Source organism: Methylobacterium brachiatum, assembly GCF_900113845.1.
In the GTDB taxonomy this organism is placed as follows: Bacteria; Pseudomonadota; Alphaproteobacteria; order Rhizobiales; family Beijerinckiaceae; genus Methylobacterium; species Methylobacterium brachiatum.
Window position 1 is genome coordinate 1 of the sequence record NZ_FOQW01000023.1, and the last position, 84,187, is coordinate 84,187.

Annotated in this window: 81 protein-coding genes, 2 tRNA genes and 1 pseudogene; 37 read left to right on the plus strand and 47 right to left on the minus strand. The window is 69.8% G+C overall.

Annotated features, from left to right (window positions below):
- The 3 genes from BMZ47_RS24140 to BMZ47_RS24150 form a co-directional block, all read right to left on the minus strand.
- The coding region (locus BMZ47_RS24140) for a polysaccharide biosynthesis/export family protein (protein WP_139221056.1) at positions 1-959 on the minus strand (959 nt) is incomplete at its 3' end.
- 227 nt (positions 960-1,186) lie between these two features.
- Positions 1,187-1,345 (minus strand): Flp family type IVb pilin, encoded by a 159-nt coding sequence (locus BMZ47_RS29045; RefSeq protein ID WP_244424238.1) that lies wholly within the window; start codon positions 1,343-1,345, stop codon positions 1,187-1,189.
- Between the two features lie 290 nt (positions 1,346-1,635).
- The gene (locus BMZ47_RS24150; RefSeq protein ID WP_007565930.1) at positions 1,636-1,887 is read right to left on the minus strand and encodes a DUF3072 domain-containing protein; all 252 of its coding nucleotides are present in this window, start codon (positions 1,885-1,887) and stop codon (positions 1,636-1,638) included.
- Positions 1,888-2,064: 177 nt separating this feature from the next.
- Between BMZ47_RS24150 and BMZ47_RS24155 the strand changes: the two genes are divergently transcribed.
- The 7 genes and pseudogenes from BMZ47_RS24155 (at position 2,065) to BMZ47_RS24185 (ending at position 7,779) form a co-directional block, all read left to right on the plus strand.
- Positions 2,065-2,640, plus strand: a complete 576-nt coding sequence (locus BMZ47_RS24155; protein ID WP_091864645.1) for a gluconokinase — start codon at positions 2,065-2,067, stop codon at positions 2,638-2,640.
- 3 nt (positions 2,641-2,643) lie between these two features.
- Complete coding sequence (locus BMZ47_RS24160) at positions 2,644-3,465, plus strand: Cof-type HAD-IIB family hydrolase (RefSeq protein WP_091864559.1); 822 nt, start codon at positions 2,644-2,646, stop codon at positions 3,463-3,465.
- A gap of 187 nt (positions 3,466-3,652) precedes the next feature.
- Positions 3,653-4,615: a lytic transglycosylase domain-containing protein gene (locus BMZ47_RS24165; protein WP_091864561.1), complete on the plus strand. Its 963-nt coding sequence runs from the start codon at positions 3,653-3,655 to the stop codon at positions 4,613-4,615.
- Between the two features lie 324 nt (positions 4,616-4,939).
- Positions 4,940-5,836: pseudogene (locus tag BMZ47_RS24170) on the plus strand (helix-turn-helix transcriptional regulator); the annotation flags it as partial.
- A gap of 314 nt (positions 5,837-6,150) precedes the next feature.
- The gene (gene cysE / locus BMZ47_RS24175) at positions 6,151-7,014 is read left to right on the plus strand and encodes a serine O-acetyltransferase (RefSeq protein WP_091864562.1); all 864 of its coding nucleotides are present in this window, start codon (positions 6,151-6,153) and stop codon (positions 7,012-7,014) included.
- A gap of 91 nt (positions 7,015-7,105) precedes the next feature.
- Complete coding sequence (locus BMZ47_RS24180; RefSeq protein WP_007565940.1) at positions 7,106-7,321, plus strand: DUF3126 family protein; 216 nt, start codon at positions 7,106-7,108, stop codon at positions 7,319-7,321.
- 128 nt (positions 7,322-7,449) lie between these two features.
- Positions 7,450-7,779, plus strand: a complete 330-nt coding sequence (locus tag BMZ47_RS24185) for a DUF6949 family protein (protein ID WP_007565941.1) — start codon at positions 7,450-7,452, stop codon at positions 7,777-7,779.
- Between the two features lie 7 nt (positions 7,780-7,786).
- Here BMZ47_RS24185 and BMZ47_RS24190 read toward each other — a convergent pair whose 3' ends face one another.
- Positions 7,787-8,494 carry a transglutaminase-like cysteine peptidase gene (locus BMZ47_RS24190; protein WP_091864565.1) on the minus strand — a complete coding sequence of 236 codons (708 nt, stop codon included), beginning with the start codon at positions 8,492-8,494 and terminating at the stop codon, positions 7,787-7,789.
- Positions 8,495-8,813: 319 nt separating this feature from the next.
- Here BMZ47_RS24190 and BMZ47_RS24195 point away from each other — a divergent pair, with 319 nt between their 5' ends.
- Positions 8,814-9,071 (plus strand): hypothetical protein, encoded by a 258-nt coding sequence (locus BMZ47_RS24195; RefSeq protein WP_007565945.1) that lies wholly within the window; start codon positions 8,814-8,816, stop codon positions 9,069-9,071.
- Between the two features lie 344 nt (positions 9,072-9,415).
- On the opposite strand, the gene BMZ47_RS24200 is transcribed toward BMZ47_RS24195, so the two are convergent.
- The 9 genes from BMZ47_RS24200 to BMZ47_RS24240 all read right to left on the minus strand — a co-directional run bounded on the left by BMZ47_RS24200 (position 9,416) and on the right by BMZ47_RS24240 (position 18,638).
- Positions 9,416-10,048: a transglutaminase-like cysteine peptidase gene (locus BMZ47_RS24200; RefSeq protein ID WP_091864567.1), complete on the minus strand. Its 633-nt coding sequence runs from the start codon at positions 10,046-10,048 to the stop codon at positions 9,416-9,418.
- A 186-nt stretch (positions 10,049-10,234) separates the two neighbouring features.
- Positions 10,235-10,471, minus strand: coding sequence for a hypothetical protein (locus BMZ47_RS24205; protein WP_091864569.1), 237 nt, complete (start codon positions 10,469-10,471; stop codon positions 10,235-10,237).
- A 124-nt stretch (positions 10,472-10,595) separates the two neighbouring features.
- On the minus strand, positions 10,596-12,329 hold the full coding sequence (locus BMZ47_RS24210; RefSeq protein ID WP_091864647.1) for an AMP-binding protein: 1,734 nt from the start codon (positions 12,327-12,329) through the stop codon (positions 10,596-10,598).
- 52 nt (positions 12,330-12,381) lie between these two features.
- On the minus strand, positions 12,382-12,819 hold the full coding sequence (locus BMZ47_RS24215) for a hypothetical protein (RefSeq protein WP_091864572.1): 438 nt from the start codon (positions 12,817-12,819) through the stop codon (positions 12,382-12,384).
- Between the two features lie 15 nt (positions 12,820-12,834).
- Positions 12,835-13,611, minus strand: coding sequence for an enoyl-CoA hydratase (locus BMZ47_RS24220; protein WP_091864574.1), 777 nt, complete (start codon positions 13,609-13,611; stop codon positions 12,835-12,837).
- Positions 13,611-14,504, minus strand: coding sequence for a 3-hydroxyisobutyrate dehydrogenase (gene mmsB, locus BMZ47_RS24225; protein ID WP_091864649.1), 894 nt, complete (start codon positions 14,502-14,504; stop codon positions 13,611-13,613). Before mmsB ends, BMZ47_RS24220 begins: the two co-directional genes overlap by 1 nt.
- A 186-nt stretch (positions 14,505-14,690) precedes the next feature.
- On the minus strand, positions 14,691-15,752 hold the full coding sequence (locus BMZ47_RS24230) for an enoyl-CoA hydratase/isomerase family protein (RefSeq protein ID WP_091864576.1): 1,062 nt from the start codon (positions 15,750-15,752) through the stop codon (positions 14,691-14,693).
- Positions 15,752-16,894, minus strand: coding sequence for an isobutyryl-CoA dehydrogenase (locus tag BMZ47_RS24235; RefSeq protein WP_091864578.1), 1,143 nt, complete (start codon positions 16,892-16,894; stop codon positions 15,752-15,754). The genes BMZ47_RS24230 and BMZ47_RS24235 overlap by 1 nt, the downstream gene beginning before the upstream one ends.
- 247 nt (positions 16,895-17,141) lie before the next feature.
- Positions 17,142-18,638, minus strand: a complete 1,497-nt coding sequence (locus BMZ47_RS24240) for a CoA-acylating methylmalonate-semialdehyde dehydrogenase (protein WP_091864580.1) — start codon at positions 18,636-18,638, stop codon at positions 17,142-17,144.
- 119 nt (positions 18,639-18,757) lie between these two features.
- Between BMZ47_RS24240 and BMZ47_RS24245 the strand changes: the two genes are divergently transcribed.
- Both BMZ47_RS24245 and BMZ47_RS24250 read left to right on the plus strand, forming a co-directional pair.
- The gene (locus BMZ47_RS24245) at positions 18,758-19,669 is read left to right on the plus strand and encodes a LysR family transcriptional regulator (protein ID WP_039903546.1); all 912 of its coding nucleotides are present in this window, start codon (positions 18,758-18,760) and stop codon (positions 19,667-19,669) included.
- Positions 19,670-19,757: 88 nt separating this feature from the next.
- Positions 19,758-20,921: an iron-containing alcohol dehydrogenase gene (locus BMZ47_RS24250; RefSeq protein WP_007565966.1), complete on the plus strand. Its 1,164-nt coding sequence runs from the start codon at positions 19,758-19,760 to the stop codon at positions 20,919-20,921.
- Between the two features lie 121 nt (positions 20,922-21,042).
- On the opposite strand, the gene BMZ47_RS24255 is transcribed toward BMZ47_RS24250, so the two are convergent.
- Positions 21,043-22,287 (minus strand): ABC transporter substrate-binding protein, encoded by a 1,245-nt coding sequence (locus tag BMZ47_RS24255; RefSeq protein ID WP_208601104.1) that lies wholly within the window; start codon positions 22,285-22,287, stop codon positions 21,043-21,045.
- Positions 22,288-22,560: 273 nt separating this feature from the next.
- Between BMZ47_RS24255 and cpaB the strand changes: the two genes are divergently transcribed.
- From cpaB to BMZ47_RS24290, 7 genes are all read left to right on the plus strand, one after another.
- A complete protein-coding gene (gene cpaB / locus BMZ47_RS24260) occupies positions 22,561-23,373 on the plus strand; it encodes a Flp pilus assembly protein CpaB (RefSeq protein WP_007565969.1) in 813 nt (270 codons plus the stop codon).
- Between the two features lie 5 nt (positions 23,374-23,378).
- Positions 23,379-24,950, plus strand: a complete 1,572-nt coding sequence (locus BMZ47_RS24265) for a type II and III secretion system protein family protein (protein WP_091864583.1) — start codon at positions 23,379-23,381, stop codon at positions 24,948-24,950.
- 24 nt (positions 24,951-24,974) lie between these two features.
- Complete coding sequence (locus BMZ47_RS24270; RefSeq protein ID WP_091864586.1) at positions 24,975-25,718, plus strand: CpaD family pilus assembly protein; 744 nt, start codon at positions 24,975-24,977, stop codon at positions 25,716-25,718.
- A 71-nt stretch (positions 25,719-25,789) separates the two neighbouring features.
- Positions 25,790-27,034 (plus strand): CpaE/TadZ family protein, encoded by a 1,245-nt coding sequence (locus BMZ47_RS24275; protein WP_091864588.1) that lies wholly within the window; start codon positions 25,790-25,792, stop codon positions 27,032-27,034.
- A gap of 54 nt (positions 27,035-27,088) precedes the next feature.
- Positions 27,089-28,531, plus strand: a complete 1,443-nt coding sequence (locus BMZ47_RS24280) for a TadA family conjugal transfer-associated ATPase (protein ID WP_007565975.1) — start codon at positions 27,089-27,091, stop codon at positions 28,529-28,531.
- A 20-nt stretch (positions 28,532-28,551) separates the two neighbouring features.
- Positions 28,552-29,511: a type II secretion system F family protein gene (locus BMZ47_RS24285; protein ID WP_167369093.1), complete on the plus strand. Its 960-nt coding sequence runs from the start codon at positions 28,552-28,554 to the stop codon at positions 29,509-29,511.
- Positions 29,512-29,537: 26 nt separating this feature from the next.
- A complete protein-coding gene (locus tag BMZ47_RS24290) occupies positions 29,538-30,518 on the plus strand; it encodes a type II secretion system F family protein (protein WP_007565977.1) in 981 nt (326 codons plus the stop codon).
- A 27-nt stretch (positions 30,519-30,545) separates the two neighbouring features.
- Here the strand turns inward: BMZ47_RS24290 and BMZ47_RS24295 are convergent, their stop codons facing one another.
- Positions 30,546-30,779 (minus strand): GcrA family cell cycle regulator, encoded by a 234-nt coding sequence (locus BMZ47_RS24295; protein ID WP_039903524.1) that lies wholly within the window; start codon positions 30,777-30,779, stop codon positions 30,546-30,548.
- Between the two features lie 416 nt (positions 30,780-31,195).
- On the opposite strand from BMZ47_RS24295, the gene sseA reads away from it, so the two are divergent.
- Positions 31,196-32,041, plus strand: a complete 846-nt coding sequence (gene sseA, locus BMZ47_RS24300) for a 3-mercaptopyruvate sulfurtransferase (protein ID WP_091864590.1) — start codon at positions 31,196-31,198, stop codon at positions 32,039-32,041.
- 65 nt (positions 32,042-32,106) lie between these two features.
- Here sseA and BMZ47_RS24305 read toward each other — a convergent pair whose 3' ends face one another.
- From BMZ47_RS24305 to BMZ47_RS24320, 4 genes are read right to left on the minus strand one after another with little or no spacing between them, the layout of a single operon-like run.
- On the minus strand, positions 32,107-32,931 hold the full coding sequence (locus BMZ47_RS24305; RefSeq protein WP_091864592.1) for an FTR1 family iron permease: 825 nt from the start codon (positions 32,929-32,931) through the stop codon (positions 32,107-32,109).
- A gap of 30 nt (positions 32,932-32,961) precedes the next feature.
- Positions 32,962-34,332, minus strand: coding sequence for a 4Fe-4S binding protein (locus tag BMZ47_RS24310; protein ID WP_163006248.1), 1,371 nt, complete (start codon positions 34,330-34,332; stop codon positions 32,962-32,964).
- Between the two features lie 58 nt (positions 34,333-34,390).
- Positions 34,391-34,738 (minus strand): cupredoxin domain-containing protein, encoded by a 348-nt coding sequence (locus BMZ47_RS24315; RefSeq protein ID WP_007565983.1) that lies wholly within the window; start codon positions 34,736-34,738, stop codon positions 34,391-34,393.
- 15 nt (positions 34,739-34,753) lie between these two features.
- Entirely contained in the window at positions 34,754-35,317 is a 564-nt protein-coding gene (locus tag BMZ47_RS24320; RefSeq protein WP_208601105.1) for an iron transporter, read from the minus strand.
- Between the two features lie 351 nt (positions 35,318-35,668).
- On the opposite strand from BMZ47_RS24320, the gene BMZ47_RS24325 reads away from it, so the two are divergent.
- Entirely contained in the window at positions 35,669-37,795 is a 2,127-nt protein-coding gene (locus BMZ47_RS24325; protein WP_091864655.1) for a carbohydrate porin, read from the plus strand.
- A gap of 41 nt (positions 37,796-37,836) precedes the next feature.
- On the opposite strand, the gene BMZ47_RS24330 is transcribed toward BMZ47_RS24325, so the two are convergent.
- The 3 genes from BMZ47_RS24330 to lipB form a co-directional block, all read right to left on the minus strand.
- Positions 37,837-38,175, minus strand: a complete 339-nt coding sequence (locus BMZ47_RS24330; RefSeq protein ID WP_091864598.1) for a DUF6883 domain-containing protein — start codon at positions 38,173-38,175, stop codon at positions 37,837-37,839.
- The gene (locus BMZ47_RS24335; RefSeq protein WP_091864600.1) at positions 38,172-38,627 is read right to left on the minus strand and encodes a DUF4926 domain-containing protein; all 456 of its coding nucleotides are present in this window, start codon (positions 38,625-38,627) and stop codon (positions 38,172-38,174) included. Before BMZ47_RS24335 ends, BMZ47_RS24330 begins: the two co-directional genes overlap by 4 nt.
- A gap of 71 nt (positions 38,628-38,698) precedes the next feature.
- On the minus strand, positions 38,699-39,430 hold the full coding sequence (gene lipB, locus BMZ47_RS24340; protein ID WP_091864602.1) for a lipoyl(octanoyl) transferase LipB: 732 nt from the start codon (positions 39,428-39,430) through the stop codon (positions 38,699-38,701).
- Between the two features lie 104 nt (positions 39,431-39,534).
- On the opposite strand from lipB, the gene BMZ47_RS24345 reads away from it, so the two are divergent.
- On the plus strand, positions 39,535-39,840 hold the full coding sequence (locus BMZ47_RS24345; RefSeq protein ID WP_007565993.1) for a FliM/FliN family flagellar motor switch protein: 306 nt from the start codon (positions 39,535-39,537) through the stop codon (positions 39,838-39,840).
- An 11-nt stretch (positions 39,841-39,851) separates the two neighbouring features.
- Here BMZ47_RS24345 and BMZ47_RS24350 read toward each other — a convergent pair whose 3' ends face one another.
- Positions 39,852-40,592: a GDSL-type esterase/lipase family protein gene (locus BMZ47_RS24350; RefSeq protein WP_167369094.1), complete on the minus strand. Its 741-nt coding sequence runs from the start codon at positions 40,590-40,592 to the stop codon at positions 39,852-39,854.
- Between BMZ47_RS24350 and BMZ47_RS24355 the strand changes: the two genes are divergently transcribed.
- Both BMZ47_RS24355 and BMZ47_RS24360 read left to right on the plus strand, forming a co-directional pair.
- On the plus strand, positions 40,585-41,316 hold the full coding sequence (locus BMZ47_RS24355) for a TetR/AcrR family transcriptional regulator (RefSeq protein ID WP_208601106.1): 732 nt from the start codon (positions 40,585-40,587) through the stop codon (positions 41,314-41,316). The genes BMZ47_RS24350 and BMZ47_RS24355 overlap by 8 nt on opposite strands.
- Before the next feature lie 183 nt (positions 41,317-41,499).
- A tRNA-Leu gene (locus BMZ47_RS24360) sits at positions 41,500-41,584 on the plus strand.
- Positions 41,585-41,716: 132 nt separating this feature from the next.
- On the opposite strand, the gene BMZ47_RS24365 is transcribed toward BMZ47_RS24360, so the two are convergent.
- Positions 41,717-41,947 (minus strand): DUF6429 family protein, encoded by a 231-nt coding sequence (locus tag BMZ47_RS24365; RefSeq protein ID WP_091864657.1) that lies wholly within the window; start codon positions 41,945-41,947, stop codon positions 41,717-41,719.
- 262 nt (positions 41,948-42,209) lie between these two features.
- On the opposite strand from BMZ47_RS24365, the gene BMZ47_RS24370 reads away from it, so the two are divergent.
- The 6 genes from BMZ47_RS24370 (at position 42,210) to BMZ47_RS24390 (ending at position 47,679) form a co-directional block, all read left to right on the plus strand.
- Positions 42,210-44,186 (plus strand): OPT family oligopeptide transporter, encoded by a 1,977-nt coding sequence (locus BMZ47_RS24370; RefSeq protein ID WP_091864608.1) that lies wholly within the window; start codon positions 42,210-42,212, stop codon positions 44,184-44,186.
- Between the two features lie 328 nt (positions 44,187-44,514).
- Positions 44,515-46,062, plus strand: coding sequence for a DEAD/DEAH box helicase (locus BMZ47_RS24375; RefSeq protein WP_091864610.1), 1,548 nt, complete (start codon positions 44,515-44,517; stop codon positions 46,060-46,062).
- A 164-nt stretch (positions 46,063-46,226) separates the two neighbouring features.
- Positions 46,227-46,412, plus strand: a complete 186-nt coding sequence (locus tag BMZ47_RS24380; RefSeq protein WP_007566003.1) for a YegP family protein — start codon at positions 46,227-46,229, stop codon at positions 46,410-46,412.
- Positions 46,413-46,641: 229 nt separating this feature from the next.
- Positions 46,642-46,911 carry a hypothetical protein gene (locus tag BMZ47_RS24385; RefSeq protein WP_091864612.1) on the plus strand — a complete coding sequence of 90 codons (270 nt, stop codon included), beginning with the start codon at positions 46,642-46,644 and terminating at the stop codon, positions 46,909-46,911.
- A 149-nt stretch (positions 46,912-47,060) separates the two neighbouring features.
- On the plus strand, positions 47,061-47,198 hold the full coding sequence (locus BMZ47_RS28710) for a hypothetical protein (protein WP_167369095.1): 138 nt from the start codon (positions 47,061-47,063) through the stop codon (positions 47,196-47,198).
- 28 nt (positions 47,199-47,226) lie between these two features.
- Entirely contained in the window at positions 47,227-47,679 is a 453-nt protein-coding gene (locus tag BMZ47_RS24390) for an acyl-CoA thioesterase (protein WP_208601107.1), read from the plus strand.
- A gap of 6 nt (positions 47,680-47,685) precedes the next feature.
- On the opposite strand, the gene BMZ47_RS24395 is transcribed toward BMZ47_RS24390, so the two are convergent.
- A complete protein-coding gene (locus tag BMZ47_RS24395; protein WP_007566007.1) occupies positions 47,686-48,219 on the minus strand; it encodes a superoxide dismutase family protein in 534 nt (177 codons plus the stop codon).
- Between the two features lie 109 nt (positions 48,220-48,328).
- Here BMZ47_RS24395 and BMZ47_RS24400 point away from each other — a divergent pair, with 109 nt between their 5' ends.
- The 5 genes from BMZ47_RS24400 to BMZ47_RS24420 all read left to right on the plus strand — a co-directional run bounded on the left by BMZ47_RS24400 (position 48,329) and on the right by BMZ47_RS24420 (position 53,636).
- Complete coding sequence (locus tag BMZ47_RS24400) at positions 48,329-49,111, plus strand: TlyA family RNA methyltransferase (RefSeq protein ID WP_244536926.1); 783 nt, start codon at positions 48,329-48,331, stop codon at positions 49,109-49,111.
- Positions 49,108-50,346: a class I SAM-dependent RNA methyltransferase gene (locus tag BMZ47_RS24405; RefSeq protein ID WP_091864614.1), complete on the plus strand. Its 1,239-nt coding sequence runs from the start codon at positions 49,108-49,110 to the stop codon at positions 50,344-50,346. The genes BMZ47_RS24400 and BMZ47_RS24405 overlap by 4 nt, the downstream gene beginning before the upstream one ends.
- 66 nt (positions 50,347-50,412) lie before the next feature.
- Positions 50,413-50,685 carry a hypothetical protein gene (locus tag BMZ47_RS24410; protein ID WP_091864616.1) on the plus strand — a complete coding sequence of 91 codons (273 nt, stop codon included), beginning with the start codon at positions 50,413-50,415 and terminating at the stop codon, positions 50,683-50,685.
- 164 nt (positions 50,686-50,849) lie between these two features.
- Positions 50,850-51,854: a magnesium transporter CorA family protein gene (locus BMZ47_RS24415; protein ID WP_007566012.1), complete on the plus strand. Its 1,005-nt coding sequence runs from the start codon at positions 50,850-50,852 to the stop codon at positions 51,852-51,854.
- 96 nt (positions 51,855-51,950) lie between these two features.
- Positions 51,951-53,636, plus strand: coding sequence for a methyl-accepting chemotaxis protein (locus BMZ47_RS24420; RefSeq protein WP_091864618.1), 1,686 nt, complete (start codon positions 51,951-51,953; stop codon positions 53,634-53,636).
- Positions 53,637-53,651: 15 nt separating this feature from the next.
- Here the strand turns inward: BMZ47_RS24420 and BMZ47_RS24425 are convergent, their stop codons facing one another.
- From BMZ47_RS24425 to BMZ47_RS24440, 4 genes are all read right to left on the minus strand, one after another.
- Positions 53,652-55,340 carry a B12-binding domain-containing radical SAM protein gene (locus BMZ47_RS24425; protein ID WP_091864620.1) on the minus strand — a complete coding sequence of 563 codons (1,689 nt, stop codon included), beginning with the start codon at positions 55,338-55,340 and terminating at the stop codon, positions 53,652-53,654.
- 133 nt (positions 55,341-55,473) lie between these two features.
- Positions 55,474-56,280 (minus strand): SDR family NAD(P)-dependent oxidoreductase, encoded by an 807-nt coding sequence (locus BMZ47_RS24430; protein ID WP_091864623.1) that lies wholly within the window; start codon positions 56,278-56,280, stop codon positions 55,474-55,476.
- 35 nt (positions 56,281-56,315) lie between these two features.
- The gene (locus tag BMZ47_RS24435) at positions 56,316-57,083 is read right to left on the minus strand and encodes an enoyl-CoA hydratase-related protein (RefSeq protein WP_091864625.1); all 768 of its coding nucleotides are present in this window, start codon (positions 57,081-57,083) and stop codon (positions 56,316-56,318) included.
- An 11-nt stretch (positions 57,084-57,094) separates the two neighbouring features.
- Positions 57,095-58,834 carry an acyl-CoA dehydrogenase family protein gene (locus tag BMZ47_RS24440; RefSeq protein WP_091864628.1) on the minus strand — a complete coding sequence of 580 codons (1,740 nt, stop codon included), beginning with the start codon at positions 58,832-58,834 and terminating at the stop codon, positions 57,095-57,097.
- 138 nt (positions 58,835-58,972) lie between these two features.
- Here BMZ47_RS24440 and BMZ47_RS24445 point away from each other — a divergent pair, with 138 nt between their 5' ends.
- A complete protein-coding gene (locus BMZ47_RS24445) occupies positions 58,973-59,971 on the plus strand; it encodes an L-threonylcarbamoyladenylate synthase (RefSeq protein ID WP_091864630.1) in 999 nt (332 codons plus the stop codon).
- Between the two features lie 193 nt (positions 59,972-60,164).
- Here BMZ47_RS24445 and wrbA read toward each other — a convergent pair whose 3' ends face one another.
- Entirely contained in the window at positions 60,165-60,761 is a 597-nt protein-coding gene (gene wrbA, locus BMZ47_RS24450) for an NAD(P)H:quinone oxidoreductase (protein ID WP_050735276.1), read from the minus strand.
- A gap of 139 nt (positions 60,762-60,900) precedes the next feature.
- Here wrbA and BMZ47_RS24455 point away from each other — a divergent pair, with 139 nt between their 5' ends.
- On the plus strand, positions 60,901-61,773 hold the full coding sequence (locus BMZ47_RS24455) for a LysR family transcriptional regulator (protein ID WP_007566025.1): 873 nt from the start codon (positions 60,901-60,903) through the stop codon (positions 61,771-61,773).
- Between the two features lie 6 nt (positions 61,774-61,779).
- Here the strand turns inward: BMZ47_RS24455 and greA are convergent, their stop codons facing one another.
- Positions 61,780-62,256 carry a transcription elongation factor GreA gene (gene greA, locus BMZ47_RS24460; RefSeq protein WP_007566026.1) on the minus strand — a complete coding sequence of 159 codons (477 nt, stop codon included), beginning with the start codon at positions 62,254-62,256 and terminating at the stop codon, positions 61,780-61,782.
- Between the two features lie 164 nt (positions 62,257-62,420).
- Between greA and BMZ47_RS24465 the strand changes: the two genes are divergently transcribed.
- Positions 62,421-63,245, plus strand: coding sequence for a class I SAM-dependent methyltransferase (locus BMZ47_RS24465; protein WP_091864633.1), 825 nt, complete (start codon positions 62,421-62,423; stop codon positions 63,243-63,245).
- On the opposite strand, the gene acuI is transcribed toward BMZ47_RS24465, so the two are convergent.
- The 5 genes from acuI to BMZ47_RS24490 all read right to left on the minus strand — a co-directional run bounded on the left by acuI (position 63,242) and on the right by BMZ47_RS24490 (position 68,039).
- Positions 63,242-64,228, minus strand: a complete 987-nt coding sequence (gene acuI / locus BMZ47_RS24470) for an acrylyl-CoA reductase (NADPH) (protein WP_091864635.1) — start codon at positions 64,226-64,228, stop codon at positions 63,242-63,244. The genes BMZ47_RS24465 and acuI overlap by 4 nt on opposite strands.
- Before the next feature lie 62 nt (positions 64,229-64,290).
- Positions 64,291-64,881: a hypothetical protein gene (locus BMZ47_RS24475; protein ID WP_007566031.1), complete on the minus strand. Its 591-nt coding sequence runs from the start codon at positions 64,879-64,881 to the stop codon at positions 64,291-64,293.
- A 424-nt stretch (positions 64,882-65,305) separates the two neighbouring features.
- Positions 65,306-66,406: a cell wall hydrolase gene (locus BMZ47_RS24480; protein ID WP_091864664.1), complete on the minus strand. Its 1,101-nt coding sequence runs from the start codon at positions 66,404-66,406 to the stop codon at positions 65,306-65,308.
- A gap of 227 nt (positions 66,407-66,633) precedes the next feature.
- Positions 66,634-67,344, minus strand: a complete 711-nt coding sequence (locus BMZ47_RS24485; RefSeq protein ID WP_091864637.1) for an MOSC domain-containing protein — start codon at positions 67,342-67,344, stop codon at positions 66,634-66,636.
- The gene (locus BMZ47_RS24490; RefSeq protein ID WP_091864640.1) at positions 67,341-68,039 is read right to left on the minus strand and encodes a glutamine amidotransferase; all 699 of its coding nucleotides are present in this window, start codon (positions 68,037-68,039) and stop codon (positions 67,341-67,343) included. Before BMZ47_RS24490 ends, BMZ47_RS24485 begins: the two co-directional genes overlap by 4 nt.
- A 105-nt stretch (positions 68,040-68,144) precedes the next feature.
- On the opposite strand from BMZ47_RS24490, the gene BMZ47_RS24495 reads away from it, so the two are divergent.
- A complete protein-coding gene (locus BMZ47_RS24495) occupies positions 68,145-68,678 on the plus strand; it encodes a helix-turn-helix domain-containing protein (protein WP_091864642.1) in 534 nt (177 codons plus the stop codon).
- 67 nt (positions 68,679-68,745) lie between these two features.
- Here BMZ47_RS24495 and rpoC read toward each other — a convergent pair whose 3' ends face one another.
- The 11 genes from rpoC to BMZ47_RS24550 form a co-directional block, all read right to left on the minus strand.
- Positions 68,746-72,954: a DNA-directed RNA polymerase subunit beta' gene (rpoC, locus tag BMZ47_RS24500; protein ID WP_007566042.1), complete on the minus strand. Its 4,209-nt coding sequence runs from the start codon at positions 72,952-72,954 to the stop codon at positions 68,746-68,748.
- Positions 72,955-73,123: 169 nt separating this feature from the next.
- On the minus strand, positions 73,124-77,248 hold the full coding sequence (gene rpoB, locus BMZ47_RS24505) for a DNA-directed RNA polymerase subunit beta (protein ID WP_050735284.1): 4,125 nt from the start codon (positions 77,246-77,248) through the stop codon (positions 73,124-73,126).
- 243 nt (positions 77,249-77,491) lie between these two features.
- A complete protein-coding gene (gene rplL / locus BMZ47_RS24510) occupies positions 77,492-77,869 on the minus strand; it encodes a 50S ribosomal protein L7/L12 (protein ID WP_007566046.1) in 378 nt (125 codons plus the stop codon).
- A 49-nt stretch (positions 77,870-77,918) separates the two neighbouring features.
- Positions 77,919-78,437, minus strand: coding sequence for a 50S ribosomal protein L10 (rplJ, locus tag BMZ47_RS24515; RefSeq protein WP_007566048.1), 519 nt, complete (start codon positions 78,435-78,437; stop codon positions 77,919-77,921).
- Between the two features lie 642 nt (positions 78,438-79,079).
- Entirely contained in the window at positions 79,080-80,723 is a 1,644-nt protein-coding gene (locus tag BMZ47_RS24520) for a B12-binding domain-containing radical SAM protein (protein ID WP_007566051.1), read from the minus strand.
- 160 nt (positions 80,724-80,883) lie between these two features.
- On the minus strand, positions 80,884-81,582 hold the full coding sequence (gene rplA, locus BMZ47_RS24525; RefSeq protein WP_007566052.1) for a 50S ribosomal protein L1: 699 nt from the start codon (positions 81,580-81,582) through the stop codon (positions 80,884-80,886).
- 11 nt (positions 81,583-81,593) lie between these two features.
- On the minus strand, positions 81,594-82,043 hold the full coding sequence (gene rplK, locus BMZ47_RS24530; protein ID WP_007566054.1) for a 50S ribosomal protein L11: 450 nt from the start codon (positions 82,041-82,043) through the stop codon (positions 81,594-81,596).
- A gap of 222 nt (positions 82,044-82,265) precedes the next feature.
- A complete protein-coding gene (gene nusG, locus BMZ47_RS24535; RefSeq protein ID WP_007566056.1) occupies positions 82,266-82,799 on the minus strand; it encodes a transcription termination/antitermination protein NusG in 534 nt (177 codons plus the stop codon).
- Between the two features lie 54 nt (positions 82,800-82,853).
- Positions 82,854-83,150: a preprotein translocase subunit SecE gene (secE, locus tag BMZ47_RS24540; RefSeq protein WP_007566058.1), complete on the minus strand. Its 297-nt coding sequence runs from the start codon at positions 83,148-83,150 to the stop codon at positions 82,854-82,856.
- 185 nt (positions 83,151-83,335) lie between these two features.
- Positions 83,336-83,412 (minus strand) — tRNA-Trp (locus tag BMZ47_RS24545).
- 227 nt (positions 83,413-83,639) lie between these two features.
- A partial coding sequence (locus BMZ47_RS24550; RefSeq protein ID WP_244536927.1) for an EF-Tu C-terminal domain-related protein occupies positions 83,640-84,187 on the minus strand: 548 nt, incomplete at its 5' end.

The following is an 84,187-nucleotide window of genomic DNA, read 5'->3' on the forward strand; positions in this document are numbered from 1 at the left end:
AGCTTGGTGTTCGGGTTCAGGCGGCGCACCACGCTGGCGGGCTCGAACCGGAAGATGAAGGTCCCGGCCGGGTCGGCGGCGAAGTCCGACAGGCCGCGGGCCTTGGCCAGGGCCTGGGCCAGCGTGATGCCGTCGGCCTGGAACGGCAGCTCGGTCGCCTGGCCGAGCGCGCCCACCGCCAGGAAGGTCTGCGGGTCGCGCACCAGGGTGAGCACGTCGTTGGGCCGCAGGTAGATGTTCTCCTTGGGGTTCGACACCACCGTGGTCAGCGGCACCGTGGCGGTGACCGGACCGCGCGACAGGCGCACGAAGGTCTCGGATACCGGCGAGCGGTTGCCGCCGGCGGCCGCGATGACGTCGAGGATGCGGTCGCCGTGGCCCGAGAGCGGCAGGCGGGCGCCGGCCGCGCCCTCGCCGGTGACGGTGACCGCCTGGGAGATCGGCCGGGTGACCGAGACCAGCACCTGCGGCTGGATCGCCTTGCCGGCGAGCTCGTTCTCGATCAGGCCCTGGACGTCCTGGGGCCGGCGTCCGGCGACCTTGATGCGCCCGGCATAGGGCACCGAGATCGCGCCGTCGCGGCCGACCGGCTGCTCGGGGATGAGGGCGGATTTGGATCCGGCGGAGAAGCGGTCGGCGACGAGCGGCCCGGAGAACAGGCCGCCGGATCCGGCTTCCCAGACCGAGACCGAGACCATGTCGCCGATGCCGATCACCGGCTCGGTGGAGGGGCGGTGATCGCCGAAGGAGGCGAGCAGGCTGTCGAGCGGGCGTCCGCGCAGGGCCTCGACCACGGCCGGGGTGACGTCGATGATCTCGTAGCGCGCGAGCACGCCGCCGTCGGCGGTCGCGACTTCCGCGCCCGCCTCGATCGCGCTCGCCGTCGGTCCCGCCGCGGGCAGATACGTGCAGCCCGAGATCGCCGTCATGGCGAGCAGAGCGAGGGGGAGTTTGCGCATCCAGATGTTGCCCATCGGTTTTGCCGAGCCCGTGCCTAGCCCATAGCGGCTAGGGTGTCCGTAGCGGGTGGGCCACACTTCGCCCGCGACGGGCGAGAGGACGGTTTCATCCTCGCTAAGCACAGCTTTTTCGAGGCGAATCGGGGAAACGTGCCTGGTGCGATCGGCAAACGGCCCGCCGGCGCGCCGCGGCGGCGACCGATCGAGGCGGCCCCGGATCGCCCCATTCAGTCGGCTTGCGTGACGGTGGCGCTGATCTGGTTGTAGATCGGGATCATCCGGGAACCGTAGTAGCGGATGCTGCCGGCCGCGACGATGAAGATCAGCGCGCCGATCAGCGCGTATTCCATCGCCGTGGAGCCGTTCGCATCGCGGGCGAACCCCATGGCCCGGCCGGTCGCGCGGAGGCGGGATCGTCCGTCGGGCGCCCCAGACCTGTCGCAGCTCGGCTCGCCCATCCGTGACTCCGACATCCGCCGCGTCCGGCCGGCCCTTACGCGCTGGCTTCAAGTCTAGCCCGATCCCATTGCCGCCGGCTTAATGGAATCTCCGAAACGCGGCGCATGCGGCGCCCGGCCCCGAAGCGGCGAAGGGCCGGAACCTGGACAGGTCCCGACCCTCGCGGATGCATCGGCGTGAACCGGGCTCCGCCGAACGGCGAGACCCTGGAGAAACCTCAGGCGTGGCCGGCCTTGTGCCGCAGGTCGTCGATCCGCTTGGAGGCCTCGGCCTTGTCGAGATCGGCGTCGAACGCCTCCGGCTCCTTGGCCTCCTCCGACAGGGTCTTGAGATACGAGGCCTGTGCTCCGGTCATCGGCTCGCCGCCGGTGGTCCACTGATCCGGATCCTTGATCTGATTCGACACGTCCTTCGGATCGGTCTTCGGGTTCTCTTGGGTGGTGTCGTGCTTGTCGGCTGCCTTGGCCATGGGATTCCCGTTCCTGAAATGTTCCGTCTTCGCCATCGAGAACGCGGCGCCCTCTCCCGGGGTTCCGGGCGATGTCGGGGTGCGGCCCGGTGTTCCCCAGAAACCTTTTCTTCCCGATCCCCGATCCTATTGATGAGGCGCCGGCGCACGGTTGCGCCCCTGAACACGGTGGTCCGGATGACCTCGGAGAGGCGGATTCATAAAGAGGCGGGCGCGGCCGCTCGCACGGCGCAGGTGCTCGTGGTGATGGGGGTCTCGGGCTCCGGCAAGAGCACGGTCGGCGCGCTGATCGCCGAACGGCTCGGCTGGATCTTCGTCGACGGCGACAGCTTCCACACCCCCGAGCACATCGCGAAGATGCATGCGGGCCACGCCCTGGACGACGAAGACCGTGCGCCGTGGCTCGCCCGGATCGCGACCTGGATCCAGCACCGGCTCGAGGCCGGGGAATCCGGGGTGGTGGTCTGCTCGGCCCTGCGCCGGGCATACCGGGACGTGCTCACCCGCGGCAGCCGGCGCGTGCGCATCGTCTATCTCGAGGGCGACAGGGCCCTGATCGCCAAGCGCCTCACCGAGCGCCACGGCCATTTCATGTCGCCCCGCCTGCTCGACAGCCAGTTCGCGACCCTCGAAGCCCCCGGCCCCGATGAGCGCCCGATCGTCGTGGGGATCGATGAACCGCCGGACGCGATCGCCGATCGCGTCGTGGCGCAGCTCGCCGAAGAAGCCCGCACCACTGCCGGAAGGACCTGAGCCATGGATGCGGGATCGCGCACAGCCTCGGGGATCGCCCTGGTGATCTCCGACGTCGACGGCACGCTGGTGACCGACGACAAGAGCCTCGCCGCCTCGACCATCGCGGCTGTGAAGCGGCTGCGGGCGGCCGGGATCGGGTTCAGCATCGCGTCGGCGCGCCCGCCGGTCGGCCTGAGGGCCCTCGCCGCCGAACTCGCGCTCGACCTGCCGATGGGGGCCTTCAACGGCGCCAGCGTGGTCCGGCCGGACCTCTCGACGATCGAGGAGCGGCTGATCCCGGAGGCCGCCGCCCGCGAGGCCTTGCAGCGCCTCGAGGCCGAGGGCCTCGACGCCTGGGTCTTCGCCGAGGGGGCCTGGTTCCTGCGCGACCCGGACGGCCCCTACACCGACCTCGAGCGCCGGACGATCGACGCCGAGCCCCGCGTGGTCGCCGATCTCGGCACGCTCATGGGCGCGGCCTCGAAGATCGTCGGGGTCAGCCGCGATCACGCCCATCTCGCCGCCTGCGAGGCGCGGATCGGCGCGGCCCTCGCCGAGCGGGCCACGGTGCACCGTTCCCAGGCCTATTACCTCGACGTGACGCCCCCCGGCCTCGACAAGGGACAGTTCGTAACCTGGATGAGCCGCCATCTCGGCATCCCGCCCGAGCGGATCGCGACCTTCGGGGATGCCGGCAACGACCGGCCGATGTTCGCCCGCAGCGGCTTCTCGGTGGCGATGGGCAATGCCGAGGAGGCCGTGAAGGCCGCAGCCAGCGCCGTCACGGAGAGCAACGGTGCCGACGGCTTCGCTCACGGGGTCGCGCGCTTCATCCTGCCCTGACGGGTCCGACCTCGCAGCGTCCTGTGGATAACCGGGATGGTTAACCGACGGCGCGCGCCTGTGGCCGGCGAGGCACAGACGCGCGCCGGGCGGCAGTCGCCCACAGGCTGCCGAATCCGGGCCGCTTTCCGGCCTCATTTCCCCGCGACCTAGCTTGACCACAGAACAAGCAGGACCGGGTCTCGGAATGCATCGCCTTCTCCTGGCTGCCGCTCTCGCGGTCGCGCCCGTCGCCGCCTTCGGGCAGGCCCCGCGCGACAACATCGACGCGCTGATCGAGCAGCAGGCCAAGGCGAACGGTGTCCCGGCGAGCTTCGTCCACGCGGTGGTCAAGCGCGAGAGCAACTACAACCCGAACGCCAAGGGCGGCAGCGCACTCGGCCTGATGCAGATCAAGCACGCGACGGCGCGCAGTCTCGGCTATACCGGCGACGCCGCCGGGCTCCTCGATCCCGCGACCAACCTGCGCTACGGCGTCGCCTATCTGGCGGGGGCCTATCGCACCGCGCAGGGCAACGTCAGCCAGGCGTACCAGTACTACAACCGCGGCTATTACTACGCCGCCAAGCGCCGGGGCATCTCCAGTGAGGTCGCCTCGGTGGTGGCCCCCGTGGCGGCCTCGGCCAGCGCCCTGGCCAGCCTGTTCAGCGGCGGCGTCACGGATTCCAGCGCCGCCTCGACGGCCCTGGCCTACGCGCCCACCGCCGCCACGGTGGCCGCCGCGCCGACCGAGACGGTCGAGGTGCCGCTGCCGCCCCGGCGTCCCGCCGCCCTCGGCGCACCGGTCGATTACGCGAGCCTCTCCGTCGAGCCCGCCTCCACGAGCCCGGCGCCGAGCGCCACCGTGCAGAGTGCCGCGGTCGAGACCGTGGAGGTGCCGCTGCCGCCGCGTCGCCCGGCCGGCCTCGGCACCGCCGTCGCGGAGGCCGCCCCGGCCCAGCTCGCCGAGCTGCGCCTGACGTCGCAGCCGGAGGCCGCCGCGGCACCGCAGGCCGCCGCGATGACGCAGGCGGCCGCCCCGATCTCCGAAACCGTCGAGGTGCCGCTGCCGCCGCGCCGGCCGTCGATCCAGCTGCTCGCCGCCGCGACGCCGCGCCGGGCCCCCGCGGCCGCGCCGGTCCGCGAGGCCACGGCGATTCCCGTCGAGTGATGCCGCACGCGGCAGATGGGCCATCGGACAACCACCGCTTGTCCAACATCTGCCCACACGAGGATCCTGCTCAAGGCTTGACCACCGGGCCGTTCCGCAACACATAGGCGCCACGCCAGCAACAGGGTTGGATCGCCGCCGCAACGGTCCGTCGATCGGTCGAGGCGGCCGGACACAGGCGGCGCAATACAGACTTCAGGGCAGGACTCGCCAGGCTTCGCACGAACGGTCGGGCAAGCACCCGCTCGATCCCAGGTTGCGAAGCAGAATTCATCTTGAAGTGGCAGACATGCAGGGCAAGCACTCTGCTTTCGGGCTGGCAGGAAAGCGGACGACGCCATGACCGGCGTGTTGGAACAGGAATCACTCTTTCTCACGGATCTCGGGCGCCGCGTCAGGCACGCCCGCACCGTGCGCGGTCTGTCGCGCAAGGTCCTGTCCCAGACCTCAGGCCTGTCCGAGCGCTATATCGCGCAGCTCGAGGGCGGTCAGGGCAACGTGTCCATCATCCTGCTCCGGCGGGTCGCCAACGCCATGGGCGTGCGCCTCGACGACCTGATCACCGGCAATGACGGCCTGCCCGACTGGCCGGTGGTGCGCGACCTGCTCGGCCAGGCGACGCCGGCCCAAATCGCCGCCGCCAAGGAAGCCCTGTCCGGCGGCAGCCGCCCGGAATCGAGCGGCCGCCTGCGCGTGGCGCTGATCGGCCTGCGCGGCGCCGGCAAGTCGACCCTGGGCAAGCTCGCCGCCGAGCGGCTGGGCTGGACCTTCGTGGAGCTCAACGCCGAGATCGAGCGCGAGAACGCCCTTTCGGTCCAGGAGATCTTCGCGATCTACGGCCAGGAGGGCTACCGCCGGCTGGAGCAGGCGGCCCTGCGCCGCCTCACCGAGCATCCCGGCCCGCTGATCCTGGCGACCAGCGGCGGCATCGTGGCCGAGCCGCTGACCTACGACCTGCTGCTCCAGGCGTTCTACACGATATGGCTCCGCGCCCGCCCGGAGGAGCATATGAGCCGGGTGCGCGAGCAGGGCCACTTGGCCACCACGGGCGACCATGCCTCGGCGATGCAGGAATTGCGCGCCGTGCTGGCGAGTCGGGAACCGCTCTACGCCCGGGCCTCGGCCACGGTCGACACCTCCGACATCCCGCTTCAGACCATGGTCGACCGGCTCACCGCGGCGATCGAGGCGCGGTTCGGCGAGACGGCGGTCGCGGGCTGAACCGCGCCCGGAACCGGTGACAGCGCCGCCGGTGCGGCATCCCCGGCAGCCCCCGTACCCTTGATCGCCGCATTGCGGCGCACCACGCTATGGCCTCATCCCGACGGGGCCAGCCGGGCTGCGGAACGCACGATGCATGAGACCAAGCGCCTCGCGCATGGCTTCGCGTGTAGGACGATGTGCTAGGATGACCCGCGACGGCGGGGTCCTTCACCTCGCTGGTGGCTGCACCGGAGCTTTGCTGCAGCGCCGGCCGGACCCGTCGTCGGAACAGCGCGGTGCGAGCCCGATAACTCGATCATGAGCCATCGTCCATGAGCGCCAGTCCAGCCCTCAGCCCGGCCTTCAACCACGATTCGGCCGACCTCTCGGTCTGCGATCCGGTCTGGTCGCGGCTGCGCGCCGAGGCCGAGGATGTGCTGCGCACCGAGCCGCAACTCGCCTCCTTCATCGTCGCGACGATCCTCAACCACGCCACCCTCGAGGGTGCGGTGGCCCACCGGGTCGCGGCGCGGCTGGGCCATCCGTCGCTTCCGGCCGAGCTCGTCGCCCACGCGTTCCACGAGGCGATCGGCGCCGATCCCACCATCGGGCAGGCGTTCCGGGCCGATATCGGCGCGGTGATCGACCGGGATCCCGCGACCCTGCGGGCGCTGGAGCCGGTCCTGTACTTCAAGGGCTTCCACGCGCTCCAGGCCTACCGCCTCGCCCACCACGTCTGGACCCGGGGCCGGCGCGACCTCGCGCTCTACCTGCAGAGCCGGGTCTCCGAGGTGTTCCAGTGCGACATCCACCCGGCCGCCCGCATCGGCCGGGGCGTGTTCCTCGACCACGCCACCGGCCTGGTGGTCGGCTCGACCGCGGTGATCGAGGACGACGTGTCGATCCTCCACGCGGTGACGCTGGGGGGCACCGGCAAGCAGCGCGGCGACCGGCATCCCAAGATCCGCCGGGGCGTGATGATCGGCGCCGGCGCCAAGATCCTGGGCAATATCGAGGTCGGTGCCTGCGCCCGGGTGGCGGCGGGCTCGGTGGTGCTGCGGCCCGTCCCGGCCAACACCACGGTGGTGGGCGTCCCGGCGCGGGTCGTCGGCACCGCGGGCTGCGACGATCCGGCCCGCGCGATGGATCAGCTGGTCGCCCTCGACCAGTTCATCCATGTGGGCGACGGGATCTGACCCCGACGCGGCCGCGCTTGCCGCTCCGCCGTGGGCGTGGCAAGCCCTCCGCCGATCCGGGCGTCAGCGCCGACAGGGGAGGCCAGACAGCGTGACCAAAGCCGAGACCGCGAAGCTGCAGGACTACCTGCGCCGCAAGTTCGCCAACAACAACATCCGCCTGACCGCGATGAAGACCGGCGATTCCGCCGAGGTGTTCATCGGCGAGGAGTCGATCGGCGTCATCGCCGACGACAAGGAGGACGGCGACGATTCCTTCGTCTTCCGCATGGCGATCCTCGACATCGACCTCGAGGAAGAAGCCTGACGCACGCGTCGCGGGCCGGGTTCCGCCGGCCCGCGCCTGTGCACGGGTTAAGGCTAACCGGCGTGATTGCTTAACAACCGGTAAATCGTGTGGCTAAACTGCGCCCAACCTTTTTTGGAGCGCGAATAATGGTCCTCACGCCCGCCGCCCTCGAATCCATCCGGACCTTGTGTATCGGTCTGGCGCTCTCGGGGCTGATCGCCAGCGCGTTCGAGCTGTTTGCCGCGCGCCGCGCGAGCTTCAGCCTGCTGGAGCGGGGCGGCCTGCCGGCGGTGGCGGCCCTGCCGATGCTGGCCTTCTCGGCCCCGTTCATCATCCTGCGCAACACCCTGCGCGGCCGCAAGATCGAGGGCCGCCCGATGCCGTTCGTGATGCTGGCCACCGTCATCGCCTGCGGCTGGGGCCTGCTCTCGGGCCGGGTCGCCCTCGACCTCGCGGCGATGCTGGTCGGCGCCTGACGTCCCATCAGGGCTCCGCGGTCGCCACCTGGGCGGCGCCGTCCCGGCCCTCCAGGGAGACCCAGGCCTCGCCGTCCTGGCCGGCGCGCTTGATGAAACTGTAGCCGGTGCGCCGCCACGGGCGGATCGCGTCGGTCTTGTTGTCGAGGATGAAGTCGCCGTGGTCGGTGCGCACCGTCAGCACCGCGTGGCCGGCATTGGTCTCGTCGATCACGACGGTCATCAGCAGGGCCCGCCGGGGCAGCCCACGCTCGGCCAGCATCCGGCGCTTGAGCAGCTGGTAATCCTCGCAATCGCCGAACCCGTCATCGGGAAAGTCCCAGCGGTCGACGACGCCCCAATGCGCCTGGTCGGTGATCGGCCGGATGCGGGTGTTGACCCGGTGGTTGACGCTCCGCAGCGTCCGCCACACCGCCACGGTCAGCGGGATCATGGCGGGCTCCGCGACATCGAGCGCGCATTCCTCGGGCATGCGCGCGCAGAACGCGGTCCAGCCGGCGATCGGGCTGATCGGGCCGTTGGCTTCGTGGGCCGGCGCCCCATCGGGCAGGGTCAAGCGGGCATGGGCGTGGGTGTTGGCGCCGCCCAGCATCAGGATCGTGCCGACCAGGGCGAGGCTCGCGGCCTGCCGGGCTCGGCGCAGCGGCGTGGCCCATCCGCGCCAGTGCGGCGCCACGAGCGCGAGAGCCGGAATCCCACCATCCGCGTGCCGCATGGATCACGCCCCATCGACCGATGATGACGGGAAGGTGACACGCGGGCGTGCGACGCACAATGGCACGGAGGGCGGAGGAAACGCCCGAGGCTGCGTATCGGTTCCGCTTTAAAGGAGTGTTGCATCCGCGTTGCTGCCGGTCGGCGTATGCGCTGGCGGAATGCCCGCCCTGCCCGCTCACGGAAGAGCTTGATTCGAGCCAGCTTTGCCGGCTTGAGACAGGGGATGTCCGCGCTTGGATTCGCGGGTGGATCGAACGTTTCGCAAGAACCCGGCCATCCCCGCGCGGGATCGCCTCAGGCCAGAGAAGGATTTCACGATGCAGCCCGCCATCCAGCAGGTGATCAGAGCGCTCGCCGAGGATGGTCGGGCCGGTGCAATCGGCATCGCCGAGCACGCCGTGGAAGCCTATCTCGCCGGCTCGCCCACCGAGGGCGACCGCGCCCTGTCGCGCGACATCCTGGTCCGCGACCTCGCCAGCCTCCGGGGCATCGCCCCCCACCTCGCCGGCTTCATCGGCCGGGTCGAGACCTTCGTGGCGAACCTCGCGCAGCCCTCGCTGAGCCGCGCCGCCTGAACAGGCCTCGCAGAATCAGGGTTTCAAGGTCCAGAGCCTGAACTTTTCGAGGTTTTGGGGAAGGCGGCGGGCAGTTCACTGTCCCGCCTACGCGACGACGCGCGGCCATCCTGACACCAGTCCCGTCATCCCGGGGCCGCGCAGCGGAGCCCGGGATCCAGAACCACCGTGGCATCAGGATCTTGCGCCGTCGGCGGCTCTGGATCCCGGGCTCGCCTTCAGCGCCCCGGGGTGGAGGCTGCTATGGTGGGAGGATCGCTGTGCGATGCGTCTCCCGCATCCCCAGCCCGCCAAAAGGCCGAGCCTTCTCGAAAACCGTGATCGGTTGAAGATCGAGGACCGGATCAGCGGTTGGCGGTGGTGACCGGCGAGGTGACGCCGCCGAGGGAAACCCAGGCCGTGGCGTCCTGGCTCTCGCGCTTGATGAACACGTAGCCGGTCTTGTGCCAGGCCTCGATCACGTTGGTCTTGTTGTCGAGGATCAGGTCACCCCGGTCGGTGATCAGGGTCAGCACCGCGTGGCCCTCGCCCTTCTCGTCGATCACCACGGTCATGCGCATCGCCCGGCGGGGCAGGCCGGCCTCGGCCAGCAGGTGGCGCTTGAGCAGCTGGAAATCCTCGCAATCGCCGATGCCGTCCTCGGCGAGGTCCCAGCGGTCGGCGACGCGGAGATGCTCCATGTCGGTCATCGGCTCGACCGACTTGTTCACCCGGCGGTTGACCGAGACGATCGTCGCCCAGATCGCCGGGGTCAGGCTGATGCGGGCCGGCTCGCTCCGGTCCACCGCGCATTCGGCCGCGTAGGCCTGGCAGAACGTCACCCAGGCCGCGATCGGGCGGGCATCGCCGAGCACCTTGGCACCGACCTCGGTGGGCAGGCTCGCCAGGGTCTGAGCCTCGGCGGTCGCCGCGAGGCCGAGCAGCACCAGCGCGCCGGCGAGCGTCACCCGAACCGTCTTGAGAAGCCCCGCGCCCATCGAACCGTCCTCGTTGTTGAGGACAGGATTGCGCCGCAGAGCCTCCGCGGCGCTGAAGCGGATCGGCGCAATTTTATCGATTCGCCGATGGCGGCGGCGTCTAGCGCGACAACGTCGACGGGGGGCTTGGGAACCCCGGCAAATCCGCGGCTTCCGGTTCGGAAACCGGAAACCTTGAGGGCTTCTTCAGGGGCCGAGCAGCTTCACGAAGGCGGCACCAGCCCCGAAGAACGCGGCACCGGCCGCCATCCCAGCGAGTCCGATCTGCCAGGGTGCGAGGGCGCGGTCGCGCTCCAGCTTCGCCGCCTCGGCCATCAGCTTCTTCTGCTCGGCCACGAATTTCTGCGACTCTTCGATCGCGCGCAGCACCCGCGTGACCTGCTCGGCGAGATCGAGCGAGTCGGGAGCGGACGTGTCGGCCATCGGCCCTGATTCCTCAGCGTTCCAGTTACGATAACCTGAGGACTCCTCAGCGGGACGGCAAGGGGCTCACAGGCGCCTGAGACGCGGGTCGATCCGGCTGCGGAAGCCGGATCGACGGCCTCCCTCACCCCGCCGTCTGGTCGAGCTTGCGCTCCGTCTCGCCCTTCAGCTCGGGGAAATCCGACTGCGTGTAGGCCCGGCCCCGGTGCGGATCCTCGGTCACGCCGTCATGCTCCAGGCGGCGCAGCTGGACCCGGCGGATCTTGCCCGAGATGGTCTTGGGCAGTTCGGTGACGAATTCGAGGCCGCGCAGGCGCTTGAACGTCGCCAGCCGCGCATTGGTGAAGCGGAAGATGTCGAGCGCCGTCTCCGGGCCGGCCGAGGCGCCGGCCACCAGCGAGACATAGGCCTTCGGAATCGTGTGGCGCATCGGATCGGGGATCGGCACCACCGCGGCTTCGGCCACCGCCGGATGCTCGATCAGCACGCTCTCCAGCTCGAACGGGCTGATCCGGTAGCCCGACGACTTGAACACGTCGTCGGCGCGGCCGACGAAGGTGTAGCAGCCCTGATCGTCCACGAAGGCGACGTCGCCGGTGTGGTAGAGCGCGCCATCCGCGCCCGACAGGTTGCCGCTGCCGTCGTCATAGCCCTGCATCAGGCCGGCGGGGCGGTGGGCGCCGAGTTCCAGGCAGACCTCGCCCTCGCTCGCCGGCTCGCCGTCAGCGTCGAGCACGCGCACGCGATAACCCGGCAGCGGCCGGCCGAGGGCGCCGGGCACCACCGGCTGGCCAGGCGTGTTGGCCATCAGGGCCGTGGTCTCGGTCTGGCCGTAGCCGTCGCGGATCGTGACGCCCCAGGCGTCCTTCACGCGCTCGATCACCTCGGGATTCAGCGGCTCGCCGGCGGCGCAGACCTCGCGCAGAGCCAGCGTCCGGCCGGTCAGGTCCTCCTGGATGATCATCCGCCAGACGGTGGGCGGCGCGCACAGCGTGGTGGCGCGGGTGCGCTCAAGCTGCGTGAGCAGCGCCGCCGCGTTGAACGGCGCCTGGTTGATCACCAGGATGGTCGCGCCGGCATTCCAGGGGGCGAAGAACGACGACCAGGCGTGCTTGGCCCAGCCGGGCGAGGACACGTTGCAATGCACGTCCCCGGGCTGCAGCCCGAGCCAGTACATGGTCGAGAGCGCCCCCACCGGATAGGAGCGGTGGCTGTGGCGCACCAGCTTCGGCTTCGCGGTCGTGCCGGAGGTGAAGTAGAGGAGCAGCGGGTCGTCGGCCGCGGTCGGCCCGTCGGGCGTGAAGGTCTCGGAGGCGCCGAACGCGTCGTCGTAGGCGCTCCAGCCCTCCGTCGCCGGGCCGGTGACGATGCGGATCGCGCCGCCGGTCTCGAGGCCGGAGAAGCGCCCGAGCTGCTCCGGGCCGGCGACGATCGCCCGGGGCCGGCCGCGGGCCAGGCGGTCGCCGAGCTCGTCCGCGGTGAGCAGGGTGGTGGCCGGGATGACCACGGCCCCGAGCTTCATCGCCGCCAGCATGGTCTCCCACAGGGCCGGGACGTTGCCGAGCAGCAGGAGCAGGTGGTCGCCGCGCTTCAGCCCGAGCCCGCGCAGGTGGTTGGCGACCTGGTTGGACCGCCGCGCCATCTGCCCGAAGGTCAGGCTCTGCTCGGCGCCGCTGGCGGCCTCGACGATGTGGAGCGCGGTGCGGTCGCGGCTCTCCGGACCGGCGAGCTCGGTGTCGAACCAGTCGAGCGCCCAGTTGAACGGCACCGGGTCCGGCCAGGTGAAGGCCGAAACCGCCGCCGCGTAGTCTGTGCGATGGGCCAGCAGCAGATCGCGGGCCTCCCGGAAGCTGGGCATGGTCGTTCCCCCGTCGTTCTTGTCCGGCCGGAAGACCCGGCCCATCCCGCCCTCAGGCGGGAATCAGATCCTCGCCGGCCGCGCCGCGCGCGAGGCGCTGCACCATGCCGGCGTGGAAATGGCGGATCTCGTCGGCGATCGCCTCCACCGCGCGGCCGTTGCGGGGGAAGTCGTCGGCGTTGAGCCCGATCAGGCCGGCGGTGTCGCCGGTCTCGTTGTTCTCGAATGGGTCGGCATAGAGCCAGGTCCACCAGTCCCGGGCCGGGACGAGGCGCGCGCCGGGCTTGACCCGCAAAGCCGCCAGGAACCGGACGTGGCGGCGCAATTCCTTGCGCCAGACCGCACGCGTCTCCGGGGCCACGTCGAAGGCCAGCAGCGTCACGCAATGCGCGTTGATGGTCTCCTCCCGCCCGCGCGCCTTCTGGGCCACGATCGCGCGCGAGAAGGCCATCTCGAAGCGGGCTTCGCTATCGCGGTCCAGGACGTCCATCGCCCCTGCCCCAGCTCAGGTGTTCTCGAACCGGGCCGGCCGCTTCTCCACGAAGGCGGCCATGCCCTCCTTCTGGTCCTTGGTGGCGAACATCGCGTGGAAGACCCGGCGCTCGAAGCGCACGCCCTCGGCGAGGGTGGTCTCGTAGGAGCGGTTGACCGCCTCCTTGGTCATCATGGCGATCGGCAGCGACATGGACGCGATGGTCTCGGCGGCCTTCAGCGCTTCGTCGAGGAGCTGGTCCGCCGGGACCACCCGGGACACCAGGCCGGCGCGCTCCGCCTCGGCGGAATCCATCATCCGGCCGGTCAGGCACATCTCCATGGCCTTCGACTTGCCGACGAAGCGGGTGAGCCGCTGGCTGCCGCCGATCCCCGGCATGACGCCGAGCTTGATCTCGGGCTGGCCGAACTGCGCCGTGTCGGCGGCCAGGATGAAGTCGCACATCATGGCGAGCTCGCAGCCGCCGCCGAGCGCGTAGCCCGCCACCGCGGCGATGATCGGCGTGCGCACCCCCGTGAACCGCTCCCAGTCGGCGAAGCGGTCTTGCGCATACATCTCCGCATAGGTCGCGTGCTGCATCTCCTTGATGTCGGCCCCGGCCGCGAAGGCCTTGGCCGAGCCGGTGATGACGATGCAGCCGATGCCCGGATCGGCATCCGCCTCGGTCGCCGCCTGGATCACCTCGCGGGTGAGCTGCGCGTTGATGGCGTTGAGCGCCTTCGGGCGGTTCAGGGTGATCAGCAGGACGCGCCCGCGCGTCTCCGTCAGGATCGTCTCGTACGCATCCATCACGACTCACTCCCTGGGCCGCGAAGCATACGGATGATCGCGGAAAAGTCCTCTCCCCCGTGGCCGAGGCCCTCGAACAGCCCGTAGATCTGCGCGGCCTCGGCGCCCAGCGGCGTCGCAGCCCCCGAGGCGAGGGCGGCGGCCTGTGCCAGCCGGAGGTCCTTGAGCATCAGCGCGGCGGCGAAACCCGGGTTGTAGCCGGCATTGGCCGGCGAGGTCGGCACCGGGCCCGGCACCGGGCAGTAGGTGGTGAGCGACCAGCACTGGCCCGAGGAGACCGAGGCGACGTCGTAGAGCGCCTGGTGCGACAGGCCGAGCTTCTCGCCCAGCGCGAAGGCCTCGCTGACGCCGATCATCGAGATCCCGAGGATCATGTTGTTGCAGATCTTGGCCGCCTGCCCGGCACCGGCCGCGCCGCAATGGAACACGTTCTTGCCCATGGCCTTCAGCAGGGGCTCGGCGCGTCCGAAGGCGGCCTCGCTGCCGCCGGCCATGAAGGTCAGCGTCCCGGCCTTGGCGCCGCCTGTCCCGCCGGAGACCGGCGCATCGACCGACAGGCAGCCCCGCGCCTCGGCGAGGCCGTGGGCCTTGCGCGAAGACTCGACATCCACGGTCGAGGAATCGATCAGCAGGGTGCCGGCGGGCAACGCATCGGCGAGCTGGGTCCAGACCTCGACCACGTGCCGGCCGGCGGGCAGCATGGTGACCACCACCTCCGCGCCCTCGGCCGCCTCAAGAGCCGAGCCCGCCACCGCGACCCCCGCTTCCCGGGCCGCCTCCAGGGAGGCCGGCGCCAGGTCGAACCCGCGCACCGTGTGCCCCGCCTTCACGAGGTTGGCCGCCATGGGACCGCCCATGTTGCCGAGACCGATGAACCCGATGGTCTGTGCCATCATACCCCTCCCATTCGCTTGTTCGTGCCCCTCCCAACCATCCCCTCATCCTGAGGTGCGGCGAAGCCGCCTCGAAGGAGGGCTCCAGGGATCGCGCGGCGACTGGAGGGCTCCTTCGAGGCCCGCCGATCCTATGGATCGCCGGGCACCTCAGGATGAGGGCGTGGTCGGGAGACGCCGCTCACATCACACCGGCCCCGTACGGCCTTGCGAGAAAACCGGCTCCGCCCGTGGCTCCAGCCACCGGGCGATCCGGGCCGGGTCGACCGCGTCGAGGCTCGGCGGGTTCCAGCGCGGGCTCTTGTCCTTGTCGATCACCGCCGCCCGGATGCCCTCGCGGAAATCGCCCTCCTCCAGCAGCGCCAGCGAGGCGTGGAACTCGCGCTCCAGGCAGGCTTCGAGGTTGGGCGAGCGCCGGCCGAGGCGCAGCAGGCACAAGGTCAGGACCAGGCTCGACGGGGATTTCGTCAGCAGCGTCTTGCGGGTCGCCGCCGCGAACTCGGAACCGTCCGCCGCCAGGGCGGACAGGATCTCGTCGATCATGTCGAAGGCGAAGCAGCGATCGATGGTCTCGCGATGCTGTGCCAGGGGCGCCTCGCCGGGATCGCGCGCCAGCCGGTCGATCGCCTCCCGCACGCCGGCATCTCCGGCATCGGGCGGCAGCGCCGACAATGCATCGATCAGGTCCGGCAGGGCCTGGGACGGCACCATCACGTCGGCGAGCCCGCAATAGAGCGCGTCGGCGGCGCCGACCGGCTCGCCGGTGAGGCCGAGATAGGTGCCGACCTGGCCGGGCGCGCGCGGCAGCAGCCAGGTGCCGCCGACATCCGGCAGGTAGCCGATGCCGGTCTCCGGCATGGCGACGCGCGAGCGCTCGGTGACGATCCGGTGGGCGGCATGCCCCGCGAGGCCGACGCCGCCGCCCATGGTGATGCCGTCCATCACCGCCACGAACGGTTTTTCGTAAGCCGCGATCCGCGAATCCAGGCGGTACTCGTCCCGCCAGAAGGTTTCCGCGAAGGCGGTGCCGGAATTGTCGTACAGGCCGCGCAGGTCGCCGCCGGCGCAGAGACCCCGCTCGCCCTCGCCGGTGAGCAGCACCGCGGCGAGGCCGGGATCGGCGGAGAACTGGTTCAGGGCCGCGTCGATCTCCCGGACCATGCCGTGGGTCAGGGCGTTCAGGGCCTTGGGCCGGTCGAGGCGCAGGCGCCCCAGGGCGCCGACGCGCTCGACGATCACATCCGCCATCAGCGTCCCCCGGTCAGCGCGCGAGCGATGATCACCCGCATGATCTCGTTGGTGCCTTCGAGGATCTGGTGCACGCGCAGGTCGCGGACGATCTTCTCGATCCCGTACTCGGCGAGATAGCCGTAGCCGCCGTGGAGCTGCAGGGCCTGGTTGGCGACCTCGAAGGCGGCGTCGGTGACGTGGCGCTTGGCCATGGCGCAGAGCTGCGTGGCCGCCGGGTCCTTGGCGTCGAGCGCCGACGCGGCGTGGCGCAGGAAGGTGCGCGACACCTCCAGGGACGTAGCCATGTCGGCCAACCGGAACTGCAGCGCCTGGAAGTCGCTGAGCCGGGACCCGAAGGCGCGCCGGTCGCCCATATAGGCCAGCGTCTTGTCGAGGGCCGACTGGGCACCGCCCAGCGCGCAGGCGGCGATGTTGAGCCGGCCGCCGTCGAGGCCGCTCATGGCGATGCGGAAGCCCTGGCCCTCCTCGCCCAGGCGGTTCGCCACCGGCACACGGCAGCCGTCGAACCGCACGGAGCGGGTCGGCTGGGCGTTCCAGCCCATCTTGCGCTCTTCCGCGCCGAAGGAGAGGCCGGGCGTCCCCTTCTCGACCACGATCGCCGAGATGCCCTTCGGCCCCGCCGCGCCGGTGCGGACCATGCAGACATAGAGGTCGCTGACGCCGGCGCCGGAAATGAACTGCTTCTCGCCGGTGAGCACGTAATGGTCGCCGTCCCGCTCGGCGCGGGTGCGCAGCGCCGCCGCGTCGGAGCCCGAGCCCGGCTCGGTCAGGCAGTAGCTGGCGATCGTCTCCATGCCCATCAGGGCCGGGATCCAGCGCTGGCGCTGGTCCGCGTCGCCATAGGCGTCGATCATCCAGGCGCACATGTTGTGGATCGACAGGAACGCCGCCACGGTCGGGCAGCCGGTGCTCAGCGCCTCGAAGATCAGCGCGGCGTCGAGCCGCGACAGGCCCGAGCCGCCGACATCCTCGCGCACGTAGATGCCGGCCATGCCGAGCGCCGCGGCCGCCCGCAGGGTCTCGACCGGGAAGATCTTGTCCCGGTCCCAGTCGAGAGCGTGCGGCGCGATATGCTCGGCCGCGAAGCCGAGCGCCATGTCGCGGATCGCGGTCCGATCCTCATCGAGCCCGAAACTCATGGGCGCTTCCTCCAAGTTCATCGCCGAGCCAGCGCAGATTCCTCATCCGCACTGGCCACGATGGTCGCACACCGGCTGCCGTCAGGCGCAACGTGCCCCCTCTCCCGTTCGGGAGAGGGTTGGGGTGAGGGATCAGGTCTTTCCGGACAGGGCGCATCCCTCACCCTGTCCCTCTCCCGCACGGGAGAGGGGACCCGCGCTCAGCCATAGAGCCGCGCGGCCCCTTCTGCCGCCAGGACGCTCGCCCCTACCGCATCGTCGGGATGGAGAACTCCGCCCCGCTCTTGATGCCGCTCGGCCAGCGCTGCGTCACCGTCTTGGTCTTGGTGTAGAAGCGGATCGAGTCCGGTCCGTGCTGGTTCAGGTCGCCGAAGCCGGAGCGCTTCCAGCCGCCGAAGGTGTGGTAGGCGATCGGCACCGGGATCGGCACGTTGACGCCGACCATGCCGACATTGACCCGGGCGGTGAAGTCGCGGGCCGCGTCGCCGTCCTGGGTGAAGATCGCGACGCCGTTGCCGTATTGGTGGGTCGAGGGCAGCGCGAGCGCCTCCTCGTAGTTCTGAGCCCGCACCACCGAGAGGACGGGGCCAAAAATCTCTTCCTTGTAGATGGTCATGTCGGGGGTCACGCGGTCGAACAGCGAGCCGCCCATGTAGAAGCCGTTCTCGTAGCCCTGGAGCTTGAAGCCGCGGCCGTCGACGGCCAGATGCGCGCCCTCGGCGACACCCTGGTCGATATAGCCCGCGACCTTCCGGACCGCCTCGGCGGTGACCAGCGGCCCGTAATCGGCCGAGCCGTCATGCGACGGGCCGATCTTGAGCGACTCGACCCGCGGGATCAGCTTCTCCATGAGTCGGTCGGCCGTGGCCTCGCCCACTGGCACCGCCACCGAGATCGCCATGCAGCGCTCGCCGGCCGAGCCGTAGCCGGCGCCGATCAGCGCATCGACCGCCTGGCCCATATCGGCGTCCGGCATGATGATCATGTGGTTCTTGGCGCCGCCGAAGCACTGGGCGCGCTTCCCCGTCTGGGCGGCACGCACGTAGATGTACTCGGCGATCTGCGAGGAGCCGACGAAGCCCACCGCCTTGATGTCCTCGTCGTCGAGGATCGCGTCGACCGCTTCCTTGTCGCCGTTGACGACGTTGAGGATGCCCGGCGGCAGCCCGGCCTCCAGGAAGATCTCGGCGATGCGCAGCGGCACGCTCGGGTCGCGCTCGGACGGCTTCAGGATGAAGGCGTTGCCGCAGGCGATGGCCGGGGCGCATTTCCACAGCGGGATCATGGCCGGGAAGTTGAACGGCGTGATGCCGGCGACCACGCCGAGCGGCTGGCGCAGGGAATAGACGTCGATCCCGGGCCCGGCGCCCTCGGTGTACTCGCCCTTGAGCAGGTGCGGGATGCCGCAGGCGAACTCGACCACCTCGACGCCGCGCTGGATGTCGCCCTTGGCGTCCGGCACGGTCTTGCCGTGCTCGGAGGCAAGCAGCTCGGCCAGGGAATCGTTCTCGCCGCGGATGAGCTCGAGGAAGCGCATCATCACCCGGGCGCGCTTCTGCGGATTGGTGGCGGCCCAGGCCGGCTGGGCTGCCGCGGCGTTCTCGACCGCGGTGCGCATCTCGGCCTTGCTGGCCAGCGCGACCTTGGCCTGGACCTCGCCGGTCGAGGGGTGGAACACGTCGGCGAAGCGCCCGCTCTCGCCGCCGACGAGACGGCCGCCGATGAAGTGTCCGATCGTGCGCATGAGCGCCTCCCTGTTGTCGTTATCGATTTGGTTTTGGCGCAGCCTAACAGGATCGCTTGAACGATAAAGCCGGATGCGCTTACAGCCGCTGTGCATCGATGCACAGCGGGTTTGCGATCATGAGCCGGACCGGGCGCAACTGGGACGACCTGCGCTTCTTTCTGGCAGTGGCGCGCACCGGCACCCTGAGCGCCGCGGCAGCGCGGACCGGCACCGAGCACACCACGGTCGGGCGCCGGATCCGCGCCCTGGAGGAGGGGCTCGGCGCCCGCCTGTTCCACCGCAGCAACCTCGGCTACGCGCTCACCGAGGACGGCGCCAACCTGCTGGCCGTGGCCGAGACCATGGAGAGCGCCTTCCTGTCGGCCAGCGCCGCCGCGCAGGCCGGCGCGCAATCCGTGTCCGGCACGGTGCGGATCGGCGCCCCGGACGGGTTCGGCAGCGTGTTCCTGGCCTCGCGGATGCACCGGCTGACCGAGCGCCATCCCGGGCTGGAGGTCGAGATCATGGCGACCGCCCGGATCTTCAGCCTGTCGAAGCGTGAGGCCGACATCGTGATCGGCCTCTCGACCCCGCAGCAGGCCCGGGTGGTGGCGCGCCGGCTCACCGATTACCGGCTGTTCGTCTACGGGGCCGAAGCCTACCTCGCCGCGGCGGCGCCGATCACCGCCGTCTCGGACCTCACGGCGCATCCCTTCGTCGGCTATATCGAGGACATGCTGTTCGCGCGCGAGCTGAACTATCTCGGCGCGCTGGAGCCCGCGGTCTCCGCGCGGCTGCGCTCGACCAACCTGCTGGCCCAGGTCCACGCGACCCTGAACGGCGCCGGCCTGTGCATCCTGCCGGCCTTCATCGCGGCGGCCCATCCCGGGCTGGCGCCGGTCCTGCCCGGGGCGGTGTCGCTGACGCGCTCGTTCCACATGCACATCCACGAGGATCACCGGAAGGCGGCCCATATCCGGGCGGTGGCGGGCTTCATCGCCGGCGAGGTCGAGGCGGCGGGCGCGCTGTTCGCCGGGCCGGCGGTGTAAGCGGCGGCGGTTTCGCGGGCCGGCGCCGTGGCCTAAGATCGGCGGAGACCGGCCGACGAGACAAAGCGCCGGGTGGGAGGATCAACAGATGGTCGCCTCGATCGCCCTGCCCCGGCTGATGCGCATCGGCGCCGGCGCCTCGCGGCTGCTGCCGGAGATCCTGGGCCAGCTCGGCCTGTCGCGCCCCTTCGTGGTCACCGACCCGTATCTGGTCAGCAGCGGCCGCACCGACACATTGCTCGAACGGCTCAACAGCGCAGGCGCCCGCGGAACAATCTTCTCCGAGACCGTGCCGGACCCGACCGTGGCCTCCGTGGAGGCGGCGCTGGCCGCGCTCCAGGCCGGCGAGTTCGACTGCGTGGTCGGCTTCGGCGGCGGCAGCCCGATGGACACCGCCAAGGCGGTGGCGGTTCTCGCCCGCCACGGCGGCCACATGCGCGACTACAAGGCGCCCCGCCTGCAGGACGAGCCCGGCCTGCCGATCGTGGCGATCCCCACCACCGCCGGCACCGGCTCGGAGGCGACCCGCTTCACCATCGTCACCGACGAGGCCTCGGACGAGAAGATGCTCTGCATCGGGCTGGCCTACCTGCCGGTGGCCGCTCTGGTCGATTACGAGCTGACCTTGACCAAGCCCAAGCGGCTCAGTGCCGATACCGGCATCGATGCGCTCACCCACGCGATCGAGGCCTATGTCTCGCGCAAGTCCAACCTGTTCTCGGACGGGCTCGCCCTCCAGGCGATGCACCTGATCGCCCCGAACCTGCGCCGGGTCTGGACCGATCCCAGCGACCGGGCGGCCCGCGAGGCGATGATGCTGGGGGCCACCCAGGCCGGCATCGCCTTCTCGAACGCGTCGGTGGCGCTGGTCCACGGCATGAGCCGGCCGATCGGCGCGCATTTCCACGTGGCGCACGGGCTCTCGAACGCGATGCTGCTGCCGGTGGTCACCGCCTTCTCGGCCCCCGCCGCGGTGGCGCGCTACGCCGCCTGCGCCCGGGCCATGGGCATTCCCGGCGTCGACGGCGACGACCGGGCCGCCGTGAACGCCCTGGTGGCGGAACTCGAAGCCCTCAACGACGATCTCGACGTGCCCGGTCCCCGGGAATACGGGATCGACCCGGCCCGCTGGGAAGCGCTGCTCCCGACCATGGCCGCCCAGGCTTTGGCCTCCGGCTCCCCGGCCAACAACCCGGTCGAGCCGACGGCCGAGGAGATCCAGGCTTTGTATCGGCGGGTCTGGGCGGCGTAACCATCGCCCGTTAAAGGCGCGGGTCCCCTCTCCCCGTGTGGGAGAGGGAGCGCGTAGCGCGCGGCAAAAGCGATGGCCCTTCAACCCCGTGACAGCCGTCGCCTTGCGAGGCGAGCGCTTGTTACTTCGCCGCCGCCGTCAGCGGGCAGCCGCTCTCGGCCGCGGTGGCGTAGGCTTCCTTGCCCGGGATGGTCGCGAGCTGCCGGTAGAGGTCCCAGGGGCCCTTCGACTCGGCCGGCTTCTTGACCTCGAACAGGTACATGTCGTGCACCATGCGTCCGTTCGGCTGGACGATGCCGCCATGGGCGAAGACGTCGTCCACCGGGAGCGCCTTGAGCTTGGCGTTGACCGCCTCGGTCTCGTCGGTGCCCGCGGCCTTCACGGCCTTCAGGTAGGACAGGACCGCCGAGTAGGTGCCGGCCTGGATCATGTTCGGCATGCGGCCGGTGCGCTTCATGTAGCGCTGCCCGAAAGCCCGGGTCTCGTCGTTGGCGTCCCAGTACCAGCCCTCGGTGAGCGTCAGGCCCTGCGCCACCTTGAGCCCGAGCCCGTGCACCTCCGAGAGGGTGAACAGCAGCGCCGCGAGCTTCTGGCCGCCCTCGACGATGCCGTACTCGGCCGCCTGCTTGATCGAGTTGGAGGTGTCGAGGCCGGCATTGGCGAGCCCGATCACCTTGGCCTTCGAGCCCTGCGCCTGGAGCAGGAACGAGGAGAAGTCCTGGTTCGAGAGCGGGTGGCGGACGCTGCCCAGCACCTTGCCGTTATTGGCGAGCACCACGCGGCTGGTATCGGCCTCGAGGGCCGAGCCGAAGGCGTAGTCGGCGGTGAGGAAGTACCAGGTGTCGCCCCCGGCCCGGGTCAGCGCGCCGCCGGTGCCGACCGCGAGCGCCCGCGTGTCGTAGGCCCAGTGGTAGCCGTAGGGCGTGCAGGCCTTGCCGGTGAGGTCGCTGGAAGCCGCCCCGGTGGTGATCGTGATCTTCTTCTTTTCCTTGGACAGGCCCTGGACCGCCAAAGCCACGGAGGAGGTGGTCAGCTCCATGATCGCGTCGACGCCGTCGCGGTCGTACCATTGCCGGGCGATGGCCGAGGCGATGTCGGGCTTGTTCTGGTGGTCGGCCGAGAGGATCTCGATCGGGACGCCGTCGATCTTGCCGCCCATATCCTCCACCGCCATCTTCGCGGCCTCGATGGAGCCCTGGCCGCCGAACTCGGCATAGAGGCCGGACTGGTCGTTGAGCACGCCGATCCGCAGGGCGTTGCCGGAGAAAGCGCCGGACGCGGCACTTTGGGCTGAGGCCGGGCCCGAGCTCAGCACCGTGCCCGCCAGGGCGGTGGCCAGCACCGCACCGCCAATTCGTCTGATCATGTCACTCCCCGGCATGTTTTGCCCGGATGATCCGAGCACCCGATTCTGACGCGGGTTCGGGGGCAGAATATTGCAGGTGCGGATCCTGCGCCACGGCCAGGATTGGGTCGAGATTGAGAGATTGCGCCGGTTGTGACGCGTCCCGGCAAACGCCCCGTTTCCGGACCGTATCCAGCCGGCGCAGTTATAATACCTTAACCATAAGTACACGAATGGCCGCGCAGGGTCTGGTGATGGACGGCAATTCGGCCGTCTCCGGCGCGTGGCGATGCGATGAATCCAGCCCGTCTCGCCGTCCTCGGCATCGCCCTCGCAGCGGGCGGCGGGGCGGCGTTCCTGATGAGCGGTGGCGATCCGCCCCCGCCGCCGCCGGCCCCCAAGGCCGAGCTGCCGCCGCCTCCGATGACCGAGGTGCTGGTGGCCGCCGCCGACATGCCGATGGGCCAGGTCCTGCGGGCCGCCGACCTGCGCTGGCAGCCCTGGCCGGACGGCGCCATGACGGCGGGCTACATCAGCCGCAAGGACAACGCGAAGGCGCTGGACGAGACCGTCGGCGCCTCCGTGCGCTCGGGCTTCCTCGCGGGTGAGCCGATCCGGGCGCAGAAGCTGGTCCGGCCCGACAGCGGCTTCATGGCCGCGATCCTGCCCGCCGGGATGCGCGCGGTCGCCATCGTCACCGACAGCCGCGGCACCAACTCGGCCGGCGGCTTCATCCTGCCCAACGACCGCGTCGACGTGATCCGCACATTCCGGGACGATGCCAATTCCCGCGCCAACAACAGCGAGGTGCAGCTCTCCCAGACCATCCTGACCGACATCCGCGTCCTCGCGATCGGTCAGCTGATCCAGGAGAAGAACGGCACCAACGTCGTCACCGGCGAGACCGCCACGCTCGCCGTCACCCCCGCCCAGGCGGAGACCCTGACGCTCGCCCAGAAGGTCGGCTCGCTGTCGCTCTCGCTGCGCAGCCTCGCGGATGCGGGGCGACCGGTCGAGGCCCAGCCGGTCGATGCCGCGATGGCGCAGATGCCCGAACCCGGATTGACCGTCGTGCGCTTCGGCGTCGCGCGGCAGCAGACGCCGTGATCCCCATGATTGCCCTGCCGCGTTTCCTCCGCCCGGCGCGCGCGCTGGCGCTTCTCACGCTGATCCATGCCGGCCCGCTCCTGGCGCAGGAGCGTCCGGCCCTCGGCCCGGCCCCGGTGCTCACAGTGGGCTCGGCGGAAGCCGCCTCGTCCCGCCGGGTCGAGCTGACCGCGGGCCGTTCGGTGATCGTCGATTTGCCGCGGGACGCCAAGGAGGTGTTCGTCGCCAACCCGGCGGTGGCCAACGCGGTGGTCCGCTCGACCCGCAAGGTGTTCGTGATCGGCATGGCGGACGGCGCCACCTCGATCTTCATCATGGATGCCGAGGGCCGCCAGATCGCCGCCCTCGACGTGACCGTGGCCCGGGACCTCAACCTCGGGACGCTGCGCGAGCTGCTCGGCCAGAGCATCCCGGGCGGCCGCTTCGACGTGCGCTCCTCGGGCGCCTCGGTGCTGCTCTCGGGCTCGGTGAACTCGTCCTCCGACGCCCAGCAGGCGATCGACATCGCCAACGCCTTCGTCGGCCTGGGCGGCGGAGCCGCCGCCACGGGTGCGCCGAGCGGTGGCGTCTCGGCCGGCGCGCGCGGCGCGGTGATCAACAACCTCACGATCCGCAACAAGGATCAGGTGATGCTCCGCGTCACCGTGGTCGAGGTGTCCCGCAACGTGCTCAAGCAGTTCGGGATCAACATGACCGGTAATTGGTCAGCGTTGAATCCGGTCGGCACCCTCGGCCAGCAACTCATCGGAGCCGGAACCGCGTCGGCGACGCAGGTGCCCGCCATGGTGCCGAACGTACTGAGCAACGCCCTGCCCTTCCCAATCAACGGCAACGTCGCTGGAAGCAATCAGATCGCGGCATCCGTCCAAGGGGCCGGCTTCTCGCTGCAGGCGACGCTGAAGGCCTTCGAGCAGGCGGGCGTCTCCCGCATCCTGGCCGAGCCGACGCTGACCGCGATCTCGGGCGAGGCCGCAAAATTTCTGGCCGGCGGCGAGTTTCCGGTGCCGTCCTCGGCCACCTGCGCGGTCGGCGGCGTGTGTACACCCGGGATCACCTTCAAGCCCTACGGTGTGGCTCTGTCGTTCACGCCCGTGGTGCTGGCCGACAACAGAATCTCGATCCGCGTGGCGACCGATGTAACCGAGATCGATCCACAGCAGAGCTTCAACTACACGATCGGCAATTCGACGGTGGCGGTACCCGGCACCCGGGTGCGCCGCTCCGAGACCACGGTCGAGCTGCCCTCCGGCGGCGTGATGATGACCGCCGGCCTGATCCAGCAGACGAACAGACAGGCGATCACCGGCCTGCCCGGCCTGATCAATCTGCCGATCCTCGGCGCGCTGTTCCGGTCCCGGGACTACCAGCGCATGGAGACCGAGCTGATGATCATGTGCACCCCCTACATCGCCCGGGCGATGGAGCCCAAGCAGGTGACCCGGCCCGACGACAACTTCGTCGACGCCACCGACGGGCAGGCGGTGCTGCTCGGGCAGGTCAACCGCCTCTACGGCAAGGTCGGCGCCGCCCCGCTCGGACGCACCTATCGCGGCCGCGTCGGCTTCATCGTCGAGTAGCGCCGCGCTTCCAGGACCGGATCCATGACCCGACGTCACCCGCCCGCCCCATCCCGCCGGCCAGCCAGCCTCCTGGCCGCCTGCGCGCTCGGCCTGCTGGCCGCTGCCTGCAAGGGCGAGCCCGCCACCACGGGCGGCATCGACCTGTCCGATTACCGCGCCCGGCACCCGATCGTCCTGGCCGACGGCACCCGCAGCCTCGACGTGTTCGCCACCGGCCCGGGCCATCTCGACCCGCGCCAGGCCGGCGACATCGACGCCTTCATGCTGGAATACCGCCGCTACGGCCGCGGCGGCATCCTGATGGAGGTGCCCCAGGGTCTGCCGCCCGCCCAGGCCGCCGCCGTGGCGCGCACCGCCGCGGCCGTGAGCCGGCGCGGCGCCGAGGACGGCGTCGGCGCCCGCGAGATCGCACAGTCGCCCTACCCGGTGGCAGCACCGGGCCTGGCCGCGCCGATCCGGCTGAGCTTCCAGCGCATGCAGGCCAAGGTCGCCGACCAGTGCGGGCTCTGGCCCCAGGATCTCGGCACCTCGAACTTCGCCTCCGACTACGGCAACCGGCCGAGCTGGAACCTCGGCTGCGCCACCCAGGCGACCGTAGCCGCCCAGGTGGCCGACCCGGTCGACCTCGTGCGCGGCCGGCCCGAGGGCCGGATCGACACGGTCAAGCGCGTCCGGGACATCGGCCAGTTGCGGGACGGCAAGGATCCGTCAACCACATGGCGGCAAGATGGGACCAACGCCGTCAAGTCCCAGGTCAGCAACTAGGACAGGCGGTGCCACTCCCCCCGTCCCCACCATTCACGCCGCGACCCGAGCACGGACCCGAAAGTGTCGTCATGGCGGACCTGTCCGAGACATCCGAGCGTACGATCGCCCCGGTGCCCCGGATCACGATCCAAGCCTTCTGCGAGACCGGCGAGACCGCCGCGATGATCGAGGGCGCGTCCCTCGACCGGCGCATGCAGAAGGCGCAGGTCAAGGTCCGGATGGGCGGCGGCGGCGCGGCGATCGAGGCCTACCGCCACGCGCCGACGCCCAACGTCATCGTCATCGAGACGCAGGGCGTCCGCTCGAAGCCGGTCGAGTGCCTGGATGCCCTGGCCGAGGTCTGCGACGAGGGCACCCGCGTCCTGGTGATCGGCCACGTCAACGACGTGACCCTGTACCGGCAGCTGATCCAGCGCGGGGTGTCCGACTACCTGATGGCGCCGGTCGCGCCGCTGACCCTGATCGCGGCAATCTCCGACCTGTTCACCGCGCCCGGCGTCAAGCCGGTGGGCCGCACCGTGGCGGTCTACGGGGTCAAGGGCGGCATCGGCGCCTCGACGGTGGCGCATAACTTCGCCTGGTCGGTGGCCCGGAACCAGGGCGTGCAGACGGTGATCGCCGATCTCGACATCGCCTTCGGCACCGCCTCGCTCAACTTCAACCAGGACCCGCCGCAGGGCATCGCCGAGGCGGTGTTCGCGCCCGAGCGCCTGGATTCGGCCCTGGTCGAGCGGCTGCTGTCGAAATGCAGCGACAACCTCAGCCTGCTCTCGGCCCCGGCGAGCCTTGACCGGACCATCGACCTGTCCGAGCCGGCCTTCGATTCCCTGATCGAGTACCTGCGCGCGAGCGTGCCCTGCGTGGTCCTCGACATCCCGCACCAGTGGAGCGCGTGGTCGAAGCGCGTGCTCACCGCGGCCGACGAGATCCTGATCGTCGCCGGTCCCGACCTCGCCTGCCTGCGCAACGCCAAGAACCTGCTCGGGGCGCTCAAGCACGGCCGCCCGAACGACCAGCCGCCCCGGGTCCTGCTCAACGGCGTCGGCATGGCCAAGCGGCCGGAGATCGGCACGGCCGAGTTCGCCAAGGCCCTCGACGCGCCGATCACGGCCACGATCCCGTTCGAGCCGACCCTGTTCGGCACGGCCGCCAATAACGGCCAGATGATCGCCGAGATTCAGGCCGGCTCGAAGGTGGCGGAGCTGTTCAACGACCTGGCGGCGGTCACCCTGGGGCGCCCGGAGACCCGGCGCAGCCGGTCGAGCCTGCTGGAGCCGCTGCTGGCCAAGCTCGCCGGCCGCAAGGCCTCGTGATGCGCGGGACCTTCGCCGGGACGATGCCTCATGCGGGCCGCTGGGATCTGACCCATGTTCGGTAGGCGACAATCCGGAGCCGCCCCGACGGCGCCCGCGCCGGTCCCGCAGATGCGGGCCGCCCTGCCGGCCGCGCCGGTGCTGCGCGACGCCGCGCCGGCACCGAAGCCGCCCAAGCCCGCCGCCCCGGTGGTGGTCGAGAACCTGCGCTCCGAGGATTACTACCGGACCAAGAGCCTGATCTTCGGGGCCCTGATCGAGGCGATCGACCTCACCCAGCTCGCGCGCCTCGACGCCGAGACCGCCCGGGAGGAGATCCGCGACATCGTCACGGAGATCATCGGGCTCAAGAACATCGTCCTGTCGATCGCCGAGCAGGAGGAGCTGCTCGACGACATCTGCAACGACGTGCTGGGCTACGGTCCGCTGGAGCCGCTGCTCGCCCGCGACGACATCGCCGACATCATGGTCAACGGCGCCAACCGGACCTTCATCGAGGTCGACGGCAAAATCCAGCTGACCAATGTCCGCTTCCGCGACAACCAGCAGCTGATGAACATCTGCCAGCGGATCGTCAGCCAGGTCGGGCGACGCGTGGACGACGCCTCGCCGATCTGCGACGCGCGCCTGCCGGACGGCTCCCGCGTCAACGTCATCGCGCCGCCGCTGGCCATCGACGGGCCGGCGCTGACGATCCGCAAGTTCAAGAAGGACAAGCTCACCCTGGAGCAGCTGGTGCGCTTCGGGGCGATCTCCCCCGAGGGTGCCGAGGTCCTGAAGATCATCGGCCAGTCCCGCTGCAACGTCGTCATCTCGGGCGGCACCGGCTCGGGCAAGACCACGCTGCTGAACTGCCTCACCGCCTTCATCGAGCACGACGAGCGGGTCATCACCTGCGAGGACGCGGCCGAGCTGCAGCTCCAGCAGCCGCACGTCGTGCGCCTGGAGACGCGCCCGCCGAACATGGAAGGCCAGGGGCAGGTCACCATGCGCGACCTCGTCAAGAACTGCCTGCGCATGCGGCCCGAGCGGATCATCGTCGGCGAGGTCCGCGGACCCGAGGCCTTCGACCTGCTCCAGGCGATGAATACCGGCCATGACGGCTCGATGGGCACGCTCCACGCCAACAGCCCGCGCGAATGCCTGTCGCGGATCGAGTCGATGATCTCGATGGGCGGCTTCACGCTGCCATCGAAGACCCTGCGCGAGATGATCTGCGGCTCGATCGACGTGGTGATCCAGGCCATGCGCCTGCGCGACGGCTCCCGGCGCATCACCCATATCACCGAGGTGCTGGGCATGGAGGGCGACGTCATCACCACCCAGGACGTGTTCCTCTACGACATCGTCGGCGAGGATCCGAACGGCAAGCTGATCGGGCGCCATCGCTCGACCGGGGTCGGACGGCCGAAATTCTGGGAGCGGGCCCGCTATTACGGCCTGGAGCGCCGCCTCGGCGAGGCGCTCGACGCCGCCGAAATCGTCGACGGGGCGTGACCGTGGCGGATGCGTCCCAGATGCCGCTCGCGGCCGGCCTGATCGGCGTCGCGGTGGCGGCCGTCGCCTATGTGGCGGTGTTGCCGCTGCTGGGCGGCCAGCGCCGGGCGAACCGGCGGCTGAAAGCGATCGGCGTCACGGCCTCCGGGGCGGCGGTGCGCGGCGTCGCGGTCAACCGGCGCGAGCAGGTCGCCAAGACGTTGAGCGAGATCGAGGCGAAGGCCAAGAACGCCAACAAGGCCACGCTGGAGCTGAAGCTCGCCCGCGCCGGCCTGAGCTGGACGACGCGGACCTTCTACACGGTCTCGGGCGGCTGCGGCGCCGTCCTCGGCCTGCTGCTGTTCCTGATCACCGATAGCCCGGTGGCGGCGGCCGGCGCCGCCTTCGCGGGCGGCTTCGGCCTGCCCGCCTGGTTGCTGCGCCACCTGCGCATCCGGCGCATCGCGAAGTTCAACAAGGAACTGCCCAACGCCGTCGACGTGGTGGTGCGCGGTATCCGCACCGGCATCCCGGTGGGGGACTGCTTCCGCATGGTCTCGCGCGAGGCCGAGGAGCCGGTGCGCAGCGAGTTCAGGACGGTGATCGAGACCCAGGCGATGGGCCTCTCGCTGGGCGAGGCCGTCTCGCGCCTGTTCGAGCGGGTGCCGACCGCCGAGGTGAACTTCTTTGCGATCGTGATCAACATCCAGCAGCAATCGGGCGGCAACCTGTCGGAGGCGCTGAACAACCTCTCGGTCGTGCTGCGCGACCGGGCCAAGATGCGCGGCAAGGTCCAGGCGATGAGCATGGAGGCCAAGGCCTCGGCCTCGATCATCGCGTGCCTCCCCTTCGGCGTCGCCGGCATCACCACGCTGACGAGCCCGGATTACATCTCGCTGCTCTGGACGACGGATGTCGGCACGATCGCCCTCGTCGGGGCGGCGATCTGGATGTCGCTCGGCGTCTTCACGATCCGCAAGATGATCGCCTTCGACTTCTGAGCCCGCCCGGATTCGGACCCCGTTCCATGATCGACGCCATTGCGGAGAAGCTGTTCGATCCCCGCTTCATGGGCACGCTGCTGACCGCCATCGCGGCGGCCGCGACCGCCTTCGCGGTGGCGCAGCCCTTCTTCGAATCGGACAAGCTTTCCAAGCGGATGAAGCTCGTCAGCGACGAGCGCGAGCTCATCCGGCGGCGGGAGCGCCAGGCGGACCGGGCCCGGCCGAACGAGCGGGCGACCCTGCGCGTGGCGCCCAAGGCCTACATGAAGTCGATCGTCGACCGGTACCAGCTGCACCGCTGGCTCGGCACCGATACGGCCAAGCGCAAGCTGATGATGGCCGGTTATCGCGGCCAGGGCGCGGAGACCACGTTCCTGTTCTTCCGCTTCGTCGTCCCGGTCGCGTCGGTGATCGGGTCCGCGTTCTACCTGTTCGTGCTGGAGGTGATCGACGCCTCCTACCTGATGCGGATCGGGATGGTGATCGGCGCGGCCTATACCGGCATCAAGGCGCCGGAACTGTTCCTGGTCAACACCGCCAAGAAGCGGCAGGCCGAGATCCGCCGGGCCTGGCCGGACGCCCTCGACCTGACGCTGATCTGCGTCGAATCCGGCATGGCGATCGAGAACGCGTTCCGGAAGGTGAGCACCGAGATCGCCGCCTCCTCGGTGGTGCTGGCCGAGGAGCTCGCCCTCATGACCGCCGAGATGTCGTTCCTGCCCGACCGGCGCCAGGCCTACGAGAATCTCGTCATGCGGACCGGGCTCGAGCCGGTGAAATCGGTGGCGACCGCGCTGATCCAGGCCGAGCGTTACGGCACGCCGATCGGCCAGGCGCTCCGGGTGCTGAGCCAGGAGAGCCGCGACCAGCGCATGAACGAGGCGGAGAAGAAGGCGGCCAGCCTGCCGCCCAAGCTGACCGTGCCGATGATCCTGTTCTTCCTGCCGGTGCTGTTCGTCGTCATCATCACGCCGGCCGTCATCCAGGTCATGCGCACGCAGTGACGGCCGTGCGCGCGACCGGGTTACCGCTCAGCGGATGCGGCCGGGACGGGTCGGCTCGAACACGATCCGGCGGTGGAAGGCGCACCAGCTCTTGCCGTCGGAGACCGGCGCACCGCAGCAGATCGCGCGGTCGTTCGGCTCGCCGATGATGTACTTGCACACGAAAGCCCCGGACTGCGCGAAGGGCACGCGCAGGTCCGCCGACGGCTCCTGGACGCCTTCGGCATCGCCGATCTGAGACATGCGGACGAGTTGATTCATGGCGGTGATCGGCTCAATAAGCAGCTGCACGGTCGGCGCGGGCGCCTCGGCAGTGAGGGAGGGTTGAACGCCCTGCCTTCAGGCGGCGGCCCCGTCTCGCGTGTCCGGGACTTGCGTCTCGCGGAGCGGCATCGGGGGCGACCCGCCCGAGCCGGCCTCGACGGCTGGCGCGGTGAGCGTCATCGTGTTGTCGTAACTGGGGTTACAACGATTGAAAACAAGACCAGCGTGCATTCGCTGCATCGGACCACGGTGCGGGGTGCGTAGCTGGGCACAGAGTCGCGGCTCTTCGGCCTCGATCCGCAGGGCCTGACGAAACCGCCGGAACGCGCCGCCCCAGCCCGCGACCGGGCGTGCAACCGGCCCCTGGCTGTGGTTTGGTGGGCGCTCACGCGAACAGAGCCGGATTGCGGATTATGGCCCACCCGCCCCTCGTGACCCCCGAATGGCTGCACGACCGCCTCGATGCGCCCGACATCGTGGTGCTCGACGCCTCGTGGTACCTGCCGGCCGCCGGTCGCGACCCGGCCGCCGAGTTCCGGGCCGCCCATATCCCCGGGGCGCTGCGTTTCGACCTCGACGCCATGAGCGACACCGAATCGAGCCTGCCGCACATGCTGCCGCGCTCCGACGTGTTCGCCTCGCGGATGCGGGCTTTGGGCATCGGCGACGGCATGCAGATCGTCGTCTATGACGGCCAGGGCCTGTTCTCGGCCCCCCGGGTCTGGTGGATGCTCAAGACCTTCGGGGTCCGCGACGCGCTGGTGCTGGATGGCGGCCTGCCCGCCTGGATCGCCGCCGGCTACCCGACCGAGGACGGGGACCCCGCCCCGCGCGAGCGGCGCCACTTCACCGCCCGCCTCGACCACGGCGCCGTGGCGGACGCCAACGACGTCGCCCGGGCCCTGGAGACCGGCTCGGCCCAGGTGGTCGATGCCCGCTCGGCCACCCGCTTCCGCGGCGAGGAGCCGGAGCCGCGCCCGGGCGTGCGGCCGGGGCACATGCCGGGCGCGCACAACCTGCATTACGCGTCCCTTCAGCGCGACGGCCGCCTGAAGAGTCCGGAGGAGCTGGAGCGTCTGTTCGCGGAGACCGGCATCGATCCCGACCGGCCGGTGGTGACCACCTGCGGCTCGGGCGTGACCGCGGCGATCATCGCCCTGGCGCTGGAGACGATGGGCCGGCCGGCCCGCGGCCTCTACGACGGGTCGTGGTCGGAATGGGGTGCCGACACGGCGCGCCCGGTCGCGACGGGCGCTTGAGCGTGCATGTCAGGGCTCTGCCCTGACGACCCGCCAAAGGGCATGGCCCTTTGGAAACCCTCAACTCAGGCGGTGCGCATCGAGCGGCGCTTGTCGGCGGCGCTCCACTGCATCAGCCCGACCATCACCGCGATGGTGCCGACATAGACCAGCCCCTGCAGGGCCGTCGGCCGGTCGGTGTAGCCGACCAGCGCGTGCAACACCCGGCCCGGCCAGGAATTCTCGGCGATCACCCCGGAGCTGTTCCACAGGGTCTGGCCGAGGATATCGACGACGCCGGCATTGGACAGGAACTGGGCGGCCTGCGAGGCCAATCCCGCGGCGAGGAAGATGATCAGCGCGCTGGTGATCGAGAACACATACCGGCTCGGGATCGCGGCCAGGCCGAAATAGGTCACGGCCGAGAGGAGGATGCCCGCCCCGATGCCCGCGAAGGCGCCGAACTGGATATCCGCGCCCGAAGTGCCCGACGCCACGAGACCGTAGAGGAACAGCACTAGCTCCGCGCCCTCGCGCAGGATCGCGGCGCCGACCACAATCGAGAGGGCGGCGGCCTCGCGCTCGCCCGAGCGCACGGCCTCGCCCGTCGCCCGCAATTCGCCCGCGAGCTCCTTCCCGTGCTTGCTCATCCAGGTGTTGTGCCAGATCAGCAGCAGCACCGCGACGATCAGCACGGCGGCGTTCAGGATGTCCTGACCGCTGCCCTCGAACGCGTCGGAGATCGATTCCGCGAACAGGGCCACGAGGCCGGCCCCGGCGAGGCCGCCGGCGACGCCGAGCAGGACCCAGCGCATCCGGCCCGGGATGCCTCGGGTGGCGGCCAGCACGATCGAGATGATCAGGCCCGCCTCGATGACTTCGCGGAAGGCGATGATGAAGGCGCCGATCATGGCGTTCTCCTCAGTTGAACGCGGACCGCGCTACCAGACCCAGAACAGGAGCACCCAGTTGGCGACCGAGAGGGTCACCGCCGAGGCGATGCAGGCCGTGGCTGCGGCCCGCTGCAGGCCGCCCGCCGCCAGGCCGGCGACGCGCCACCCGAGCCACACGCTCCACAGGCCGGAGCCGATCAGCATGGCGGCGCGGATCTCCGACACGTACGGGATGTGGATGCCGTCGCCGCGCAGGAACGTGACCGTCAGGGCCGAGAGGCCCAGGAAGACGCCGCAGCCCGCCACCGGGATCAGCGTCTGCGTGAGGTGGTGGAAGCGCGAGAGCGACCAGCCGCCGAGCGCCACGGTCGCCAGCGCCACGATCCCCGACAGGGCGAGCCCCAGGATCACGGTCGCGGCGCCGATGTAGGCCAGCAGCAACCCGCCGTCGAGCAGGGTCATCACGTCGCTGTGGTCGGGATAGTTCGTCAGCACGAACCACGGCGCGGACATCTCCAGCGGCCAGGTGATCCCGTGCTCGATCAGCCAGGTGGCGGCGACCTGCTTGGCCTCGACGAACCAGGGGCTCGACGACCACTGGAACGCGCCCACCGCCAGGGCCAGCATGCCGAACAGGATCAGCACGGTCTGTTCCAGGCTCGGCTCCTGGCCGGCGACGTGGACGATCTCGTGGTTGGGCGAGCGCAACGCGAGGCGCACCGCGCCGCGATGGCCGCTGCAGCGCCCGCACATGTGGCAGGAGCCGGAGCCGCGCATCGCCTTCACCGGCACCAGGGGGGCGCAGTTGAAATGCTCGGTTCCCTGCACGGGCTTGGGCGAGGCCGCCCAGGCCGCGCGATCGACCTGGAAGCTGATCGGCGCGAGCTTCGAGAGCACCGCGAACACGCCGTTGACCGGGCAGAGATAGCGGCACCAGACCCGCTTGTTGCGCCCGTAGAGCAGGCCGACGACGATCGCCGCAAGCGTCGAGCCGCCGAGCACGGCCAGCACCGGCTTCGGATAGCCGTAGACGCTGGTCATCTGGCCGTAGACCGTGGTGCCGGCAAACGCCAGGAACGGCCAGCCCTGCCAGGTGATCCAGCGCGGTATGGCGTAGCCGCGGCTCCAGCGGCTGGCGAACTCGCTGAGCGCCCCCTCGGGGCAGAGCACGCCGCACCAGGCCCGGCCGACCAGCACCATGCTCAGGAGCACGAAGGGCCACCAGATGCCCCAGAACGCGAATTGCGCGGCGAGCGTCAGGTTGGTCCAGATATGCGCGGTGTTGTCGGGCAGCGGCAGCAGCGCGGGCACGATCACCAACACGCCGTAGATTCCGACGATCACCCATTGCACGGCGCGGATCATCCAGCCGTGCAGCCGAAGCCAGTCGCCGAAGCGGGCGAGCCGCTCGTCGATCATGTCCCGGCGCGAGGGCGCCTCGGCGAGGAAGGTCTGGGACGCCACCGTCAGGACGCGCTCACTTGGCCACCAGGGTGGCTTTCGCCTCGGGATGGAAATCGTCGAACACCTGGTAGGTGCCGGGATCGAGGGTGCGGAACACGATCGCCGAGGTCGAGCCCGCCGCCAGCGCCTTCTCGCGCTTGAGTTCCGTGCTCTCGAACTCTACCGGCGACTGCCCGGTATTCGAGATCTCCAGCTTGAACCGCGTGTTGGCGGGCACTTCGATGACCGCCGGCAGGATCACGCCGTCGCGCATCTCGACCTTGATGACCGGCATGTCGTCCGCACGCGCGGAGGTCGCCGCCCAGGAGGCGACGAGGAGAGCGGCGGCGGCGAGCCGGAGGGGGTGCAACGAGCGTGACACGGATATCCCTTCGGTTCAGTAGGCGCCCTTCTTGCCGACGCCGGCGAAGGTGAAATCCTGGGTCACGTCGAAGGGCTCGAACCACGGGCCGACCCCGGTCTCCTTGTCGACGTGGCGGCCGAAATGGCTGTCCTTGCCGGGCGGTGCGACCGTGACCTTCAGGCGGTAGCGGCCGGGGCCGAACAGCTTGACGTTGTCGCCGTAATGCGGGCCGTCATTGGCGACCATCGGCATCAGCATGCCCGAGACTTTCTGGTCCGTCGGCTTGTCGCCGTCGAGCTTCACCGCCTCGAAACGGACCTCGAGCGCGGGCACCCAATCGCCTTCCGCGAAGCCGTTCCGGTTGTCCTTGGCGGCGCGGACATCCGTCTCGAGATGCAGGTCCGACTGCGCGGCCTCGCGCATCATGCCGGGCGGGTCCATCTCGATCGGCTGGAGGTACACGGCCGCGACCTCCAGGCCGTTCTTGGTCACGTGCGGACCGATCGGCACCTCCTTGGCGGAGGCGGCACCCGCGGTCGCGAGTAGGGCAGCCGCGGCGAGGCCGCGGAGAATCGGGAAGAGAGTCGAAGCGCGCATGGCGTCGCACATAACGCTCTCGGCAGAAGTTTCAAAGAGGCAACCCGCCGCCGATCAAATCATAACAATTCTAAACTAATACCTCTACAGCCTTCGCGAATGGTAGTTCTTGGTCTTTACCTGCCACATTGCCGAGTTGTGGTGTGCGGGCCGAAGTTATTCCGCCCGCTGTGGCCGGGCGTATCTTGACCGGTGGAGGGATGTAGGGATCGTCACGTCGTTGCCATGCGAGCCGACGACAAGGTCGCACAGGACGAGAAAACGGTGCGGTCTGTGTTCGAGACGATCCGGAACGGCTTGCGCGTCCGCAATTCCCATTATAGCAAGTGCTATATCTTTTCCGCGAGTCCGATGCCCCTCCGTTTCGCGCCCCTCCTCCGCGCCACAGCCCTCGTCCTGGCCGCGCCCCTGATCCCGTCCGTTCCCGCGACGGCCGCCGACCCTGCGGCGCGTCGCCCCGCGACGGACATCCCCGCCTATACCGACTGGTCGGGGGGCTTCATCGGCCTCGAGGGCAGCGCCAGCGGCTCCTACGGCGCCTATAATTTCGGCCCGACGGCGATCGGCGGCCGCGCGGTCCCGTCGTTCAAGAGCGGCGATTCGACCGGCCGCAGCGACCAGGGAAGCAACGCCACCACGGCGGTCGGGGGCGTGTTCGGCGGCTGGAACTGGCAGGCCGGCCCCTGGGTCTACGGCGTCGAGGCCTCCCTCGACGCGGCGAACCTGAAGCGGCCCGTGCCCTCGACCATCGCGGGCTTCGGCTACGCGGAGGTCGACCCGGCCTTCAACATCGTGCGCGCCAAGACCGACCTGTACGGCACCCTCCGGGCCCGGATCGGCTACAGCTTCGACCGGTACCTGGTCTACGGGGCCTTCGGGCTCGCGGGCGCCAATGCCCGCTTCCTGGCGAACTATCCGGATCTCGACGCCGGCGGCCAGAACACGGCACGGCGCGAGATCGGCTATCTCGGGTTCACCCTCGGCGCGGGCATCCAGTACGCCATCAGCGATTCGCTCGCGCTCGGGATCGACTACCGCTACATCGATCTCGGCGGCAGCCGGCGCTTCTCGCTGGGCAGCGTGCCCGGGGACAATGGCGGCCCGGTCACGTCCCGGGCGAGCTTCACCTCGAACCAGCTGTTCGCGCGGCTGATGTGGTTCCCGAACGGCCTGAAGGTGCCGGCCGATCCGGACGAGACCGCCCCGCACGATCCCGACAACGGCGATACCGGGCGCTTCTCGCTGCACGGGCAGACGACGCTGATCGCCCAGGGGGTGCCGGGCTTCCGCTCGCCCTACGAGGGGGCGCAGAGCCTGATCCCGCACCAGGCCCGGCAGACCACCACGGCCACGATCTTCCTCGGGCTCAAGCTCACCGACAGCACCGAGCTGTACTACAATCCCGAATTCAGCCAGGGCTTCGGCCTGTCGCGGACTTTGGGTGTCGCGGGCTTCGTCAACGGCGAAGCGCAGAAGGCCGGCGCCCCGTTCCCGAAGCTGCGCTCGAACCGCTACTACGTGAAGCAGACGATCGGGCTCGGCGGCGAGACCGTGGAGGTGCCGGACGGGCCGAACCAGGTCGCCACCCGGTACGACGCGGAACGGATCACCCTGATCGCCGGCAAGTTCGCGCTGGGCGACTTCTTCGACGGCAACGTCTACGCCCACGACCCGCGGGTCGACTTCTTCAACTGGTCGCTCTGGGGCGCCTCGGCCTGGGATTTCCCGGCCAACCTCCCGGGCTTCACCCAGGGCGTCTACGCCGAATACAACCGGCCGGACTTCGCGATCCGCGCCGCCTACACGCAGGTGCCCAAGGAGCCGTCGAGCGACGTGCTCGACCCGCGGGTGTTCCGGCGCGCCGGCCTGAACGCCGAGTTCGAGGAGCGCCACATCCTCCCGTGGCTGGAGCAGCCCGGCAAGATCCGCATCGGCCTGTTCTCGAATGTCGGGGTCTCGGCCAACAACCGGCAGCTCGTCACCCTCACGCAGCTCGGCCTGTTCGACAACGGCGGCGACGCCGCTCTCGCGACCCGCAAGCCGCGCCGCAAGACCGGCGGCTACATCAACCTGGAGCAGGCGCTGACCCCCGAGCTCGGCCTGTTCGCCCGGGCCAGCCTGAACGACGGGCGCACGGAGAACATCTCCTTCACCGATATCGACCAGAGCTTCTCCGGGGGCCTGTCGCTGAAGGGCAAGGCCTGGGACCGCCCGGACGACACGATCGGCCTCGGCGCGGCGATGAACCGGCTCTCGCCCTCGCACCGCGCCGCCTTCGCGGCCGGCTATTACGGCCTGCTGATCGGCGACGGGCGGCTCAATTACGGCAGCGAGCGGGCCGTGGAGACCTACTACGCCCTGAACCTCACGAAGTTCTTGACCCTGACCTTCGATTACCAGTTCGTGGCCAATCCCGGCTACAACCGCGACCGCGGGCCGGCGCATTTCTTCGCGTCGCGGCTGCACGCGGATTTCTGATCGGCCCGAGCGGTCCGGCAGGTCGATCCTGAGCGAGGGCGTCAGCGCCCGTCGTCGGGATAGGCGGTGACGAGGCGGGCACCACGCTCGCCCGTTGGGACGATCCATACCGTCAGGATGCAGGGGTCACGGCCGTCCGGCGTCCGGACACGACAGCGGACGGTGTATTTCACACCCCAGCGGCTGTGTTCCGTATCGGCAACGGGATTGCGGTCCGGATGAGCGATGAAGGCCGCCGTGATGACGTCCGGACGGTCGAGCGAGAAGCCGAAGGCCTGAAAGAACGCTGCCTTGGACCCGCCCACCGGGTGATCCGGCCGGAGCAGGTAGTCGGTCAGCTTGCTGGGCGGAACGCTACGGGGCGGAACGGTGACGGTCACGCAGCCGAAACCCGGGACAGGCTCGGCGCAGGAACCGTTGCCACGGCGTGGAAGGGGTCGACGAATTCCACCTCATAGGCCTCGCCGTCGCCGTGGACGAACACGACCGCACCCCGGGCACCGACCGGCAGCTTGCGTCCATCCTTCAGAGTCAGGTCGTGGGATAGAGCGACCATGCTGTGCTCGGGGATCACGGTCGATGCACCGGCATCCAGCATGCGCCGCAGATTTTCGACGAACACGGCGGAGAACACGCGCTCATCGATGGCTTTGCGCAGGAGCCGCAGCAGATCGTCCTCCGGCAGATCCAGGGGCCGCGCCTGAAAGCGACCGTCCTTCCACCAGGAGAAGCGTATCTCGTCGGCCCCGGTGGCCCTGATCCTCAGACGCTCGATGCGAGCGCCGCCCTCGTCCGCGCTGGCGATTTCATCGGCGTATCTCGTCGAGCGCATTGGCCGCTCCCTCACATAACCGCAGGATACACGATGGCTCCGTCGAGCGTGCAGGCCGCGAGGACGCGCGCTTACGGCTCGGCCTCGATCGCCGTCGCCCCGAAAATCTCCTCGAAGGCGGCGCGCAGCTGTATGTCGACCTCCGCCAGGCTCACCGGCAGGCCGAGATCGACCAGGCTCGTCACCCCGTGCTCGCGCACGCCGCAGGGCACGATGCCGGCGAAATGCGACAGGTCGGGCTCGACGTTTAGGCTGATCCCGTGGAAGCTGACCCAGCGGCGCACCCGGATGCCGATGGCGGCGATCTTGTCCTCCACCCCGGGCCCCTTCTCGGGGCGGCGCACCCAGACGCCGACCCGGTCCTCCCGGCGCTCGGCCCGGACGTTGAAGGCCGCCAGCGTCTCGATCAGCCAGCCTTCGAGGCTCGCCACATAGGCGCGCAGGTCCCGGCTCCGGCGGTCGAGGTCCAGCATCACGTAGGCGACCCGCTGGCCCGGGCCGTGATAGGTGTACTGGCCGCCCCGGCCGGTGGCGTGGACCGGGAAGCGATCGGGGGCCACGAGGTCCTCGGGCTTCGCCGAGGTGCCGGCCGTGTAGAGCGGTGGATGCTCGAGCAGCCAGACGCATTCGGGTGCCGCGCCCCGTGCGATCCGCTCCACGCGCGCCTCCATCCAGGCCACCGCCTCCGCGTAGCCCACGGGCGCGTCGCTCACGCGCCAGCCCACCGGACCGGCGGCCGGATCCGAGCCGGGCCGCTTCGGAAAGGCGTGGGGCGAGACCGTGAGGCGGGGCGCGTTTACCAAGGGTTCACCATCCTGCGTCGATGGTCGAAGCCTTCAACATCCGCGGCCGGCGGTGGCAAGGTTTTGCGTGCTCCGGGTCGGCTGCGAGACGGGATGGGCAAGCGGTGGCGGTCTTCGAGACCCTGAAGGTCGATCTGACGGTGGTGCTCGGCCGGGCACGGATGCCGCTGCACATGCTGCTGCGCATGGGCCGCGGCGCTGTGATCGAGCTGGAGGCTAGCGACAGCGACATGGTCGAGATCCTGGCCAACGATCACCCGATCGCCCGCGGGCAGATCGTCGTGACCGGCGACCGCATCTCCGTCGAGGTGACGGAACTGATCCGCAAGGCGGCGGCGATCGTCGAGCCCGGCACCACCATCGGCGACAGCGCGACGCCTTTCCTGGACGACGACTACGCTTCCGTTTGAGCGGGAGCGTCTCAACGCCGCTCTGCGCCCAGCGTTTTCAGGATCACGGGTGCGATCGCGGCTGCCAGCCGACGGTGATCAGCGAGCGAAAGGTGCAGGCCATCGGCACCGTGGGCTGCTCCACCGATCGCATGTCCGGCATCGAAGCTCGGAATCTTGGCCTCACGTGCTGCGCGCTCAAAAGCTTCGGCAAAATGCCGGGATTTTTCCTGCGCGCCGTCATAGCGCTCGCTCCAGCTCTGGATTGGGATCGTCGTTACCTGGACTGGTGATACCAAGAGGACCTCCGGCGCCGGATAAGCGTTTCCAATACCTCCCGACGATGCCCTCACTTGGCGTGCCAGCCCGACTGCGGCGTCGGCAATCTGCTGCGGCGACCGTTGATACCGGGTCTGGAGATCGTTCGTACCGAGCATGATCACGGCGAGGTCGAGGGGCATGTTGGCCGCGATCGCGGTGGGCAGGTGCTTGGACCCGTTCACCGTGTCGGGCCGAATGATGCTGTCGGGCCAAGCCTCACCGTCGAGATCTGTCGTCCGAAGGTTGAGGCCGTCCTCCAGCACCTCGTAACTCTCGCCGAGCGCCTTCTGTAATAAAGCTGTCCATCGCTGATTGCGCCCATAGCGGCGAGCAGGCTGACCATCGGGGCTCGCGACGTAACCCCACGTATTGCTGTCGCCGTATATTAAGATGCGGCGTGGATCAGCTTGCGCGGATGCATCGACAAAAGCTCCAAAAACGAGAGTGCTCATTGCGAACATTGCACGCCATTTCATCCGGAAGCCTTTTTGCAGGAATCGCTACATAAATCAGTACGGCTTGCCTCACCGCTGTCAACAAATTATTGCAGTGGTCGCTATGGAAATCGGAAAGCCGCTGGGCCGGAAAATGCGCGGCCGGCCACGCCAGTTTGATCGGCAGGAGGCCCTGGAAACCGCCTTGGCTCTTTTTCAAGTGCGCGGCTACGAGGGGACATCAATCGCCGATTTGACGGATGCGATCGGTGTTTCTGCGACCAGCCTGTACGGTGCGTTCCAAAGCAAGGAAGCGCTGTTCGAGGAGGCGGTCGCCCTGTACCAGCAACGTGACGGCGCGTTCGCTGCAGCTGCGCTCGAACGACCCGGAACCACGCATGAGGCGATCCGCAATCTGCTGGGGGAAGCGGCGAAGCGCTATGCCATCAACGGCCAGCCGGGAGGCTGCTTCATAGCGCTGGGTCTGTTGAGCTGTGGGCCGGACCATCAGGCGATCGCGCAACGCATGACCGCTCGGCGGATCGCGGCGCGAGACGCAATTAAAGCGCGTCTCGATCGCGGGATAAGCCAGGGCGAATTGCCGGCAACGACCGATACAGCGGCGCTCGCCGCGTTCTACGCCGCTACCCTTCAGGGCTTGTCGGTGCAGGCTCGAGACGGAGCATCCGAACGGGACTTGCGGGCCATCGCAGACCTTGCTCTCATTCCTCTCCAAACCTGATCCAGAACGGCAAGGCCGCCAACCGGCCCGATAATCTCGACATTGAGAGCCGCCCGTTTGAGCGGGGCGCTTGTCGGCGGCGGATCGATCTGTTATCCGCTGCGCCGCCCGACATGACGACGACCCGAGGGGTTTCCCGGAGGTCGCAGCGTGCGGGCGAACGGGCGGATCTTCGCGTCCGATGCGGCCATGGCGGAATTGGTAGACGCGCTAGCTTGAGGTGCTAGTCCCGCGAGGGGTGGAGGTTCGAGTCCTCTTGGCCGCACCACACGTTCGATGTGGTGCTCTTCCTCAGAAACGGATCGTTGGGCGTGAGGCCCCGATCATCGGTTCGGGAAGGAATCTTCTCTCGATCACACGACATGGAGCCCGGCAGGGCAGCCCCCGAAAGCCGGGGCGGTCAATCCTTGCGGGTGAACAGGGCTTCGAACAGAGCCTCCGATCGGCGCAAGCCCTCCTCGGTCAGCACCACGGACTTGGCCCGGCCGACCGGATCGCCGATCAGCCCCTTCGCGTGAAGGCGGCCCAGCGTCGCCCAGTCGAACCCTTTCCAGGCCCGGCTCTCGCCGTGGAGCGTCAGCCACAGAAGGGCGAGCACCGCCTCGTCAATGCGCTCTTCGTCGATCTGCATCATCGGATATGAGCATCGCGCGCCTGCATCGCCGCCAGCTTGAAGCGCAGGTGGCGAGCCGTGCAAGTTTCACGGCCCGAGATATCCACATCCGAACAACACGGTCGTTGAGATGAGCTTTTCATCCAGAATGCGGATGTCGCGTCGATAGAAACATGGGCCGCAAGCCGACTTAGACCGGGATGATACGCGGGCGCACCGGTTGTATCCCTCAGCCGCCTATCGATAAACTCGGCGGATGAGGTCCCAGAGCCCGATTCGCATGTCCAGCGGCACCACGCCCGCCGAACTGACCTGGCGCGGCCTCCTGCTCGGCGGCGCGCTGACGCTGCTCTTCACCGCCGCCAACGTCTATCTCGGACTCAAGGTCGGCCTCACCTTCGCGACATCGATCCCGGCCGCGGTGATCTCCATGGCGGTGCTGCGGCACCTGCCCGGCGCCACGGTGCTGGAGAACAACATCGTGCAGACCGTCGCGTCGGCGGCGGGCACGCTCTCGGCGATCATCTTCGTGCTGCCCGGCCTGGTGATGATCGGCTGGTGGCACGGCTTCCCCTGGCTCACCACCGCGGGGATCACCGCGACGGGCGGGATCCTGGGCGTGATGTTCTCCGTGCCCCTGCGCCGCGCCCTCGTGGTCGATTCGGACCTGCCCTATCCGGAGGGGCGCGCCGCCGCCGAGGTGCTGGCGCTCGGCACGCAGGGCGCAGCGGGACAGGCCGACAGCGCGCTGGGCCTGCGCATCCTCATCTGGAACAGCCTGGCCTCGGCCGGCTTCGCGATCCTGGCCCAGACCCGGCTGGTGCTCGACAGCGCCGCGACCTGGTTCCGCGTCGGCGCCGGCGCGACCGGCATCGCCGGCAACCTGTCCTTCGCGCTGCTCGGCGTCGGCCATCTGGTCGGCCTGTCGGTGGGCGCCGCCATGGCGCTCGGGCTGGTGATCGCCTGGGTCGTGCTGGCCCCGATCCTGACCGCGCAGCAGCCGATGCCGGACGTGTCGGTCGAGGCCTGGGTCGGCGCCGTGTTCCGACAGGAGGTGCGGTTCTTCGGGGCCGGCGTGATGGGCGTCGCGGCGATCTGGACGCTGATCCGGATCGCCCGCCCGGTGCTGGGCGGCATCCGCTCGGCCCTCGCGGCCGGGCGGGCGCGTCAGGCCGGCGCGACGCTCGTGCTGGAGGAGCGCGACCTGCCGGTGACGGTGGTCCTCCTGGTCTCGGTGAGCCTGCTCCTGCCGATCGGCTGGCTTCTGTGGGACGTCCTCGCCGGCACGAGCCTGGAGCGTCACGGCGTGTTGCTGGTCGCGGGCGGCCTGCTGTTCGTCGGGGTGATCGGGCTCGTGGTGGCCGCGGTGACCGGCTACATGGCCGGGCTGATCGGCGCCTCCAACTCGCCCGTGTCGGGCATCGGCATCCTGGCCGCCCTGGCGAGTTCGGCGATGCTGCTGGGGCTGCTCGGCCGCGACGCGGATGCGCAGAGCAGCGGGGCGCTCGTCGCCTACGTGCTGACCGTCACCGGCATCGTGTTCAGCATCTGCACCATCGCGAACGACAACCTGCAGGACCTCAAGACCGGCCAGCTCGTCGGGGCGACCCCGTGGAAGCAGCAGACGGCCCTGATCGTCGGTGTGGTGTTCGGCTCGGCGATCATCCCGCCGGTGCTGAACGTGCTGGCGACGAGCTTCGGCTTCGTCGGGACGCCCGGGGCCGGCCCGAACGCCCTGGCCGCCCCGCAGGCGGGCCTGATCTCGACCCTCGCCAAGGGCGTGCTCTCGGGCGAGGGCAACTGGCGCATGCTGGGCTGGGGCGCCGCCGCGGGCGTGGGGCTGGTCGCCCTGGACGAGACCCTCGGCCGGCTGAAGCGCCTGCGAATCCCGCCGCTGGCCGCCGCCTTCGGGATCTACCTGCCCATGAAGCTGATCGCGCCCCTGGTGGCCGGCGCATTGATCGGCACGGTCTACGAGCGCTGGGCGCGCCGCCAGGCCGACCCGGAGCGTGCGATCCGGCTGGGCACCCTTACGGCCACGGGGCTGATCGTCGGCGAGAGCCTCTGGGGCGTCGCCTTCGCGCTGATCGTCTACGTCTCGGGCGACGATGCCGCCCTGGCACTGGTCGGCGACGGCTTCGGCGGCCCGGCGCTGATCGGCGGTCTGGTCCTGTTCGCCGGCCTGACGGCGGGTCTCTACCGACAGACGCGGCGGTTGGCCGTAGAGGGCCGACGCGAGGAACAATCGGGTCGCTGATCGCGCGCGAATCGATACGTGAGGCCGCGCCGAGCCGTGCACCCACGCGATCGGTGCCATGTCATCCGGGTCACAGCCATGCATTGACTTCGCAGCCGCACACCCGCATATCGGCGAAGCAGCGTCAGCGGCCGTCATGGCCCGCTTGAGGGGGCTGCGTGACGGATCGGGCGCCTTCCGGCGTGATCCGGCCCCCCTCTTCATAACGTGCATGCACCCGGGCCGCCCCATCACGCGGGCTGCCCCCTGCCAACGGACCGACCTGAATTCCGCGCTGCTCGCAAACGACGCGAAGCGCCCGGCCGGCCCTGCTGCATCGGATATCTCTTTGACCCAATTCACCGATTTCGGCCTTGCCCAGCCCGTGCTCCGGGCGCTCGGCGAGGCTGGTTACGTCACGCCGACCCCGATCCAGGCCCAGGCGATCCCGCCGGCCATGGAAGGCCGCGACCTCTGCGGCATCGCCCAGACCGGCACCGGCAAGACCGCGGCCTTCGCGCTGCCGATCCTGCACCGCCTCTCGCTCTCCGACCGCCGGGCCCCGCGCCGCGGCTGCCGGGTGCTGGTGCTGTCGCCGACCCGCGAGCTCGCCAACCAGATCGCCGAGTCCTTCGCGGATTACGGTCGGCACCTGTCCTACACCACCACGGTGGTGTTCGGCGGCGTCACGATCAGCCGTCAGGAGCGGGCCCTGGCCCCCGGCGTCGACATCCTGGTCGCCACCCCGGGCCGGCTCATCGACCTGATCGAGCGCCGCTCGCTGACCCTCGAAGGCGTCGAGATCCTCGTCCTCGACGAGGCCGACCAGATGCTGGATCTCGGCTTCATCCACGCCCTCAAGCGCATCGTGAAGATGCTGCCGGACCAGCGCCAGAGCCTGTTCTTCTCGGCGACCATGCCGAAGAACATCGCCGGCCTCGCCAGCCAGTACCTGAAGGATCCCGTGCAGGTCGCCGTGACCCCGGTGGCCACCACGGCCGAGCGCGTCGAGCAGAAGGTCATCTTCGCCCATACCGGCGCGAAGCAGGCGCTGCTCGCCCATATCCTGCGGGATCCGGCCATCGACCGCGTCCTGGTCTTCACTCGCACCAAGCACGGGGCGGACCGGGTCGTGCGCGGCCTCGACAAGGTTGGGATCGCCGGCGCCGCGATCCACGGCAACAAGAGCCAGCCGCAGCGCGAGCGGGCGCTCCAGGCCTTCCGCGACGGCGATTGCCGGGTGCTGGTGGCCACCGACATCGCCGCCCGCGGCATCGATGTCGACGGCGTCAGCCACGTGGTCAATTTCGACCTGCCGAACGTGCCGGAGAGCTACGTCCACCGCATCGGCCGCACCGCGCGCGCCGGGGCGACCGGTCTGGCGATCTCGTTCTGCAACGACGAGGAGCGGGCCTACCTGCGCGACATCGAGCGGCTGACCCGCCAGAGCGTGCCGGTGGCGGGCTTCCCCGAGGGCTTCACGCCCCCGTCGCGTCAGGAAGCGGCTGACATCGCCCGCGAGGAGGAGCGCCGGCCCGAGCGCCAGCAGCAGCGTCCCGCCGGTGGCCGTCCCGGCCAGCGCTCCCGCCCGCAGCAGGGCCGTCCCCAGCAGGGACGCCCGGAAGGCGGCCGCGGCTTCGGCGGCGGCCAGGGCCAGGGTGCCCCGCGCCAGGGCCGTCCGCAGGACGGTCGCGGTGACGGTCGCGGCCCCGCCCCCCAGGGCCGCGAGGCCCGGTCGGACCGGCCCGCCCGTCCGCAGGGCGAGCGTCCGGCCCAGCAGCAGGCGCGCCCGGCCCGCGACAGCCGCCCCCAGCGGGCTGATGCCCGCCCGCGCAGCGCCGGCGGCGCCGGCGAGGGCCGCAACATCGGCTGGCTGGAGCGGTCGCCCCGGTCCTGAGGACAGCAGGGCGCTGCCCTGCCCCCGCAAAAGGTCCCGGACCTTTTGAAACCAGGGTTTTTCTGAGAACCTAAAAAAGCCGCCCCGGGAGGAGACTTCCGGGGCGGCTTCTTTTTTGGACGCGGCATCCCATCTCACCGGACGGTCAGACAGGAGCCTGTCCCATGCGGTTCGAACTCTATCGGGATGCCAAGGGCGAGTGGCGCTGGCGCCTGCGGGCGCAAAACGGCGAGGTGATCGCGGATTCCGGGGAGGGCTACCTCCGTCGCGAGGATTGCGAGCACGGCATCGCCCTCGTCCGCCAGAGCGCGGAGGCGCGCCTCGTCGATATGACCACCCAGATCGCCTGAGCACCCGCGCGGTTGAGGATCTAAGCTCTTGATGCAGCGCGACGAAGTCCGGTGGGCCGCCAGGCCGGCCGGTGGCCGCTGCCGAAAATAAACCCTTTCGCCTATCCGTAGCGGTTACGCTGCAACGCTTGCCATCGCCCGTGCGTTGCAGCGTTTCGGACCGCCGGGAGGTTGCTCGTGCCTCGCGGTCCGTCGTCCAAGACGTGATCACGCGAAGGGAGTCGAGACCGTGCTGAGGAAATTCCTGCTCGCGGCCCTGCTGGTGCTGGGCTTCGCGGCTGCTGCGCCCCATGGCGCGTCGGCCGCGCCGGTCGGCCCGGGCATCGCCCTGCCGGCCGATGCCGCGCCGGCCGTGGCCCAGAAGGCCCAGTACTACTACCGCCGTCGGTTCTATGGCCCGCGGCCGTTCTACCGCCGCCCCTACTACCGCCGCCGGTTCTACTACGGCCCGCGGCCGTTCTACCGCCGTCCGTATTACCGCCGTCGGTTCTTCTACTAAGCTCATCCCGATCCTGACCGGCCCGGCGGCTCACACGAGGCGCCGGGCTTTTTCATGCCCTGATTCGGGATGCGCGGCCGGCCTCCATGCCGTATAATGCAGGAAAGACCGGCGCCTGCGGCGGACCGGCCCGCCCGGGAGGAGTTTCGATGAACGATATCGCGCAGCGCGCCGAGTCCACGGCCGCGACGCCGGACCTCTGGCAATCGATCCCGCTCGAATGCATCCTGGGCGCAGTCACCGTCTTTCTGGCGGCGGGACTGAAGCTCGCCGGCCTCCTTCCCTGACGGCGCGCGAGACAGGCGGATGGACGGCATGCAGCACGTCGGACGCGCGAATGGCGAGGGCGAGCGGGCGCTGGCGCCCGAGGCGGACCTGCCGCAGGGGGATCTGACGGTCCGGACTATCGCGATGCCGGCCGACACGAACGCCAACGGCGACATCTTCGGCGGCTGGGTGCTGACGCAGATGGACCAGGCCGGCGGCATCGCGGGGGTCGACCGGGCCCAGGGCCGGGTCGTCACCGTGGCCCTCGACGCGATGACCTTCATCCGGCCGGTCCGGGTCGGGGACGTCCTGTGCGTCTACACCCGGGTCTCGCATGTGGGCCGGACCTCGATGAAGATCGAGGTCGAGGCCTGGGCGCGGCGGTTCTGCACCCAGGTCCGCGAACGGGTGACGCAGGCCACCCTCACCTTCGTGGCGATCGACGAGGCCGGGCGCCCGCGCCCGATCCCGCCCCTGGTGCCCTCGCCCAACCCGGCCTGACCGGCCCTACTTGATCACCGCGCAGGCGACCCGGTCGCCGGCGCCGCCGATCGGCTGGCTGGTGTGGTCGTCCTCGTTGGCGTGGACGATCAGCGCCGAGCCGTCGCCGTCCTTGAGGCCGCCCTCGCCGGTGAGCGGCGTCTCGCTGGTCACCTCGGCATTCGCCGAGCCGTCCTGGTTCGCGTAGAGGTTCGGCAGGTCGCCCTCGTCCGGCCCGTCCGGGTTGAGCAGGCCGTGCTTGCTCTGGTCGTGATTCACATGGGCCTTGGAGTTCAGGAATTTCGGATCCGAGCAATCGCCCACCGCATGGAAATGCATGCCGTGCCAGCCGGGCGGCAACCCGCCGGGCTGGATCGCGACGCGCAGCACCAGGCTGTTGGCGCCGTCGCGGATCGCGATCGTGCCGATCGTGTCGCCCTTGGCGTTCTTCACCGGCGCCTGGAACGTCTCGGTGGGCTTGGCGGCTGCCGGCTCCTGGGCCAGGGCGCCGCTCGCCGCGAAGGGTCCCAGCAGCGCGAGCAGCGGCAGGATGCGTGTCATACGGTGGCTCTCCTCTCCAGCCCGGTCTAGGTAGGATACAGGCCGCCCCTTCGACAGGGCCGACCCCGAAACCTTTGCCGTATCCCTGCCCCGAGCCCGTAAAGCCTTGATGACCGGAGACCGGCCCATACCGGACGGCGGAGCGTCCGCGCACCGCGCGCCTGCGCCGAAGCGGGCCGACCTGTTCCTGGTCGAGCACGGCCATTTCGAGAGCCGGGCGCGGGCGCAGGCCGCGATCCGGGCCGGCCTGGTGCGGGTCGACGGCCGCCTTCTGGCGCGGGCTTCGGAAACGATCCTGCCGGGCGCGCGGATCGAGGCCGCGCCCGAGCACCCTTACGCCTCCCGGGGCGGGCTCAAGCTCGCGGCGGCGCTCGACGCGTTCGGGTTGGATCCGGCCGGTCGCGCCTGCCTCGATGTCGGCGCCTCGACCGGCGGCTTCACGGATGTCCTGCTCGCCCGGGGCGCGGCCCATGTCCACGCGGTCGATGTCGGCCGGGGCCAGCTGCATCCGCGTCTGGCCGCGGATCCCCGTGTCACCAGCCTGGAGGGCACCGACATCCGCGCCATCGACCCGGCGCGGCTCGTGCCGCGGCCCGCGATGGCGAGCGTCGACGTGAGCTTCATCGGCCTGCGCCTGGTGCTTCCGGCCCTGCCGGCCCTGCTCGCGCCCGGCGCCGGGATCGTCGCGCTGATCAAGCCGCAATTCGAGGCCGGGCGCGCGCGCGTCGGGCGCGGCGGCCTCGTGCGCGACCCGGCCGTCCACGCGGAGGTCTGCGCGACCATCCGCGGCGTGCTGGAAGGGCTCGGCGCCACGATCCTCGGCCTGATCGACTCGCCCGTGCCGGGTGGCGACGGCAATTCCGAATTTTTGATCGGCGCAAACCTGCCATGAGCGAAACGGTCACGATCCGGGAGCTCGGCGCCCGCGGCGACGGCATCGCGGAGGACGGGATCCTCGTCCCCTACGCGCTGCCCGGGGAGCGGGCGACGATCCGCCGGGAGGGCAAGCGGGCGGAGCTGCTCGGCATCGAGCAGCCCTCCCCCGACCGGGTCGAGCCGTTCTGCCCCTATTACATGCGCTGCGGCGGCTGCCGGACGCAGCATCTCGCGACGGCCGCGGAACTGTCCTGGAAGCGCGGCCTCGTCGCCCAGGCCCTGTCGCAGGCCCGTCTCGAGGTCGAGCCGGAACCCACCGTCGATGCGCACGGGTCCGGGCGCCGCCGCATCACCCTGCATGTCCGGGAGATCGACGGACAGGGCGAGGCCGGCCTCATGGCGGCGCGCAGCCACGCGCTGGTGCCGATTGACCATTGCCCGATCACCGTGCCGGCGCTGCATCCGGCGCCCGCCGTGGCGCGGCGCCTCGCGGCCCCGCTGGGCCATGGCCGCAAGCCCCTCGACGTGGCCGTGACCGCCACCGACCAGGGCCTCGACATCGACCTGCGGGGCCACGGGCCGGTGAGCGGCGGCGTCGCCTCCGCGCTGGTACGGATCGCGGGCGAACTCGGCCTCGCCCGGCTGTCGTTGCACGGCGAGCGCCTGATGGAGGCCGAGCCGGTCTCGGTGACCTCCGGCGACAGCCGCCTCTATCCGGCCCCCGGCGGCTTCCTGCAGGCGACCGCCGCCGGGCAGGCGACGCTGACGGACCTGACCGTCGCGGCCCTGGGACGCCGTCCGCGACGGGTCGCCGACCTGTTCTCCGGCTGCGGCCCCCTCGCCCTCGCGATGGCGCGCCACGCCGCCGTCCACGCGGTCGAGGCGGATGCGGCAGCCCTGGCCGGCCTCGACCGGTCGGCCCGGGCGGCCACCGGCCTGCGCCAGATCACCACCGAGCGCCGGGACCTGTTCCGCCGGCCGCTGCTGCCCACGGAGCTCGACGGGTTCGACGCGGTGGTGTTCGATCCGCCCCGGGCCGGCGCGGAGGCCCAGGCCCGCCAGCTCGCTGCCGCGCGCGTCCCGGTGGTGATCGGCGTCGCCTGCGATACCGGCACCTTCGCCCGGGACGCGGCGACGCTCACGGCCGGCGGCTACCGGCTCGAATCGGTGACGCCGGTCGACCAGTTCCGGCACTCGGACCATGTCGAGATGATCGGCGTGTTCCGGCGCGAGGCCGCGCGCCGGCGCTGACGCCTGCAACCTGGAGGCTTGCAACTTTTCGGAGAATCTGACCCTCTTTCACGGACTGGAGGTGTCATGTCTGCAGCCTCGATCCGTACGCTCCTCTGCGCCGCGCTGAGCGTCGCCCTGCCCACGGCGCTATCGGCGCAGCCGCGCGCGCCCGATCAGACCGGCACCGGCGGCGGGCCGACCTCGACGATCACGGCGCCGAACACCAACAGCCTCGGGGTGACCAAGCCCCCGGGCACGTCGCTGGGACCGGGCGAGGTCCCGTCGCGGCGGGAGCAGCGCCGTGAGCGCGCCCTGACCGACAAGATCGAGGACAGCGTCTGCGAAGGTTGCAACTGAGCGTGGAACCGCGCGGCGCCCCGCCGCCGAGGCGGGCCGCGATGTCACGGAAGCGTCAGAAAACAACGCCACACCCGCGGCACAGCTTGCGCTTGGAGCCGCCGTGCCGGATGCGGACCGGACCTTGCGCCGACTTGTGACCGTTTCGCACCCGAGACCGCTTCGTGATTTTCATCCACCAGCCCGCAACCGGCGCCGGATCCTCGCTGCTTGAGCGCCGAATCGTCGACCTTCAGGACACGATCCCCGAGGACACCGTCTGGCTCGACCTGATCCGCCCGAGCCGTGAGGAGGAACTCAAGGTCGAGGCCTTCGCGGGCATCGAGGTGCCGACGCGCGAGGAGATGAAGGACATCGAGCCGTCGGAGCTGCTCTATGTCGAGGAGGGCGCCCGCTACATGACCGGGCGCGTGCTCTCGAAGGTCAGCGACGCCGAGGAGCCGGGGCTGGCCGGCATCACCTTCATCCTGCGCGGCAGCCGGCTCGTGACCGTGCGCTACGAGGAGCCCCAGGCCTTCCGGATGTACACCCAGCGGGCCGGCCGCACGACGGGCAACGGCAGCGCCTCCGCCGTCTCCGGCGAGACCATCCTGGCCGGGCTGATCGAGGCGGTGATCGACCGGGCGGCGGACGTGCTGCAGCTCCAGGGCGAGCGTATCGACCGCCTGTCGGGCAAGATCTTCGAAGTGCAGGCCGACCCCTCCGCCCGCAACACCGCCCTGCAGGACACGTTGCGGGCGCTCGGGCGCCACGGTGATCTGATCTCGAAGCAGCGCGAGAGCCTGGTCTCGATGGAGCGGATCCTGTTGTCGCTGTCGGCGACCTATCGGACCAACAAGGCACCCCGCGACCTGCGGGAGGATGTACGCTCGACCCTGCGCGATCTTCAGTCGCTGGAGGAGCACGCCACGTTCCTCTCCACGAAAATTCAATTCCTGCTCGACGCGACACTCGGCTTGGTCAACCTGGAACAGAACAACATCATCAAGCTGTTCTCGGTCATGGCCGTGGTCTTCATGCCGCCGACGCTGATCGCCTCGATCTACGGCATGAATTTTAAGTCCATGCCGGAACTAGAACTCCCGTATGGTTACCCGATGGCGGTAGTCATGATGTTCGTGGCGGCGATCCTGCCCTACGTTTTCTTCCGTTGGAAGAAGTGGCTCTAGTCGTCAATATTTATAGTCGCGCAGCAGAACGTTAAGACCTCTCGTAGAGATGCTGGAGCCTGGAAGCGCGGCCTGTCCGCGACGACGGAAGCTCCGATGCGATTCTCCCTGAAGACGATCCTCTCCGGGGCCATCGGCCTGCTCGCCCTCGCGGCCGCGGGCCAGGGTGTCGTCAGCGTCATGCGGCTGACCGAGATCGAGCGGGACGCCAAGACCGTCTCGCAGGTCTGGCTGCCCGCCCAGAACCAGGCCGAGGCGATCGGCATGGCGGTGCGCGACGTGCGGCTGAAGCTCTACAAGCTGGTGGCGGGCTCGCCGGATTTCGCGACCCTCGATAAGAACCAGACGGCGCTGACCGACGGCCTCGGGGCGCTCTCCGAGCTGCGCCAGGCCTATCAGGACCGCCTGTCGACCCCGCGGCAGCGGGACACCTACGAGCGCTTCACCGGCGCCTGGAACGCCTACCAGAACATCCAGCTCCAGGTGGTCGAGCTGATGATCGCCGGCGACACGAGCGGCGCCCTCAAGCTGGTCCTGGATCCGGAGACCGGCGCCCAGAACGAGGCGGCGGTCGCCAGCCTCACCGAGGCGATCGATCTGGCCCGGTCGCAGACCGACGCGAATGTCCTGGCCACCGCCGACAACGCGACCTCCGCCAAGCTCACCGCCCTGGTCGCCACCGCGGTGGCGCTGGCGGTCGCGGCCGCCGCGATGCTGTTCGCCCTGTTCGGCATCGCCCGCCCGATCCAGCGGATGACCGGCGCCATGGGCCGCCTGGCCGAGGGCGACGCGACCGTGGCGATCCCCGGCACCGGCCGCCGGGACGAGATCGGCGCCATGGCGGCGGCCGTGCAGGTGTTCAAGGACAACCTGATCCACACCCGCGCGCTGGAAGAGGAGACGGCGCTCGCCCGGGCCGGGGCCGAGGCGCAGCGGCGGCGCGCCGTCCAGGAGATGGCCGACGGTTTCGAGGCCGCGATCGGCGGCGTGCTGGCGGCGGTGACGGAGGCGGCCCTCGACCTTCGGGCCAATGCCGAGGCGATGACCAGCACGGCGACCCGCACGGCCGAGCGCTCGGCCGCGGTGGCGAGCGCCGCGCAGGAGGCGGCCGCCCATGTCGGCACGGTGGCGGTGGCGGCCGAGGAACTCGGCGCCTCGGTCCAGGAGATCGGCCGGCAGGTCGACGGTTCTGCCGACCTCGCCCGGGGCGCGGTGGATCAGGCCGGCCGGACCGCGGGCCTGGTCCAGGAGCTGAGCGAGGCCGCGGGCCGGATCGGCGACGTGGTCCGTCTGATCTCCGACATTGCCGGGCAGACCAACCTGCTGGCGCTGAACGCGACGATCGAGGCCGCCCGCGCCGGCGAGGCGGGCCGGGGCTTCGCCGTGGTGGCCTCCGAGGTGAAGGCGCTCGCCGCGCAGACCGCCAAGGCGACCGACGAGATCACCGGACAGGTCGGCCGGATCCAGGGCGCGACCGGCCAGACCGTGGGCGCCATCGACGGCATCACCGGCCGGATCCGCGAGATCGACGGGGTGGCGACCTCGATCGCGGCCGCCGTGGAGCAGCAGGGCGCGGCGACCCAGGAGATCGCCCGCAACATCGCCGACGCGGCCGCCGGGACCGGTTCGATCACCGGCACGATCGACGCGGTGGCCCGGGCCGCCGAGGAGACCGGCTCGGCCGCCACCAGGATGCTCGCCTCGGCCGAGAGCCTCTCGGCCCAGTCCGAGGCCCTGCGCCGGGAGATCGGCGACTTCCTGCAGACGGTGCGCGCGGCCTGAGCCCGGTGCGGCCGGTCAGGCCACCGCGGCGAGGTGCTTGACCTCGGCGCGGGCGACCACCTTGCCGACCGGCACGGCCTTGCCGCCGCTGTCTTTCTCGGGGGCCAGGATCGGGGGCGACACCCAGCGGCCGGCCTCGAGCTCGGCGATTCGGCCGTTGATCTCGCGGATCACGTAGCGCGAGAACGGGTAGACGTGCAGGTAGATCACCATGTTGGTGACCACCGCCTCCAGGGCCGCCGGGTTGTGGCGGGCGGTCTGGAGGAACGCGCCCCAGAAATGCTTGGCCAGCTCCGGCCGCCGCACGGTCATCCGCCAGCAGATCCGGAGCAGCGACCCCAGATCACGGGCGACGTGGCGCCAGTTGACTTTGTGCGCGGCGAATTTCGGGCGCTTCACCCGGCGTCCGATCTCGCGGATGCGGGCGAAGAAGTTCGGCGGATCGTAGATCTCGGCCAGCACGTCCCGGTAATCGGCCAGCACGTCCTGCTGCGGGCGCAGGGTCACGAAGTTGAGCCCTTGCGTGCAATGGTCGCCCTGCTCGGCGGTGGTGTAGGCGAAGTTCTCGAACAGGCGGCCCTCCTTGCGCAGGCGGCGCGAGAGCTGCGTGTTCGGCATCGCGTAGAGCAGGCCGACCATCGCGATCGGGATGCCGGTCTGGCTGATGCACAGGGACATCGCCTTGGCTATGCTGTCCTTCTCGGTGTCGAAGCCGACGATGAAGCCGGCCGTGACGAACATGCCGTGCTCGTAGAGCTTGTGCACGCTGTCGGCGATCGAGCGCTTGGTGTTCTGCTTCTTCTGGGTCTGGATCAGCGTCGCCTCGTCGGGCGTCTCGATCCCGGTGAACAGGGCGAAGAAATTCGCGTCCCGCATCATCCCGAGCAGCTCGTCGTCGTCCGCGAGGTTCAGCGAGGCCTCGGTGGAGAACTTGAACGGGTAGCCGTGCGCCTCCTGCCATTTGATCAGGTGCGGCAGGAATAGCTTGATCGCCTTCTTGTTTCCGATCAGGTTGTCGTCGACGAAGTCGACATGGCCGCGGTAGCCGAGGCCGTAGAGCCGGTCGAGCTCGGCCAGCATCTGCGGAGTGGTCTTGGTCCGCGGCGCGCGACCGTAGAGTTCGATGATGTCGCAGAACTCGCAGGTGAACGGGCAGCCGCGCGAGAACTGGACGCCGATATACAGGTAGTGGCTGAAGGTCAGGAGCTCGAAGCGCGGGATCGGGCTGGTGGTGACGTCCGCCTTGAACTTCTCCGCCGTGAACCGGCCGCGGCGGGCGCCGGATTCCCAGGCCTCCACGAAGGTGGCGAGGATGCCCTCGGCCTCGCCCAGCACGAGGAAGTCGGCCTTGTCGTAGATCTCCGGGGTCGAGGTCGGGGCCGGGCCGCCGACGCAGACCGGGACGCCGAGCGCCGCGCATCGGTCGATCACGACCAGGCAATCCGGCTCCTGGGGCAGCATGCCGCCGGTCATCACCAGGTCGGCCGCCAGGATCTGCGCGTCGGTGAGGTCCTCGCAATTGCGGTTGACCAGGGTCACCTGCCAGGCCGGCGGCAGCATCGCGGCGAGCGTGATCAGGCCCAGCGGCGGCGCGGGTGCGCGAGCGCCCTGCAGCTCCATGGCTTCCTTGAAGTTCCACATCGAGTTTTCGTAGAACTTGGGGAATACCATCAGCACGCGCGGGGCCATATTCGCATCCGACATGCTTGTTTTCCTCGTCGCCCATAAGTGAGCCGGCTCAAACACCGTAGAGCCGAGCACACGATTACGGTCCAACCTGCGGGGCAATTAAGGCCGTTTTTCGCTCCCGAGACGCGCAGAATCAGTTCGCGCGAGTTCAGGGCCCGACGCGGAAGCGCTCCGGCTGGGTGCCGTCGGCATCGGTGAAGCCGTAGATCCGGGCCAGATCGCCCGCATGCAGCACCGCGCCGGCCCGGGCGGCGACCTTTGGATCGGCGGCCAGCGCGGCGAGCGCCCGGCCGGCGTAGAGCGGACCCTCGGTGGCCTGCGCGTCCTGCCCGAGATCGCGCGCCCGCTCGGTGGCGACGAAGCCCGGCGAGAGGCCGAGCGCGGTCACGCCGTAGGGCGCGAGCTCACGCCCGAAGGCCAGCGCCAGCCGGTTGGTGGCGGCCTTGGCGGAATCGTAGAACAGGTCGCCGAGGTAATCCTCGGTCCCGAACGAGACCAGGGCGATCAGGCCGGACCGCGCCGCCACCATGGACGGCGCGACCGCACGGGCGAGCAGCAGCGCCGGCAGCGGCCCGGCCTGCAGGAAGCCGAGATACGGCTCGGCCGAGCGGCGCCAGAACGGCGTGCCCCAGCCGGCCCCATCCGGGTAGCGCTCGCCGTCATAGCCCTCGTTGCCGCCCCAGACGCTGCAGGCCGCGACGTCGATCCGCCCGAACCGGCGCAGCACCCAATGGACCAGCGAATCCGTGGCCCGCTCGGAGCGGTGATCGCAGAGGTAATGGTGGCCGCGCCCCCCGGCCGCGTCGACCAGGCGGGCGGTGTCCTCGATCGATTCCGGCCGCATCTCGGTGCGCGGGCCGGTCTCGCTGGAGCGGGCGGTGACGATCACGGTCGCCCCGGCCTCGCCCAGCGCCCGGGCCAGGCCCCTACCGACGCCCCGGGAGGCGCCGGCCACCAGGCAGATTTTTTGAGACAGATCGGGGGGGCTGCTCACGCCGAGGAGGCGGGTTTCGACCGCGCCAGGAAGGCGGCGAGCCGCTCCTGGGATTCGGGCGAGCGCAGCTGCGCGTCGAAGGCCCGCGCCTCGGCCTCCAGGGCCGCCTCGACCTGGGCCTGATCGCCGCGGATCAGCGCCCGGGACGCGGCCAGGGCGCCTCGCGGCAGGGCGGCGAGCTTGGCCGCCTGGGCGATGGCCTGGTCCAGCAGCATGTCGGCCGGCAGCACGGCGTTGACGAGGCCCAGGGCCAGCGCCTCGTCGGCGTCGAGGGGCCGCGACAGGAGCAGCAGCTCCGTCGCCTTGAGCCGCCCGACCCGCAGGGGCAGCAGGTAGCTCGACGCCGCCTCGGGCACGAGGCCGAGCTCCACGAAGGGCATGCGCAGCCGCGCCGCCGGGCTGGCATAGACGAGGTCGCAATGCAGGCTGAGCGTCGCCCCGATGCCGACCGCGATCCCGTCGATCGCCGCGACCATCGGGGTGCGGGTCCGGGCGAGCTGGCGGATGAAGGCCAGGGCCGGCGAGGCGCTGAAGCCGCCCGCGGCGCCGCCCATGAAGTCGGCCAGATCGTTGCCGGCGCTGAACATCCCGGGCTGCCCGGCGAAGACCACGGCACCGGTCCGGTCCGCGGCGTCGGCCCCCGCCAGGGCCTCGCGCATCGCGTCGTACATCGCCCCGGTCAGCGCGTTCTTCTTCTCCGGGCGATTCAGGGTGATCAGGCGGACGCCGCCCTCCAGATCGGTGATCGTGACGGTCTCGGCCATGTCTGCCCCCCTCAAACCGCCAGCGCCAGCGCGGCGTCGTCCGTGAAGGCGCCGCCCGCGACGACGCTCTGTTCCAGGCCGCCCGCGGCCACCAGGAGATTCTCGGCGTAGAACCGGGCCAGCGCGATCCGGGCGGCATGGGCCGGGTCGGTCTCGCCGGCCTTCACGGCCGCGGAGGCCGCGAGCGCGCCGCGCGCCAGGCAGGCGCCGCCGAGCACGAGGCCGAACAGGCGCAGATACGGGGTCGCGCCGGCGAGCGCGGCGTTCGGGCGGTTCGAGGTCAGCGCCGCCAGCTGGTGGCTGGTCGCCCGATCGAGGTTGCCGATCCCGTCGCGCAGCCGCGCCGCCATATGGCCGAAGGCGGGATCGCCCGCCTTGAGCAGGCCCTCCGCGGCCCGGCGCATCCAGGCGATCTGCGACCTGGCGGTGGCGCCGCCGTTGAGCGGCAGCTTGCGGGCGGTGAGGTCGATGGCCTGGATGCCGTTGGTGCCCTCGTAGATGCCGAGGATTCGGGCATCGCGCATCAGCTGGGCCGCCCCGGTCTCCTCGACGAAGCCCATGCCGCCATGGACCTGCACGCCGAGCGAGGTCACCTCGTTGGCGAGATCCGTGGAGAACGCCTTGGCCACCGGGGTCAGCAGGGAGGCGCGGTCGAGGGCGCCCTGCCCGTCCGGCCCCCGGGACGCGTCGAGGGCGGCCGCCGTGAGGTAGCAGATGCCGCGCGCCGCCGCCGTATAGGCCTTCATGGTCAGCAGCATGCGCTGCACGTCCGGATGCGCGACGATCGGGCTCGTGGCCTCGGCGGCCCCGACCGCCCGGCCCTGCCGGCGTTCCTGCGCGTAGGCCAGCGCTCGCTGGGTCGCGGCCTCGGCGACGCCGACCCCCTGCAGGCCGACATTGAGCCGGGCCGCGTTCATCATCGTGAACATGCAGGCCAGCCCCTTGTTCTCCTGGCCGATGAGCCAGCCGACGGCGCCGCCCTGGTCGCCGAAGGCCATCGAGCAGGTCGGGGAGGCGTGGATGCCGAGCTTGTGCTCGATGCCGGAGCAGCGCAGGTCGTTGGCGGTCCCGTCGGGCAGGACCTTCGGCACCAGAAACAGCGAGATGCCGCGGGTGCCGGCGGGCGCATCGGGCAGGCGCGCCAGCACGAGGTGGACGATGTTGTCGGCCAGATCATGCTCGCCGTAGGTGATGTAGATCTTGGAGCCGGTGATCCGGTAGCTGCCGTCGCCGGCCCGCTCGGCGCACGTGCGCAGCAGGGCGAGGTCCGAGCCCGCCTGCGGCTCGGTCAGGTTCATGGTGGCGGGCCATTCGCCGGTGACGAGCTTCTCGAGATAGCGCGCCTTCAGATCGTCGGAGCCGTGCGCCGCCAGGGCCTCGATGCCGCCCTGGGTCAGAAGCGGGCAGAGGCCGAAGGCGAGGTTGGCGCCGTTCCACATCTCGGTGCAGGCGGCCTCGATCAGCTTCGGCAGGCCCTGGCCGCCATGGTCGGACTCGGCCGAGAGGCCGTTCCAGCCCCCTTCGGTGAAGGTGCGATAGGCCTCGCGCCAGCCGGGGGGCGTGGTGACGCGCCCGTCCGCGAACGGGGTGCCGTGCCGGTCACCGACCCGGTTCAGCGGCGCGAGCACCCCGGCGGCGATCCGTCCGGCCTCGGTGAGGATCGCCTCGGCGTCTTCGGGCTCGACCCCGTCCAACCCGGTCACGTGCCGGAGGGTGAACAGCATCTCGGGAACGGGGGCGCGGTAGCTCATCGGGTGGTCGCTCCTCTCGGCCCGCCCGCTCGTTCGGCCCGGGGCGGGTTTGACCGCGCCCGGGCACCGGGGCTACGGCGGCCCCAGGATAGGCGCGCGAGGCGCGCGCCGCCATCACTTCGCGCGACGGCTTCCCGCATGAACGATCCCGGGTCAACGGTCCCGGCCGCGACCCGGCGGCTCGATCCCGACGCGGCCGGCCTGGCGCAGGCCGCCGCGCTGCTGCGTACCGGCGCGCTCGTGGCCTTCCCCACCGAGACGGTCTACGGGCTCGGCGCCGACGCCACCGATCCCACCGCCGTGGCGCGGATCTTCGCCGCCAAGGAGCGGCCGCGCTTCAACCCGCTGATCGCCCACCTGGCCGACAGGGACGCCGCTCTCGCCGAGGGCAGCTTCGACGAGGCCGCCCGTCGCCTCGCCGAGGCGTTCTGGCCGGGCCCCCTCACCCTGGTCGTCCCGGCCCATGCGGGCACCCGCGTTTGCGATCTGGCCCGGGCCGGGCTGCCCAGCGTCGCCCTGCGGGTCCCCGGGCATCCGGTCGCCCGCGCCCTGCTGGAGGCCGTCGGCCGGCCGGTGGCGGCGCCCTCGGCCAACCGGTCGGGCCGGGTCAGCCCGACCCGGGCCGAGCACGTCCTCGACGACCTCGCCGGGCGGATCGCCGGGCTGCTCGACGGCGGCGACACGCCGGTGGGGGTCGAATCGACGGTGGTGGCCTGCTTAGGCGGACCGCCACGCCTGCTGCGGCCGGGCGGGATCACCCGGGCGGCGCTCGGCGCAGTCCTGGGCTTCGACCTCGCCGCCCCCGAGGCGGCCGATGCCGACAAGCCGGCCGGACCCGGCATGCTCGCGTCGCATTACGCCCCCCGGGCGCGGGTGCGGCTCGACGTGGAGCGCGTGGAGCCCGGCGAGGCGCTGCTGCTGTTCGGGGGCGGACGGCCCGAGGGTCACGAGGGGGCGCGGGCGGTGCTGAACCTGAGCCCGGCGGGCGATCCGGCCGAGGCGGCGTCCCGCCTGTTCGGGGCGTTGCGCGATCTCGACGCGTCCGGGGCCGCCACGATCGCGGTCGTGCCGATCCGAGCCGAGGGCCTGGGCGAGGCAATCCGGGACCGTCTAGCCCGAGCGGCCGCCCCGCGCTGACAGAAAAGTATTTTTATCACCGCCGTGGAACAGATCCCGGCATGGATCGTTCATTGATCACGAAGGCCTTCTCAGCCCCCAAATGGCCTTTTTCCTTCAAGGCTCGGAGCAATCCGAGCCTTTTTTCTTGTCTTGCGCCGTCCCGAGCTGCGCTGCGACCGGGACGGCCCTCAATGGCGGCTGGCGCGCCGGATCAGGCGAGCTTGGCCGCGATCCCGGCGACATGGCGGCCCTGGAACCGGGCACCGTCCAGCTCGACCGCGCTCGGCTGGCGCGAGCCGTCGCCATCCGCGATCGTGCTAGCGCCGTAGGGCGTGTTGCCCTTCACCGCCTCGACGCCCGTCTGGCCCGGGAAGGCGTAGGGCAGGCCGACCACCACCATGCCGTGGTGGAACAGCACCGTGTGGAAGCTCGTCAGCGTCGTCTCCTGGCCGCCATGCTGGGAGGCCGTGGAGGTGAAGACCGAGCCGACCTTGCCGATCAGGGCACCCTTCATCCACAGGCCGCCGGTCTGGTCGATGAACTGCTTCATCTGCGAGGCCATGTTGCCGTAGCGGGTCGGCGTGCCGAAGATGATGGCGTCGTACTGGGGCAGCTCATCCACCGTGGCGATCGGCGCGGCCTGATCGAGCTTGAAGTGATTCTGCCGGGCGACCTCCTCGGGCACCAGCTCCGGCACGCGCTTGACCACCGCCTCGGCCCCGGCCTCGCGGGCGCCCTCGGCGACGGCATAGGCCATCTGCTCCACATGTCCGTAGGTCGAGTAGTACAGCACCAGAACCTTGGCCATCGCGCGATCTCCCGTCTCGGGTTGCGGAATGCCGCCGGGCTTCCCCGACGGCACGATCGCCTTTCCATCGCGCGTTTTGTGCTTTGCAAAAATGCCCTTCGGCGCAAGAGTGCGCTTGCAGCCATGCAAGAGAGTTCGCGTGTCGCTCGATTGGGACGAGTTCCGCTTCGTGAAGGCGGTCGCCGACCGGGGCGGCCTGACCGCGGCTGCGGCGCAGCTCGGCATCAACCATTCCACGGCGTTCCGGCGCCTCGGATCGATCGAGGCCCGGCTCGATGTGCGCCTGTTCGAGCGCCTGCGCACCGGCTACGTGCCGACCCCGGCCGGGCTGGCGATGATCGAGGCGGCGGCCCGGATCGAGACCGACGTCGCGAGCTTCTCCCGGACGGTCGCCGGCCAGGATCAGACGCCGTCGGGCGAGTTGCGCGTGACCGCGCCGGTCAATCTCGCCTCGACCCTGCTGATGCCGATCCTCGCATCCTTCTGCGACCGCTATCCGCAGATCCGCCTCGACCTGATCCTGGCCGAGGAGGCGCTGAACCTGTCGCGCCGGGACGCCGACGTGGCGATCCGCGCCAGCCGGAACCCGAGCGAGACGCTGGTCGGGCGACGCCTGACCGGGATCGCCTGGGCGGTCTACGGGCAGGCCGGGCAGACCTACGGGGACCTCGCCGACGCGTACTGGGTGGTCCCCGGTTCGGCGGTCGCGGCCTCCCTGTTCACGCCGTTCGTCGCGGCCCGTGCGCCCGTCGAGCGGGTGCGGCTGCGGATCAACACGGTGACGGGCTTGACCGCCGCGGTGGCGGCGGGGATCGGGATCGGCCCGCTGCCCTGCTTCGAGGGCGATGCCGACCCGACGCTGCGCCGGCTGTCGGGCCCGCATCCGGAGATCGGCGCCGACCTGTGGATGCTGACGCATCCCGACCTGCGCCATGCCGGGCGGGTGCGGGCCTTCATGGATCACCTGGCCGAGGCGATCCTGCCGCTGCGGCCGCGCTTCGAGGGCCGGTAGCCGCGTTCAGGCGCGGACCTCGACCACCTCGACCTCGTTGCCGTTGACCTCGACGACGTCGCCGACGCTCTTGCCGGTGATCGCCCGGGCCAGGGGTGCCACGTAGGAGATCGTGCCCTTGTGCGGGTCGGCCTCGTCCTCGCCGACGATGCGGAAGGTCTGGCGAGTCTCCTTGCCGGACTCGTCCTCACGCAGGATCGTGACGGTGGAACCGAAATGCACGGTGTCGCCGCTCATCGGCTCGACCACCTGGGCGGTGTTCTTGCGCGCCAGCCAGTAGCGCAGGTCCCGGCCGATCCGGGAATCCTCCGCCTTGTCGGCGTGGTCCAGGGTGGACAGTTCCTTCTCCAGGCGCGCGACCTCGGCCTCGATCTGCGCCAGCCCTTCCGGGGTGACGAAGTTCGCGTGCGGCGAGATCGGACGATCGGGCAGGTTCTCGAAGGCTTCTCCACCTTCGGTCTCTTTGACGAATGCGACGCTCATAAGGAATGCAATGCGGCAGGAACGGCGGAGGTTCCAGCCGGCACCGCGCGTGTCTCTGCGAAGACATCGGGCGCGATCCGTCGAAGACGACGAAGGCTTGGCGTTCCGCGACGCGCGACATTCGTGCACAAGGCCGGCTCTTCGAAGGATCTCCGGAGCAGCCGATGTCGTCCCCACCCTTTTCCGAGGCCATCGCGGCCAACCGCAAGGCCTGGGATGCTTCCGCTCCGCTTCACCGGGCTGATCCCACCTGGGATCGACTGACCCGTCACTTTGCCAGCAACCCGAATTTCTCCTGGTTCGACCCGCCGATGGAGGCGGCCCTGCAGGCGATCGGGCTCGCGGACAAGACGGTGGCCCATCTCTGCTGCAACAACGGCCGGGAGACCGTGTCGCTGATGAATCTCGGCGCCCGGGCGGCGGTGGGGTTCGACCAGTCGGAGGCGTTCCTGGACCAGGCCCGGGAGCTGGCCCGGATCGCCGGGCGCGCCTGCCAGTTCGTCGCCGGCGACGTGCACGCCATCGACCCGCACTACGACGCCAGCTTCGACCTCGTGGTGATCACGATCGGCGTGTTCGGCTGGATGCCGGACCTCGCCCGGTTCATGGCGGTTCCCGCGCGGCTGCTGCGCCCGGGCGGCCGGATCCTCATCCATGAGGAGCACCCGATCGCGAACGTGTTCGAGCCGAAACAGGAGCCGGCGCTCCTCGTCCGGCACTCCTACTTCCGCGACGCGCCCTTCGTGGGCGAGACCGCCATCGTGTACGGGGACGGCCCGGCACCGGAGGTCGGGCCGCATTACTGGTACGTGCATCCCATGAGCCGTGTGATCGAGAGCCTGATCGGCGTGGGGCTCGCGATCGAGCGGTTCCAGGAATTCCCGGACAACATCAGCACCACCGCCGATGAGCCCCTTTCGGCCGGCCGGCTGCTGCCGCTGAGCTACCTGCTCCAGGCCCGGAAAGGGCCGGAGCATCGAGCGCTCTAGCCGATTTCCACAACGGTGCGGCCCCGGATCCGGCCGGCCAGGATCTCCGGGCCGAGCCGGCCGACCTCCTCCAGGCGGACCCGGCTGGTCATGCGGGCGAGCGTGTCGAGATCGAGTTCCCGGGCGAGGCGCGTCCAGGCCTCGCGGCGCTTGGGCTGCGGGGTGGTGACGCTGTTGATCCCGAGCAGCGAGACGCCGCGCAGGATGAACGGCGCCACGGAGGTCGGCAGGTCCATGCCCTGGGCCAGCCCGCAGGCCGCCACCGCGCCGTCGGACCGGGTCTGCGCCAGCACGTTGGCCAGGGTGGTCGAGCCCACCGCGTCGATGCCGGCCGCCCAGCGCTCCTTGCCCAGCGGCTTGCCGGGCTTGGACAACTCCGCCCGGTCGAGGATCTCGGCAGCGCCGAGGCTCTTGAGGTAGTCGGCCTCGCCGTCCCGGCCCGTGGAGGCGATCACGTGCCAGCCGGCCCGGGCCAGCAGCGCCACCGCCACCGAGCCGACGCCGCCCGAGGCTCCAGTGACGATCGCGGGCCCCTGCGCCGGCGTCAGCCCATGCGCGTCGAGGGCCATCCGGGACAGCATCGCGGTGTAGCCCGCCGTGCCGATCGCCATGGCCTGTTCGGCGGTCAGCCCCTCGGGGAGCGGCACCAGCCAGTCGCCCTTGACGCGGGCGCGCTCAGCGTAGGCGCCCAGATGCGTCTCGCCGACGCCCCAGCCGGTGAGCACGACCGCGTCGCCGGGCTTGTAATCCGGGTGATCCGAGGCCTCGACGATCCCGGAGAAATCGATGCCGGGAATCATCGGGAAGCGGCGCACCACGGGCGAGGTGCCGGTGAGCGCGAGCCCGTCCTTGTAGTTCAGGGTCGAGTGCGTCACCCGGACCGTGACGTCACCCTCCATCAGGTCGGCATCGTCGAAATCCCGGAAGGCGAGGCTCTGTCCGGCCTCGCCCTTGTCGATCACCCAGCCCTTGAACGTCCCCATCACCACCTCCCATGCATGCGCCGTGAGGTGTCGCCGGGACGTCCGGAATCAAGCCGGCCGGATCAGTAGCCGTCGTACCGGCTGCCGGTGGAGAAGCCGAGGCCGACGCCGATATCGGCCGAGCTGGCGCCCGTGATGCCGACGGCGTCCGGGATCGACCCGACCAGGGGCCCACCATAGGAGGCGGCGCGGTAGCCACCGCCATAGCCGCCGCCGACCGGCACCCAGCCGGCGCGGGCCGGCGCCACCAGGACGCGCCGGGAGACGGTGGCGTATTCCGGCGGGATGGTCTCGGGGATCGACTGGGCGGGCCGCACCAGCACGGTCCGGGTGCGCAGGGCGAAGCGCGGCGGCGTGGTGACCCAGCAGCCGATCAGCTCGCCGCCGGGACCGCGGCTCGTCTGCCAGACGCGACCGCCGGGCGAGACCATCACGCGCTCGGACACGGTGTCGTAGACCGGCGGCGTGGTGCGGTAGACCGTGCGCGGCGGCCGCACCAGCACGTTCTCCTGCACCGTGTCGTAGACCGGCGGGGACGTGACGTGGCGGTAGCATTCGGAGCCGTAGCAACCGCCGGCCTGCGCGGGGGCGGCGAACAGCAGGCCGCCGAAGGCGGCGGCGAGAAGGGTGGAGCGTGCGACCGGCGCGGTCATGGAGGTCCTCTGGTACGCGGTACGGGCGAGATGCTGCGCAAAGGCGGCGCTCGTCTCGACGCACTACAGGCCAGACTCGTTGCCCGGTTCGCAAGCAGAGTTCAAAAGGAAGGTAAAATTAACCCTCGGTTTGGACTGCTTAGCGATCGACTACCTAGGTAAGATTCTATCGAACAGCGTTACCATTCCTTAGTGCCGGTCGCGAAGGCGGCGCTTCGGGGTCCGACAGGGACTCGGAGGGCCCTGATCGGCGCCTCTCCAACCCGCCCCCTCATCCTGAGGTGCCCGGGGATCGAAGATCGCCGGGCCTCGAAGGAGCTCTCCAGAGAGCGCCGTGATCCCTGGAGGACCCCTTCGAGGCCTCCGCTACTCTCCGGCGCCTCAGGATGAGGGCGAGAGTGGGAGAGATCGGTCGAACAGACCCTCAGGTCTGCCCGGGCTTGAGCTGGTAGAAGATGTGCCGCCCGATCACATCCATCTTGCGCAGGCGGCGCGCCCAGCCCGGCCGCACGTAGTCGGCGTGGTAGTGGGTGGCGGCCCCGACCTCGGCCAGGTAGGTCCGGCCCTCGATCACCGAGCGGGCGATCCGGGTCGCCGATTCCCAGGCGCCGGCATCGGTGATGCGCAGGGACTTGCCCTCGCAGGCGAAGGAGAACTGGCAGCCCATGTAATGGTGCCGGTTCTGGTAGACGACGCCGCAGACGCTGCTCGGATAGAGGCCGCTCTTCACGCGGTTGAGCACCACCTGGGCGACGGCGGCCCGGCCGGCCTCGGATTCGCTGCGGGCCTCGAAATACACCGCTTCCGACAGGCAGCGCTGCTCCTTGTCGAGGGATTCCGGATCGATCAGGTCGGCGTAGCGCCGGCGGGCATCCTCAGGCACCGATTGCAGGATCTCCGGGCGATCGGCACGGATCGCGAAATCGGGCAGCGCCAGGCTCGCGGCCGCCACCTCGATCGGGATCGCGTCGGCCGGCGCGGGCGTGGTCGAGGACAGGGCCACGGCCCGGGGCACGGGCGGGGTCGAGCCGTCGAAGCGGCGCTCGGTCTCGCCGTCCTCGGTGAGGTCGGCACTGCCCTCCCCCGTGGAGGCAGCGCTGCCGGACCCCGTGGTCAGGCCGAGATCGGGCACCGGCACGAAACCGGCCTCCGGCTCGGCCTCGGGATCCCAGACCGCCGAGCCCGCGCTCAGCACGCCGCTGACGCTGCCGGTGACGTCGCCGAACACCAGGGCGGCGCCGGTCTCGCGCAACGCGGCGGCGCGGCGGGCGAAGCTCGCGGCCGGCGGCTGGGACGGGTCCCCCTTGCCGTCCCGCTGTACCACCGGGAAGACGTGCGCGCCGGTCTTGAGCACCGCCTGGAGCGGCTCGTCGGCGCTGCGCCGCAGGGCGGATCCGATCAGCGCCGTGCCGGGCGGCAGGGCCGGGACCGTGAAGGCGTCGATCGCCCCGAGCCGGCTCGAGCCGATGGCGTTCTCGGTCCCGGCATCGGCCGTGAACGAGACCAGCAGGCCGAGCCCCGCCAGCCAGGGCGTGAAGGCGGCCGAGAGCCAGCGCAGGCTCGATTCCCGTCGTCCTCGTCTCGCACGCACGGCTACAGACCCGTTCCGACCAACCCCATCCGCGATCCTGGGCGCCGAAGACGGCGGTTCCGGTGCGGCCCGGGATTTATCGGCCGGTATGGTTGAGGTCGGGTTAAGCGCGACTGCGCTGCCACGTCCGAACCGGGACGGCGCTCTCGCTCCAGCGGTTCTCAGCTGTCCGGCGATTCGAGTCGGGGCGCCCAATCCTCGACCACGCCGCGTTCGAGACGCCGCCGGGCGAGCGTCCGCCAGGAGGGGGACAGCGTCTCGAGCGCCGCGATCCCCGCGAGGGCATCCCGATCCAGCCGGTCCACGTAGAAGGCCCGCAGAAGCCGGGCGAGCGGCCAAGCCGGGTGGGGCCGTTCGACCAGGCGCAGGCGGTCGCCCGGCGCGATCGCCCCCGGCTCGACCACGCGGTAATACCAGCCGGTCCGCCCGCTCGCCTGGACCCGGCGGGCCATGTCGGCGGCGGCGAACCGGTGATTCAGCTTCCAGCAGGGCTGCCGGGCCTGGCTGACCTGCAGCAGGGCCGAGCCGACGCGCCACAGGTCGCCGACGCAGATATCGTGTTCGGTCAGGCCCAGGGTCGAGAGATTCTCGCCGAAGGCGCCGGGCCGCGCGAGGAGGGACGGGTCGGCCTCCGGCACGTCCCGCCGCCAGCCGGCGTAATGATCGAACGCGTAATGGTGCACGGCCTTTTCGGGGCCGCCGTGATGGCGGAGATCCGCCTGTGCGTCGCCGGCGAGCCCGTTGAGGCCGACCGCGACCGGGTGGAGGCGGGGCGTCTTGGCGATGCCGCTGCTTGAGCCCGACAGGCCGAGCGGAGCGACCGGCCCGACCAGCACCGCGTCGATCGTGACCTCCGTCACGGTGTCGGTCATGTGAACCCGCCCAGCCATTCGGCGAGGCAGCGCCGGCCCGCCTCGGCGGCGCCCGGGCCGTGCCGGCGCGCATCGGCCCGCAGGGCTGGCACCGACGTGCCCGGCGTCGCCGCGATCTCGACCGCGTGGCCGATCAGCCAGCGCTCGAAACCCTGCCCATCCGCCTCCGGGTGGAACTGGAAGCCCAGCGCGTGCCGGCCGAGCGCGAAGGCCTGATTCGGGCAGAGCGGCGTCGCCGCCAGACGCTCGGCGCCGGGCGGGAGATCGAAGGCGTCGCCGTGCCAGTGCAGCACGGGCACATCGTCGAGATGCCGCAACGGGCCGGCGCGGCCGCGATCGGTCAGCGCCACCGGCGCCCAGCCAATCTCCTTGCCCGGGCCGGGGGCGACCCGGGCCCCGAGGGCGGCGGCCATGAGCTGCGCGCCGAGGCAGATCCCGAGGGTCGGTGCGCCGGCGGCGAGCCGGACCCGCAGGGCTTCCCGCTCGGCGCGCAGGAACGGGTAGATGTCATTCTGGCCGGCACCGATCGGACCGCCGAGCACGACGAGGAGGTCGGCGCCCCCGGCTTGCTCGGGGGTGAGATCGTCGATCCCTGCATCCCGGTAGCGGATGGCGTAGCCGGCTTGCTCGATGGGGTCCGCGAAGGCGGCGAGATCCTCGAACGCCACGTGGCGGATGACGACGGCTTCGCGCATGGCCCCACCCGGTTCGCGACCGACCCGGGACGCCCCGACTCGGACAACCTGTTGTCCCAAGGCATAAAGGTTGCCCGTACCGGGGGCAATCGGCATGGTCCCGCCATGTCGATCCTCGCCGGCCGCATCCGCGCCTTCCGCCACCGCCGCGGCCTGACCCTTGAAGCGCTCGCGGCCGCCGCCGGCATCCACAAGGGGCACCTGTCCCGGATCGAGCGGGGCGAGAAGGCGCCCTCGGTCGGCACCCTGGAGGCGATCGCGCAGGCGCTGGGCGCCCAGATGGCGGAGCTGTTCGGAGAATCGGCCGGGGCCGCCGACCTGATCGTGGTGCGGCGGGAGGACCGGGCCGTGGTCCAGGACCCGGCCTACGGGGTGCAAGCGCTGATACCCGGGGCCGACGGCCGGCCCGGATCGCTCTACATCGTCGAGCCGGGGGACGCGTTCCTCACCCAGGACCGGCCGAGCCATGCCGGCCAGGAGATCGCCTACGTGCTGGAGGGCGCGGTCGAGCTGGCGGTGGCGGACCGGCTCATCACGCTGCGGGCCGGCGATTGCGCCACCTACGCGGCCGGGCTGCCGCACCGGCTGCGCCGGCTCGACGGGCGCAAGGCCGCCGTGCTGGTCTTCGTCGCCGGCTGACCGGAGCCGGCAAAAAGAAAGGGCGGCCTCACGGCCGCCCCTCCTGCGTCTCTCGCTCCCGATCCGATCACTCGGCGGCGGGGGGCAACTCCTCGATCGGATCCGCGGCGCTGCCGGCCTGCTTCTGCTGCAGGATCATCGCGTCGCGCCGGCGCGCCACCGCGCGGATGTCGGCCACCATCGAGCCCGTGCCCGCCGGGATGAGCGAGCCGACGATGACGTTCTCCTTGAGCCCTTCCAGATGGTCGACCTTGCCGTTGACCGCGGCCTCGGTGAGCACCCGGGTCGTCTCCTGGAACGAGGCCGCCGAGATGAACGACTTCGTCTGCAGCGACGCCTTGGTGATGCCGAGCAGAACCGGCACGCCCTGGATCGGCTTCTTGCCCTCGGCAAGCAGCTTCTCGTTGTACTCGGTCAGCTCCGTCCGATCGATCTGGTCACCCGCGAGGATGTCCGAATCGCCACCGTCGGTGACTTCGACCTTCTGCAGCATCTGCCGGACGATGACCTCGATGTGCTTGTCGTTGATCGACACGCCCTGCAGCCGGTAGACCTCCTGGATCTCGTTGACGAGGTAGGCCGCGAGTTCCTCCACGCCCTTGATCGCCAGGATGTCGTGCGGGGCCGGGTTTCCGTCGACGATGTAATCGCCGAGTTCCACCACGTCGCCGTCCTGCAGGTGGATGTGCTTGCCCTTCGGGATCAAGTACTCCACCGCCTCGGAGCCGTCATGCGGCGTCAGCGTGAGCCGACGCTTGTTCTTGTAGTCGCGGCCGAACGCGATGGTGCCCGACTTCTCGGCGATGATCGCCGCGTCCTTCGGGCGCCGGGCCTCGAACAGCTCCGCCACCCGCGGCAGACCGCCGGTGATGTCGCGGGTCTTGGCCGAGTCGGTCGAGACACGGGCCAGGATGTCGCCGGCATTGACCTTCGCTCCCGGATCGAAGCCGATGATGGCGTCGACCGGCAGGAAGTAACGGGCGTCAGAGCCGCGCGGCAGCTTGAGCGCCTTGCCCTCCTTGTCGACCACGACCATCGCGGGCTTCAGATCCGAGGTCCGGGCCGAGCCGCGCCAATCGACCACCACGCGCTTGGCGATGCCGGTCGACTCGTCGGTGGTCTCGGTCATGGACTGGCCGTCGACCAGATCCTCGTATGCCACGATCCCGTCGACCTCGGTGAGGATCGGACGGGTGTAGGGGTCCCACTCGGCGATCCGCTGGCCGCGCTTGATCTTGTCGCCCTCGTCGACCCGGAGCTTGGCGCCGTATTGCAGGCGGTGGACCGCCCGCTCGACCCCGTCCGACCCGACGATCACGACTGCCACGTTCCGGCCGGTGGCGATCAGGTCCCCGTCCGAGTTCTTGGCGATGGCCCGGTTGCGGATCTTGATCGTGCCCTCGAAGCTCGACTCGATGAACGACGAGTCGGCGATCTGCGCGGCGCCGCCGATGTGGAAGGTGCGCATGGTGAGCTGGGTGCCCGGCTCGCCGATCGACTGCGCCGCGATGACGCCGACCGCCTCGCCCATGTTGACGGGCGTGCCGCGGGCGAGATCGCGCCCGTAGCAGGTGGCGCAGACGCCGCTCTTGGTGGCGCAGACCAGCACGGAGCGGATCTTCACCTCCTGGATGCCCGCCGCCTGGATGGCCGGCAGGTGCCGCTCCTCGATGGTCTCGCCGGTCTTGACGATCACCGTGCCGTCGGCCGCGACCAGATCCTCGGCCGTGGCGCGGCCGAGAATGCGGGTCGCCAGCGTCGCCACGACCTGGCCGGCATCCACGATGGCGCGCATCTTGATGCCGTTGGTCGTGCCGCAATCGACCTCGCGGATCACGGCGTCCTGGGCGACGTCGACGAGGCGGCGGGTCAGGTAGCCGGAGTTGGCGGTCTTCAGGGCGGTGTCGGCGAGGCCCTTACGGGCACCGTGCGTGGAGTTGAAGTACTCCAGCACGTCCAGACCTTCCTTGAAGTTCGAGATGATCGGCGTCTCGATGATCTCGCCCGAGGGCTTGGCCATCAGGCCGCGCATGGCGGCGAGCTGCTTCATCTGGGCGGGCGAGCCACGGGCACCCGAGTGGCTCATCATGTAGATCGAGTTGACCTGCTTGTCGGCGCCGTGCTCGTCCTTCTGGACGCTCGAGATGCGGTTCATCATCTCGGCGGCCAGCTTGTCCGAGCACTTGGCCCAGGCGTCCACGACCTTGTTGTACTTCTCGCCCTGGGTGATCAGGCCGTCGTTGTACTGCTGCTCGTAGTCCTTCACGAGCGTACGGGTGGTGTCGACGATCGACCACTTGTTGTCCGGCACGACCATGTCGTCCTTGCCGAACGAGATGCCGGCCTTGAACGCGTGGTTGAAGCCGAGCGCCATGATCCGATCACAGAAGATCACCGACTCCTTCTGACCGCAGTGGCGGTAGACGGTGTCGATCATCGCCGAGATCTCCTTCTTGGTCATCAGCTTGTTGACGACGTCGAAGGGAACCTTGGCGTGCTTCGGCAGGGCGCCGGACAGGATGACCCGGCCCGGGGTGGTGTCGTAGGTCTTGGTCAGCGGCTCGCCGTCCGGGCCGATGCCGGTCCAGCGCCACTTGATCTTGGTGTGCAGCGACACGGTCTTGGCCGCGAGCGCGTGCTCGAGCTCGCCCATGTCACCGAAGACGCCCTGCATCGGGTTCTTGGCGTTGTCGGCCTTGAACTCGCCCGGCGCGCCGTCGGCCACGATCGACAGGTAGTAAAGGCCGAGCACGATATCCTGCGACGGCACGATGATCGGCTGACCATTGGCCGGGTGCAGGATGTTGTTGGTCGACATCATGAGGACGCGCGCTTCCAGCTGCGCCTCGAGCGACAGCGGGACGTGCACGGCCATCTGGTCGCCGTCGAAGTCGGCGTTGAACGCGGCGCAGACCAGCGGGTGCAGCTGGATCGCCTTGCCCTCGATCAGCTTCGGCTCGAAGGCCTGGATGCCGAGGCGGTGCAGCGTCGGCGCGCGGTTCAGCATCACCGGGTGCTCGCGGATCACCTCGTCGAGGATATCCCAGACCTCCGGCTTTTCTTTCTCGACCAGTTTCTTGGCCTGCTTCACCGTCGCCGAGAAGCCCTTGGCGTCGAGGCGCGCGTAGATGAACGGCTTGAACAGCTCGAGCGCCATCTTCTTCGGCAGGCCGCACTGGTGCAGCTTCAGCTCGGGGCCGACGACGATGACCGAACGGCCCGAGTAATCGACGCGCTTGCCGAGCAGGTTCTGGCGGAACCGGCCCTGCTTGCCCTTCAGCATGTCGGCGAGCGACTTCAGCGGGCGCTTGTTGGCACCCGTGATGACGCGGCCGCGGCGGCCGTTGTCGAACAGCGCGTCGACGGCCTCCTGCAGCATCCGCTTCTCATTGCGGATGATAATGTCGGGCGCGCGCAGCTCGATCAGCCGCTTGAGGCGGTTGTTGCGGTTGATGACGCGACGGTAGAGGTCGTTCAGGTCGGAGGTCGCGAAGCGGCCGCCATCCAGCGGGACCAGCGGGCGCAGGTCCGGCGGGATCACCGGGACGACGGTCAGGATCATCCATTCCGGCTTGTTGCCGGACATCTGGAACGCCTCGATGATCTTGAGGCGCTTCAGCAGCTTCTTCGGCTTCAGCTCGGAGGTGGTGACCGCGATCTCCTCGCGCAGATCGTTGGCGATCTTGTCGAGGTCGAGCTCCTGCAGGATGCGCCGGATGGCCTCCGCGCCGATCATGGCGGTGAACGAATCCTCGCCGTACTCCTCCTGGGCGCGCAGGTACTCCTCCTCCGACAGGAGCTGACGCTCCTTCAGGGGGGTGAGGCCCGGCTCGATGACGCAGTAGGACTCGAAGTACAGGATGCGCTCGAGGTCCTTGAGGGCCATGTCGAGCAGCAGGCCGATGCGCGAGGGCAGCGACTTCAGGAACCAGATATGCGCGACCGGGGCGGCCAGCTCGATATGGCCCATGCGGTCGCGCCGGACGCGCGCGAGGGTGACCTCGACGCCGCACTTCTCACAGATGACGCCCTTGTACTTCATGCGCTTGTACTTGCCGCACAAGCACTCGTAGTCCTTGATCGGCCCGAAGATGCGCGCACAGAACAGGCCGTCGCGCTCGGGCTTGAAGGTCCGGTAGTTGATGGTCTCGGGCTTCTTGATCTCACCGTATGACCAGGAGAGAATCTTCTCCGGCGACGAGATCGAAATCTTGATCTGATCGAAGCTGACCGGCGTGGCCTGCTGGTTGAAAAGGTTCATGACCTCTTGGTTCATGATCCGCTCCTTGTTGACGCCGGTTGCCCCGCGCCGGGCCCCCGTGTCCTGAAAAAGATCCGGCGCCGCGCCCCGTTCGAGCGCCGCTGACCGTCGTCACCGGAGGCCCCGCCCCTCCCCGCTCGACCGTGGCGACCCGAGGCCGCCACGGGAGGTGTTCGCGACGCCGCTACTCGGCGGCGTCGGCGGGCGGCTCGAGCTGGTCGTTGGCGGCCTTCTTGGAGGACGTCAGCTCGACGTTGAGGCCGAGCGAGCGCATCTCCTTGACGAGCACGTTGAACGATTCGGGGATGCCGGCCTCGAACGTGTCGTCGCCGCGGACGATCGCCTCGTAGACCTTGGTGCGGCCGGCCACGTCGTCCGACTTCACCGTGAGCATCTCCTGCAGCGTGTAGGCCGCGCCGTAGGCCTCCAGCGCCCAGACCTCCATCTCGCCGAAGCGCTGACCGCCGAACTGCGCCTTACCGCCCAGCGGCTGCTGGGTGACGAGCGAGTACGGGCCGATCGACCGGGCGTGGATCTTGTCGTCCACCAGGTGGTGCAGCTTCAGCATGTAGATGTAGCCCATCGTCACCTTGCGGTCGAAAGGCTCACCGGTCCGCCCGTCGTAGAGCGTCGACTGCGCCGAGCGGTCGAGGCCGGCCATCTCGAGCATCTGCTCGATGTCGGCCTCCTTGGCGCCGTTGAACACCGGCGTGGCCATCGGCACGCCGCGACGGACGTTGTTGCCGGCCTCGGCCAGCTCCTCGTCGGTCAGGCCATCGAGCTCGCCCGGAGAGTAGATCGCCGTCATCTCCTCCCGCAGCGGGGTGATGTCCTGGGTCTTCAGATAGGCATCCACCGCCTTGGAGACCTTGCGACCCAGGCCCGCAGCCGCCCAGCCCAAATGGGTCTCCAGGATCTGGCCGACATTCATGCGCGAGGGCACGCCCAGCGGGTTGAGCACGATGTCGGCATGGGTCCCGTCTTCCAGGAACGGCATGTCCTCGATCGGCACGATCCGCGACACGACACCCTTGTTGCCGTGACGGCCGGCCATCTTGTCGCCCGGCTGGATCTTGCGCTTCACCGCCACGAAGACCTTGACCATCTTCATGACGCCGGGCGGCAGCTCGTCGCCGCGCTGCAGCTTCTCGACCTTGTCGAGGAAGCGCTGCTCGAGGCGCTTCTTCGATTCGTCGTACTGCTTCTGCATCGCCTCCATCTCGGTCATGAGACGGTCGTCGATGACGGCGAACTGCCACCATTGCGAGCGCGGGTAGTCGTTGATCAGCTCGCGGGTGAGCGTGGTGTCCTTCTTGAAGCCCTTCGGGCCGGCCACCGGCGCCTGACCGATCAACACATCCGCCAGACGGGCGTAGGTGTTGCGGTCGAGGATCGCCTGCTCATCGTCGCGGTCCTTGGCGAGCCGCTCGATCTCCTCGCGCTCGATCGCCTGGGCGCGCTCGTCCTTGTCGACGCCGTGGCGGTTGAACACCCGGACCTCGACGATCGTGCCGGTGACACCCGGCGGCACCCGCAGGGAGGTGTCGCGCACGTCCGAGGCCTTCTCGCCGAAGATGGCGCGCAGGAGCTTCTCCTCCGGCGTCATCGGGCTCTCGCCCTTCGGGGTGATCTTACCGACCAGGATGTCGCCGGCATTCACCTCGGCACCGATATAGACGATGCCGGCCTCGTCGAGGTTCTTGAGCGCTTCCTCGGAGACGTTCGGGATATCGCGGGTGATTTCCTCCGGCCCGAGCTTGGTGTCGCGGGCCATCACCTCGAACTCCTCGATGTGGATCGAGGTGAACACGTCATCCTTCACGATCCGCTCGGAGAGCAGGATCGAATCTTCGAAGTTGTAGCCGTTCCACGGCATGAACGCGACGAGCACGTTCCGGCCGAGGGCCAGCTCGCCGAATTCCGTCGACGGACCGTCGGCGATGATCTCGCCCTTCTTCACCGGCTCGCCGACGCGGACCAGCGGCTTCTGCGTGATGCAGGTCGACTGGTTGGAGCGCTGGAACTTCTGCAGGCGGTAGATGTCGACGCCCGGCTTGGTGGCGTCGGCCTCCTCGGTGGCCCGGATGACGATACGGGTGGCGTCCACCTGATCGACGATGCCGGAGCGGCGCGCCGCGATGGCCGCGCCGGAATCGCGGGCGACCACGGCCTCCATGCCGGTGCCGACGAACGGCGCGTCGGCGCGCACCAGCGGCACGGCCTGCCGCTGCATGTTCGAGCCCATGAGGGCGCGGTTGGCGTCGTCGTTCTCGAGGAACGGGATCAGCGCCGCGGCCACCGAGACGAGCTGCTTGGGCGAGACGTCCATGAGGTCGACGCGCTCCGGACCCACGACGATCACGTCGCCGGCCCGGCGGCAGACCACGAGGTCTTCCGTCAGCTTCTTGTTCTCGTCCATCTGCGCGTTGGCCTGGGCGACGTAGTACTTCGCCTCCTCCATGGCCGAGAGGTAGGCGACCTCGTCGGTGACCACGCCGTCGCGCACGCGGCGGAACGGGGTCTCGATGAAGCCGTACTTGTTCACCCGGGCGAAGGTCGCCAGCGAGTTGATCAGGCCGATATTCGGGCCTTCCGGCGTCTCGATCGGGCAGATGCGGCCGTAATGGGTCGGGTGCACGTCGCGCACCTCGAACCCGGCGCGCTCGCGGGTCAGACCGCCCGGGCCAAGCGCCGAGAGGCGGCGCTTGTGCGTCACCTCGGAGAGCGGGTTGGTCTGGTCCATGAACTGCGAGAGCTGCGACGAGCCGAAGAACTCGCGCACCGCCGCGGCCGCCGGCTTGGCGTTGATCAGGTCCTGCGGCATCACCGTGTCGATATCGACCTGGCTCATGCGCTCGCGGATCGCGCGCTCCATGCGGAGCAGCCCGAGGCGGTACTGGTTCTCCATGAGCTCGCCGACCGAGCGCACCCGGCGGTTGCCGAGGTGGTCGATGTCGTCGATCTCGCCCTTGCCGTCGCGCAGCTCGACCAGCGCCTTGACGACCGCCAGCATGTCCTCCTTGCGGAGGGTGCGGACCGTGTCGGCGGCGTCGAGGTCGAGGCGCATGTTCATCTTCACGCGGCCGACCGCGGAGAGGTCGTAGCGCTCGGAATCGAAGAACAGCGAGTGGAACATCGCCTCGGCGGTGTCGAGCGTCGGCGGCTCGCCGGGCCGCATGACCCGGTAGATGTCGAACAGCGCGCCTTCGCGGTTGGAGTTCTTGTCCACCGCCAGCGTGTTGCGGATGTAGGGGCCGACATTGACGTGGTCGATGTCGAGCACCGGCAGCTCGGTGATGCCGACCTCTTCGAGGCTCTTCAGGAGCTTCTCGGAGATCTCCTCGCCGGCCTCGGCCCAGATCTCGCCGGTCTCGGTGTTGACCAAGTCCTCGGCGATGTACTGGCCAACGAGATCCTCGTCGGTGGCCTTGAGGAACTTGGTGCCCTTCTCGGTGATCTGCCGGGCGTTGCGGGCGTTAAGCTTCTTGCCGGCCTCGAGCACGACCTCGCCGGAATCGGCGTCGATCAGGTCGACGGTGGCCTTCATACCCTTCATCCGCTCGGGGTCGAACGGCACGCGCCACTCGGCGCCGTCGCGGTCGTAGACCACGCGGTTGTAGAAGGTCGACAGGATCTCCTCGCCGTCGAGGCCGAGCGCGTAGAGCAGCGACGTCGCCGGCAGCTTGCGCTTGCGGTCGATGCGGACGTGCACGATGTCCTTGGCGTCGAACTCGACGTCGAGCCAGGAGCCGCGATACGGGATGATGCGGGCGGCGAACAGGAGCTTGCCCGAGGAGTGGGTCTTGCCCTTGTCGTGGTCGAAGAACACGCCCGGCGAGCGGTGCATCTGCGAGACGATGACGCGCTCGGTGCCGTTGACGATGAAGGTGCCGTTCTCCGTCATCAGGGGCATGTCGCCCATGTAGACGTCCTGCTCCTTGATGTCCTTGACCGACTTGGCCTGGGTGTCCGGATCGACGTCGAACACGATCAGCCGCAGGGTCACCTTCAGCGGGGCCGCGAAGGTGATACCGCGCTGGCGGCACTCGTCGACGTCGTATTTCGGCTGCTCGAACGTGTAGCGCACGAATTCGAGCAGGGCCGTCGAGGCGAAGTCCGAGATCGGGAACACCGACTTGAACACGCTCTGGAGGCCCTCATCGCCGCGGCCGCCCTCCGGCTCGTCGACCATGAGGAACTGGTCGTAGGATGCCTTCTGAACCTCGATGAGGTTCGGCATCTCGGCGACTTCCTTGATCTTGCCGAAGAACTTCCGAATGCGCTTGCGACCGACCAGCGTGTTGGCCATGTGAACTCGCTCCATCCCGCGTGCCTCGCGCCCGGGGAAGCGTTCCCGAAAGGGACCTCCCGCGCCGGGCCGTAACGCGCGCCCCGCCGGACCGCGCCACCGAACCGAATCTCTCTGGCCCGTTTCAGGGCCCTCCGCCGAAGCGGCCTAAAGCCCGCGGGTGCTGCACCCGCGGGCTCCAGTCACGACAGGCCCGAAGCGGACCTCCGTGGGGTGATGGGCCGGAACCGGCCCATCGTCGACTTACTTGAGCTCGACCTTGGCGCCAGCCTTCTCGAGCTGGGCCTTGAGCTTCTCGGCCTCGTCCTTGGCGACGCCTTCCTTGACCGGCTTCGGAGCGCCCTCGACCAGGTCCTTGGCCTCCTTGAGGCCGAGGCCGGTGATCGCGCGGACCTCCTTGATGACCTCGATCTTCTTGTCGCCGGCGGCGGCAAGCACGACGGTGAACTCGGTCTGCTCCTCGACGGCGGCGGCGGCGCCACCGGCGGCCGGGCCAGCGGCGACGGCGACGGCGGCAGCAGCCGAGACGCCCCACTTCTCTTCGAGCATCTTGGCCAGGTCGGCGGCCTCGAGAACGGTCAGCGAGGACAGGTCGTCGACGAGCTTGGCAAGATCAGCCATTTTCAATTCCTCTCAGATATCGGTTCGAACGATTGGTTTTTGAAGGGCCTCAAGCGGCCTCGTCCTTGGTGGCGTAGGCCCCGAACACGCGGGCGAGCTTGGCCGCCGGCGCATTGACGACCTGGGCGATCTTGGTCGCGGGCGCCTGTACGAGGCCCACGATCTTGGCGCGCAGTTCGTCGAGGGACGGGAGCGAGGCGAGCGCCTTCACGCCGTCCGGGTTCAGGGTTGTCTTCCCCATCGCGCCGCCGAGAATCACGAGCTTGTCGTTCGTCTTGGCGAAATCGACCGCGACCTTCGCGGCTGCGACCGGGTCGCCGGAATAGGCGAGCAGGGTCGGGCCCTTCAGGAGCGGCTTGATGGAGGCGACGTCCGTACCATCGAGTGCGATGCCGGCGAGGCTGTTCTTGGCGACCTTCACGGTGGCGCCGGCCTGCTTCATCTGCGAACGCAGCTTCTGCATGTCGGCCACCGTGAGGCCCTTGTAGTGGGCCACGACGACGACGGCGCTCTGATTGAACACGCCGTTGAGCGTCGAGACGAGGTCAGCTTTTGCTGTCCGGTCCACTGGGCTCTCTCCGGTTGGCGGAACCCGGTCTCGGGCCCGCCGGTTGCACATGCCGCCCGGACGTCGTCTCGGCCTTCAAGAGACCGGGAACGTCCGAACGACGCTTCGCGGCCCTGTCCCCGCACGTGCCCCTGGGGGCCGCTTCGGGCGAGTTGGTTCAAACCGACACCTCTCTACGGCGTTTGCCGGAGCGAGGCTTTTCCTAAGTTCGGTCTTCCCCGTCTGTGCAGGCTGGTCTTTGATTAAGCCGGCGAACCGGCACCTGCAGTCTCGGACAGGACATGGCCGGACAAGGCTCCGCAGGGCTTGGCGCCCTCTGGATCCTGCCGGCCTTCGCCACCCGGTTGCCCGGGCGACATTTCATGCGGAAACCGGCCGATTGGCCGTCTCCTTCCGTGAGGATGAAATGCGTAAGGCGCGGTGTATAGAGGCTAGGACGCCGCCTGCCAAGGGCTGAAGCGCGACTTTTCCGCCGCAGGCAAGGGCCCGCGGGGGAGATCGGCTTCGGATGCAGGGTCAGTCGGGTTCAGCGCGGCCCCTCATGCTAGGCAAAGGCTCGATCCTGGGGCGCCGGCGCTCCAGGATCGAATCGAGATCGAGGTCGGTGGGGCTTGCCTGGCCCCGCACAGGCGACCCGTTACGCTAGGCCGCCTCGCGCTCCGGTGCCAGCTTGCGCCGGGCATTCTCCCACCACGAGCGCCGCCGCGCATCCTCAGCCTCGGCGGCCTTGGCGGCGTAGAACGAGGCGTTGTGCTCGCCCCGCAGGGCCTCGCGGGTGAAGCGGATCAGGTGGTGGGCGACGAAGCCCATGTTGAACACCGCCTCGATCTGCCCGCGCTTGAGCGCGTAGCCGGCGGCGCTCCAGAACGGCTTGCGGTAATCCGAGAGCAGCCCGACCCGCGTGATGATGTTGAAGCCGAGGATCAGGCCGCGGCGCAGGTTCGTGAAGGTGAGCTTGCCCTTGGTCGGCGTCTTGATCCGGTTCGGGTAGGTGGTCTGGCACTGGTGCTTGAACCGGGAGAAGAGCTGCTCCGGCTCGTAGGCGTGGGCGATCGCCCGGCGCCAGCTCGCCACGACGGTGTCGTGCGGGCGCTTGAACAGCACGTTGGATTCCAGCGCCGCGTCGTGGACCAGCCGGCCCTCGCGCTCCAGCCGGTCCCAGAGCGGGGTCTTGGGCAGGGCCTGGAGCAGGTTGATGGTCAGCACCGGGATCGCCGACTTGTCGATGAAGTCGATCAGGTTCTGCTCCGACTTGTCGCTGTCGGAATCGAGGCCCAGGATGATGCCCGACGTGACTTCGAGGCCGTAGGAATTGAGGGTCTCGATCGCCTCGTACATCGGCACGGCAGCGTTGTGGGTCTTGTCGATGCCCTTGAGCGCGTCCGCCTCCGGCGTCTCGATGCCGACGAACACGGTCATGAAGTTGGCCTGGCGCATCAGCTCGAGGATCTCGGGCTGCTTGGCCATGTTGAGCGTCGCCTCGCAGGCGAACTGGAGCGGGTAGTTGTTCTTCTTCTGCCACTCCACGAGATGGGGCAGCATCTCGCGCGTCGCCTTGCGGTTGGCGATGAAGTTGTCGTCGACGAAGTAGACGACCGCCGGATGCCCGGGCTGGCTGATGATGGCGTCGAGCTCGGCGCACATCTGCTCGGGGGTCTTCAGCCGCGGCTGACGGCCGTAGAGCTGCGGGATGTCGCAGAACTCGCAGCGATACGGGCAGCCGGAGGAGAACTGGAGCGAGCCGATCAGGTAGCGCTTGAGCGGGGCCGCCTCGTAGGCCGGGGCCGGGAAATCCGAGAGCGCCAGCCGCTCGCCGGTCTCGAACACAACCTGCTGGGTCGGCCGGGCGACGTCGGCATCGAGCCGCTCGATCAGCCGGTCGGTGGCGTCGCCGATCTCGCCGACATGGAGATAGTCGAAATCCGGGTATTTCTCGCGTGCCCCGGATACCGAGGGGCCGCCGAGCACGGCGACCTTGCCGGCCGCATGGGCGCGGCGGCCGATATCGTGGATCTGGCCCTCCTGGATATGCATCCCGGAGACGAACACGGCGTCGGCCCAGGCGAAATCCTGGGCGGAGGCGCGCCGGATGTTCTCGTCGATGAAGCGGTACTCCCAGCTCTCGGGCATGTAGGCCGCGATCACCAGGAGGCCCTGCGGGGGCATGAACGCCTTGACGCCGCCCATCAGCGGGTAGGCGTGCGAGAATGTCCCGAACGAGGGCGTGTAGGCAGGGAAGACGCACAGGATGCGTCGGCGGGTCGTGACGGAGACAGTGCTGCGCATGGCGCCTATCTAGCACAGCCGTGCGGGATGGCGCCCCCCTTCAATGCTGAGAATAACGTGATGGATCGAACCGCCGCCGGGAGACTAGGCCGCCGCCTCGCGCACGAAAAACGCCCGGCCGTTTCCGGCCGGGCGCTTCATGAGAGCGATGAGTCGAGGTTCAGGCGGTCAGGACCGTGTTCGGCTCGACCTTCACGCCCGGGCCCATCGTCGAGGTGACGGCGATGCGCTGGACATAGGTGCCCTTGGCGCCCGCGGGCTTCGCCTTGGCGACCGCGTCGGCAAACGCCTTGATGTTCTCGACGAGCTTGTCGGCGTCGAACGAGACCTTGCCGACGCCGGCATGGACGATGCCGGCCTTCTCGACGCGGAACTCCACCGAGCCGCCCTTGGCGCCGGCGACGGCGCTCTTCACGTCCATGGTGACGGTGCCGACCTTCGGGTTCGGCATCAGGCCGCGCGGGCCCAGCACCTTACCGAGACGGCCGACCAGCGGCATCATGTCCGGGGTGGCGATGCAGCGATCGAACTCGATCTTGCCGCTCTGGACGATCTCGAGGAGATCCTCGGCGCCCACGATGTCGGCACCCGCCGCCTTGGCGTCGTCCGCCTTGGCGCCGCGGGCGAAGACCGCCACGCGGACCGTCCGGCCGGAGCCGTTCGGCAGGTTGCAGACGCCGCGGACCATCTGGTCGGCGTGGCGCGGATCGACGCCGAGATTCATCGAGACCTCGACGGTCTCGTCGAACTTCGCGGTCGCCCGCTCCTTGACCAGCTTGATCGCCTCGTCGAGCGGGTAGAGCTTGGTCACCTCGATGCCCTCGCGGGCGGCGCGGATGCGCTTTCCTTCGCGTGCCATGATGTCCTCCCTCAGGCCGTGATTTCGAGGCCCATGGCCCGGGCAGAGCCGCGGATCATGGCGACGGCCGCTTCGACCGAGTCGCAATTGAGGTCGGGCATCTTCTTCTCGGCGATCTCGCGCAGCTGCGCCTCGGAGATCTTGCCGACGGACGGACCCTTACCGGGGGTCTTCGAGCCCGAAGCGGGCTTCTTGCCGATCTTCAGACCGACGGCCTTCTTCAGGAAGAAGGTGACCGGCGGCTGCTTCATCTCGAAGGTGAAGGAGCGGTCCTGATACGCGGTGATGATCACCGGGATCGGGGTGCCCTTCTCCATCTGCGCGGTCTTCGCATTGAAGGCCTTGCAGAATTCCATGATGTTGAGACCGCGCTGACCGAGCGCGGGACCGATCGGGGGCGACGGGTTCGCCGCGCCGGCCGGGACCTGAAGCTTCACGTAACCCGTGATCTTCTTCGCCATGGGATGACTCCCAAACTGCGTCCGCCGCCGGGCTGCCTAAGCGCGGGCGGGTCGGACGATTGCAGGTCGCGGTGCGATCCGTGGATCCCGGAGGCGAGGCCGGGCAGATCTTCCGCGGGTGAGACCGCCCCCGCGCGGGGTGCGGCCGCTTCGCGGCCGATGCTCAGCACCGGCCGGAAGAGGATGGGCGGCCGGAGACCGACCGCCGAAATCCGATGTCGCTCAGGCCTTCTCGACCTGGGCGTATTCCAGCTCCACCGGGGTGGCGCGGCCGAAGATCGACACGGCCACCTTGAGGCGGGAGCGGGCCTCGTCGATCTCCTCGACGGTGCCGTTGAAGCTCGCGAACGGGCCGTCGGCGACCCGGACGGTCTCGCCGATCTCGAACGCGATCGACGGCTTCGGCCGGTCGACGCCCTCGGCGACCTGGCCCTTGATCCGCTCGGCCTCGGCGTCGGGGATCGGAACCGGCTTCGACTTGTCGGCGCCGAGGAAGCCCGTGACCTTCGGGGTGTTCTTGATGAGGTGGTAGACCTCGTCGGTCAGGTCGCACTTCACCAGGACGTAGCCGGGGAAGAACTTGCGCTCGGCATCGACCTTCCGGCCGCGGCGCACCTCGACGACCTTCTCGGTCGGGACCATCACCTCGTCGAACAGCTCGGTCAGCCCGCGCTGGGCCGCCTGGTCCTTGATGGACTGCGCGACCTTGTTCTCGAAGTTCGAGTAGGCGTGGACGATGTACCAGCGCTTCGACACGGTTCCGTTCAACTCCGACAAGTCCGCGAGGTCTCCCCCGATCGATATCGCCCTTCAGAGGCCGAGCACGAGGCCGACCACGAAGCGCAGGGCCTGGTCGACCACCGTGAAGAACAGGCTGGTGACCACGACCATCACGAACACCATGATGGTGGTGATCGTGGTCTCCCGGCGGGACGGCCAGGTGACCTTGCGGGCCTCGTCGCGGACCTGGGAGAAGAACTCGCCCGGGGTCACGCGCTTCTGCGGCACCTTGGCGGGCGTGGCCGGACGGGCCGGCGGCGTGTTCGCGGGACCGCGAGCTGCGCCGCGCGCCACATCCACCTTCTTGGTCGCTTCGTTCGATGCCATGGCGCCAGTGTTTTTTGCGTGCGCGAGCCCGAGGCAGGGCCTGCTTCCGGGAACGCGAACATCCGGCGCCGAGGGCCTGGACGGGCCCGCACCGACGGTCGCTTCAGATCTCGGATTGCGCCCGCTCTAGCGCAACTCCGCCGGCTTGTCGACCGGGGCGACCGCGCGGGGTTGGGTGAGATATCTGGCAGGAGTGGAGGGACTCGAACCCGCAACCTCCGGTTTTGGAGACCGGCGCTCTGACCAGTTGAGCTACACTCCTAGCGTCCCGCCAAATGCCCGATCGCGGCGCCGCTTGCAAGAGGTTTGCGACCGCTTTGCCAGGACTTTCAGGGGGCTGAGGCCCGAAACCGGTGGCCAAACCGGCGGCGATGACGGGTTCGGCGGGCGGGTGCCCGACGCGACGACGCCGGCCTCCGCGGGGACGGAGACCGGCGCCGGTCGCTTGACGGTCAGCCGGCGGCCCGACGGGTCGGGCCGGGCGAGACCTCAGTCGTTGATGGCGGCGACGACGCCGGCGCCGACGGTGCGGCCGCCTTCACGGATGGCGAAGCGCAGCTTCTCCTCCATGGCCACCGGCACGATCAGCGTGACGTCCATGGTCACGTTGTCGCCCGGCATCACCATCTCGGTGCCTTCCGGCAGCTCGCATACCCCGGTCACGTCCGTGGTCCGGAAGTAGAATTGCGGCCGGTAGTTGGTGAAGAACGGCGTGTGGCGACCGCCCTCCTCCTTGGTCAGGATGTAGGCCTCGGCCTTGAACTTGGTGTGCGGCTTCACCGAACCCGGCTTGCACACGACCTGGCCGCGCTCCACGTCCTCGCGCTTGGTGCCGCGCAGCAGCACGCCGACGTTGTCGCCCGCCTGGCCCTGGTCGAGCAGCTTGCGGAACATCTCCACGCCCGTCACCGTCGTGGTCGTGGTCGCCCGGATGCCGACGATCTCCACCGTCTCGCCGACCTTGACGATGCCGCGCTCGACGCGACCCGTCACCACCGTGCCGCGGCCCGAGATCGAGAACACGTCCTCGATCGGCA

Coding starts and splice junctions, on each gene's coding strand:
- secE (WP_007566058.1), bottom strand. CDS start 83,150: ATGGCATCGAACGAAGCGACCAAGAAGGTGGATGTGGCGCGCGGCGCA.
- BMZ47_RS24195 (WP_007565945.1), top strand. CDS start 8,814: ATGCAGCCCGCCATCCAGCAGGTGATCAGAGCGCTCGCCGAGGATGGT.
- rplL (WP_007566046.1), bottom strand. CDS start 77,869: ATGGCTGATCTTGCCAAGCTCGTCGACGACCTGTCCTCGCTGACCGTT.
- greA (WP_007566026.1), bottom strand. CDS start 62,256: ATGAGCGTCGCATTCGTCAAAGAGACCGAAGGTGGAGAAGCCTTCGAG.
- BMZ47_RS24190 (WP_091864565.1), bottom strand. CDS start 8,494: ATGCGGCACGCGGATGGTGGGATTCCGGCTCTCGCGCTCGTGGCGCCG.
- BMZ47_RS24365 (WP_091864657.1), bottom strand. CDS start 41,947: ATGCAGATCGACGAAGAGCGCATTGACGAGGCGGTGCTCGCCCTTCTG.
- BMZ47_RS24245 (WP_039903546.1), top strand. CDS start 18,758: ATGAGCCGGACCGGGCGCAACTGGGACGACCTGCGCTTCTTTCTGGCA.
- cpaB (WP_007565969.1), top strand. CDS start 22,561: ATGAATCCAGCCCGTCTCGCCGTCCTCGGCATCGCCCTCGCAGCGGGC.
- BMZ47_RS24160 (WP_091864559.1), top strand. CDS start 2,644: ATGGATGCGGGATCGCGCACAGCCTCGGGGATCGCCCTGGTGATCTCC.
- BMZ47_RS24200 (WP_091864567.1), bottom strand. CDS start 10,048: ATGGGCGCGGGGCTTCTCAAGACGGTTCGGGTGACGCTCGCCGGCGCG.
- mmsB (WP_091864649.1), bottom strand. CDS start 14,504: ATGGCACAGACCATCGGGTTCATCGGTCTCGGCAACATGGGCGGTCCC.
- BMZ47_RS24210 (WP_091864647.1), bottom strand. CDS start 12,329: ATGCCCAGCTTCCGGGAGGCCCGCGATCTGCTGCTGGCCCATCGCACA.
- BMZ47_RS24405 (WP_091864614.1), top strand. CDS start 49,108: ATGAGCGAAACGGTCACGATCCGGGAGCTCGGCGCCCGCGGCGACGGC.
- BMZ47_RS24270 (WP_091864586.1), top strand. CDS start 24,975: ATGACCCGACGTCACCCGCCCGCCCCATCCCGCCGGCCAGCCAGCCTC.
- BMZ47_RS24205 (WP_091864569.1), bottom strand. CDS start 10,471: ATGGCCGACACGTCCGCTCCCGACTCGCTCGATCTCGCCGAGCAGGTC.
- BMZ47_RS24285 (WP_167369093.1), top strand. CDS start 28,552: ATGCCGCTCGCGGCCGGCCTGATCGGCGTCGCGGTGGCGGCCGTCGCC.
- BMZ47_RS24265 (WP_091864583.1), top strand. CDS start 23,379: ATGATTGCCCTGCCGCGTTTCCTCCGCCCGGCGCGCGCGCTGGCGCTT.
- BMZ47_RS24295 (WP_039903524.1), bottom strand. CDS start 30,779: ATGAATCAACTCGTCCGCATGTCTCAGATCGGCGATGCCGAAGGCGTC.
- BMZ47_RS24390 (WP_208601107.1), top strand. CDS start 47,227: ATGCAGCACGTCGGACGCGCGAATGGCGAGGGCGAGCGGGCGCTGGCG.
- BMZ47_RS24440 (WP_091864628.1), bottom strand. CDS start 58,834: ATGAGCTACCGCGCCCCCGTTCCCGAGATGCTGTTCACCCTCCGGCAC.
- acuI (WP_091864635.1), bottom strand. CDS start 64,228: ATGGGGACGTTCAAGGGCTGGGTGATCGACAAGGGCGAGGCCGGACAG.
- BMZ47_RS24290 (WP_007565977.1), top strand. CDS start 29,538: ATGATCGACGCCATTGCGGAGAAGCTGTTCGATCCCCGCTTCATGGGC.
- BMZ47_RS29045 (WP_244424238.1), bottom strand. CDS start 1,345: ATGGGGTTCGCCCGCGATGCGAACGGCTCCACGGCGATGGAATACGCG.
- BMZ47_RS24305 (WP_091864592.1), bottom strand. CDS start 32,931: ATGATCGGCGCCTTCATCATCGCCTTCCGCGAAGTCATCGAGGCGGGC.
- BMZ47_RS24425 (WP_091864620.1), bottom strand. CDS start 55,340: ATGTCGGATGCGAATATGGCCCCGCGCGTGCTGATGGTATTCCCCAAG.
- BMZ47_RS24400 (WP_244536926.1), top strand. CDS start 48,329: ATGACCGGAGACCGGCCCATACCGGACGGCGGAGCGTCCGCGCACCGC.
- rplK (WP_007566054.1), bottom strand. CDS start 82,043: ATGGCGAAGAAGATCACGGGTTACGTGAAGCTTCAGGTCCCGGCCGGC.
- BMZ47_RS24335 (WP_091864600.1), bottom strand. CDS start 38,627: ATGCGCTCGACGAGATACGCCGATGAAATCGCCAGCGCGGACGAGGGC.
- BMZ47_RS24495 (WP_091864642.1), top strand. CDS start 68,145: ATGTCGATCCTCGCCGGCCGCATCCGCGCCTTCCGCCACCGCCGCGGC.
- BMZ47_RS24250 (WP_007565966.1), top strand. CDS start 19,758: ATGGTCGCCTCGATCGCCCTGCCCCGGCTGATGCGCATCGGCGCCGGC.
- rplA (WP_007566052.1), bottom strand. CDS start 81,582: ATGGCACGCGAAGGAAAGCGCATCCGCGCCGCCCGCGAGGGCATCGAG.
- sseA (WP_091864590.1), top strand. CDS start 31,196: ATGGCCCACCCGCCCCTCGTGACCCCCGAATGGCTGCACGACCGCCTC.
- BMZ47_RS24520 (WP_007566051.1), bottom strand. CDS start 80,723: ATGCGCAGCACTGTCTCCGTCACGACCCGCCGACGCATCCTGTGCGTC.
- BMZ47_RS24350 (WP_167369094.1), bottom strand. CDS start 40,592: ATGAGCACTCTCGTTTTTGGAGCTTTTGTCGATGCATCCGCGCAAGCT.
- BMZ47_RS24395 (WP_007566007.1), bottom strand. CDS start 48,219: ATGACACGCATCCTGCCGCTGCTCGCGCTGCTGGGACCCTTCGCGGCG.
- BMZ47_RS24325 (WP_091864655.1), top strand. CDS start 35,669: ATGCCCCTCCGTTTCGCGCCCCTCCTCCGCGCCACAGCCCTCGTCCTG.
- BMZ47_RS24235 (WP_091864578.1), bottom strand. CDS start 16,894: ATGAGTTTCGGGCTCGATGAGGATCGGACCGCGATCCGCGACATGGCG.
- BMZ47_RS24230 (WP_091864576.1), bottom strand. CDS start 15,752: ATGGCGGATGTGATCGTCGAGCGCGTCGGCGCCCTGGGGCGCCTGCGC.
- BMZ47_RS24240 (WP_091864580.1), bottom strand. CDS start 18,638: ATGCGCACGATCGGACACTTCATCGGCGGCCGTCTCGTCGGCGGCGAG.
- BMZ47_RS24165 (WP_091864561.1), top strand. CDS start 3,653: ATGCATCGCCTTCTCCTGGCTGCCGCTCTCGCGGTCGCGCCCGTCGCC.
- BMZ47_RS24220 (WP_091864574.1), bottom strand. CDS start 13,611: ATGGATGCGTACGAGACGATCCTGACGGAGACGCGCGGGCGCGTCCTG.
- BMZ47_RS24275 (WP_091864588.1), top strand. CDS start 25,790: ATGGCGGACCTGTCCGAGACATCCGAGCGTACGATCGCCCCGGTGCCC.
- BMZ47_RS24320 (WP_208601105.1), bottom strand. CDS start 35,317: ATGCGCGCTTCGACTCTCTTCCCGATTCTCCGCGGCCTCGCCGCGGCT.
- wrbA (WP_050735276.1), bottom strand. CDS start 60,761: ATGGCCAAGGTTCTGGTGCTGTACTACTCGACCTACGGACATGTGGAG.
- BMZ47_RS24155 (WP_091864645.1), top strand. CDS start 2,065: ATGACCTCGGAGAGGCGGATTCATAAAGAGGCGGGCGCGGCCGCTCGC.
- BMZ47_RS24410 (WP_091864616.1), top strand. CDS start 50,413: ATGTCTGCAGCCTCGATCCGTACGCTCCTCTGCGCCGCGCTGAGCGTC.
- rpoB (WP_050735284.1), bottom strand. CDS start 77,248: ATGGCCAACACGCTGGTCGGTCGCAAGCGCATTCGGAAGTTCTTCGGC.
- BMZ47_RS24280 (WP_007565975.1), top strand. CDS start 27,089: ATGTTCGGTAGGCGACAATCCGGAGCCGCCCCGACGGCGCCCGCGCCG.
- BMZ47_RS24435 (WP_091864625.1), bottom strand. CDS start 57,083: ATGGCCGAGACCGTCACGATCACCGATCTGGAGGGCGGCGTCCGCCTG.
- BMZ47_RS24465 (WP_091864633.1), top strand. CDS start 62,421: ATGTCGTCCCCACCCTTTTCCGAGGCCATCGCGGCCAACCGCAAGGCC.
- rpoC (WP_007566042.1), bottom strand. CDS start 72,954: ATGAACCAAGAGGTCATGAACCTTTTCAACCAGCAGGCCACGCCGGTC.
- BMZ47_RS24370 (WP_091864608.1), top strand. CDS start 42,210: ATGTCCAGCGGCACCACGCCCGCCGAACTGACCTGGCGCGGCCTCCTG.
- BMZ47_RS24475 (WP_007566031.1), bottom strand. CDS start 64,881: ATGACCGCGCCGGTCGCACGCTCCACCCTTCTCGCCGCCGCCTTCGGC.
- BMZ47_RS24380 (WP_007566003.1), top strand. CDS start 46,227: ATGCGGTTCGAACTCTATCGGGATGCCAAGGGCGAGTGGCGCTGGCGC.
- BMZ47_RS28710 (WP_167369095.1), top strand. CDS start 47,061: ATGAACGATATCGCGCAGCGCGCCGAGTCCACGGCCGCGACGCCGGAC.
- BMZ47_RS24215 (WP_091864572.1), bottom strand. CDS start 12,819: ATGGACGTCCTGGACCGCGATAGCGAAGCCCGCTTCGAGATGGCCTTC.
- BMZ47_RS24150 (WP_007565930.1), bottom strand. CDS start 1,887: ATGGCCAAGGCAGCCGACAAGCACGACACCACCCAAGAGAACCCGAAG.
- BMZ47_RS24255 (WP_208601104.1), bottom strand. CDS start 22,287: ATGATCAGACGAATTGGCGGTGCGGTGCTGGCCACCGCCCTGGCGGGC.
- BMZ47_RS24490 (WP_091864640.1), bottom strand. CDS start 68,039: ATGCGCGAAGCCGTCGTCATCCGCCACGTGGCGTTCGAGGATCTCGCC.
- BMZ47_RS24420 (WP_091864618.1), top strand. CDS start 51,951: ATGCGATTCTCCCTGAAGACGATCCTCTCCGGGGCCATCGGCCTGCTC.
- BMZ47_RS24445 (WP_091864630.1), top strand. CDS start 58,973: ATGAACGATCCCGGGTCAACGGTCCCGGCCGCGACCCGGCGGCTCGAT.
- BMZ47_RS24310 (WP_163006248.1), bottom strand. CDS start 34,332: ATGATCGACGAGCGGCTCGCCCGCTTCGGCGACTGGCTTCGGCTGCAC.
- cysE (WP_091864562.1), top strand. CDS start 6,151: ATGAGCGCCAGTCCAGCCCTCAGCCCGGCCTTCAACCACGATTCGGCC.
- BMZ47_RS24485 (WP_091864637.1), bottom strand. CDS start 67,344: ATGACCGACACCGTGACGGAGGTCACGATCGACGCGGTGCTGGTCGGG.
- BMZ47_RS24185 (WP_007565941.1), top strand. CDS start 7,450: ATGGTCCTCACGCCCGCCGCCCTCGAATCCATCCGGACCTTGTGTATC.